Genomic DNA, 115,343 nt, shown 5'->3' on the forward strand with positions numbered 1-115,343 from the left:
GGAGTCGGGTCACTCCTTCGGCGCCCGTGGCGGTGTGGGCCGGGCAGCCCGGGGGCGGGACGAGCCCCGATTCTGTCGTGGTGCGGTCGGCGGGCGGGACAGTCATGCGGACTCCTGAGCGGCGGCGAGGGTGCACAGGTAGCCCATCAGCGAGAGCAGGGCGTCGCGGCAGGACGACCGGTCGCGCGCGTCACAGGTGACGATGGGCACGGATTCGTTGAGGTCCAGAGCAGTCCGAAGAGCTGCTATCGGATGCTGTGGGGCCTCGGGGAAGGTGTTGACGGCCACGACGAAGGGGACGCGGCGGTCTTCCAGACGGGTGATGATCTCGAAGCAGACTTCGATCCTCCGGGTGTCGACGAGGACCACGGCGCCGAGCGCGCCTTCGAAGATGCCGTTCCACAGGAACCAGAAGCGCTCCTGCCCCGGCGTCCCGAAGAGATAGAGGATCAGCTCCTCGTTGATGCTGATACGGCCGAAGTCCATGGCGACGGTGGTGGTGCTCTTGCCCTCCGCGCCGGGGTTGTGGTCGATCCCGACGCCGGCCTGCGTCATGGTTTCCTCGGTGGTCAGAGGCGAGATCTCGCTCACCGTCCCGACCATGGTCGTCTTGCCGACGCCGAAGCCGCCGACGATCACGACCTTGACTCCCCTGGCGCCGTGCGGCAGCAGCACGTCGGTGCTGCGCGGGCCGGCGGCGGGTGCGTCAGAGATTACGTAGTCCATGGATCACCGCCTCCAGAAGGCCGAGTTCGGGGACCGCAGCGACGGGAACAGGAGCAATGGCCTCGACTCGCCCGTCCTCGACGAGCTTGGAGAGCAGCGCCGTGAGGACGCTGAACGGAAGACTGAGATACGCGGATATCTCTGCCACCGACAGCGGGTACTGGCACATGCTGAGGATCGCGGCCTGCTCGGGCTGCATCGCGGGTTCGGGTGCCGACCTCGATGTGATGAGGGTGACCAGGTTGAAGGCCTTCGCCGAGGAACCCGGGCCACCGGAGATGACGTACAGCGGTACGGGACTGCCTTCATCCCATGTGTCCTGGTGCTCTGACGTCACATCGCCTGCCCGACGTCATCCCGAGGCGGACTGGTCATGTGCTGGCCGATCCGGACCACGAGCGTGCGCATACGGGAGCCGAGCAACCCCGCGTCCACCTCCTCGTCGGCCAGCACCGCGAGATAGGCCCCGGGTCCGGCCGCCATCAGGGAGAAGTAGCCGCCGTCGACCTCGATGCCGACCATGCGCGTCGAGCCGTCTCCGTGCGGGAACTTCTGCGCGATGGCCTTCGCCAGGCTCTGCATGCCCGAGCAGGCGGCGGCGATGGCGTCAGCGGTGTCGGTCTCCGTGTTCGCTTGACCGATGCACAAACCGTCCGACGACAGCGCGACCACGTGTCGCACATACGGAACGCTGGCCGCGAGCTCCTTGAGCATCCAGTCCATGTTTGGCAGTGGCGTCACGGTTACTCATCCTCATCTGATGGCTCGCTGGTGTGGCTGGACTGGTCGGTACCCGGTCTCTTCTCCCCGCTGAACGCCTCCCACATCAGGCCCGGCTGCCGGGCGGCGCCGGTCGCTCCGGGGGACGCGGCCGGAGCAGTGGAGGGCTGGGGCGCCGTGCGGACGACCGGTGTGGGGACGGGCGATTCCCGTCGCCGCTGCGGCAGCCCGTTGACGGTCTGTCTGACCTCGACGGAATCTGCTGCGGCATCGCGCGTCATCGCCGGCCTCGGCACGATCGGTGCGCCCATGTGCTTCGGCGCGAACGGTTGGATCTTCTGGGCAGGTTGCTGAACCGTGGTGATCATGCTTCGCGGAACGAGCACCACGGCCCGTACTCCGCCATAGGCGGAGGTGCGCAGATCGACATCCAGGCCGTTCTCGCGGGCCAGTCGGCTGACGACGGGCAGGCCGAGCTGCGTCGCCTCGCCCAGGTCGGCCAGATCGAGGCCGGACGCCGCCCGCGCCATGATGCGGTCGATGCGCTGCCGTACCTCTTCGGTGAGCCCGACCCCACGGTCCTCGATCTCGATGGCGATACCGGACGGCACCTCGCTCGCGCTCACCTCGACCGGGGTGTGCGGCGGCGAGAAGGTCGTGGCGTTGTCGAGCAACTCGGCGAGCACATGGATCAGCGGCTCGGCGCCCTGGCCGATCACGGCCACTTCCGTCACCGACTGCAGTTTCACGCGGGGATAGTCCACGATGCGTGACATGGCCCCTCGTACGACGTCGTAGAGAGGGATCGCCTTCGACCACTGGCGCCCCGGACGGGCGTCACCCAGTACCGCGACACTGGCCGCGAGGCGCCCGATCAGGGCGTTGCGATGGTCGATGGCCTGCAGACCGTGGGAGACCACGAGATCCGTGCCGTGGAGGATCTGCATGTCGCGGAGGTCCTTGGCGAGCTGATGCACGATCGCCTGGACCCTTCGCGCGATCGCCACCAGAGCCCGCTGGGAGGAGTCCCGGGTGTGTTCCTCGGCCTCCACCGCCTCCAGGAGCGTCCGCAGAGCCTGCCGGAGCGCATCGGCGAACTCGCCGTCGAGATGTTCCCCGAGCGAGACGGACTGCAGGATCTCCGAAGCGGGGTCACCCTTCTGCATCCGGGCGACGGCCGCGGGGAGGAGCTCTTCCGCGAGCCATACCGTGGTGGCGCGCTGATCGGCCAGGCGCCCGAGCAGCGCGGCCTCGCGTTGCGCGTAGTACTGCTGCACCTCGGCACTCGCCCGCGCGTGTCGGGCCTCCTCCGCCGAGCGCGCCCGGCGCGCCGTCTCAGCCGAGATGATGGCCGTCAGGACGACGGCGACGAGGCCGCACCAGGCAACCGGCGTGCGTATCTGCGCGGAGACGAAGATCAGCGCTATGCCGCAGGCCCCGGCCAGAACACCGGGGGGGACTAGCCATGCCGGAGCCGCTGCGCGCCGCAGGCCTCCAGGCGTTGAACCTGTACGAACCATCGAGGGGTCCCTAAACAGTCTGGAATGAGTGGACTGGGGGTGATGCGACACGCCGACAGGAGCGGTCGGGACGTCGCCATGCCACGCGCGGGTGTTCTGATGGGTGCCCCCGACAGGTCGGTTCGAGATCGCATCGGTGGTCACGCCTCCCTGCGGCCAGGTTCCGCCCACGCGCGACACAGCGTTCGGTGACTCGCTGTGAGCGCAGCGCAACACGCAGGGGAGAATAGTCAGTTCGGGTACGCCATGTGACCTTGCTGGAACGAGAACCTCCGCACTGACCGACCTCGACCCAAATTGATCGACCATTGCCATGACGCGCACGACAAACGCATGGAATCGACCACATCCAGCAGCAATGCCGCGACGGTCAACAGCCGCTCCATTGACGCCCGTTCAGGCGACGAAGGCTCCCTCTCATTGACGCGCTGCGGGTCGGTCGGCACCGGCGCGCCGCAGGGCGGCGTCGTCCAGGCTGATCGGAGTGCGGCCGGAGCACCCCTGGAGGAAAATGGTGAGGGGCGGGAGCGCGCCGTGTGGCGTTCGCCGAGTGGTTCAACCCCGGGATGTGAGCAGGATGGTTGACAGTGCAACGAGCGGTCGGAGTGCGGCTCGGAAGCGAGCGGCACGCGACTCCCGTGGCACCCGCCGCCGCGACAGGACCCGCCATCAGGTACGCATTCCCGGCTTCGCGCGTGAGGGTACGGAGATCGGGCTGGGCGACGCCGTCGCCCGGGTGACCACGGCGGTGGGGATCCGGCCCTGCGGCGGCTGTGGCCGCAGGGCCGAGGCGCTGAACCGGTGGATGACGATCGGCGGCGGGCAGGACCTCTGAAGCACTGTGCAGAGCGCCCGCACGACAGGGCGCCAGGGGCGGGACCGACCCGCCCCCGGTCTGACGGCCCGACAGAGTGTGCGTGAGGAGTGACTGATGGACCCCGAGATCACTGAGACCGTCACGGCCACGAGCCCCGCGCCGGAAGCCGAGGTACGTCCCGCTCCCCCCGCTCCCGCCGCCCCCGCGCTCGCCCCCGAGAACCTCCACGCCACTCACGCCGCCGAGCCGACCGTGACCCAGGCCGGGTGCGGTTGCACAGCCGCCTCCCCCGACGCCGGAAGCGGCAAGGGCGACAACGCCCACGGCTACGTCTACGTGCTGGGCCGCGTCCACGCCGTCTTCCCCGACGTCTCCGTCCAGCACGAGTTCTTCCACATGGCGGGCGCCGACGGCAAGACCGACAGCACCGACGCCGACGCGATGTACCGCGTGCTCTCCGCACCGGAGAACCGCTACATCGCCCGGCAGATGTGCTTCGTCCTCTCCGTCCAGGGCGTCGACACCTACATCCTGGAGCCGACCGACCCGGCCGGTCTGGACGACCTCGTGGAGGCCCTGCGCCCAGTCTCCGACAGGCGCGATCTCGCCGTGGTCGTCGGTCATCTCGGCCCGATCGCTCCCCCGGGCGCCTGCCAAGGTCTCTCCGTCCCCGTCGTCGGCGTCGAGAAGATCTGGGCCTTCGACAGCAAGGAGCTGATCCGGGCGATCGAGCGCCCCGACGGCACCTCCCGCAAGGAGTTCGAGAGAGGCGCCGGAGCGCTGCTCGACCAGCTGCTGCAGCTCAGCGACAACACGGGCACCGACCCGGCCGGCCGGGCCCTCAACTACCTGACAGTGAGGTCCCAGGCGATCTACAAGGAGTCCAACGAGAAGCGCGAAGAGGGGTACGTCCTGTCCGCGGTGGAAGCCTCGCCGTCCCGGCTCAGCACCGGATCACAGACCGTCGTCACCGTCGTCTTCTCGTACACCCACCGCCAGACCAATGTCGTCGAGAAGTGTTTCGTACGCGTCGGTCTCGCCGGTCTTTTCCCCTTCCTGGTCTCCCCGTTCCAGGACTACTACGACCGGTGACCGACGGGAGAGAAGGAGACGAACGGCCATGCGTATCCCTGGATTTGCCGTCGAACCGCCGGCACGCGGCGTGCCCACCGGTGACCTGCTCCGTCCTCAGTTCTTCACCTGCGAGGAGGAGCTGCGCCCGGTCTGCCGCCACAAGTGCAAGGGCGCACCCCACTACAGTCAGTGCGTGCAGCGTTGCGTGGACAGGATGTGCTCGGAAACGTGGTGACCGCCTGACAGCCGCTACCCAAGGAGAAGGGGTGACGTCCGATGCGCATCCCCGGATTCGAGCGCGAACTCGAGAGCGCGCGCCCGGTCCCGGAAACGCGGGGCGACGTCTCGGGACCACAGGGCGACCGGTTCTTCCCGCAGCTGGAGTCGTACTGCACGATGGAATGCCGTGCCGACTGCAACAACAACCACCCGTGGGGCTCGCCCGAGTGGTTCGAGTGCTTCGACCAGTGCATGGAGACATGCCGTTGACGGGGGCGAAGGGCCTCTGATCCCTTGGGCCGCTCGCGCACCCCGGTGGCAGCCGCTCGCGCACCCCGGTGGCAGGGGAGAGAGAGGGGTGCCCATGGACCCCTTGGACCTGGTCGGTCTCAAGCCGCTCATGGCGCACACCTCCGGCCGGTCGTCGGTCGTGGTCGGCCTGATCGACGGCCGCGTCGCCCTGGACCACCCCGCGTTCGCGGGCCGCCCGGTCCGGGAACTGCGCCCGACCGCCGGTGCGGGAGCCTGCCGCGGCGCCGACGTGTGCTGCGCGCACGGCACGGCCGTCGCCGGGATCATCGCCGGGAGCGGCGGCGTCTGCCCCCGCTGCACTCTCCTCTCCCGGCCCCTCTTCGCGGATCGTCCCACCGACGGCGGTCCCGCGACCTGCCTGTCGGGCGTACGGACGGGAGAGCTGGCCGAAGCGATCACGGAGACCGTCGACGCGGGGGTCCATGTCCTGAACCTCAGCATGGCTCAGCCCGCACCCTCCGGTGCCCGCGACCACGCCCTGGAGGCGGCCCTCGACCACGCGGCCGACCGCGGCGTGATCGTCGTGGTCGCCGCCGGGAACCAGGGCAGGGTGGGCTCCTCCGTACTCACCGACCATCCGTGGGTCATCCCGGTGACCGCGTACGACCGTGCCGGGCACCCCATGCCTCAGTCCAACCGGGGCATGTCCATCGGCCGCCACGGGGTCGGTGCCCCCGGCGACCGCGTTCCGGGGCTCGGACTCGACGGCCGCCCCCTCGTCCTGAGCGGCACGAGCGCCGCCGCGCCCTTCGTCACGGGTGCGGTCGCGCTCCTCCGCTCGGCCTTCCCGGAGGCCGGCGCGGCGGCCGTACGGTACGCGGTCACCCACGGACCGGGCCGACGGCGCTCGGTGACCCCGCCGCTCCTGGACGCCTGGGCCGCGTGCACGGCGCTCCGGGACCTGTCGTGACGCAGACCGCGCCGTCCCGCGATCGGTGATTTTCGTGCGTCACCGACGCGGCGGGCCCGTGATGCCTCCGGGCCCGCGCATCCGAACTCCCTTGTTACCGAAGGGGAACCTCAGATCTTGCGCAAAGAACCTGGGGACGTGTTGCCCGTGCCGGTTTCGATTGCGAGGGTTCTGTCATTCCCTCGCCCGAGGCCATCGGAGGCTTCATGCCCATCCGCCGTTCCCTGCTCGCCGCCCCGGCTGCGGCCGTGCTCGCGCTCCCGCTGCTCGTGTCGACCGCCGCCGGTTCCTCCGTCGCCGACGAGAGAGCGCCATCGGCCGAGTCCGGGCTCCGGCCTCCGGGCAAGCAGTCCGTCGTCACCGGCAGCGGCGGCGCGGTCTCCAGCGTGAACCCGTACGCCTCACAGGCGGGTATCGAGGTACTGCGGCACGGCGGCAACGCCGTGGACGCGGCGGTCGCGACCGCTGCCGCGCTCGGGGTCGTCGAGCCCTACTCGGCGGGCATCGGGGGCGGCGGCTACTTCGTCTCCTACGACGCCGCCACGAAGAGAGTCCGCACGATCGACGGCCGCGAGACCGCCCCGGCCCGGATGCGCGCGGACTCGTTCGTCGACCCCTCGACGGGCAAGCCGATCCCGTTCGACGAGGCGGTCAACTCCGGTCTCTCCGTGGGTGTTCCGGGGACCCCGGCCACCTGGGAGAAGGCGCTCGACGACTGGGGCACCCTGTCGCTGGCGAAGGCCCTACGGCCGGCCACGCGGCTCGCGGCCGACGGCTTCGTCGTCAACGAGGAGTTCCGTGCGCAGACGCGGCTGAACGAGGAACGCTTCAGGGACTTCACCTCCACGGCGGAACTCTTCCTGCCGAACGGCGAACTCCCCGTCGTGGGCACGCGCTTCCGCAATCCGGGCCTCGCTCGTACCTACCGTGAGCTCGCCCATGACGGTACCGACGCGATGTACCGCGGTGGCATCGGACGCGATGTGGTGAAGACCGTGAAGAGCCCGCCGGTGGCCCCGGAGGCGAACCGCGTGGTCAGGCCCGGACTCATGGAGCAGGCCGACCTCGCCGGCTACCGCACCGTGGAGCGGGCGCCCACCCGGACCACGTACCGGGGTCTCGACGTCTACTCGATGGCCCCGTCCTCCTCTGGCGGAACGACCGTCGGCGAGGCACTCAACATCCTTGAGAACCACCGCCTTTCGCCCACCGACCGGGTGCAGTCGCTGCACACCTACCTCGAGGCCAGCCGGATCGCCTTCGCGGACCGGAACCGCTGGGTCGGCGACCCGCGCTTCTCGGACGTACCCACGGCCGCTCTGCTCTCGAAGGACTTCGCCAAGGCGCGGTCCTGCCTGATCCGTTCCGACGCGACGCTGACCAGCCCACTCGCTCCGGCGGATCCTCGCCACCCGGATGCGGGCTGCACGCCGGGAATCGGCTCCCCGGAGCCGTACGAAGGTCCCTCCACCACGCATCTCGTGGCCTCCGACCGGTGGGGCAACGTGGTCTCGTACACGCTGACGATCGAGCAGACCGGCGGTTCGGCGATCACCGTGCCCGGGCGGGGCTTCCTGCTCAACAACGAGCTCACGGACTTCGATTTCACCCCGCTGACGGAGGGTGTGCCCGACCCGAACCTGCCGGGTCCCGGCAAGCGCCCCCGCAGCAGCATGTCGCCCACGATCGTGCTCCAGGACGGCCAGCCGCTGATCGCCGTCGGCTCCCCCGGTGGCTCCACGATCATCACCACGGTCCTCCAGACGCTCGTGAACCGGGTCGACCTGGGGATGTCGCTGCCCGAGGCGGTCGCCGCGCCGCGCATCTCCCAGCGGAACCGGACGACGACCGACGCCGAGCCGGCGTTCCTCGACTCGGCCGAGCGCGGCGCGCTGGAGGCCATCGGCCAGCGGTTCGTCCTCGCTCCGTCGACGTTCACTCCCGCGCCGGAGATCGGAGCGGTGGCGGCGCTGGAGTTCACGGGGAAGGGACAGGTCACGGCGGTGGCCGAACCCCGACGCCGGGGCGGCGGCTCCGCGATGGTGGTGAGTCCCCGCGGGGGGTGAGTCACCGAGCCGGCGCGCCATGGCGCCACTCGGTCGAGGGGGCGCCGGGGCGCTGCCGGAACGTCGGCGCCCCGGAGCCGTCGCCGCAGGGCCGGTGACACTGCGCCGGCGCGGTGAGCCGGTGCTGCCGAGCCATTGAGCCATCGAGCGGTCCCGCTCCCCTCACGGGGCCGCTCCCCCGGCCGCCTCCTCCTCCCCGGCGGCCGGGCCCGAGACCAGGACCGCGGGGCGTTGCCGCCCCGCGGTCCTGGCGCGTCCGGGGTCCGGTTCGGCCCGTCGCGGCGCGAGGACGGAGTCACCGCCGGGCCCCTCCGAGTGCGGAACGAAGATCAGTCATCATTACGGCAGACCAGACCGGAACGGACCGGGGGGCGGTCGCTCTCGCGCGCACCGTGAGGCGGCCCGCAGCTGGGGAGATCCACGGGGGCATTGATGCGGGGAAACAGCGACACGGTGCTGCTGGACGTGCTGACCGGGGCGGCCGACGCCGCGCCCGACCAGGGGATCGTCCATGTGCGCGGGGACGGCGGCGAACGGTTCGTCACCCATCGCGCGCTGCTCTCCGACTCGCTGAGTGTCGCCGGAGGGTTCCTCGACGCGGGTCTCGCCCCGGGAAGCCATGTGGTGCTGCCCGCCGATCGGAGTGAGGAGTTTCTGCCGCTCTTCTGGGGCACCGTCGCCGCCGGACTCGTACCGGTGCCGCTCGCTCCCGACATCCGGCGGGTGCTGCCCGTCTGGGAGTTCCTCGGCCGGCCGCCGGTGGCGGTCGGCACATCCACCGCGCCGCTGCTCGACGCCCTACCCCAGCCCGTACGCTCCCTGACGCTCGACGGGCTGCGGGACCACCCCGCGCCGCGTCGGCTGCCGGAGCGGACCCCTGACGACGTGGCGTTCCTGCAGTTCTCCTCGGGCAGTACGCGGGCTCCCCAGGGAGTCGAACTCACCCACGCGGCCGTCCTGGCCAATCTGGCTCAGATCCGCGCAGCGGCCGGCATCGCCTCCGAGGACGTGCTGGCCACCTGGATGCCGTACTTCCACGACATGGGGCTGATCGGCACCCACCTCGTCCCGCTGTCGGCAGGGATCAAGCAGGTCCGGCTCGAGCCTCTGACGTTCGCCAAGCGGCCCGCACGGTGGCTGGAGGCGGCGGCACGGCACCGGGCGACGCTGCTCTCGGCCGCCAACTTCGCCCTGGCCCTCGTCGAACGGCGCGTGCCGGACGACGTTCTCGCCCGTCTCGACCTGACGCGGGTGCGGATGGTCCTGGTCGGCGCGGAGCCGATCTCCCCCGCCGTGTGGCGGGCCTTCCTCCGGCGGATGCGGCGCACGGGGCTCGCGGCGAGTGCGCCACAGCCCGTGTACGGCCTCGCCGAGGCCACGCTCGCCGTGACCTTCCCGCCACCCGGCGAGGTGGCGCGACCGCTCGTGCTGGACCGCGCCGCGCTCAGTCACGGGCGGGCCGTGGACGCGGTGCCCGGCCCGGACGCCGTCGAACTGATGGATGTGGGCAGCCCCGTGCACGGGTGCGCCGTGCGGATCACCGACGGCGGGGACGAGGCCGTCGAGGACCGGCGGGTCGGCCACATCGAGGTCCGGGGGCCGCAGGTGGCCCGTGGCTATCACCGCGCTCCGGAGGCGACGGACGACGCGTTCGTCGACGGGTGGCTGCGCACCGGCGACATGGGATTCCTGCACGAGGGACGGCTCTGCGTGACCGGTCGGTCCAAGGACGTCGTCTTCGTCGACGGGCGTACGTTCCACGCGGTGGATCTCGAAGAGGTCGCCGCGGGCACGCCGGGCCTCGGGCGGTGCCCGGTCGCGGTCGTGGGCTCGACCGATCCGGCGGGCGACGGCGAGCGGGTGGTCGTCTTCCTCGCGCCGGCGCCACCCCTGGCCGCCGTGACCGTCGAACTGCTGCGCGAGGTCGGGGCGCGGGTCCGCGCGGCTCTGGGGCATGACGACGTACGGGTGTTGGCCATGCCCGTACGGGCGTTCCCTCGCACGACCAGCGGGAAGGTGCGACGCGGTGTGCTGAGGGAGCGTTTCGAGAGCGGCGAGCATCCGGAGATCGCGGGGCGGGGGGCTGTCGGGGTGGCGGGGACCACGTCCCCGCCGGGACAACGGGGCGGGTATCCGGCGGCGGAGGAGCCGGCCGGCGGGGCGCGGAACGTACGGACCGGGGTCACGGCAGGGGTGCCGACCGAGGACGCGCTCACCGTACGGGCCCGGGACGCGTCGAACGTGCGGGCCGGGGACACACCCACCGCACGGGCCGGGGACGCGGCGAGCGTCCGAGCCGAACTCACCTCGGCCGCACAGGCCGGGGATGCACCGGGCCCACGGGCCCGGAACGCAACGAGGGTGCCGGCCGACGCGCGGCGCGACGACGTACCGCCGTCGCCCGCGCCACGCTCTCGTCGGGACGTCGAGGCCGGCGTGGTCCGGGTCTGGGCCCGGGCGCTCGGGCTGCCGGTGGAGGAGATCACGCCGCACGACGACTTCCGTGCGCTCGGGGGCTCGTCGCTCAAGGCCATGGAGGTACTGGCCGCCCTGGAGGACGAGTTCGGCGTACCGCTGCGTCCGTCCGACATCCGCGACCACGCCACGGTGGCCGCGCTCGCCGGGCTGATCCTCACCGCGGACACCGCGGTGGACTCCCCTCCGCACCGCCCGCCGACGCACGGGCCCCGCTCCTCCGCGCCGCGGCCGGAGCCGGTCCATGGCGCCGAGCCCGTGGTCGCCGTGTCCGGTCTCGCCTGCCGCTTCCCCGGTGCCGACACCCCGGAGGTGTTCTGGGAGCGGCTCGTCGAAGGCTACGACGCCGTCACAGGCGTACCGGACGGACGGTGGGGACACCCGTCGGACGGCCACGCCCGGTGGGGCGCGTTCCTCGACGAGCCGGCCGGTTTCGACGCGGCGTTCTTCGGTATCGGGGAGGAGGAGGCACTGGCGACCGATCCCCAGGCGCGGATCCTGCTGGAGCTCGCGCACGAGGCCCTGGAACGGGCCGGCTACGCGGGCCCCCGTCGGCACGGCCGTCGGGTGGGTGTGTTCGTCGCAGCCGGTGACAGCGGCTACCGAAAGGTGCTCGAACAGACGGACAGCGAGGGCGAGTTGCCGGTGGCAGCGCTGACCGGGAACCTCCCCACCATGCTCGCCGCCCGCGTCGCGCACTGTCTGGACCTGACCGGGCCCGCGCTCGCGGTCGACACCGCGTGCTCCTCGGCGCTGGTCGCGCTGCATCTCGCGCGCCGCAGCCTCCAGGACGGTGAGTGCGACGTCGCGGTCGTCGGCGGCGTTCACCTCAATCTGACGCCGACCGGGTACACGCTCCTCGAGAAGGCGCAGGCACTGTCGCCAACCGGCCGCTGTCACGCGTTCGGCGAGGCGGCCGACGGATTCGTCCCCGGGGAGGGCGGCGCGGCGCTCGTCCTGACCCGTCTCGACGACGCGGAGCGGGCCGGCGATCCGGTCCTGGCGATCCTCCGCGGCACGGCCGTGAACAACGACGGCCGCTCACTGAGCCTGATGGCGCCCAATCCCCTGACGCAGCGTGAGGTCATCACACAGACGTACCGAGACGCCGGGGTCGCCCCCGAGAGCGTGTCGTACGTGGAGGCACACGGCACGGGTACGCCGATCGGGGACCCCGTCGAGGTGCGCTCGCTCGCGCACGCCTTCCCGCCGCGCGCCGACGGGCAGCTCCGGCTGCTCGGCTCGGTCAAGACCAACGTCGGGCATCTGCTCAACGCCGCCGGCATGCCGAGCCTGGTGAAGGTGGTCCTCGCGCTCGGCCGGCGTCAGCTGCCGCCGTCCCCGCTCCGGACGGCGCCCGCGCCGGCGCTCGACCTGGCCGGTTCCGGTTTCGCTCTGGTGGACGAGGTACGGGACTGGGAGGCGCCCGGCCCACTGGTCGCGGGAGTCAACGCGTTCGGCTTCGGCGGCACCAACGCCCATGCCGTGCTGGAGGAGGCACCCGCCCGGCCCGAGAAGAATCGGACGCGGTCGTCGAGCGGTCCACGGCTGCTGACGCTGTCGGCCCACGGGGCGGACGGGCTGCGCGCCGCGGCCGCCGCTCTCGCGGACCATCTGCGCGACCACCCCGGTCTCGACGAGGGCGATGTCTGCGCCGCCGTCGCCTCGGCCCGTGACGAGGGACCCGACCGCCTCTCCGTCGTCGCCGAGGGCGATCTCGCCGCCCGACTCGACGCCGCCCGACTCGACGCCGTGCGCGATGACGCCGTGCGCGATGACGCCGTGCGCGATGACGCTCGCAACGATGCCGTACGCGACGACGCTGTGCGCGACAGCGCCGTACGCCACGACCACGTGCGTGACATCGAGGTACGGGACGAGGTCAGACGCCACCCGGAGCCGCCGATCGGCGCCGCCGTGCGCTCCCGGGCACGTCTCGTCCTCCTCCTTCCCGGGCAGGGCATACGCCCCCGGGGTCGGGCCCGCGCCCTGTACGCGGACGCGCCCGCCTTCCGGGAAGCGTTCGACGAGGCGTCCGACCACGCCGGCGTGATCCGCGGACGCAGTCTCGCCGCCTGGTGCCTCGACCACGACGTGTCGCCCGACGCGCTCGCCGGAACCGACATCGCCCAGCCGCTCCTCGTCGCCTACGGGGTCGCGCTCGCCCGCCAGGTACGGGCGTGGGGGATCACGCCGGACGCGGTCGCCGGGCACAGCGTCGGCGAGATCGCCGCCGCGTGCGTCTCCGGGACGCTCCCGCTCGCCGACGCCGTACGGTTCGCCGCCGAACGCGGTCGGCTGATGGCGGAGTTGTGCGCCCCCGGCGCCATGGCGGCGGCGCGCTGCGACGAGGAGACGGCCACCGCCCTCGTGGCCGACGCGCAGGGCGCGCTGAGTGTGGCCGCGGTCAACGGTCCTGACCAGGTCGTCCTGGCCGGGACAGAGGCCGCCGTCGACCTAGCGGTCGCCGAGCTGTCCACCCGCGGGATCGCGGCACGGCGGCTCGGGATCACCCGGGCGTTCCACTCGCCCATGATGGATCCGGTACTCGGCCCGCTCGGCGAGGCCGCCGAAGCCCTGGCGCTCCGGCCGCCGGTGACTCCGCTGATGAGTACGGTCACCGCCGCGTGGCAGCCGGTCCTGGACCCCGCGTATCTGCGGAACCACGCGCGGCAGCCGGTCCGCTTCGGCGCGGCCGTGGACCGCCTGCTCGGCGACGGGTACGACACTTTCGTCGAGCTCGGCGCCGACTCTCTGCGCGGTTCCGTACGTGCCGTCGCGGCGGCGCACCCACGCGGAGCGGGGGCGCTCGTCCTCGCGGCCGGGAACCGGGACGGGGACGGTGCGCGGGGGCTGCTCGGGACCGTGGGCCGGCTCTGGCAGCGGGGTGTGCCGCTGGACCGTACGGCCATGGACGCCGGCCGGGCGCGGATCTCCGTACCGACGTACCCCTTCCAGCGGCGCCGCTACTGGCCTGCCACCGCTCCCCGGCCTCGGCCGCTGCTGCACCGGTTCGTGTGGGACGACGCCCCGCCGACCGTCGGCTCCGGGCCGCGTACCGTCCTCCTCGCCGGCCCGGACTCGCCGCTCGCCCGCGCGTTCACGGACCGGCTCACGGGGCGGGGCGTCACGGTCCGGCGCGCCGGGGATCCACTGCCCGACGGCGCACCGGCCCCTACGGCAGCCGTGCTGCTCGCGGGTCCGACGGTGGAGCCGGACTCCGCCACCGCGCTCGACGCGGCGCACCGCGCCATGGTGACCGAACTCCAGGACCTGCTGTCGCGACTCGCGCACCACCGCCCGCGCGTGCTCGTCGTCACCGAGGACGTCCATGTCACCGGTGCCGGGCCGGAACGCCCACGCCCCGCGCAGGCGGTCCTGACGGGGCTGACTCTGGCGCTGCCCGAGGAGTTGCCCGGTGTCGCGGCCCACAGCGTCGACCTGTCCTCACTGGACGAGGTCGAGGCGCGCCTCGACGCGCTCGACCGCGAACTCGCCGCGCGTCCCATGCCGCTGGACGGTGGTGGGGGCCGGGCGGCGTCCGCCATCGCCTGGCGGGCCGGGCGACGCCTCGGCCGGACGGCCGAGCCGGTCGCCGCGGAAGCCGTGTCGCGGGCGGCAACGCTGCCTGCCGACGGCGTGTATCTGATCACCGGGGGCGCCGGAGGGGTCGGTGGCGCGCTGGCCCGTGATCTCGCGGTACGGGGTCGGCCGACTCTGGTGCTGACCGGTCGTTCGACCGCGCCGCCCGCCGGGCTGCTCGCCGAACTCCGGGCGCTCGGCGCCACGGTGGAGTACCGCGCCGCCGATGTCTCCCGCGAGGCCGACGTCGACGCGCTGCTCGCCGGTCTGCCACGTCTCGACGTGCTGGTCCACGCGGCCGGGGTGGTCCGCCCCGGCACTCTGCGGGCCAAGACGCCCGAGGAGGTGGCCGAGGTCCTGGCCGCCAAGACGCGCGGCACCGCTCTGCTCGCGCGCGGACTCCGCGAGCACGGCCTGCGCCCCGACCTGTGCGTGGCATTCTCCTCGGTCGCCTCGGTGCTGCCGGGCCTGGCGGGGGCGATCGGCGACTACGCCGCCGCCAACGCCTACCTCGACGCCTTCGCCACCGCCGAACGCGTGGCCGGCCGGCCGTGGCTGTCGGTCAACTTCGGGGCGTTCGCCGACACGGGACTCCTCGCCGGGACGGGACTCCTCGCGGGACCGGAACCTCGCGGCGGCGCGGGACGCCTGACCGAACCCGCTCCGCCGGCGACCGGCGTGGCGCTTCAGGCCCTGCGCGACGCCTGCGGGATCGACGCCGCCCAGCTGATGGTCGCCGACCTGGGGACGGCTACCGCCCGCCGCACCCCGGCCGCCGTCGTCGTACCCCCGCGTCCGAACGTCCGGCCCCCCTCCCCGGCAGCCACGACGAGTGGAGTACCCCCCGAGGACGCGACCGGTCTGTCGGGCGTCCTGCGGCGGCTGGTGTCCGAGGCGCTCCAGGTGCCCCCGGCCGAGCTCGGTGACGACGTACAGCTCCTCGGCCTGGGGCTGGACTCGCTCATGGCCGTCGATCTCGTCAAGCGGCTGGAGAAGGAGCTCGATCGCTCCCTGCCCATCACGCTCTTCTTCGAGCACCGGACCCTGGGCGAACTCGCGCACCGACTCGGCTCCGAGGGACCCTCCCCCGCCCACGCGGCGAGTGCGGCCGCCTCCCGCCCGACCGACGTCGGCGTCCCCTTCTCCCTGACGCCGGTCCAGCTCGCCTTCCACACCCAGGGCGGGTTGTACCCGGACGTCGCCGCCTACGGGCATGTGACGCAGGACGTCCGCGGTCCCCTCGACCCCGATCTGCTCGGTGTGGCGCTCGGAATGCTCGCCGAGCGTCACCCCATGCTCCGCATGCGGATCCACCCCGGGAAGGCCGCGCCCACGCAAGCAGCCGTGCCGCCCGGCCACGACCGGATACCCGACTGGTACGAGGTCCGCGATCTGCCCGGCATCGGCTCCGTCGACGAGGAACTCGGGCAGCTCGAAGAGGCCTTGTGCAACCGTCCGTTCGACCTGGCCGCCGAGGCTCCCGCCCGAGCGGTGCTCGCCCGTACCGGGGAAGCGGACTCCGCCCGTCTCGTACTCGTGGTGCATCACGCTGCCGCCGACGGCTTCAGCCTGAACGTCCTCGGTGAGGAACTCTGGGTGCTCTACACGGCCCTGTCCCAGGACCGCCCCCATCAACTCCCTCCGCCCACCACGGACTTCGCCACCTACACCGCACACGAACAGGCGGAACGGTCGGAGGCCGCCCTCGCCGAGGACCGGGCGCACTGGCGTGAGGTACTCGCCCGCAGGGGCGAGCCGCTCGCGCTGCCGTACGACGGCGATCCGTCGGGGCTCCCCGAACCCCCGCTCCTCGCCCACCAGGTGGCGCCCGGTCCCGAGCTGTCGGCCGCGCTGCGCGAGATGGCCGCCGCCCACGGTGTGTCCCTGTTCCATCTGCTGCTCGCGGCCTACGCGCGCTGTCTGTCTCGGTGGGGTGGCGGCCGGGAGGACGTGTCCGTCAATGTGGCGCGGGCCCGCCGCGAGACCAGACTGCCCGGCATCGACCGGCTCGTCGGACCGCTGGCCGACACCCTTCCCGTTCCTGTCCACGTCGGCCCGGACGACTCGGTGCACGCGCTCGCCGTACGGCTGCGCGACGCGTGGCCCGAGGCCGAGCGGCACGGCCGGCTCACCAGTCTGGATCTCGCCCGGCTCCTGCCGGCGGACGGTGCGGGACCCCGTACCGCATCGCCCGCATCCTTCAGCTTCGCGCGGTTCCCGGTCGCCCTCGACCCCGACTGCCCGGTGGAGGTCCGCCCGACCTCCGCCGGTACGGCCTCCGCCGCCACCCGGCTCGGTCTGCTGTGCTGGGAGTCCGACGGGGCGCTGTCCTTCTCGTGGAACTTCCCGGCGCGGCTGTTCGACCGGACCACGATCGCCCGGCTGGCCGACGAGCACCTGGCCGAGCTCGCCGAGGCCGCGAAGCCCACGGCGATCGCCGGGTCGGCCGAGACGGCCGCCGCGGTACCGGTCCCTGCCGGGCCGATGCCCGCTCCCGCCCGCGAGCCGTCGGACGTCCGCATGGACATCGTCGCCCGCCTCCGCGCGCAGTTCAGGGCGACGCCGGACGCCGTGGCCGTCGAATCGGGCGACGGTGACGTCCTCACCTACGCGGAACTGGACCGGGCGTCCGGTGCTCTCGCCTCCCGGCTGCGCGCCCACGACGTCGGCCCGGGCGAGCTGGTGGGACTTCTCACCGAGCCCGGGGGCGACACCGTCGTCGGCGTGGTCGGCATCCTGCGCGCCGGTGCGGGATGGGTGCCGCTGGACGCCGCCCATCCCCCGGCGCGCCTGGCCGACCAGCTGGAGCGGTCCCGTACCCGGGCTCTCGTCTGCCATGCGGCGACCCGCGCGTCGGCGACGGAGCTCGCCGCCGTCGCGGGCATCACGCCGGTCACGGTCGACGACCCGCCGTCCGCTCCCGTCGAGCCGTGGTCCGACCAGGCGGAGGTTCCGGCCCCGAGCCCCGACTCCATCGCGTACGTGATCTTCACCTCCGGCTCCACCGGGCGGCCCAAGGCGGTGCCGATCAGCCGTCGTTCGATGACCAACTACCTCGACTGGGCGCTGGCCGTGTTCGGGTACGGCGAAGGCGACCGGCTCGCGCAGACGGCGTCACTGTGCTTCGACGCGTCGGTACGCCAGCTCCTCGCGCCCCTCCTTGTCGGGGCCACGGTGGTCACCGTGCCCCGGCAGCTGCTCCGGGACCCGGAGGCGCTGCTCGACCGCGTCGAGCGGGCGCGGATATCGGTGTGGAGCTCGGTCCCGAGCCTGTGGTCGCGGCTCCTTGAAGCCGCCGAGACCCGGATACGGGACGGCGCGCCGGCGCCGGATCTGTCGGCGCTGCGCTGGATCCACGTCGGCGGTGAGGCGCTCCCACCCGCCCATGTGCGCCGCTGGTACGACCTGTTCGGGCCCGTGCACCGGATCGCCAATCTGTACGGGCCCACCGAGGCCACCATCAACGCCACGTTCCACATCATCGACAGCCGCCCCGCCGACGACGTACGGACGCTGCCCATCGGCGCGCCGCTCACCGGCACGGAGGTCGACGTGGTGGCGGCGGACGGACGGCGCTGCGCGCCCGGCGAGCCCGGCGAGCTGCTCATCGCCGGCGTCGGGCTCACCCCCGGCTATCTGCATGAACCGGAACTGACCGCCGCCGCGTTCACCGAGCGCGACGGTCGCCGCTGGTATCGCAGCGGCGACCGTGTGCGGCGCGACAAAGACGGCGTTCTCGAGTTCCTCGGACGACTCGACGACCAGGTGAAGGTCCGTGGGCACCGGGTGGAACCGGGCGAGATCGAGTCGGTGCTGCTGACGCATCCGGCGGTCGCCCGAACGGCCGTGGTCCACCATGACGAGCGCCTGAGTGCCTTCGTCCAGTGCCGGCCGGGCGTCGCGACGCCGGATTCCACGGCTCTGCGTGCCCACCTGGCGCGGACGCTTCCGGAGTACATGCTCCCGGCCCGGATTCACCTCGTCGACGAACTCCCCCTGACCGGGACCGGGAAGATCGACCGCGCCGGGCTCACCGTGTCCGCGCCCGCCACCAGCCCCGAGATGTCTGTCGACGCGCCGGGCTCGCTCCCGGTGACACCGACCGAAGTCCTGCTGGCCCGTGTCTGGTCCGAGCTGCTCGACAGCGAGGTGATCCGGCGCGAGGACGACTTCTTCGCCCTGGGCGGCGACTCCCTGCTCGTCCTCCAGGTGTTCGCGCGGCTGCGGGAGGAGATCCCGGTCCTGCCCAGGCCCACGGTCGTGTACGACCACCGCACCCTGGCCGCCCTCGCCGCGGCGATCGACAGTGCCGCCGTCGACGGATCCGTCGACGAGCCGGCGGACACCGGGGACCGGCTCGGCCGCGACGACGTGCACACGCACGGCCCCTCCCCGTTCCCCCTCGCTCCCTCCCAGCGCGGATTCCTCCTCGCGGAGGCCATGGCACCCGGCTCCCACACGGCATGGCTCGCCTGTCTGCGGGTCGACGGACCGCTGCGACCCGAGGCGTTCCAGCGGGCCGTGGACGCCTGCGTCGTACGCCACCCGATGCTGCGGACCGTGTTCCCGGCCGGCGCGCGCCCCGCCGTTCAGCAGGAACTTCCGCCCGCCCTGCGGCTTCCGGTCGACTTCGAGACCCTTGCCGAACCGGGGCTCCTCGCCTCACGGATCGCCGAGGAACGGGAGCGCCGCTTCGAGCCCTGGGCGTGGCCGCTGTTGCGACTGCGGCTGCTCACCCTCGGGCCGGACGAGCACGCGCTCGTCGTCCACGCCCACCACCTGATCGGCGACGGCTACAGCGTGGCGCTGCTGGGCCGGGAGCTGCTCGCCTTCTACGACCGTGTCGTACGGGGCGAGCCCGCCGAACTCCCGCCGCTGCGCGGAACTTTCCGCGACCACGTAGCCCTGCACGAGCGCGCGGAGTCGTCCGACGGCACCGTCAGGGCACGACTCGACGCGGCGTATCGGCGCCCCGTCCTCGCGGGTCCCGCCGGAACCGGCACCCCGGTCGGAGACCCTGCGGCACATCCGTACCACTCCGCCGGATTCACCGTGGGGGCGGACCGTGTCGCCGCGCTGCGCCGGATGGCCACCGCGGCGGGCACGACGCTCTTCGCCCCGGTCCTCACCGCGTACTACCGGACACTGGCCGCCGCGACCGGGCAGGAGGATCTGATCCTCGGTCTTGCCGTCTCCGGCCGCGACGACGACACTCAGCCCGACGCTCACCTCGTGTTCGGCCCGTACGCCGCTGCCGTACCGCTGCGGCCGGGCCCGCCGCCCGGTCCGGGGAAGGCGGAGCGCACGTTCTCCGAGGATCTGCGCGCGGTGGTGGACGAGGTCGAAGCGGCCCGCGTCCAGGGGGCGCACGCTCCCCCGAGGAACGGCGGACTGCCGCCGGCCGCCCAGTTCTTCTTCACCTTCCTGGACTTCTCGGCCCTCGGTCCGCTGAGCGGCGACACGCTGCGCGTGAGGTGGGACGACGCCGACGCCGTCCTCGCGCCGCCTCCCGTGGGTACGGACACGTTCCTGGCGGTGCGGCCGGTCGGCGAAGGAGAGCTGCGGGTGACGCTGCGCGCGTCCATCGCCGCCTTCCCGGACGAGGCGGCCTTCGCCGGGTTCACCAGCGCGCTGCGGAACGCGATGAGCGCAGCAACGGATGACGTACGGGTCACGGCGACACACAGCCGCGCAACGGCGATCGAGCGCGGAGCGGAGCCGGAGCCGTCACTCGCCGTCGGCGTCCTGGACTCCGCGCTCATCGGCTACCTCCCTCCACCCGGTCGGCTCGCCGCGCTCGCCTCGCCCGGCGGACCGGTGGCCGGGACGGCGTCGCGCGAGCAGCTCCGTCGGCGGCTCTTCCCCGAAGGGCGGCCTCGACTCGTGGAGGAGATCAGCACGCCTTTCGGTCGCTCCGGATTCATCTGCCTTCCGCTGTTCGCCGACGAACTCGCGTCGACGTCCGACCTCGCGGCCCGCACGGCCCGAGCGGTCGAGCACGCGTCGTCGCTCGGCGCGCGCTGCGTCTCGCTCGCGGGCATGATCCCGTCCCTCACGGCGTACGGCTTCGGGGTCGTGCGCGAGACGGACACCGACACCCCGGCGGCGCCGGCCCTCACGACCGGGCACGCGGCCACCTCCGTGTCCGTGGTGAAGACCGTCCACGCCGCGCTCGCCCGGACGGGCCGTGAACTCGGCGACCTCGTCGTCGCCGTGGCCGGCCTGGGGTCCATCGGCAGCTCGTCCCTCGAGCTGCTCCTGACGCTCGCGCCCGAGCCGCCCGCCCGGCTGCTCCTGTGCGACGTCGCGGGCAGCGCGCCACGGCTTCGGAGCCTGGAAGAGGACCTGGTCGCCCGCGGTCTGGCCCGGAACGTGGAGGTCCACGAGTCCGGTCCGACGCTGCCGGGCGCCGTGTACGAAGCCGATCTCCTGGTCACTGCCGTGAGCGGCGGCGGCGCGGTGCTCGACGTGTCGAGGCTGCGGGCAGGCGCGATGGTCGTCGACGACTCGTTCCCGCACTGCTTCGACACGACGGGGGCCCTGGCCCGCATGCGGGAGCGGCGCGACGTCCTGATCGTCGGCGGCGGCCTGTTGTCCGTCGGGTCCGTCGAGCGCCGGACGGCTCCGTGGCTGCCGCCGGCCGCGGCGGCGGGGTACGCGGCGCAGACATGGCTTCCCGGCACGATCGCCTCATGCCGACTGGAGTCCCTGCTCCACGCGGCACACCCGGAACTCCCGCTGGTCCACGGCCTGGTGGACGCCGAGCTGGCCCTGGCACACTGGCGCGGCATGGAAGCGCTCGGCATCGAAGCGGGTCCGCTTCACCTGCTCGGGCACACCGTCGCCGCCGAGGACGACGCCCTCGACGGCTTCCCACCACGGTCTGCGGGCTCCTTCCAGGTGCTCTGACCGAGCGGGAACCGATCGGCGCAAGCCACCGCGACACAACGCCTCGATGGGGCACCGGCCGTCACCCCGGTGCCCCGCCCCTCGGCACCCGGAGAGCACGCGGTACAGGGCGAGGTCGGCGTGGCCGGGGGCGCCGTGCAGCAGATGCGCAGTTGAGCGACGCCGGCGACGGCGATCAGGTCGAAGAAGAGTTCCAGCCACGAGGCATGCCGTTCGGACTCGCCGGAGGAGTCCGGGGGCGGAGTGGCCACGGCGTCAGGCTGAGCGGTCATGACGGCGAGTATCGGACGAAACGCCCGCGAGTCCCGGGCGGTGAGCGGCTCGCCGCTCCGTTGTGGCCTAATGGCAGGACCCGGGCCGCCTCCGGCGTAGGGGTCGCGGCCCGACCGACCGGGAGCGATGAACGATCGATGACGCTGAATGAGGGCCGCCGGGTGCGGCTGGCGGCCGAGCTGAGGCTGTCCGGCACGGTGACCCTGGCCGAGGACTCGCCCGCGGGCGGGGCCGACATCGCCGGTTCCCTGTCCCTCGGGGCGGGGATCGAGGGCACCGTCGAACGGGTCGACTCCCACGTGAGGGAACAGGGCCACGAGGTCCGCGAGTACCTCAGGCTCACGTCCCTCCTCGACGACTTCGGCCACCAGATGCCCCCCGAGAGCAGAGGCCGACTCGAGGAGCAGATCGCCTCGTTTGTGCCGGCGTGGCAGGCCTACGAACAGGAGAAGGACCGTGTGACGGTCCGCGTCCGCCTCGACAGCGGTTTCGTCCTCGACGACGTGCCCGAGGAGCTCTTCACCGCCGTCTGACCACCGCTCCGGGCCGGACCCGTCACCGCGTCGAGGTCGACGCCGGTGCCAGGCTGTGTGGATGACGACGCCACCGCAGGGGCCGCCGGCGAGGCTGCGCAATGGGCCGTGGGGCTACGGGCTGGTCACCAAGGTGCTGCACTGGTCGACGGCTGCGGCGATGGCCGCGCAGTTCACGATCGGGTATCTGCTCAGTGACGTCGGCGGCGGCCATGGGCGCGGGCGGGGCCGGGGGTCGGGCAGTGGGCACGGCCGGGGCAGAGGCGGGGAGTATTCGGCCTTCGGGGACGATCCGCTGTTCACCGCGCATGTCCTGCTCGGTGTCTCCCTTCTCGCGCTGGGCGTGCTCCGGCTGGGCTGGCGGATCGCCACGCCACTGCCGCCTTGGGCGCCGACGCTCACCTCGTTCGAACGGAGCCTGGCCCACTGGACGGAGTACGCGCTGCCGGCTCTCACCCTCGGCGTGCCGGCGACCGGGCTCTGGCTGCTGGCCGCGGGCGACGATCTGCTTGCCGTCCACATCACCGCACATGTGCTCTTCTTCGCCGTGCTGGCGCCGCACGTCGGGCTCGTGGCACGGCATCAGTTCTTCGTACGGGACCGGCTCCTCGGGCGGATGCTGTGATCCCGGGGACGGGAACGCCCCGGACCGCACCCGCGCGAGCGGGCAGGTCCGGGGCGCACCGCGGCTGCACGGTCAGGACAGCTTGCCGTCGTAGTCCGGCAGCTTGAACGTCCGCTCGGCGTGACCGCCGACGAAGTCGGTGGAGCGGTTTCCGATGTTGGCGATGATCGTGTAGCCGCGGGCCTCGATCTCGGCGCGCTTGGCGGTCTTGTACGTGCTGACCTCTTCGAAGAGGTCGGGCAGGCTGCGTACGTAGAGGCCGGAGACGGGATAGCCCTCGGCCTTCAGGTTGTACTGGGTGAGGGCGTGGATGATGCCGGGGCGTGCGGTGACGAAGAAGACTGCCACGCCTCGGGAGTGGGCGTAGCGGGCGAGGTCGCGGACGTCCTGCACGGCCGGGGTCGGCAGGTGCAGGAAGAAGTGGAAGTCCGTCTCCAGGGAGGTGTTGTCGATGTCGAGGACGATCGCCTGCTTCTCGCCGTTGGCGTTCGCGGTGCGCTGCTCGATGTACGGCCGGGCGGAGTCGACGACCGCCTTGACGTCGCGACGCCACGTGCCGTAGTCGACACCGGCGAGGTCGGCGACCCCGCCTGTGGACGCGGCGGTCACGGAGACCGGGGCCGAGGCGGGCGCGGGTGCGGCGGGTGCGGCCATGACGGTGGCCGGGGACGCGACCAGGATGCCGACTGCCGCGGCGGCGGACAGGGCCGTTCTGACGCCGAGAGTGTGGCGATGCATGTGGGGGATCTCCTGTGGACGAAGGCACGCCCGGTGGGCGCGCCGGGACGAACATGACGGTTTGGCATGTTCGCGACTAGATTCGGGCCTGCGCGACGCCATGTCTACCGGTCGGTAGGAAATTCCTCGTTCACGCGCGGTGAACGCCCGGCTCCCATTCTTGACGGTTCGTCAGATGCGCGTGACAGTACGTCCATGGCCACCCATGGGTTACGTCGGTCGCACAGGTACGGACGAGGGGCGTGGGGCGCCGCGTTCCTGACCCTCGCGTCCTGCGCGCTGTACGCGGGAGCTCCGGCGCGTGCCGCCGCAGCCGTTCCGTACGACCCGCGGGCTGCCGAAGTGACCGTCAGCGGGACCCGCTTCGTCGACGGGCACGGACGCGAGGTCGTCCTGCGCGGCTTCAACGTGTCCGGCGAGACCAAGCTGGCCGAGAACGGCGGGCTGCCCTTCTCCGGTGTCGAGGACGCGCGCAGAGCCGCGCGGGCCGTACGCGAGCTGGGCGGGGCCAACTCGGTGCGGTTCCTGCTGTCATGGGCGGCGGCGGAACCCACGCGCGGCACGGTCGACGAGGAGTATCTGAGCCGGGCGACGGCGCAGATGCGGGAGTTCCTCGCCGTCGGGCTGCGCGTGTACCCCGACTTCCACCAGGACCTCTTCTCCCGGTACGTCTTCGACAAGGACAGCTGGTACTCGGGCGACGGCGCACCCCGCTGGGTCGTCGAGGCGGGCGGCTATCCGCGCGAGTTCTGCGGCATCTGTGCCCACTGGGGCCAGAACATCACCCAGAACCGGACGGTCAAGGACGCCATGCGCGACTTCTGGACCAACCGCAACGGCATCCAGGACGCCTTTCTCGACACCGCCCAGGCGACCATGGCGTACCTCGCGACGCATCTGGAGCCCCCGGAGTTCGCGGGCGTCGCCGGTTTCGACCCGTACAACGAGCCCTATGCGGGGCAGTACGCGGACGGGCAGGACGGCAGCAGCTGGGAGAAGGGCCTGCTGTGGCCGTTCTACGAGAGGTTCCGGGCGCGCATGGACGTGGCGGGCTGGCGGAACAAGCCCGCGCTCGTCGAGCCGAACATGTTCTGGAACTCCAACCTCTCCTTCATGAAGCAGCCCGGCGGGCTGGCCGGTGTGGGCTCGCTGGGGCCACGCTACGTCTTCAACACGCACTTCTACGACCAGGCGCGGATGTCCGGGTTCTTCGACCTGACCAAGGCCGACGACGGCGAGTACTCGGCGGACTTCCAGGCCGTACGCGGCCGCTCCACGGCCCTCGACACCCCCGCCGTCGTCAGCGAGTTCGGCCATCCGCTGACCGGCACCTCGTCGGACAAGGCGCCGTCGGTCCTCAAGGGGCTGTACCAGGCACTCGACAGCGGACTCGACGGCGACACCTGGTGGCGGAACCCGGCCGCCGCCGGCCCTGTCCTGTCCGCGCACCAGTGGCAGTGGGACATCTACAGCGGACGCCATCACGAGGCGATGAACGACAACCCGCGGAAGATCCGCACCGAGGGCGACGCCTGGAACGACGAGGACCTGTCCGCCGTACGCCTCGACGACAGCGGCGCACCGGTGCTCCGCCAGGACGCGCGGCTCGTCGACCGGCTGTACCCGAGCGCGGTCGCCGGACGCACGCTCGCGTTCCTCTACGAGGACCGCTCACGCGACGCGGGCAGGACGATGACGTGGAGTCGGATTCCTTCCGTGATGCCGGAGTCGGCGCGACTCGTCGGTACGGAGCGTCCGTACGGCGTCCTGGTCTGGCGGAGCAACGGGTCGGGCACCGCCCCGACGGAACTGCACCTCCCCGCCGGCTTCGATCCCGCCACCACCACGGTCGTCTCGGACCTCGGCACGGTCACCGGGCCCGGGACCACGGGCGCGATCGCCGTCGCCCCCGAACCCGGAGGCACGAACGCCCGCCGGATTCTCCTGTCCGCCGCCCCGGAGGGCATGCATGTCGCCCTCGTGAGTGCCGCCCCGGCCACGGCGGAGCAGCGGGCGGCCGTGCAGCGGGAGCTCGTCGACTGGCTTGCCGCGACAGGGATCGGGCGGCAGTGACGCCCGAGGTCAGGAGGGTTCGCCGGCCGGTCGCGGATCGGGCGCCGTGCCCGGCCGAAGGGTGGTGACGAGGGGCCAGATCAGCGAGTAGACAAGGATCTTGGTCAGCGGGTTCAGCCAGACCAGCAGCGGCGCGCCCTCTTCCCAGCCCCCGACCAGGGCGATCAGGCCGACCGTGAGCCCGACAGCGATCCCGTACGCCAACAGGAAGCGCAGCCAGGACAGCCAGGCCGCGACGATCGCCTGGCGGCCGTACAGAGTCGGTGCGGTGGATCCGGGCGCGTCGCCGTAGCGCTGTGCGAACTTCCGGTCCGCCCAACGCAGCGTGCTGTGGCCGTAGACGACGGTGAGGCCGAGGTAGGCGGCGGAGAGCCCGTGCCAGATGCTCGGCTCCGCGCCGTCGCGCACACTGATGACGGTCGCTGCCAGCAGCACGACGTCCAGCAGGGGCACACACAGCAGAAGGGCTCCGCCCACTCTGCGCAGTCCGGCGATGTAGCGCACCGCCAATCCGCTCAGCAACAGCACCCAGAACAGGACGTCACAGGCGACGATCAGGTAAAAGATGGCCTACCCCCGGTATCTCCATGGTCGCACCCGCTGTGACCTGGTCAGGGCCGCGGGAATGGACACGCGCACCAATTATGTCGGCCCTGCCCGCGTTCAGCGGCGGCGGGTGCGTCGTCCACCTCCGGGTACGTCGGCGTCGGGAGCGGCCTGACGACCCACGGATGTCAGCGCGTCGAGCGCGCGGTCCAAGGCGGCAAGAAGGCGCGCGTGTTCCTCGGGGGCGTACAGCATCCGCAGGGCCAGGCCGTCGGAGAGTGCGATGACGGCGTCGGCGGTCGCCGCCGGCTCGGGGCACGCGACGGTCTCCAGCCACGCCGCGAGTGCCTGCCGGATGTCCTGGTCGACCTGCCGTCGGATGGCGGCGAGGCGAGGATGGTGCGCCGCGTGCACGGCGAACGCGAGCTGGGCCGCGGCCTCGGCGCGCCGCTCCTCGTCGAGAGGGAGCGTGGTGAGGATCAGCTCTCGCAGCGCCTGCCGCAGGGGCAGGTCCGTGTCCACCAGGGCCATCCGCTCCTCGACCCGCTCACCGGCCAGTTCGGCGGCAAGGACGAGCAGGTCCTCCTTCGTACGGAAGTACTTCTGCACGGCACCGGCGGAACGGCCGCTGGCGGCGGCGACGGTCCGCACGCTGACCTGATCGAGACCCTGTTCGGCGGCAAGTCGGAGCAGTGCCGCGCCGATCTGCCGGCGCTGCTCCTGCCGGTCGACGATCTTGGGCATCGGACACGCCCCCCTCTCTTTGAGATACAGTCGTATCCTAAACGAAGGGGGAGAACGATGATGGACGACCGGAGCCGTCCCGCCACACCTGAGGTACGGATCTCGGACCAGGACCGCGACCGAACGCTCGCCGTCCTCGCCTCCGGCCTCGCCGAGGGCCGGCTCGACCCGTCGGAACACGCGGCGCGCGCCGCGACCGCCATCGAGGCCCGAACCACCACGGAACTCGCCGCGCTGACGAACGATCTGCCCGCCGTGAAGCCCACCCGCGCGGAGCGGGACCGCAAGGACCGCGCCGAATGGCTCGCGGAGTGGCGCTACTGGCTCGGCGGCCTGGTGATCATGTCGGGCATCTGGGGGGTGCGCTGCCTGGAGAAGGGCGAGCTCACGTACTACTGGCCGGTCGCGCCCCTCGGCATCTGGGCGGTGGTCCTGATCGCCATCGCGATCTGGCCCAGCGGCAGCGGGACGAGCGAGGAGCCGTAGGGTTCGGTCAACGGGCTCAACTCGTCGACGGGCGGCGGCCGGCCGGCGGCGACGGGCCGGCGGTGCGGGGCTACTTCACCGCGCTCATCGTCGCGTAGACGACGGTGTTGGCCTGGTATCCGGTGCTGCTGGACCAGCTGCCGCCGCAGGTGATCAAGCGAAGCTCGGGGCGGGCGGAGCCGGCGTAGACCCTGTCGTCGGGGAAGTCGTCCTTCGCGTGGACCTCCACCGCGTCGACCGTGAAGCTCGCCGTGCGGCCGTCCTGGCGGTCCACCGTGATCTCGGCCCCCTTCTTGAGTGCGCCGAGTTGGTGGAAGACGGCCGGGCCGGCGGGGGTGTCCACGTGTCCTGCGACGACGGCCGTCCCCGGCGAGCCGGGGGTGGTTCCGTCGGCGTACCAGCCCGCCAGGGCAGGGGCCGTCACGGGGGGCGGTCGCAGGGTTCCCTCGGCGTCCAGCTCCAGACGCGTCAGGAAGGCATCGACCTTGATGGCCGGGATCCGGATCCGTACCGGGGGCGACGCCGGCAGCGGCTGAGGGCCCGGGCCGTTCGAGGAGGTTCGAGGAGCGGACTGTACGCCGGTCGGCGATCCGGCCTGCGTCGCCGTGGGCTGCGGGGGGTCGTTGTCACGCAGCGCGCCGGCCAGCAGCAGGAATCCGACGAGCGCGATCCAGGCGAGCGTCCTGAACGAAGGAGGGCGCCGCGGCAGCGTGCCGGTGGTCTCCGGCCCTGAGCCTTTCCTCATGGTCGTGATGCCTTTGCTCGGTGCCGGGAGCCCAGCGGCCCCCGGCCTCCTCACGGGGGCCGGGGGCCGGGGCTACGGGCCGGGGCGGACGTATCGTCAGGCCGAGGTCCCTGCGCCCGCCGAACGCCGACGCATTCGCGCCACTCCGCCGGCCAGTGCTCCACCCAGCAGCAGGGCGCCCAGTGCGAGCTGGGAACCGTTGCCGCCGCTCCCTTCACCCCCGGCGGCCCAGCCGAAGCCGGCGTCGACGGCACCGTTCGGGCGGCCGGAGATGTGGTACGTGACGGTCTGCTTGATCCGCGGCGGGCACTTGAGGGTCACGGTGTCCGTGCCCGAGGCGGCGTCCTCGGGCACCTTGAACTCGCCCACCAGAACGCCCTTCCGGTCGCCCGGCAGGAGGTGGAACTTACCACCCACCTCCGACTCGCCCTTGCCGTAGGTCTCCTTGCCGCAGGCAGTCGTGGAGACGGTGACGGTGCTCCCGGGGAACGCCTTGCGCGGGTTGATCCGGACGGTTCCGGTGGCTTCCGCGGCGGCAGCGGCTCCGGCGGCGGAATCCCCGGAGGCAGTTCCGGAGGCAGTTCCGGAGGCGGAATCCCCGGAGGCAGTACCGGAGGCACTTCCGGAGGCGGAATCCCCGGAGGCAGTACCGGAGGCACTTCCGGCGGCGGAATCCCCGGAGGCACTTCCAGAGGCAGTTCCGGAGGCGGAATCCCCGGAGGCAGTTCCTGCGGCGGGATCCCAGGAGGCGGCGGCTCCGGCGGCGGGATCCCCGGCGGCCGGGTCCGCTTCGGCGGCCAGGGCGGTGGGGGCGGACAGGGTGAGGGCGACGACGATCAGGGCGACCGGCAGACCGCGACGTGCGAGACGCATGCTTTTCTCCTTCTGCGGAGCTTTCTCGGCCGGCCTGTCTGCGCGGCGCCTGTGCTGTGCTCCGTGCACGAGGCAAACGCCCGCCCGTGATCACCGCAACGCGAGAAGCGCGCTCAGGTGTCCTCCGGTCGGGTTGCCGTTCTCCCCTTCCGCCGTCGTCACCGCAGGTCACAGCGGACTGGGCGGCACATGAAAAGAGACGGCGCCCGGGCTGCGAACGGGCTAGCGTCCGTCCGGGGCGCGATGCGCCGGGGGACCTTCCGGGGGACATGCAGCCCACCCGGGGGATCAGCGGTGGCAGACCGGAACACCCCCTCATAGCTTCGACATATGACCAAACGACAGATCGCCTACCTGGCCTGCACCGTGGCCCTCGTGGGCTCTGGACTGGGTGCCGCCGCCCCGGCGGCCGGCAACTCGACGGTGCATCGGGTGAAGCCCGGCGAATCAATCCAGAAGGCCGTGGACGCCGCGAAGCCGGGGGACACCGTTGTCCTCTCCCCCGGCACCTACCGTGAGAGCGTCCGTATCACCACATCGAACCTGACCCTGCGGGGCTCGACGGTCTTCCCCACCGTCATCGTGCCCGGCAAGGCCGCTGCCGACGACACCTGCGCCAAGGCCGGCCACGGCATCTGCGTGACCGGCAAGGACGGCAGTCCCGTCAAGCGCGTCACCGTGCGCTCGCTGACGCTCCAGGGCTTCACCAAGAACGGCCTGTGGGCGTCGCGGACCGACCGTCTGAAGGTCCATCGGGTGACGGCCGAGAAGAACGGCAACTGGGGCATCGCCCTGGAGAGGTCCGTCCGCAGTGTGCTGACCCACAACGTCGCCCGGAACAACGCGGACGCCGGACTGTTCGTGTCCAACACCACCGACACGGAGGCCGGGGCCGTCGACGCCGAGGGGACCCGGATCAGTCACAACCAACTCTCCGGCAACCGGATCGGCATCACGGTGCGGCGCCTGCGGAACCTGACCGTCGACCGCAACGAGGCGACCGGGAACTGCGCCGCCGTGTTCGTGGTGGGCGACGAGTCCACGCCGCGCGCCGGGGCGATGAGCCTGCGCCGGAACTACATCCACTCCAACAACAAGCACTGCCCCAAGACACCCCGGCTGCCCTTCCTGCAGGGCTCGGGAATCGTCCTCACCGGCGCCGAGGAGACGCTGGTGGCACAGAACCGGATCGAGGACAACGTGGGCACCTCGCCGCTGTCGGGCGGCATCGTGCTCTTCAAGAGCTTCGTCGGCGCCCTCAACGAACGCAACGAGATCCGCGACAACGTCGTACTGCGCAACGGCTCGGCCGACCTGGCCAACCGGGACACCGGCAAGGGCAACACCTTCAGCGGCAACACCTGTGAGGTCTCGGAGCCCGCGGGCATGTGCTGAACGGTCGGCTCCATTCCCCCACCCACGGCACGACTGCACAGACAAGGCGACAGATGACGACTGTTGATCCGGCTCCCCCGCCGCCCATGCGGCTGCGGGAGCTCGTTTTCGGGGCGGCGTGCGCCGCCGCCGTACGCGCGGCCGCCCGCCTGGGTGTGGCGGACGCCCTGGACGACACCCCCATGACCGTCGAGGACCTGGCGGCGGCGGTCAAGACCCAGCCGCGAACACTGCGGCGACTGCTGCGCGCCCTGTCCTGCCAGGGCGTGTTCACCGAGCACGCCGACGGCACCTTCGCACACACGGAGATGTCCCGGCTGCTGCGCGAGGACGACCCGCAGAGCCTTCGGTACATCGCGCTGTGGTGCACCGAGCCGTGGACGTGGGACGTGTGGCCGAAGCTCGACGAGGCGGTGCGCTCCGGCCGCAACGTCTTCGAGGACGTGTACGAAAGGGAGTTCTTCGCGTATCTCAACGAGGACGCGCCCGAGTCCGCGTACGTGTTCAACCGGGCCATGACGACGTCGAGCCGGCAATCGGCCCAGGACGTCGCCGACCTGCTGGATCTGCACGGCGTGTCGTCGGTCGTGGACATCGGCGGCGGCCAGGGGCACGTCCTGGCGAGTCTGCTGGAGAAGTACCCCGACCTGCACGGCACTCTGCTCGACCTGCCGAGGGTGGTGGAGAACGCCGATCCGCGTCTGCGGAAGGACGGTCCGCTGGCCTCCCGGGTCCGTATCGTGCCCGGGGACTGCCGCGTGGACATCCCGGTCCAGGCGGATGTGTACGTCATCAAGAACATCCTGGAGTGGGACGACGACAGCACCCGCAGGGCGCTGGCGAACGTCCGGAAGGCGGCGCTGCCCGGCGCCCGTGTCGTCGTGATCGAGAACCTCGTGGACGACACCCCGTCGATGAGGTTCACGACGGCCATGGACCTGCTGCTGCTCCTCAACGTCGGTGGTGCGAAGCACACCCGGCAGAGCATGGTCGACCGGCTCACGGACGCGGGTCTGGTCATCGGTGAGATCCGCCCGGTCAACGCGTATCTCCACGCCTTCGAGTGCACCGTCCCCGCCTGAGGGGAAGAGCGAAACCCGAGGCCGCCCGCCCCGCGTCTGTCGCGGGGCGGGCGGCCTCGGGTTTCTCCGTCGTGCGTTCGCTCGGGAGCTCAGGAACGGGCGTCCCGCTCCCAGCGGTAGAAGCAGTGCGCCATGGCGTCCTTGGGGCTGCGCCATGTCTTCGGGTCGTACGCGCTGACATACGCCGACAGCTTCTCGCTGGTGTCCCGGAACTCCGGGTGCCCCGTCAGCTTCGCGATGGCGGGCGCCGGGTCCCGCTCGGACTCGATCAGGTGCAGATAGACGTCCCCGAACTGGAAGAGGCTGCGCCGGGTGACGCCGACCAGGTGCGGGAGTTCGCCGCGGTCGGATGCGGCGAACACATCGGCGATCGCCGGCGCCGAATCGGGTGCCATGCGAGCGACGATCAGGGCGTGGTGCATCGAGCGTCCTTCCTGGATGTGCGGGTGCGGGGGTGTGGGGGTGTTGGTCAGCCCGGCAGGACCGAGGCGCTCCGGCGGTCGCGGGCGACCTGCTCGATGCGGTCCCGGATGAGGGCCATCTGTGTGCGGGAGTTGCGGTTGATGTTGTCCGTCATCCAGTCGTCGTCGACCGGAGCGTCGGGCTTCATGGCGAAGTCCTGCACCCAGCGCATGTGGACGCCGGCCGGCGTCTCCTCGTACTCCCACCGGATGTCCATGTGGTCGAACGGGCCGGTCTCGACGCGGCGGGCACGGACGGTCCGCTTGGGGCGGTCGACGGTGCGCTCCGACACCCAGCTCCAGACCTTCCCGGCCTCGTCCGGGTGCATGGTCAGCCGGAAGGTGGTGGAGTCGCCCTCCCGGGAGAGCACCTCGAGGGAGGCGTACTCGCTGAAGAGGTTCGGCCAGTTCTCGATGTCGTTGGTGATGTCCCAGACGAGGTCGAGCGGAGCATCGATGGTGATGGTGTTGTCGGTGTGTCCGGACACGTCAGACTCCCGTCTTGAGCGTGTTGTTGACGAGGCCGACGAACTCGGCGGGCGTCTTGCAGCGCTCCGCGTCGGTGGGCAGCGAGACGCTGTACCGGTTCTCCAGCTCGCCGACGATGCCGAGCAGGCCGAGCGAGTCGAGACCGAGGGTGCTGAACGGCGCGTCCGGCGCCTTCTCGAGCTCCCGGGCGTCGACGGTGACTCCGGCCGCCTGCTTCATCAGCGAGGCGAGTTCGTCGAAGGTCAGTGCGGTGGTGATCATAGGTGTGCTTCTCCTTCCCGCCCGGACCTACCGGGCGGAGTCGTCACCGCGGCGCACGACCAGCGCCGCGTTGGATCCCATGAGTCCCCTGCTGAGGACGAGGGCCGTGCGCAGCTCGGCGGGGCGAGCGCGGGACATCACCAGGTCCAGGTCGTGGCTGATGTCGAACACGTTGGGGGTGGGGGGCACCAGGCTCTGCTCCATCGCGAAGACGGCGGCCGCGGTGTCGAGGACGGGCGCCCCGCAGTAGGCCCGGCCGATCCCGGTCTTGGGCGCCGTGACGGGTACGCGGGTGGCGTGGGCTCCGAGGGCGTCGGCGAGCGCCAGCGCTTCGGCGCGGTCCGCCTCTGGTACGCCCAGGGCGTCGGCGAAGACGACGTCGATCTCCTCCGGGGCGCACTCGGCCTCGTCGAGCGCGTCACGGATGGCACGGGCGAGTCCCTCGCGGGACTCCTCCCAGCGGGAGGCGCCGGTGAACGTGGCGGCATGGCCGGCCACAACGGCCCGGACGGCCGCTCCCCGGTCGCGGGCGCGTCTCTCGTCCTCGACCACGAGCATGGCGCCGCCCTCCGCAGGGACGAAGCCGCAGGCGCCGGCGGTGAAGGGACGGTAGGCACGGTCCGGGTCCTCGACGGTGCTGAGCTCGGGGTATCCGAGCTGGCACACCATCGAGTACGGGGCGAGGGGCGCCTCGGCGGCGCCGACGATCATCGCGCCCGTGCCGCGCCGCACGGCCCGGGCCGCGTGGGCGAGGGAGTCCAGACCGCCCGCCTCGTCGCTGGCGACCACTCCGCACGGCCCCTTGAAGCCGCTCCGGATGGAGATCTGGCCGGTGCTCGCGGCGTAGAACCAGGCGATGGACTGGTACGGCCCGACGAACTTGGAACCCTGTCCCCAGAGCTTCTGCAGTTCGCGCTGTCCGAACTCGCCTCCTCCGGAACCGGCGGCGGTGACCACCCCGATCTCGAAGGGCTCCTCGGGGTCGTCCCGCGCGAGGCCGGCGTCGTCGAGGGCCATCGAGGCCGCGGCCATGGCGTAGTGGCTGAACCGGTCGGTCTGGACGAGGAAGCGCTCCTCGATGAGGTGCGAGGGGTCGAAACCCCGGACCTCGCCGGCGACCTTGAGGGGCAGGTGCTCGCACCCCTCGCGGGTGATCCGGTCCAGAACACCGAGCCCTTCCCTGACCGACTTCCAGTACGCCTCGGCGCTCAATCCGTTGGGGGCGACCACACCGATTCCGGTGACGACCGCTCGCCGTGGGCGCTGACTGCTCATCGTGACCTCCCACCCGGCCCGGTCAGGAGGACCGCGGACTGGAAGCCGCCGAATCCGCTGCCTACGGAGAGCACGTTCCTCAGCTTCCGGGGGCGGGCGGTACGCGGCACGTAGTCCAGGTCGCACTCGGGGTCGGGGGTCTCGTAGTTCGCCGTCGGGGGTACCACCTGGTGCTTCAGCGCGAGGACGCAGGCGACGACCTCTATCGCGCCGATCGCGCCCAGCGAGTGCCCCACCATGGACTTGATGGAGCTCATGGGTGTGTCGTAGGCGTGGGCGCCCAGGGAGCGCTTCACGGCGGCGGTCTCGTGCCGGTCGTTCTGCCGGGTTCCGGAGCCGTGCGCGTTGACGTAGTCGATCAGTGTGGGGTCGAGGCGGGCCTGGTCGAGCGTGGAGTCGATCGCCCGGGCCATCTCGAGCCCTTCACCGGTCAGACCGGTCATGTGGTAGGCGTTGCCGAAGGTGGCGTAGCCGCCCATCTCGCAGTAGATGTGAGCACCACGGGCCCGGGCGTGTTCGTACTCCTCCAGGACGAGGACCGCCGCGCCTTCGCCCATGACGAAACCGTTGCGGTGGTCGTCGAAGGGCCGGGAGGCGTGCTCGGGGTCGTCGTTGTCGGGCGACGTCGCCTTGATGGCGTCGAAGCAGGCCATGGTGATCGGTGATATCGGCGAGTCCGACGCGCCGGCGATGCAGACGTCCGCCCGGCCTTCCTCGATGGTGTGGAAGGCGTAGCCGACGGCGTCGAGGCCGGAGGTGCAGCCGGTGGAGACGGTCTGCACGGGGCCGCGGGCGCCGAACTGTTCGGCCACGACCGAGGCGAGCGTGCTCGGCGAGAACGCCATGTGCAGCTTCGGGTCGGCCGCGCGATGGTCCACGTCCCACCGCTGCCCGCCCTCGCTGACGAGGACGTAGTCGTGTTCGAGCCGGGTGGTGCCGCCGACGGCGCTGCCCAGGGAGACGGCGACGCGCCAGGGGTCTTCCGTGTCGGTGTCGAGTCCGGAGTCGCGTACGGCTTCCCCGGCGGCGACCACGGCGAACTGGATGTACCGGTCGGCGTGTTGGCTCAGCTCCGGGTCCAGGCCGTGGGCCATCGGGTCGAAGTCGCACTCGGCGGCTATGCGTGAGCGCAGGCCGGCCGGGTCGAACAGGGTGATGCCGCGGGTCGCGGTACGGCCGGCGGCGAGGAGGTCCCAGAACGCCTTCGCTCCGGTGCCGCCCGGAGCGACCACACCGATACCGGTGACGGCCACTCGCCGGGTCACTCGATGGCCCCGCTTCGCTCGGACACCTGTCCCGGGTCGTGCACGGTCAGGTGCGGCCCCGCAGCGGCGAGCTCGCCGTCCTCGGTGACCTCGGTGTCGACGTGGCCGAGGCTCGGACGCGGGGCGAGCGGGCCCAGGTGGAAGACCATGCGGGCCTCCACGTCACCGACGTTGCGGAAACGGTGCCGCATGTCGATGGGGATCAGGAGGCCCTGGTCGGGCTGGAGCGCGTACGTGTCGCCGTCCAGGTCCACTTCGAGCGCGCCCGAGACGACGTACACGAACTCCTCGGAGTACGGGTGGTAGTGCTCACCGATGCGTTCGCCGGGCTGGACGATGGCCAGGCCCATGAAGCCGCTGGTGGAACCCACGGTGGCCGGCGTGAGCATGGCCCGCAGGTCACCTCCGCGCCTGCGGTTGGGTTCCGTCTCGCTCAGTTTCACGATGCGAGGACGCTGCTTGAGCATGGTTGTTACCTCCGGGTGTGGAAGTGTCGTGCGGGGTGAACGGCCGCGGCCGGGGCCGCGGCCGCACGTCAGGAGTCCGCCGCGCTGCGGTCGGTGATGGGCAGCATGTCGGCGTGCGACAGGAGGCGGTTGATGTTGCGCTCCGTCTCCAGGGAGCCCTCGACGCCGATCGCGGCACCGTCGAGGAGTCGTTCCAGCTCAGCGGCCTTCCCGGGGCCCTTGAGGCCCAGCGAGGCGACGGGGTCGACGTCGAGCTCGCCGGTGAGGTCGACGAGGCGCACCACGATGTCGTCGCGCTGGAAGACGGTGCTGCCGTACACAGGGCTCTTCGGATCGTCGGCCGCGGCCGCGTCCTGGTGGGCGAGCAGCCGGGCCAGCTCCATCCCGCAGCCCTCCTTGGCCGGGTAGTACAGCGCGTGACGCCGCACCTCCCCACCCGCCGGCCGACCGGACACCACGTGGTGCACGGCCGGGAGCGCCGCCCGTGTGAAGAAGACCCGGGCCGATTCGGGGTCGGTGAGGTCCCGGTCCTGTTCCAGGTACGGGTTGATGGCCTCCTCGACGGCTCGTACCTCGGGCTGACGGGCGACATGGCGCAGCGCCGCGAGGAGGTCGCCCTCCACCTCCACGGCACGTACGACCCGGTTGCCGTGCATGAAGAGCGAGGTGCGGCGCAGTCGGGTGTTCTCGTCGACCTGGGCTTTGGGCGACTCGTATCCGGCGAGAAGCTCCGCGACCTTCGATTCGGAGCCCGGCTTGACGGTGAAGGTGAGGGCGTGGCGTGCCACACCGTCGCCGACGCGGGCGGCCACCTGCTGGCGCGTCGATGCCCGATCGGGCGTGAGCGGCTGACGGGGACCGGTCTCCCTGAGGATGCTGTAGCGCATCGACCGGGTGTCCCTGACGCAGCTGTGCATCGGCTTGACGGTTTCGACGTGCTCCTCGCTGTTCACCCAGGCGAGGAACGGTGGAGCGCTCTCCCACTCGCTGGTGATGAGCCACTGCGAGGGGTTCTCGATGGACTGGCAGAGCTGGTCACTGATGTGACCGGGCACGGAGGCGACCTGCCTGCACATGAGTTCGTACGCGTCCAGGAACTGCTGCTGAGCTCCTTCGTACAGATCGAGCAGCAGGATCACCCGCAGCCTTGAGCCGTCGAACGCCGACTGCGAAATGCGTCCCGAGATGGACATCCAGCGCACCTCTTTCTCTTCCGCGAGGAGGGTCGGGAAGGACCGCCGCGCCCGAAAGCCCGGAGTCGTCATGTGCCGATCGTTGGCGGACGCCGCGATCCGCGCGAGCCCCACGGTGCGGATGAGTGAACTGCGCGTCATTCGGGTGCCCCGAACGCGCGAATCGGTCCTCACCGGGAATGAATCTGCATTCCACCCCTGGCATGCGTCGCAGGCGACGCTGGAGGCGATCAATGAACCGAATCGAAGAAGCCGGCGAAGACGGTCACCGCACGCCCGTCCTCATCGTCGGCGGCTCGCTGGTGGGCCTTTCCACCTCGCTGTTCCTGGGCCGCCTCGGTGTGCCGCACACCCTCGTCGAACGGCACCGGGGCACCTCGTTCCACCCACGCGGGCGCGGCAACAACGTGCGCACGATGGAGGTGTTCCGTGGCGCCGGTGTCGAGCAGCGCATCCACGACGCGGCGTCCGTCCTGGCGCGGAACAACGGCATCCTGCAGACACCGAGTCTGGTGGGCGATGTCGGCGAGTGGCTGTTCAAGGAAATCGATCCCGGTGGCGGGGTCGCCCGTTTCAGCCCCGCCGGTTGGTGCCTCTGCAGCCAGAACGACCTCGAGCCGGTGCTCCTCGAGAGCGCTGAGGAGCTCGGCGGGGATCTGCGCTACTCCACCGAGCTGATGTCGTTCGAGCAGGACTCCGAGGGAGTGACCGCCCAGGTCAAGAGCCGTGACACGGGCGAACACCTCACGATCCGCGCGGACTATCTCGTCGCGGCGGACGGCCCCCGCAGCCCCGTTCGCGAACGGCTCGGCATCGGGCACAACGGCCCGGGCGACCTGTTCCACAACATCAGCATCACCTTCGTCTCCCGTGGCCTCGCGGACATCGTCGGCGACCGGCGCTTCGTCGTCTGCTACCTGACGAACCCGGAGGCCGACGGGGCCCTGCTGCCGGTCGACAACCAGGAGCGCTGGGTGTTCCACGCGCCCTGGCACCCCGAGCAGGGCGAGACGGAGGAGGAGTTCACCGACGAGCGGTGCAGGGAGCACATCCGGCGGGCCGTGGGCGTGCCGGATCTCGATGTGGAGATCACGGGCAGAGCGCCCTGGCACGCCGCCGAGAGGGTCGCCGAACGGTACGCGGACGGCCGGGTGTTCCTCGCCGGTGACTCCGCCCACGAGATGTCGCCGACGGGCGCGTTCGGTTCCAACACCGGCATCCAGGACGCGCACAACCTGGCCTGGAAGCTGGCCGCCGTCCTGGGCGGTTGGGCCGGCCCCGGCCTGCTGGAGTCCTACGACGCGGAGCGCAGGCCCGTCGCCGAGGCGACGAGTGCGCGCGCCTCGTCCCGTTCGGTCGAGCACAGCCACCCCGGTTACGCCCCCTCCCCCGGAGCCGGCGGCCCCGGGGGCAAGAAGGGCGGGATCCTCAACGTGGCGCTGGGCTACCGCTACCCCCAGGGCGCGGTCCAGGGTGCCGACCGGGAGCTTCCGGTCGTCCCCGACGGGCTGCGGTTGACGGGCGAGCCCGGCAGCCGGGCGCCCCACATGTGGCTGAGCCGAGCCGGCAGCCGGGTCTCCACCCTCGACCTGTACGAGCGGTCCCTGGTGCTCCTGAGCGCCGCGGGCGGCGCCGGCAGGTGGCACACCGCGGTGAAGCGCGTCGCCGAGCAGCTGTCGGTGCCGGTCGACTCGTACCGCATCGGCGAAGGGGCCGACGCGGAGCTGTCCCCGGAGGACGGCATGGACTGGGCGGAGCTCCACGGCGTCACCACGGACGGTGCGGTCCTCGTCCGCCCCGACGGGTTCGTCGCATGGCGGTCCGAAGGGGCGGTCGCGGATCCCGGAAAGACGCTGCGGCAGGTCCTCACGGCGATCCTGGACCGGGAGTGACCGCTTCCTCGTCCCTCGCTCGACGGCTGTCCGGGGCGCCCTGATCCCAGGGGCGTCCCGGACGACCGGAGTGTTCCGAACGGCAGCTCACTCGGACTGCCGCAGTGCCTTGGTGAGCAGGACGCCGGCCACGATCAGGGCCACGCCCGGCCACCACACGTCGTCGAAGATCAGGACGGCGATCCCGATGGGGACGAGCAGCCCGGCGAGCGGGACGAGCATCCCGGACAGGCGCGGCGGGTCCGGCCCCGGTTGGCCCGCCGCGTGCCGGGCGCGGGCCCGGGCGACCTCGGGGTACCAGGCGGTGAACCGCAGAGCCGCCATGATCGCGAGGATCTGGATGATCCATCCCGTCCAGATGTTGTCCGGGTTGTGCAGCACCAGGTCGCCGTACCCGCCCGCCAGGGCGGCGACGAGGAAGGCCAGACCCCACACGCCGGTGATGACGTAGTTGGTCCGCAGGAAGACAGGCGTGTGCCAGTACGCCGGATCGACCTGTTCCCGCGCGTACTGGAGGGTGAACGGCATACGGAACGCCATGGACCCGAAGGCGATCACGACGAGGGCGATGTTGGAGACCTCCCCGGCGTACGTCTCCAGCCAGCGGAGGGTGCCGTCGCTCGCGAAGGCGCCGACGACCGCGAGGGCGGCGAAGAAGACCATGTCGGCGATCTCCAGGAGCTTCCAGGAGCTGCCCCGGTTGATCATCCGACCGGCCGCGACCAGCACGATCGTCGTCACCAGGGCCAGGGCGACCGCGATCTCGAACCTGCCGGGACCGACCAGCAGCGAGAAGATGATCCACGGTGCCATGCCGACGACCGGGTTCTCGAGGAGTCCGGCAATCGCACCGCGGCCGACCGTGGCCGGTGCGTCGGTCTTCACCCCTCCAGACTGCCCGCCGTCGGCCCGGCGGGCAATCCGGAGGAGGGGCCCGAGGGCACTCCCTTCTCACTCCCGGCGCAGGCTCATGACCAGGTCCCGCGGCAGGCCGTGGGTGTCGTGGAGATAGTGGAAGTCCTCCTCGCCGAGCGAGCCTTGGAAGCGGGGGCGGGTGAGCAGCTGCCGGCCGCGGTCGAGGAGCCGGGCGAAGCGCAGTTGCTCGTCGAGCAGCACGTGGCGGACGTCGTACGGATCCCGCTCCTGCCGGAAGTGGTCGAGGGTGTGCTCGATCAGCTCGACCGGCAGCTCCTCCAGGCTGCGTGACGGATCGCCCCGCCACAGCACGGTGAGCACCCTGCGTACCAGGCGGCGCAGCACATAGCCCTGACCGGTGTTGCCCGGGCGCACTCCGTCGCCGAGGATCACCACGGCCGAGCGCAGGTGGTCGTGGACCAGCCGCTGCGAGGTCTCCTCCAGTGACCACATCGAGGGCACGAGGCGTCGCCAGGGTTCGAAGACGTCGCACTCGTACACGGACGATCTGCCCTGCAGCAGCGAGGCGAGCCGCTCCACGCCGAGCCCGGTGTCGATGTTGCGCTGGGGCAGCGGCACGAGGGAGCCGTCGTCGAGGCGGCGGTGTCGCATCATCACGTGGTTCCACACCTCGACCCAGCGGTCGTCCCGGGTGGGCGTCGACCGGGGTGGGGTGTCGCCGCTCCAGAGGAAGATCTCCGAGTCGGGGCCGCAGGGGCCGGTCGGCCCGTTGGACCACCAGTTGTCCTCCACGGTGAGCTCCACGGGGACGCCGCGGCTCTGCCAGAACTCCAGGGAGGGGGTGTCCGGGCCGATCCGGCCGTCTCCGCCGAAGACCGTGGCGTGCAGGAGGCCCGTATCGATGCCCAACCCCTCGGTGAGCAGCCCGTATCCCCAGTCGAGGCTCTGCGGGCCCTCGTAGTCTCCGAGCGACCAGGTGCCGAGCATCTCGAAGACGGTCAGATGGGTGTCGTCGCCGACCTCCTCCAGATCCGTCGTACGCAGGCAGCGCTGTACGTTGACGAGCCGCCTGCCCAGCGGATGAGGTCGCCCCTCGAGGTACGGGGTGAGCGGATGCATCCCGGAAGTGGTGAACAGCACGGGGTCGCCGGGTGGTGGCAGGAGCGTCGAGCCCGTGATGCGGCGATGGCCGCGCTCCTCGAAGTACTCGACGAAGGTACGGACGACGTGTTCGGTCTTCATGAGGGTGACTCCTTCGCGTCACTGCAAGGGAGGCACCGGAGAACGGAGCCGGCTCGGTCGTCGGACCGGGGCGGGAACGCCACAACAAAACACCGGCGGGCCGTCTCCGGTCGCCGGTGGAAGAGGGAAGGTCAGGCGGCGGCAACCGGCGAGCTGGTCGCTCGCGCGGTCGCGGTGATGCTTCGGCCGATGACGTTCATGCGATCGATCGTAACGCGGCCCGCCTTCGCGCATCGTGGATTTTTCCGCGGGCGAGCGGCGGGGGCCGACGGAGGCGGGCCGACCGCACGGGGCCTGTACGGGTGAACTGATTCGTGAGCTCTGTCGATCGGAGCACGGTCGGCCGAAGACAGGGAGGGAGCCGCACACCGACCACGGAGGCATCATGGGCCGAGTCACCGCCGACACCACTCCCGAGTACCTCAAGCGAACGGCCCCTCCGGTCCGTGAGCGACTGTCCGCCGCCACGCAACTCGAGACCTTTCTGGCCGGTGCCGGCGCGCTCACCCTGGAGCAGCGGATGCTCCTCGTCGATCAGGCCCTGGTGCTGATCGAGCAGAACTACGTGCACCTGCCTCTGAAGATGGCGATGCACGCGGTCAATCCCGTGCAGCGGCTGCGTCTCATCCGGCGGCATCTGGAGCAGCAGACGGCGGACACGATGCCGCCGGAGTGGGTCTTCCACGCGGAGATGGCCACGGTCTTCCACTCGGTCCGGGACCTGCACACCAACTACCAGCTGCCCGCGCCGTTCGCCAACAAGATCGCCTTCCTTCCCTTCCGGGTCGAGGAGTGCTCCGACGGATCGAAGCCGCGCTTCCTGGTCACCCGCATCACGCAGGGGTTCTCCGCCCCGGGCTTCGCACCGGGCGTCGAGATCACCCACTGGAGCGGGATCCCCATCGAGCAGGCCGTCGAACTCAACGCCGCCCGGTTCGCCGGGAGCAACGCCGCGGCGCGCCGTAGCCGGGGGGTGCAGTCGCTGACGGTGCGCTCGCTCTCGGCGCATCTGCCCCCGTTCGAGGAGTGGGTGACCGTCAGCTACACGGGCTCCGACGGCACGGCGCGCGAGCTGCGCGAGAACTGGCAGATCGTGGAGAACCTCCCGCCGATGGCCGGCCCGACCGGTGAGGCGACGCTCGTCATGGGCGTGGACTACGAGGCCGACGAGATCAGCCGGGCCAACCTCATGCTCTTCGCCCCGCACATCATCGAGCAGCAGCAGGCCGTGGATTCGGGAGAATCCCCGGCCGCCGCGGCGGGCGAGGTCCCGAGCATGATGCCGAAGGTCTTCACGGCCCGCGCCGTCCAGACCCCGTCGGGCACCTTCGGCCACATCCGGATCCACACCTTCAGCGTCGACGACGCCGGCGCCTTCGTCGGGGAGTTCGTCCGGCTCCTCGGGCAGCTGCCGCAGAACGGTCTGATCGTCGACGTGCGCGACAACGGCGGCGGCCTGGTCTGGGCTTCGGAGCTCACCCTGCAGACGCTGACACCGCGCCGGATCACGCCGGAGCCGTTCCAGTTCATCAACACCCCCCTCAATCTGCGCATCTGCCGCAGCAGCCCCAGCCTCAGCCCCTGGGTGAAGTCGATGGAACAGGCGATCGAGATCGGGGCCGCCTTCTCCGCCGCCCTCCCCCTCACGCCGGAGTCCCTCGCCAACGACATCGGCCAGCAGTACTTCGGCCCGGTCGTCCTCATCACCAACGCCCGCTGCTACTCCGCCACCGACATGTTCGCCGCCGGTTTCCAGGACCACCGGATCGGCACCGTGCTCGGCACCGACGACAACACCGGAGCGGGCGGCGCGAACGTCTGGGCGCAGAGCGACATCATGACGTTCTTCCCGATCAGCGCCTCGCCGTACCGCCCCCTGCCGAACGGGGCGGGAATGCGCGTGGCGATCCGGAGGTCCCTGCGGGTCGGCGACCGAGCCGGTACGCCCCTGGAGGACCTCGGTGTCGTACCGGACGTACGCCACCGCATGACCCGACGCGACCTCCTGGAGGCCAACACCGATCTCATGGCACGCGCCGGGGAACTCCTCAAGGCACAGCCCGTACGAGAATTGACGATCACCGACGCCGGCCGCGTCGACGGCTCGCTCCGCCTGATGCTCAGGACGGCCAACGTCGACCGCGTGGACGTCTTCCTCGACCGGCGCCCCCGTACGTCGGTGGACATCCCCGACGGCCAGGCCGAGGTCACCGTACCGGGGGCCGCGACGGCCGAGACGGTGCGCGTGGACGGTTTCGCCGGAGGCGAGCTCGTCGCCAGCCGCACCAAGCGGCTGTAGGAGGCCTCAGGGCCCGGGAGCGGGCCGCACGGCCCGCTTCCCCCGGACGCGCCGTCCGCCTCGTGCGACGACGCGACGGGCATTAGCGTCTCCTTACGGGGCGGGATGATCACCATCACCCGTAAGGGGATCGCCGATGACGAACGAAGCCCCGTCCCCGGGCGGACCGGAGAACGACTCCGCAGTCGAGGGCGAAGTCGATGTCGTCGTGGTCGGCTCGGGCTTCGGCGGTTCGGTCGCCGCCTACCGGCTCGCCGACGGTGGGCTGTCCGTCGTGGTCCTGGAGCGCGGCAAGGCGTACCCGCCCGGCAGCTTCCCCCGGACTCCCGCCGGCATGGCCCGCAACTTCTGGGACCCCAGCGAAGGCCTGCACGGGCTCTTCGACGTCTGGTCGTTCCGCGGACTGGAGGGGGTCGTCTCCAGCGGCCTCGGCGGCGGGTCGCTGATCTACGCCAACGTCCTGCTGCGCAAGGACGAGAAGTGGTTCGTCCATGAATCGCCGCTGCCCGGCGGAGGGTACGAGAACTGGCCGATCGGCCGCCGCGACCTCGATCCGCACTACGACGACGTCGAGAAGATGCTCGGCGCCACGCCGTACCCCTACGAGGACACGCCGAAGACCGCCGCGATGCGGGAGGCCGCGGAGCAGCTGGATCTGCAGGTGTCCCGGCCGCCGCTGGCCGTCTCGTTCGCCTCCGGGCCCGACGAGCCGCCCGTCCCCGGCGCTCCCCTCCCCGAGCCGGAGTACGGCAACATCCACGGCCTGCCGCGGGAGACCTGCCGGCTGACCGGTGAATGCGATGTCGGCTGCAACCTCGGCGCCAAGAACACCCTCGACCACACCTATCTGTCGGCCGCGCGCCACCGCGGCGCCGACATCCGTACCCGCTGCGAGGTACGCGGTCTCACTCCCCGGCCCGGGGGCGGATACGAGGTCAGTTACGTCGTCCACGACCCGGCCCGCGAGGGGCACCGCACCCCCACCGGTCGGTTGCCGCTCCGCCGGATCCACTGCAGGCGGCTGGTCCTCGCGGCCGGTGCGTTCGGATCGACGTACCTGCTCCTGCGCAACCGCGCCGCGCTGCGCGGCATCAGCCCGACGCTCGGCAACCGGTTCTGCGGCAACGGCGATCTGCTCGGCCTGGTCCTCAAAGCGACCCGCGGCTCCGCGGGAAGCGGGCCGCGAAAGCTGGCGAGCAGCACGGGACCGGTGATCACCAGTGCCATCCGGGTCGGCGACGCACTCGACGTGGACGGCTCGACAGGACGCGGCTACTACGTCGAGGACGCCGGCTACCCGGCCTTCGTGGACTGGCTCGCCGAGGTGGCACAGGTGCCCGGAAGTGTCCGCCGTACCGCGGGATTCGGCCTTCACCGGCTGCGTTCCCGGATGGGTCTCACGCCCCGGAGCAACATCAGCAGCCGGCTCGCGCTCCTCCTCGGACCGGGGGTCTTCTCCGACTCGGCGCTGCCGCTCCTCGGCATGGGACGGGACCTCCCGGACGGCCGGATGAGCCTGCGCCGGGGCTACCTCGACATCGACTGGACCACGCTCACCTCGCGCCGCTACTTCGAGCGTGTACGGCGGACGATGAGCGACATCGCCGACGCGCTCGGTGGCGAGTTCCACGACAACCCCCTGTGGTGGACCCGCCGGGTGGTCACCGTGCACCCGCTCGGCGGCGCGCCGATGGGCCGTCACCCCGCCGAAGGCGTCTGCGACTCGTACGGCGAGGTCTTCGGGCATCCGGGGCTGTACGTGCTCGACGGCGCGGCCCTGCCCGGACCGGTCGGCGCGAACCCGTCGCTCACCATCGCCGCCTTCGCCGACCGCGCCTGCCACCGCATCCTCGAACAGCCCCTCGCACCGCGGGCCGCGTCGGCGCCGGCGGCGGCGGCGGGAGCCACGACGACGGACGGCGAGCGGCCCACCAGCCTCTCCTTCACCGAGGAAATGAAGGGACACATCGCGCTCGACGTCGCCGACCCCCACGAGGGGCAGGCGCTCGGCCGGGCGCGGAACCAGCGGCTGATGTTCCGTCTCACGATCACCGCCGACGACGTCGACCGGTTCGTCGCGGATCCCCTCCACCAGGCCGGAGCGACCGGGCACGTCGACTGCGATGTCCTCGGCGGCCGACTGCCCGTCGAGAAGGGCTGGTTCAACCTGTTCACCCGCGACGACGACCCGACGCGGCGCCGGATGCTGTACCGCCTGCACCTGCGCGACCCGGGCGGGAATCCGCTCACGCTGGTCGGGCACAAGGAGGTGCACGACGACCCCGGATTCGACATCTGGAGCGACACCTCGACCCTGTACGTCCGCATGGTGGCCGGCCATGTGACGGCGGACGGCGACGAGAACGCCCCGCTGCTCGGCTCGGGCATCATCGTCATCCTCGCCGGTGACTTCGCCGAGCAACTGACGACGTTCCGCGCCTCGGGACCCCATCCCGCACGGGCGCTGCAGAGCTTCGGCCGCCTCTTCCTGGGTGAGCTGTGGGACGTCTACGGCTCCCACTTCACGCCGGCCGGGGAGCGCGCGTGAAGGTACGTGAGCTGCGAGACCACGCCAAGGTACTCGACTTCACCCCGCAGGAGCAGGTGCGGTGGCTGGCGCCCGGGCAATTGGCCCGTACGGCGGTCAAGGCCGTGCTCGCGGCCGTCTTCGCCGGCTATTCGGACAAGCGGGAGGTCCAGAAGGTGCTCGACGCGCACCTTCTGGAGGCCCCGCTCGGGAAGCCCGACGCCGGGGAGATCTGGATCGACTTCGTGGCCGACGTCGGCGACGGCTTCGACGCGACGAGCTCGGTGGCGTGGACCCTCGCGGAGGAGGAGCTCGTCGTCCCGCCGGCCGAGCAGGAGGACGGCTTCTCCCCGGCGCGGGGCGACCTGCGGCTGAGCCGTGGCTCCCTGCTCGTCCTCGGCGGCGACCAGGTGTACCCGGCGGCCTCGGCGACGGGGTACGAGGACCGTTTGAAGGGCCCCTACCGCGCCGCCCTGCCCGAAGCGGCGGACCCGCCGCTGATGGTCGCGCTCCCGGGGAACCACGACTGGTACGACGGTCTGACCGCCTTTCTGCGGATGTTCACGCAGCAGCGGTCGATCGGCGCCTGGCAGACCCGGCAGACCCGCAGCTATTTCTGTGTGCGCCTGCCCGAACGCTGGTGGCTCGTGGGTCTGGACAGCCAGCTGGGTTCGTACTTCGACGACCCCCAGCTGCGCTACTTCGAGGAGCACCTGTCGGCGAACCTGGGACCCGGCGACGGTGTGATCGTCTGCTCCGCCGAACCGACCTGGCTGGAGAGCGTGGAGAAGAACGCCGACGCCTTCAACGCCCTGCACTGGTTCGACCGCAACATCATCCGCACCCGCGTCCATCCGGGCTCCGGGAAGCGCGAACCGACGAACGCGTCCGTCCGGCTGTGGCTGACCGGCGACCACCACCACTACGCCCGGTACGCCGAACGGCTGCCCGGCGACCCGCCGGGCACCGGAGTCCCGGCACCGGACCCGCGGCGGCGCCAGATGGTGACCTGCGGGATGGGCGGCGCGTATCTGGCGGCGACCCACCGGCTGCCCGCGGTACTGCCGTTGCCGCCCCTCGGGACGCGGCTGCGCGACAGGGACGACCCACCGGTGGAGTTCGCCCGGATGGGAAAGACGTATCCGGACGCGGCGGCGTCCCGCCGCCTCGCCCGGGGCATCGCCGTGCCGTGGTCGGGGCACTGGCTGCCGTGGCGCAACCCCGGCTTCGCCAAGCTGGCCGCCGGCCTGCACGCCGGTCTCTTCCTCCTGCTGTGCCTCCTGTTCGCCCTGGCGGAGGGAGATCCGCGGCCCGTCGACGCCGTCCGCCGGTCCGGTCTCGGCGACTTCTGGGGCTTCGGCGCGGTGTGCCTGGGCGTGGCCGCGGCGCTGCTCGTGCTCGGGTTCCTCGGCCGGCTGCTCCGCCGACGGAAAGCGGCCACGCCGTCCGGGCCGCCGGTCGCGACGCCACGGAAGGCGGCCGCGCCGTCCGGGCCGGCGGTCGCGGCGCTGTCCCAGGCCCTGGTCGCGCTCGCCGCGCTCGCCGTCGCCGTGGCGATTCCGTTCCCGGCCTCCTGGGACGGATGGGTCGTCCTCTTCCTGTGCCTGGCCGTCGCCGCCGTCCTGGGCGCGGTCGTGGGCTCGGGGGTCTTCGCCCTGTGGGTGCTGTCGGCGAAGGGCGGCCAGGTCGCGGAGTGGCAGATGTCCGGCCAGTCCATCGAGGACCACAAGGGTTTCCTGCGCCTGCACATCGCGCCGGGCGGCGACCTCACCCTCTATCCGCTGGTCCTGGAGACGATCTGCCGCGACTGGGACGTTCGCGACGATCCCTCCGGCGGGAAACGCCCCGTGCCCACCGGCAAGCCGGCCGTGCGGCTGATCGAGGATCCCGTCGTGATCTCCCGGGGAGCGTGAACGCCCATGACCGGCACACCCGAGCGGGGCGCGCCGTCCCGGCCGACGACCCGCCGTGACCACGTCACCGAGGTGCGGCCGCTGACCGCGCTGGACGGACGCCCGCTGACGCTGGTGCATGTACGGGGCAGCCGCCCGCCCACCCGCGGTCCCGTCCTCGTCGTGCACGGTGCCGGGGTACGGGCCGAGTTGTTCCGGCCACCGCTGCGGCGCACCTTCGTCGACGCCCTGATCGACGACGGCTGGGACGTCTGGCTGCTGAACTGGCGCGCGTCGATCGACCTCGATCCGGTGCCCTGGACGCTGGACCAGGCGGCGGCGTACGACCATCCCGCGGCGGTGGCGCACGTGCTGAGGGCGACGGGCAAGGACCGGCTCAAGGCCGTCGTGCACTGCCAGGGGTCGACGTCGTTCATGATGGCCCTGTCGGCCGGCCTGCTCCCCGAGGTCGAGACGGTGGTCAGCAACGCGGTGTCGCTGCACCCGGTCGTCCCCGGCCTCTCGACATTCAAGATCGCCCGCCTCGCGCCGGTCATCGGCCGCCTGATGCCCTCCATCTCGCCGGCCTGGGGAGACCGGCCGGCAGGCCCTCTCTCCCGGCTGATGGTGTGGTTCGTCCGCGCGACGCACCCCGAGTGCCGGAACTCGGTGTGCCGCATGGTCAGTTTCACGTACGGCAGCGGGTGGCCGGCCCTCTGGTCCCACGCGAACCTCGACGAGACGACGCACGACTGGATCCGCGGCGAGTTCGCCGACGTACCGATGACGTTCTTCGCCCAGATGAACCGGTGCATCCGCGCCGGGCAGCTGGTGTCGACGGAGGGCATCGAGGGACTCCCCCGGTCCTTCGCCGACCAGGCACCGCGGACCGACGCGCGGATCGCGCTCTTCGCGGGCGAGGACAACCGGTGCTTCCTGGCCGAGAGCCAGCAGCGCACGTACGACTTCCTGAACGGACACCGACCCGGCCGCGACACCCTGCACATGCTGCCCGGCTACGGCCACCTCGACGTGTTCCTGGGCCGCCGCGCGGCGACCGACACGTACCCGCTGATCCTTGAGGAGCTCGCCCGATGAATCGGATCCTGCGCCTTGCCCGGCAGGGGCTGTCGGCCGTGCCGTCACCGGTGCCGCGCCGGCAGCGCCGGCTCGCCGGACGCCACGCCCTGGTCGACGGCATCCCCTTCGAGCTGCCCGTCGACTCGATCGACACGCCCGCCCTGATGGCCGCGTTCCCCATCGACCGCGCGGCGGCCGCCCGGATGCTGCCGGGCGGCGAGCTGCACCCCCTGGCGCTGCCCGGCGGCAAGGGGCTGCTCCTCATCACGGTCGTCAACTACCTGCGTACGGACATCGGCCGGTACATCGAGTACTCGATCGCGATCGCGTGCACGCACGGGGCGCGACCGGCGCCACCGCTGCTGCCGGGGCTGCTGCGCGGCACCTTCGGCACCGGACAGTACGTCGTGGACCTGCCGGTGAGCAGCGAGATCTCGGTCAAGGGCGGCAAGGGCATCTGGGGGATGCCCAAGCACCAGGCCCATCTCGACTTCAAGGTCGGCGACTCGGCGGTGTCGAGCCAGTACGAGGTCGACGGGCGGCTCGGGATGTACATCGAGATCGAACGCCCGCCGGCGACCGCGCTGCCGCTGAAGGTGGGGGCGGTGAACTACTGCGCGTTCCGCGGGATGCTCATGAAGTCCTTCGTCTACCTCGACGGACCGGCCGACATCGCGTTCGGCAGGCGGGCCCGCGCACGCCTGGTCCTGGGTGACGCGCCGCAGGTCGCCGGGCTGCACGAGCTGGGGATCGCCGAGGACCCGCTGTTCACCGTCTTTCTGCCGTCGGCCCAGGGCGTGCTCGACGACCACTTCGAGTGCTGGTTCCTCACGAGCGAGGCGCCGGGACGGACCTACGGGGAGCCGTTGGACAGCGTCGTCGGACTCGGACTGTCGGAGGACTGGCCCGCTCCTCCGCGTATCGACGTGGGAGCGGACACGTGAGGAAACCCTGCTGTCGGTCGACGCGACGTACTTCCTGTTCGGCGCGACGATCACCTGGGCGACGATCGTCCGGTACATCGCCGCCAAGGGCGACCTGCTGGGAGCGCTCGAGTGAGTGTGCTGCCGGCCCGTGTCACGCGTGACCCGCTGCGTCTGGTGCTCGTGCTCATCGGCGCGGTGACGGTGCTGACCGGCGCCGAACTGGAGGCCGCCGAGGGGACGGGCCGGCCGTTCACCCTGCATGTGATCGGGCCGCGACATCCACTGCCGCTCGACGCGGAGTTCCTGGCAGGCCGGATCTCCGCCGACACCCTGGCGGCGATGGGCTACCGGGACGCGTGGGACTACCTCGGCTCCGCCGAACCGTCGGGCGTGCGGAAGGACACCACCTGCACCTGACGGAACTGGCCCGGCTGGGCCTGCGGCGCGCGATGACGAGGGAGGGACCTCGGCCCGCCTACTGCCAGTCGTCCCAGGGCGGCTCTTCCATCTCCTCGTCCGGGTCGGGAGGCAGTTCGTCGTCGAACGACGGTCCCGAGGCCTTCGACGCGGCCGCCGGCGCCGGGGCGTCGGGTGCGGGCTCGGGAGCGTCGCTTCGGCCCAGGGTGTCGAGCACGCCCTCGCCGTACTTGGTGAGCTTGGCCTCGCCGACACCGCCGATGGTGCCCAGCTCGGCGATCGTGGTGGGGAGTCGGGTTGCGATCTCCCGCAGCGTCGCGTCGTGGAAGACGACGTACGCCGGTACGCCCTGCTCCTTCGCCGTCGCGGCACGCCAGGCGCGGAGCGCCTCGAAGACCGGTACGGCCGCGGCCGGGAGGTCCAGCGGGACGCGCGCGCCCTTCCCCGAGCGCGCTTCCTTCCGGGCCGCAGCGGGGACCGCCTTCTCCTTGCGCAGCTGCACCGTCCGGCGGCCTCCCAGCACCTCGCCGCTCTCCTCCGTCAGCACCAGCGTCCCGTACTCGCCCTCCACCGCGAGCAGTCGCAGCGCTAGGAGCTGGCGTACGGCCCCGCGCCACTCCGCGGTGCTCAGATCGGCCCCGACGCCGAACACCGAGAGGGCGTCGTGGTCGAACTGGATGACCTTGGCCGTCTTCTTGCCCTGCAGGATGTCGATGATCTGACCGGCGCCGAACTTCTGACGCCGTTCCTTCGCGAGCCGCCACACCGTGGACAGCAGTTTCTGCGCCGCGACGGTCCCGTCCCAGGACTCGCCCGGGGTCAGGCACGTGTCGCAGTTGCCGCACGGTTCGCCCTTCTGACCGAAGTACGCCAGCAGTCGCACACGGCGGCAGTCGACCGTCTCGCACAGCGCGAGCATGGCGTCCAGGTGCATGGCCAGTCCGCGGCGGTGCGCCTCGTCGCCCTCGGAGCCGTCGATGAGCTTGCGCTGCTGGACGACGTCCTGCAGGCCGTACGCCAGCCACGCCGTGGCCGGTTCTCCGTCGCGGCCGGCCCGACCGGTCTCCTGGTAGTACCCCTCGACCGACTTCGGCAGGTCGAGGTGGGCCACGAAGCGGACGTCCGGCTTGTCGATGCCCATGCCGAAGGCGATGGTGGCCACCACCACGACCCCGTCCTCGCGCAGGAAACGGGACTGGTTCTCGGCACGCGCGCGGGCGTCCATGCCCGCGTGGTACGGAACGGCGTCGACACCGTGCTCGACCAGGAAGGCGGCGGTCTTCTCCACCGAGGCCCGGGAGAGGCAGTAGACGACGCCGGCGTCCCCGGCGTGCTCGGTCCGGATCAGTTCGAGGAGCTGCTTGGTCGGGTTGTTCTTGGGGACGATGCGGTACTGGATGTTCGGGCGGTCGAAGCTGGCGACGAAGTGCCGGGCGTCCTCGAGCCCCAGCCGGGCCGCGATCTCGGCGTGGGTGGCCTCGGTGGCGGTCGCGGTCAGTGCGATCCGGGGCACCTTCGGCCAGCGCTCGTGGAGCATGGACAGCGCGAGGTAGTCGGGCCGGAAGTCGTGTCCCCACTGGGCTACACAGTGCGCCTCGTCGATCGCGAAGAGCGACACCGTGCCCCGGTCGAGCAGTCGCTGGGTGCCCTCGGTGCGCAGCCTCTCGGGGGCCAGGTAGAGCAGGTCCAGCTCGTCGGCGAGGAATGCCTGCTCGACGGCCTGCCGCTCGTGGGGGTCCTGTGTCGAGTTCAGGAATCCGGCCCGTACGCCGAGGGCTGTCAGCGCGTCCACCTGGTCCTGCATCAGCGCGATGAGCGGCGAGATCACGACGCCCGTGCCTGCTCTGACGAGCGCCGGGATCTGGTAGCAGAGCGACTTGCCGCCGCCGGTCGGCATCAGGACGAGGGCGTCGCCGCCGCCGACGACCTGCTCGACGATCTCCTGCTGTTCGCCCCGGAAGGAGCTGTATCCGAACACGCGGTGGAGCACCTGCGAAGCGTCGGAGGTCTCGGGGGAAGCATCGGAGAGGGCCATTCCTGAAGCCTAGCCGCGTCCGCCGACACTCCCGGCCCCACCGGGCGAACCTGTGGACAACCCGCCCGGGCGTGCGGACCCCTCGACGGCTTGTACAATCTTCAACCGTGGCCCGGTGCCGGGTATCCCCCGTGTCCGGCACCGGGCCTTCTCACGTCCGGATCAGCCCGCGATGCGGGCCATCCACGCCTCGACGTCGTCCGCGGACCGCGGCAGACCCGCCGACAGGTTCTCGTGGCCCCCGTCGGTGACGACCAGATCGTCCTCGATCCGAACGCCGATGCCCCGCCATTCCTCGGGCACGGTGAGATCGTCCGGCTGGAAGTACAGCCCCGGCTCGACGGTGAGCACCATGCCCGGTTCGAGCACCCCGTCGACATAGTCGTCGTTCCTGGCCTGCGCGCAGTCGTGGACATCCAGGCCGAGCATGTGACCGGTGCCGGCCATCGTGAAACGGCGCTGGAGGCCGAGTTCGTACGCGCGGTCGGCGGGACCCTCGATGAACCCCCAGTCGACCAGCCGCTCCGCCAGGTGACGCTGGGACGCCTCGTGGAAGTCCCGGTACTGGGCGCCCGGCTTCACCGCGGCCATGCCCGCCTCCTGCGCCTCGTACACCGCGTCGTAGACCTTGCGCTGCACAGGAGTGAAGGTGCCGCTGATCGGCAGCGTGCGCGTGACGTCGGCCGTGTACAGCGTGCGCGTCTCCACCCCCGCGTCGAACAGAAGCAGCTCCCCAGGGCGTACCGGGCCGTCGTTGTCCGTCCAGTGCATGATCGTGGCGTGCTCGCCGGCGGCGCAGATCGAGCCGTAGCCCACGGAATTGCCTTCGAGGCGCGCCCGGCGGAAGAAGGTGCCCTCGATCCAGCGCTCGGACGAGGCGACCGCCCGGGACAGCTCGCCGATCGCGTCGGTGAAGCCGCGCACGGTGGAGTCCACGGCCTTGCGCATCTCGGCCAGCTCCCACGCGTCCTTGACGAGCCGGAGATCGCTGAGCGCCTCTTCCAGCTCGTCGTCGCGCGCCGCGTCGGATGTGACGGCGGCCTCGAGCGTGGGGTCGACGCCGCGCACGATCCGGGTGGGCATCCCCGTGGCGGCGGCCAGGTCGCCGGCCGCGGTGCGGACGTCGCGGCAGGACAGACCGAGCACCCGCTCCGACTCTGCGAGGGAGCGGCGGCGGCCCATCCACAGCTCCGCGGTGGGGCCGGTCCAGAACTCGTCGTCGCCCCGGCCGTCCCGCGGCAGCTGGTAGCAGTAGGCGTCGTGGCCGCCGTCCGCGCGGGGTTCGAGGACGAGCGCGCCGTCCCGGGTCTGGTCCCCGGTCATGTGCACATAGCCGGAGTACGGCCGGAACGGGTAGGTGTCGTCGTTCGAGCGGACCTTGAGATTCCCCGAGGGGATCACGAGGCGCTCTCCGGGGAAGCGCGCGGAGAGCGCGGCCCGGCGGCGGGCGGCGTACGGAGCCTGCTCGTCGAGCTGCAGGTCGTGCCGCTCGGTGTCCGCCCAGCCCGTTCGCATCAGCGCGGAGAGTTCGTCGGAGATCCCTGCGTACAGACCGTTCTTTCGGCCCTTGGCCACGGCGTGCCCCTTCATCCCGGTGGGTTCTTCGCGGCCGCCCGTCCTGGGCGACGCCTGGACAGTAGCCCGCACGGCGCTCGGCGAGGGCCGAGGAGTGCCACTGGCACGGATCGGCCACATCCGGTCCGGGGCGCGTCGATAATGCGACGCATGACGAACGCGAAACTCGGTGAGGCCCTTCGGCTTCTGGGCATCGACGAGGCCGCGAGCCGGGTCTATCTGGCCCTGCTCGAGCTGGCACCCGCTCCGCTGAGCGCGATCGGGGTCGCCGCGCGTCTGGGCGACGCGGAACTCGCCTCGGCGTACGGCGCTCTCGTCGACGCCGGTCTGGCCAGTGCCGCGGAGGAGGGCGGGGACATGGTGGCCCCTGTGCCGCCCGCGGCGGGCCTGGAGATCCTCGCCCGGCATCGGGCGGCCGAGCTCGACGAGTCACGCATCGCCGTCGGAGGCGCGTTCGAGTCGTTCCGGCGTCAACGGCTCGCCGCGTACAACGACCATCTCGTCGAGGTCGTCACCGGGGACGCCGTCGGGCCGAGGATGCGCCACGCGTGGGCCAGCGCCCGCGACGAGATCCGCCAGTTCGAGTCGCCGCCGTACTTCCCCCTACCCGGCGCGACGGAGGACGCGCTGGCCACGCTCGCCCGCGGTGTGCGGCAGCGCGTCGTGTACTCGCGGGAGTCGCTGGAGCATCCGGGCCATCTGAAGGAGGCCATCGAACCGTGCATCGAGGCCGGCGAACAGGCGAGGGTGCTGCCGTCGCTCCCGGTGAAGCTCGTGATCATCGACGAGGCGTACGCGCTCGTGTCGCTGTCGATCAAGGAGGCCGACGTCCACAACACCATGCTGGTCGTGCAGCCGTGCGGTCTGCTCTCCGCACTGATCGCGCTCTTCGAGCAGTCCTGGCAGAACGCCCTGCCGTTCCACGGCGGCACAAGCCTTCCGGGCGGCCTGCCACCGGCCGACCGCCGCCTGCTGTGGCTGCTCGCGGGCGGTGCGAGTGACGACGTCATCGCCCGCGAGCTGGGCATCAGCCGCCGCACGTTCTTCCGCCGCCTGCAGATCCTGATGGCCCGGCTGGGCGCGGCGAACCGCTTCCAGATGGCCTTGCAGGCGCAGCGCTGCGGATGGCTGTGACCGTGCGACGCCCGCCGGGTTCACCCGTCGGGATCGAGGACGAGGGCGCCGCCGGCTGTCAGCGCGCTCCGAAGACCTGCGTCCAGTAGGGGCCGCCGTCGTTGTGGATGCCGATCCCGATCTCCTTGAAGGAGCAGTTCAGGATGTTCGCCCGGTGGCCGGGGCTGTTCATCCAGGACTCCATGACCTGCGCCGGGGTGCGCTGGCCCATCGCGATGTTCTCGCCGTACGTCGACCAGCGGTATCCGGTGGCCGTGACGCGCTCGCCCGGGCCGTCTCCGTCCGGGTTGGTGTGGTCGAAGAAGTCCCGTGCCGCCATGTCGACGGAATGGCCCTGAGCGGCCTGGTTCAGCAGGGAGTTCTCGGTCAGCGGACCACACCCCGCCTTGGCGCGCTCGGAGTTGACGATGGCGACCACCTCACCGGCGGTGGAGTCGGAGCCCGAACCGCCCGTCGTCTTCGTGGACTTCGGCTTGGGCGCGGGTGAAGTGGTGCGCGTGGGGGCCGGCTTCGCGGGACGGGGCGTGGCGGTCCGGCTCGCGGACGGGGAGGCGCTCTTGCTCGGGCTCGGCGTCGTGGACTTCGAGGCGGTGGCAGAGGCGGAGGCGGTGGTCGACGACGGCGAGACGGACAGGGCGGCCCCGGGAGCCCCCGCCTGCGTCGCGTCCACGGCGTCCAGGGCCTCGACGTCGTCCTGGGGGCCGGTGATCAGGTAGAAGGACCCGCCGGTGACGGCGACCACGGCGATACCCGCGGCGACGACGGCACGGCGACGACCGCGCTTCCTCTGCTGCTCCTGCCTGCGGCGGTCGCCGCGGGTGCCCTGCGCTGCGCGCGACCCGCCGGCCTTGTGCCGCCCGCCCGTCGCGGCGGGCCGGCGCGCTCCCTCCGACACGGCGGGCATGTGCGCCGTCTCCGTCACGGCGGCCGCGTACGTCCCCTCCGGTGCGGCCGGACCCCCGCTCGCGTACGTCCCCTCCGGTGCGGCCGGAGCCCCGCTCGCGTACGGCGCCGCCGGCAGCGGCCCGGTCGCGGCTGCGAGCCCGAAGCCGGCGCTCTCGCGGACGCTCGCGAGCAGCAGCCCCGCCGGGGGCACCAGCAGCAGTCCGGCGAGCAGACCCTCGGCCGGGACGAGGCCGCTCCACAGGCCCGCGCAGTGCGCGCAGGCGCGGGCGTGCCGGGCTATGCGCTTGCGCCAGAGCGCGGACGGGCGGCCGTCCCATCCGCCGAGCTCGGACCGCAGCGTGGGGCAGAGGGGCTGTGCCGACAGGGCCCGTACGACGACGCGGGCGGCCTCCAGCTGCGCCTTCATCCGCTGCACCCGGACCGCGGTGTGCTCCGTGGTCAGTTCGAGCGCCGTCGCCACCTCGTGCCGGGTCAGCTCACCCGCGCACTCCAGCCACCACAGCGACAGCAGGGCGCTGTCGTCCGGCTCCATCCAGCGGGTCGCCTCGGCGGTCTCGCGCCGCTGGCCGGAGAGGTTCAGCCGGACGACGGTCAGATCGACGAAGTCGGCGCCCGGGTGGGCGAGGTCACGGGCGTCGTCGAGGACATCGGGCCGGAGGCCGGACTGCTGCGCGCGCCAGTGGTTGCGTATGCCGTTCATGGCGATGGCCACGAGCCAGGACCGGAAGCTGTCCGGCGAGCGCAGGCCGCCGAGCCCGTCGAGCGCACGCAGCATGGTCTCCTGCACGACGTCGTCGACATCGTGGTGGCCGTTCATCGCCCGGCCCACGATGTTGTAGACCAAGGGCAGGTAGGTGGCGATGAGCCGGTCCTGTGCCCACAGATCCCCGCTCTGCGCCGCCCTGACCAGCTCCGTACCGTGCTGTGCGCCCATGCCCTGATCCACCCTGTCCGTCCTGCCTGTTGTCGATGCCCAACACCTGGGAGACCGCGAGGCGTGCGCTCGATAACCGAAAGTACGAAAAATTCTGCGGGAAATTCTCAATGAGCGGTCGAATGCGGTGCGGCCGGTTCCGCTCCGGTGGTCGGAAGGGCGGTTCCGTGCCGGGCACTGTACGGCAGGGCGTGGTCCGGGAAGGACCTACCGCTCGACGGCGGTGCACTCCTTCGGCGCCCGCTGACGGGAGCGAAGCGCGAGGGCGCACCACACAGCCGCCACGATCAGCGCGACCGCGGCCATCCCAGCGAGGAAGAGGGCCTCCGGGCGCCAGCCCAGGGAGAGCCGGGTGCCCCCGTAGACGAGCGCGGCCGCGATCCGGCCGGGTGCGTAGACGGGAACCTTCGCGGCGGCGGTCCGCAGGACGCCCGCCACGACGAGGCCGATCGCGGCCCAGGCGGCCAGGTACGGCCACAGCGCACCGGGAGCGGCCGGCGGAAGTCCGTACTGCTCGGGCCCGATCCGGAACAGAGAGGTGGCCCACCCCGCCGCCACCGCGGCGGCGGTGATGCCCAGCACCCAGAGCGCGTGGCGCCAGAACGGGCCCGGGCGCACGGTCTCTTCGTCGGTGTCGGGGCCGGGAGAGTCGGAGTCGTAGAGCTCGATCACGCTCTCTAGGACGTGGCCCCGCGGGCGGGGGTTGCCTCCGGCGCCGATCAAGATCGTCGGAGACTCAGCCGGCCCACCGCCCTGTCAGATAGGTGAGGGCGAACAGTGTCGACAGGGGCGCGGCGAGGCAGAAGTACGCGGTTCTGAAGCGGGGTGAGCGCAGACTCCAGGCGGCGAGCGTGATCCACAGCGGCCACCACAGAAGGGTGGATCGGGGGATGGAGGTGTACCAGTAGGAAGTGCCGAGCGCCCACAGGCTGAGGCCGATGTAGGCCGCTTCGGGCCAGCGGCGGCGTCGGATCAGGAGGACCGCCAGGGCCAGTCCGACGGCCATGGCGAGGAGTTCGGCCTGGAACATGAAGGCGTAGCCGGTGGTCTGGACGTGGTCGAACGCGGACTCCCAGGTGTTGCTCCAGGCTTCCCAGGGCGCGTGGAACTGGCGGTACCACCCGCGTTCCTGTGCGTGTTTCCACGCCATCCAGTCGCCGGTGTGGGAGTGGAGGTACCAGGCGTAGAGGACGGCGGGAAGGGCCGGCAGGGCGAGCCAGGGCAGCGCTCGCCGGTCGCCGTGGGTGCGGGCGGTCAGGAGGAAGTGGAGGGCGAGGGCGGCGGCGACGAAGAGACCGCTGATGCGTACGGTCGTGGCCAGGGCGGCCAGTGTGGCGGCGAGGGGCCAGTTGCGGCGGTGGGCGGCGAGCCAGGCCGGCAGGGCGAGGGCGAGGAAGAGCGACTCGCTGTAGCCGGTGGCGAGGAAGATCGCGCACGGCGAGAGCAGCAGGAGCTGTACGGTCCGCCGGCCGGCGCCCGTGTCGGGCAGGTACAGGCGCGCGACCCGCGCGAGCGCCAGAACGGCGATGGCGCCGGCGACGAAAGAGATCAGCAGTCCGGCCGCGGTCCAGCTCGGGACGACGGTGTGTACGGCCCGCAGGGCGAGGGGGAAGCCGGGAAAGAACGCCTCACGGTTGTCCCAGTCGGCGTCCCATGGGCCGTTCCCCGCGGGGAAGTAGCCGTCGCGCGCCACGTTCAGGAAGTGGCCCCAGTCCCATCGCTCGAAGGGTGCGAGGACGGAGCCCGGGTCATGTGCGTCGGCATCGGCGGGGAAGAGCCATCGCGCGCAGTAGGCGGTGGTCCATATGGCTGCGCGGGTGAGCAGATACAGCCACAGCACGTCCCGGTCCTCGGCGCTCAGCCGAAGGCGGGCGGAGCGACGGACGACCGGGGCCGGGCGGGAGGAGGGCAGGGGGCCGGACGTCGTCTCTTCCCGCGATCGGGGGGATATCACAGACATAAAGGACTCCCATGGGTGTGGGAAGGCAGGGCGGATCGCGCGACGACGGCGCGTCGCGGTGATCGGCCGCGGACGTCAGGGGGCCGTGGTGGTCGCCCGCCCCGACGGGTACGTCGGGGTGGCCGACGGAGTGCCGGAGATGCCCTCGCCGGTGGGTGGCGGCGATGTCGTGCTGCTCAGTGGCGGCCGGGTGGTCTCCGAGGGAGACGGCGCATCGGGCGAGGGGCTGGTGGCCGGGCCGACGGGAGTCGGTGCGTCCGGCAGGAGGGCCGCCACGGTCACACCGCCGCCGGCGAAGAGCAGGCACGCGGCCCCCGCGGCGACGGCGACACGGCGCCGGTGCGCGCGTCTGGCGCGTTCGGCGATCCGCGCGACCGGTACGGCACGGGCCCGGGACTGTCCGGAGGCGGCTGCCTGCCGGAACATCTCGCGCAGAGGGTCCTGTGGTTCCTGGGGTTCAAGCACCGGGGTCCTCCTCGATGTGCCGGGGCTGCAGACGATCGGCGAGGGCGACCCGGCCGCGGACGAGGTGTGTCTTGACGGTGCTGGCGGACTGCCCCGTCTCTCCGGCGATCTGTTCGACGCTCAGATCGCACAGATAGTGCAACGTCACCGTCCGGCGCTGCTGGGCGGGCAGGTCACGGAGCGCGTCGATGAGCACGACATGCTCGGGGCCGGGGCCCTCGACGGGCGGCGGGGCGCCCGCGCGATCCCAGGCGTCCGACGCTCGCCTGCGAAAACGCCAACGGCTCACCGCGAGGCGCCAGGCGACCGTACGGATCCACGCCTCCGGCTGCCCGTCGCGATCGAGCTGCCGTCGTCGACTCCACCCCTTGACGAACGCTTCCTGTACGACGTCCTGAGCCTCGTGCAGATCGCCCAGCATCACGTACAGCTGCCCTGTGAGTCGCGCGACCGCCTGCTCGTAGAACGCCTCGAACTCCTCAACGGTCAACACTCACTCCCGGATCTTTCGCTTCACCACGCATACGCCTGGCACCAGGCGTCCGGTTGACACGGACGACGAATCAACAGAGTGACGGTGATCACGGAACCGATCGCTCCGGACACGCGTCGCACCCGGCCGGCCTCAGCCCGACCCACCTCGACCGCCAAAGATATTCCTTGACACGAATATTCTCGACGGCGAATACTTGTCTTCATGGACGCACTCCTCGCCGCACTGGCCGATCCGGCCCGCTGGCGGCTCGTCACCCTGCTGGCCGAGCGGCCCCGCCCGGTCGGTGTCCTCGCCCAGCTCGCCGGGGCGCGCCAGCCGCAGACGACCAAGCACCTGCAGACCCTCGAGCGTGCGGGAGTCGTCACCTCCCAGCGCACCGGCCAGCGCCGCGTCTACGCGCTCCGCTCCGGTCCCCTGCGAGACCTGGCGGCCACGCTCGACCGGCTCGCGGACACCGCGGACCGGACCGGCGGTCCCCGCGAGACCTACGACCGCTACGGGCTCAGCCTCGCCACGGAGCGCCTCGCCGCGGAGGAGCCGGGGTGGGCCGACGGCCGCGCGTTCACCTTCCACCGGTCGCTGACCGGGAGCCCCGAGCTGGTCTGGCGCCACCTGACCGAGCCCTCCCTGCTCACCCACTGGTGGACTCCCCACGACCTCCGCGTCTCCGAGCTCGTCTTCGAGGCGCGCCCGGGCGGGCGGATCGTCCTGGGGTATCGCGACGCCGAAGACCTCGCCGGCTCCGATCCGGAGGCCGGTCACGGGGAAGGCGTCGTCGACGAGGCACGCCCCGAGGAGCGCCTCGCCTACCGACTCTCCCCCCAGCTTCCCGACGGCAGCCACGCCTTCACCGCCCACGTCGGCATCGACCTCCGGCCCACCGGCACCGGTACGGAGCTCGACGTCGACTTCCGGATCACCGACAGCACGGTCGACTCCGCGGACTTCATCGCAGGCATCGAGATCGGCTTCGGCCAGAGCCTCGACAAGCTCGCCGACACCCTCGGCAGATCCCGGAGCACGACCAAGGCAGCCCACACCGAGGAAAAGGATGTACGGCCATGACCAGCTCGACCGGACGCAAGGTCACCGCGAACATCGCACTCACCCTCGACGGGCGCTACAACGGCCCCGGCGGACCCGGCGACATCGGCTCGATCGTCCGCTACGCCACCACCGAGGTCGCGCGCGACCACCTCACCGCCATCTGGGAAGGCGCGACGACGGCGCTGCTCGGCCGACGCAACGCCGAAGGATTCCTGGGGTACTGGCCGACGGTCGCCGAGGACGAGAACGCCGATCCGCGCGATCGCGGATACGCGAAGTGGCTGGTCGACACGGAGAAGGTGGTCTTCTCGACCACCTTGACCGAAGCACCATGGGAACGCACCCGCATGGTGAACGCCCCGGCCGTCGACGTGGTCACCGAGCTCAAGGCCACCGGCGAGGGGCACATCCTCGTCAACACCAGCCCGAGCATCCTCAAGGCACTGCTCGCCGCGGACCTGGTGGACCGGTTGTATCTGTTGATCTGCCCCGAGATCGCCGGGGGTGGGCAGCGGCTGTTCGACGACGGCCTGCCCGGATCGCAGTGGAAGCTCACGCACCAGGAGTCGGGCGAGCTGGGCGAGATGGCCATGATCTACGACCGGGCCCACTGAAGCCGACCGAACAGCACACGCACGTCGACGGCTCGCACCACGGACCGGGCGTGGCCGGGTGGTGGGCGGGTGACGGGACGCGCCAGCCGTCGACGCGGACGAAGACTGCCTTGAGGTGCTTCTCCGTCGGCGCGTCCGGGAGTTGTTCGCGGTCGAGGACGTAGGAGGCGGCACAACCGCCGATCGACGGCGGAGCCGCTGGAGGCCCGGTCAGCGGGCCGAGAGGCTGGAGCGCCGTACGACCAGTTCGGGTTGGAGGACGACCCGACGGTGCTCGTGCTCTCCCTTTCCGGCCTGCGCCTCCGACTCCTCCAGCAGGAGCTCTGCGGCCAGGCCCCCCATGGTGGCGGCGGGCTGCCGTACGGAGGTGAGCGGGACGGCCGCGGCGGCCGCGAACTCGATGTCGTCGTAGCCGACGATCGCGAGGTCGTCGGGGACGCGGACGCCGGCGTCGTACATGGCCTGCAGGACTCCGAGGGCGAGCAGGTCGTTGGCACAGAAGACGGCGGTCGGACGGTCGGCGAGCCCGAGCAGGCGGGCTCCGGCGTCACGGCCGGCGGCGGCGTCGAGTCGCTCGGTGGGCAGCTCGCGCAGGGCGTCGGGGCCGAGGCCGGCGTCGGCGAGCGCGTCGAGAGCGCCGGTGCGCCGGTCGCGTACCTGGGTGAGGCCGGGCGGACCGCTGACGTACGCGATGGAGCGGTGCCCCGCGTCCACGAGGTGGCGTACGGCCAGCGCACCTCCCGCCACGTCGTCGACGGAGACCGAGCACTCGGTGGCGTCCTCGGCGACCCGGTCGACGAGAACGAAGGGGATCTTGTGGCGGCGGAACGCCTTGATGTTGCGGCCGGTGGCGTCGGCCGGCGTCAGGAGCACTCCCCGGACCCGCTGCTCGGCGAAGAGCGACAGGTACTCGGCCTCCTCGCTCGGGCTCTGCCCGCTGTTGCAGACCATGACACCGAGGCCGGCCTCGCGCGCGGCACGCTCCGCGCCCCTCGCGACGTCGACGAAGAACGGGTTGCCCATGTCGAGGACGAGCAGCCCCATGATCCGACTGCGGCCGGCGCGCAGTTGGCGCGCGGACTCACTGCGGACGTAGCCGAGCCGGTCGATCGCCGAGAGGACCCGTTCCCTGGTCCCCGGCGCGACGGTGTCGGGGCGGTTGATGACGTTCGAGACCGTGCCCACGGCGACTCCGGCGGCGCGTGCGACGTCCTTGATACCCACCGGCTGGGCCATCGGACAGGGACCTCCTGGGAGACGGGGCGGCGGGATTGCCTTCACAGTATCGTCGGGCCGCCGGCGGGCAGCGTACGTCGCTCCGGCGCGAGGGCGTCAGGCGAGGTGGAACACCTCGGTGAGCGGCTTCATCGCCTCGTCGGGCCGTGAGCCGTCGAGGGATTCGAAGAAGGGCCCCATCTCGGCCTGCCAGCGGGCGTTGACCTCGGTGGCCTCCATACCGGCCAGGGCGGCCTGGAAGTCCTCGGTCTCCAGATAGCCGACGAGCAGGCCGTCGTCGCGCAGGAAGAGGGAGTAGTTCCGCCAGCCGGTGGCCGAGAGCGCCTGGAGCATCTCGGGCCACACGGCGGCGTGGCGTTCGCGGTACTCCTCCAGACGGTCCTCACGGACCTTGAGGAGGAAACAGACGCGTTGCATGGTGTACCGCCCCGAGAGTGAATGGTTTCACACGGCCTTTGGGGCGGGACATTATGCATGGACTACGGGTCGCGTCAGTAGGTTCAGGTCAAGGGTCCCCGCATCTCGACGCGGCGCGAGTGAATCGATTCACCCCCTTCGGCGAGGAAGGTCGTGACAGTCCGGGTGAAGGCGGCCGGGTCGTCGAGCCAGGGGAAGTGGCCGGCGCCCGGCTGGACGGCGAGTTCGGCACGGGGGAACAACGTCGCGATGTCGGCGGCGACATGAGGGCGCGGGCCGCCGTCCAGTTCCCCGGCGAGTACCAGTACCGGCGCGTCCCAGCGGGCGATGGCGGCGCGCGCAGCGGCAGGGTCGAACGCGCCGGACGACGCGTAGATGTCCGCCGCCTGCTCATTGGTCTGTTCGATTTCGGCCGCGGCATGAGCCTGGGCGGCGGTGTCCCAACGGCCGTAGAAGAACGGGACGGCGGCGTCGAAGTCGGCGTCGGTCGCGGATCCGGACCAGATGGCTTCGTAGGCGTCGCGCGCCGTCTCGAACCACGGCTCGGCCGCGCGCAGGCCGACGACCTCGTGCCGAGCCTCGACGGTGAAGTCGATGCCGAGGGCGCGGGCGCGGCCCGCGATCAAGCTGAGGGTACGGACGCGCTGCGGGTACCGGGCCGCGTAGAGGATGGCCAGATCGCCGCTCGCCGAGTGCGCGAGGACGTCGACGCTGTCCCACCCGAAGTGTTCCCGCAGGGCCTCGACATCGTCGACCTGCCGGTCACAGCGGTAGGTGGCCGGATCGGAGGGGACGCCGGAGTCGCCCGTGCCTCGCAGGTCGAGCATGACCAGTTGCCGCCCCTGCGACAGCCCACCGAGATCTCCGAGGTACGCGGACGCGCGCATGGGCCCGCCGGGCAGGCACAGCAGCGGCTCGCCTTCACCTCTGACGTGATAGGCGAGTTCCGTCCCGTCGGCCGCCCTGAACGTCGCAACGGCATCATCGTCACCGCTCATGACGGACGCCCGCCGAACTGCCAGTTGTGGACCTCCATGTCGGCATACCGGTCCGGGGTCAGCACGGCACGGGCCGTGTCCGCGTCCGGGGCGCGGACCAGCGCCGCCGTACCCAGCCAGGTGTTGCCGTCGTCGGACAGCAGCGGCCCGTACGCGATCAGTTCGTCCCGGTCGGGCGGAAGCGCGAGGTCGGCGGCCGGCCCCGATCCGAGGCCGAGCACCAGGTATCGATCGTCACCCTCGCGGCCGCCGGGGAAGTCCCACATGGTGCGCCCCAGCAGGTTGCGCCATCGGCGCAGCATCACGTCCCGGTACATCCCTGCCTGGTAGCCCGGCTCGTCGAAGGCGAAGGCGCGAGCGGCGGCCGGATCCGGCAGGTCGATGATGTGCACGCTGCCGGTGGGCAGTTCGCGATCGCCGGTGAGGGTCGGGCCGCGGGCGATCATCTCCTTCGCGTACTCGTCCATGTAGGACCAGTGGTCCTCCAGCAGCTCGTGCCGCAACGCCTCGGAGGCGGGCCTGTCTCGGTGGTAACAGAAGAACTCCATGTCGACAGTCTCTAGCACCATGCGGGGAGGTGGAGCGACAGACTTTCGCACCGCCCGTCCCCCACCACTCACAGCGGGGGTCCGGCGTCACGGCCGACGAGGCGGAGGAAGCGGTCCGTCAGGTTGTGCAGCCAACCGGCCCGCTCCGTGGCGATCTCCCGCAGCCGTGCGTTGTCGCTGCGGGCGACGACATGGCCCATGTAGCGCTCGTTGAAGCCTGCGTACTCCTGATGCAGGGTCCGCAGCGCCTGCGCCACCTGGCGCTCGGGTGCGCCGGCGAGCCGCGCGAGCGGGGTGGTGTGCTGCTTCCAGCGGCCTTCGACGGCCTGGCGGAGCAGGCCGTCGAGGTCGCCCGCGCGACGGATGACGCTCAGCAGTTCGTCCGGCTCGAGCCCCAGGGCGTCCGCGAGGCACAGGGTCTGCCGGTCGGTTCCGCCCCATCGGTGGTCCTGCTCGGCGCGTGCGTACGCGTCCGCCTCCATGCCGATGCGCTGGGCCAGCCTCACCGCGGTGAACTTCCTGGCCAGCCGGTGTTCGCGCAGGGATCTCGGTCGCAACGCCATGAGTTCCGGGACGGCACACCACAACGCGTCGGCCAGTGCGAAGAGTTCGGCCTCCGAAGGCGCCACCACCCCGGCCTCCCAGGAGAGGACGGCGGCCACCGGGCGATGCACCCCCAGCTGTCCCATGGCGGCGACGACCTGTTCGGGGGCCAGGCCGATGCGCAGACGTGCGGCCCTGGCGTGGTCGGGAGAGAACGGAGGGTGGGACATGTACGGATCACCTCGGGTGACGGCTCGGCGGAGCAGCGCGCTTCCGTGGAGTTACGGGCCCCGCCGGCTTACGGGCTCCGCCGGGCACAGGACGTTGTCAGCGGGCCGTGCCGGTCTGCGGACCGGCCCCGTCCTCGTACGCGGTCAGTCCGTCCCAGTCGATGTCCTCCCGCTTACGGCGGCTCTCGAACGCGTGGAAGAAGAGGTTCAGGAGGACCGCCGAGAGTGTGCCGAGGGTGATTCCGCTGCCCAGGACGGCCCGTACCTCGGTCGGCATCCGCTCGAAGAACGGTGCGACGGCGGTCGGGAGCATCGCGGCGCCGAGACTGACGGCCAGGATGACGGCGTTGCGTTCCTGCCTGAGGTCGACCTTGGCGAGGATCTGGATGCCGACGGTGGCGACCATGCCGAACATCACGACGGCCGCGGCGCCGAGCACCGGGTGGGGCACGGAGGCCACCACCGCGCCGGCCTTCGGCACGAGGCCGAGCAGGATCATGAGGACCCCGGCCGCGACCACGACGAACCTGCTGGTGACACGGGAGATCCGGACCAGACCGATGTTCTCCGCGAACGCCACGTACGGAAAGGAGTTGAACACTCCGCCCAGCACCGTGGCGACGCCGTCGGCCCGCAGCGCGCGGCTGACCGTCTCGCCGTCGACGTGCCGGTCGGTGATCTCGCCCATGGCGTACACGTCTCCGGTCGTCTCCACCATGGTGATGAGCATGACGACGACCATCGCGAGCATGGGGAACACCGAGAACTGCGGCAGTCCGTAGTGGAAGGGGGTGCTGACGCCGAGCCAGTCGGCCTGCTCGACCGCCCCGAGGTCGGCGTCTCCGAGCAGCCAGGCGACGGCCGTTCCGCCGACCAGCCCGAGCAGCACGGCGACACTGCGCAGGAACGGGCCGCCGAACCGCACCACCAGCAGGATGAACAGGAGCGTCCCTCCCGCGTACGCGAGGCTGACGTGGTCCCCGTAGCGGGGCCCGCCGCTCAGCGCCGCACCACCGCCGACGTCCTGGAGTGCCACCGGTATGAGGACGATGCCGATGACCGTGAGGAGGGTGCCCGTGACGATCGGGGGGAAGTACGCCGTCAGCCTGCCCGCGAACGGGGCGAGAAGGAAGGTCGCGACACCGCCGGTGATGACGGCGCCGTACACCACCAGCAGCCCGGCGGTGCCGCCACCGGCTCCCTGCCCGATGGCGATCATGGGCGAGACGGCCGTGAAGGTCGCGCCCTGGACGAGCGGCAGCCGTGCGCCGATCCGCCAGAAGCCCCATGCCTGGATGATGGTGGCGATCCCGGCGGTGACCAGGTCGGCGTTGATGAGGTAGACGAGCTCCTGACGGGAGAGCCCGAGGCTGTTCCCCAGGATCACTGGCACGAGCACTGCACCGGCGTAGAACGCCAGGACGTGCTGGAAGCCGTAGAGCGAGAGGGTGGGGAGCGGAAGGACCTGGTCCACCGGATGCGTGGTGGTGCGGGGTCGTCCCCGCGGGGCCAGTGGTGCCATCTCTGCCTTGCCTGAGGGTAGGTGAATGAGAGGCGCGACGCCGGGTCGCGCGGGAGAGCCTCGAAGGGGGCATCCGGGCGGCCGCGCGGATCGGGCGGTTCACCGGCTGGCGGCACGGGGGTTACCGGTGCGCGGCCAGGCATCCAGACATGGAGGCGTGCGGGACCGGGGCCATGGAGGCCCGGGCCGGACACAGATCCTTGCGGACGGGTACGGCAGCACGCAAGACAGCAGGCCATGCTTTTTTAAGCGAAACCCTGAAGTAACTTACGAATCAGTGGTCGTGAGCTACTTCAGGTGCGGAATTCGTCGTCTCTCTCCGGAGCGGGTACGGGCCCGTCAGGACGCCGGGTGGCTCGACACGACGTTTCCCTTGCTGTCGGCGGCGAGGTAGCCGACCGCGTTGTACTCGTTGATGAGATAGAAGAGCAGCGTCGGGCGGTCGTCGTTGAAGGTCCAGCCCTTGACGATGACGTAGCGCATGGTCGGTCGCTCGATCTTCAGTTCGCTGTCGCCGCGCTTCATCAGCGCGGGAAGGCCGTCCCAGGGCATGGCGGAGACGTCGAACGGCTGCTCGTCGGCTCCGTCGATGGTTCTCCCGGGGCCGGTCCTCCGGGCGACCCCGTTGCGGTACTCGTACTCGTCGTAGGTCTTGGCCCCGGGCCGGGTCGGGATTTCGGCCAGGGCGTAGTCCTCGTAGATCGTCAGTTCCTTCATCGTCGTCGTACCGCTGACCTCGCGGAACGACTCGATGACGGTACGGGCGTTGGCCGTCGTGAGGAGGGTTCCGCGGGGTGAGGAGGAGGTGCTGGGCTGCGACGCGGCGGTGCTGGGCCCCCTGGCGATCCCCCGGGTCGGGCCGCCGTCCGTGTTCGTCGGGGTCGCGCCTCCCTTGGCACCGGAGTCCGAGCCGCCGTCGGGCAGCAGGTTCACGACGCCCACGACGGCCACGGTGACCGCCAGCGCGAGGGAGGCGGCGAGCAGCACGGGGCGACGGCGCGAGCGGGGAGGGCCGAGCGGCGGTACGGGATGTGCGGGCGGGCCGAACCCGCCGCCGACGGCTGGGGAGGCGTGGGACGGGACGGTCGGGGTGGGCCACGCCTGCGCGGCGGGCCGGGGCGCGTACGCGGGGTGGGGGTGCGGCGGGCCGAACGGGCCGGGGGTCGCTTCCGCCGGGGTCCAGGTTCCGGAGTGCCGGGACGTGGCATCGGCAAGCAGCTGTTCCAGCTGTGCCCCGTCGGGCCGCGACGCCGGGTCTCGTACGAGGAGTCGGGTGAGTACGGGAGTCAGCGCGCCGGACCTCACCGGTGCGGGGATCGGGTCGTCGAGCACGGCGACCACGGTCGCCAGGCTGGTGGCCCGGCGCAGCGGATGGTGGCCCTCGGCCGCCACGTACAGCAGCATCCCGAGCGACCACAGGTCGGAGGCCGGGTTGCCCTCCTCGCCCCGTACGCGCTCGGGGGCGATGAACTCGGGCGATCCGATCAGGTCGCCCGTGGCGGTGAGTCGCGACGTCGCCTCGCTGAGCACGGCGATGCCGAAGTCGGTGAGGACGGCGCTGCCGTCGGGGCGGAGCAGCACGTTGGCGGGCTTCACGTCGCGGTGGTGGATGCCGGCGGAGTGCGCGGCGCGCAGGGCGGACAGGACCTCCCGCCCGAGAGTGAGAACCTCGGGGACGGGCATCGGGCCCTCGGTGAGACGCTCGTAGACGGAGCGGCCCTCGACGAGCTCCATGACGATCCAGGGGTGCGAGCCGTCCTGCGGTTCGACGATGTGGTGGATCGTCACGACGTGCGGATTCGAGAGCCGTGCCAGGGCCCGCGCCTCGCGGACGGCCCGTTCGCGCAGTTGCGCGGCGAGTCCGGGGTTCGCTTCCTCGACGGCCGGGTCGGGCGGACGCACTTCCTTGAGGGCGACATCGCGCTGGAGGGCGACGTCGCGTGCCCGCCAGACGGTGCCCATGCCGCCGCTGCCCAGTCGGGAGATCAGTTGGAAACGCCCGTCGACCAGGGGTCTTCGGTCCTCGCTCGCGCTCATGAGCGGTCATGGTATTCGGTGCCGGTGACACGCCTCCCCGAGGGCCGCGCACACCGCCCACGGGCGGACATCCGCGAGGGCTGCCGCGTGTCAGCCCACGCCACGGGGGCGGAACTGAACGCTGATGCGCGGCCCGACCGCGCGGGTCGTCTTCGGGATGGCGTGTTCCCAGGTGCGTTGGCAGGAGCCGCCCATCACCACGAGGTCTCCGTGGCCCAGAGGGAGCCGGAGGGCGACGGGGCCGCCGCCGCGGGGGCGGAGGGCGAGGTCGCGGGGGTCTCCGAGGGAGAGGATGGCGACCATGGTGTCCTGCGTGGCGGAGCGGCCCATGCGGTCGCCGTGCCAGGCGACGCTGTCGCGGCCGTCGCGGTACAGGCAGAGGCCGGCGGTGACGAAGGGTTCACCGAGCTCGGAGGCGTAGTGGGCGCTCAAGGCATCGCGGGCTTCGACGAGGGCGGGGTGCGGGAGGGGGGCGCCCTCGCGGTAGTACGCGAGGAGGCGGGGTACGGCGACCACGTTGTCGTACATCGTGCGCTCCTCGGCCTGCCACGGCACGCCCGTGGCCAGCTCCTCGAACAGCGCGTCGGCCCCGTGGAACCACCCGGGCAGGTGGTCGACCCAGGCCCCGCCGACGAGGGCGACCCGCCGGACACCGTCCAGTGGGCCGGGCCGGATGTCGGCGCCCTGGTCGAAGAGCGAGCCCTGCAGGCCGGGCATCCGGGGTCGCGGTGCGGTCATGGTTCCAGCGTAGACGAAGAACCGAACGTTTGAGCGAATCAGGGGGCCGGCGCGAGGCCGCGGCCGCTCAACGGGAGTGGGGATCCGCCCCGGTCACTTCGCGCGGAGTGTCGTTCTCGCGATGGAGGAGGCAGGACGCGACGACCACGAAGGGCCACACGGACTGCATGCAGGTCACGAGGCGTTCGGCGACACCGGCGGGGCCTTGGCGGTTGATCTCGAGCAGGAACCAGGCCGCGCCGAGGCCCATCAGGGCGGTCGCCGCGAGAGCGGGAGCGGGTCGCAGTCCCCACGGTGCGGCTCCGCCGCGGACGGCGGCCAGAACCGGCCACAGGGCCAGGAGGACGAAGCCGACCGCGGCAACCGAACCGTGGCGGAGGGAACCCCCGCTGCTCGGCACCGGCAGCAACGCCACCACGAACGCCGTGACTCCACCGGCGGCCAGCGTCAGCCGTCCGGCGAGCGCGGCGGGGCGCAGCCCCCAGGCGGTCAGCAGATGACAGGCGCCCAAGGCGAGCAGGGCGCTGGTCATCACCCAGAATCCCGCGGCTCCGTAGGCGGCCAGGACGCTGATCGTCTGGGTGGCGGGATCGTAGGCGGACCCCTCCATGCCCGCCGCGATCATCCAGCCTCCGGCCAGCAGGACAGGGGCACACCCCGACGAAAGGAGGGCCCACCTGGGAACGGATCGCATCAGCCCACGGTAAGGCGTGGCCCTGCCGCCTTCCGGCATCGACGGCCCCCGGGGCGTCGGGGCCATTTCGGCGCTCCACCCCCGGGCAATTGACGATCATTCCCGTGCGATAAGCGCCACCTATCGACTCATCGAAAAGCCCTCTTTGACACCCCCCGGGGAAACGGCGGAAGCTTCTCTCGCAGCCGGATTCGAATAATCGCAGGCAAATCCCGAACCGAAAAAGGAAAAGGGTCGCCGCCTTTTCTCCGGACAGCGGTATCGGTCCCCGGGGCCGCGACAGAGAGAGGCACACCCCCACCATGACCAGCATCGAGGACCCCAGCGACGACCTCTCGGTCACCCCTCCCAAGACCTGGGCGACCGGTGTTCCCGCCGTGACGCACGCGCTGGAGTACGCGCTGGGGCAGACGTCCGTGCGGCGTACGGCTCTGACTCTGCTGAACATCAATCAGGCCAAGGGATTCGACTGCCCGGGATGCGCCTGGCCGGAGCCCCCGCCCGGTGAGCGGCAGAGGAACGAGTACTGCGAGAACGGTGCGAAGCACATCGCCGACGAGGCCACCTCTCGACGCGTCACCGCCGATTTCTTCCGTGAGCACTCGATCGCCGAGTTGGGCCGCAGGTCCGACTACTGGCTCAACCAGCAGGGCCGGCTCACGGAGCCCATGGTGAAGCGGCCCGGTGCCTCGCACTACGAGCCGATCGGCTGGGACGACGCACTCGGTATTCTCGCCGAGGAGCTGCGCCGCCTCGACTCCCCCGACGAGGCCATCTTCTACGTGTCCGGCCGGCTCAACAACGAAGCCGCGTTCCTGCTCCAGCTGTTCGCCCGCGCGTACGGCACCAACAACCTGCCCGACTGCTCCAACATGTGCCACGAGTCCAGCGGCTTCGGGCTCGGGGAGACCCTCGGCATCGGCAAGGGCAGTGTGTCGCTGGACGACATCCACAACTCCGACCTGATCTTCGTCGTGGGGCAGAACCCGGGCACCAACCACCCGCGCATGCTGTCCGCCCTCGAGGAGACCAAACGCAACGGCGGCCAGGTCGTGGCGGTCAACACGCTGCCCGAGGCCGGTCTGATGCGGTTCAAGCACCCACAGCGGGCGCGGGGCGTGATCGGCAAGGGCACCCCGATCGCCGACCAGTTCCTCCATATACGCGCCGGTGGCGACCTCGCCCTCTTCCAGGCGCTGAACCTGCTGCTCCTGGAGGCGGAGGACGCCGCTCCGGGCACGGTCCTCGACCGCTCCTTCATCGACTCCGACACCACCGGCTTCGAGGAGTTCGCGGAGCACGCCCGCAAGATCCGCTGGGACGACGTCATCGCCGCGACCGGTCTGACCCGCGAGGAGATCGAGGAGGTCCACAGGCGTGTGCTGAACGCGAAGAGCGTCATCGTGTGCTGGGCGATGGGTCTGACCCAGCACAAGCACGGCGTTCCCAGCATCCGCGAGATCGTCGACTTCCTGCTGCTGCGGGGCAATATCGGCAGGCCAGGCGCCGGCGTCTGCCCGGTCCGCGGCCACCCCAACGTCCAGGGCGACCGCACCATGGGCGTGTGGGAGCGGATGCCGCGGGCGTTCCTCGACTCCCTCGGCCGCGAGTTCGATTTCACGCCTCCCTCCCACCACGGCCTCGACGCGGTGAACTCGATCCGCGCCATGCGCGACGGGAAGGCACATGTCTTCCTCGGCGTCGCCGGGAACTTCGTGCGCGCCACCCCCGACAGCGCCGTCACCGAACAGGCCCTGCGCAACTGCCGGCTGACCGCGCAGATCTCCACCAAACTCAATCACTCCCACACCGTGTGCGGTGACACGGCACTGATCCTGCCGACCCTGGGCCGCAGCGACCGCGACATCCAGGAGAGCGGCGAGCAGTTCTACACCGTCGAGGACTCCATGAGCGAGGTCCACGCCTCCCGCGGGCGCCTCGCCCCCGCCTCTCCGCACCTGCTCAGCGAGGTCGCGATCATCGCGCGTCTGGCGCGGCGCACGCTCGGCGACGCGGTGGACATCCCCTGGGAGCTGTTCGAGCGGGACTACGGCACCATCCGCGACCGCATCGCGCGCGTGATCCCCGGCTTCGAGGACTTCAACGCCCGCGTCGACAGGCCCGGCGGCTTCACCCTGCCCAACCCCGTCAACCGGGGCGTCTACCCGACACCCAGCGGCAAAGCCGTCTTCACCCGCAACGAGTTCACGATGCTGCGCGCGCCCGAGGGGCACCTCATCCTGCAGACTCTGCGCTCCCACGACCAGTGGAACACCGTCCCGTACGCGATGAACGACCGCTACCGGGGAATCCACAACGCCCGCCGGGTCGTCCTGGTCAACCCCGACGATCTGGCCGACCTCGGCCTCGCCGACCGCGACCTGGTCGACCTCGTCGGCGTCTGGGACGACGGTGTCGAGCGCCGAGCGCCCGCGTTCCGGGTCGTGGCGTATCCGACCAGCCCCGGCTCCGCCGCCTCGTACTACCCCGAGACCAACGTCCTGGTCCCTCTCGACAGCGTCGCCGACATCAGCAACTGCCCCACGTCCAAGGGTGTGGTGGTCCGACTGGAACCGGCACGCGACTCCGACTGAGCCCGCGCCGAGCACCGAAAGGACCTGCCCCCATGCCCGCAGCTCGCGCCGCGCGCGGTTGGCTTCCGGTGGCGGCCGCGCTGTTCGCCGCCGGGTGGGGCGCGAACCAGTTCACCCCGCTCGCGGTGGTGTACCGGACCCAGGAGCACTGGCCATCCGTCCCGGTCGCCGCCATGTTCACCACCTACCTGCTGGGGCTCCTCCCCGGTCTGCTCCTCGGCGGCCCGTTCGCGGACCGGCTCGGCAGGCGGCGCGTGGTGCGGCTCGCGCTGGTGCTGTCCGCCGCCGCCAGCGCCCTCCTGGCGGCGGCGGACATGTCCCGGAACGCCGTGTACGTCAGCCGTCTGGCCACCGGCGTCGCGGCCGGCGTCATCCTGACCGCCGGCACCACGTGGCTGGAGGAACTGTCCTCCGGTGCGAAGCGCCCGGACGCCGGCGCCCGCCGTGCGACGTACGCCACGGGTGGCGGCTTCGCCGCCGGGGCGCTGACGGCGGGTGTCCTCGCCGAATGGCTGCCGCGGCCGATGGTGCTGCCCTGCCTCGCCCACTCCCTGCTGGCCCTGATCGTGCTCGGCTCGACCACCGCCGTACCGGAGACGGCGTCGCGGTCCGCGGTCGTCCCGTGGGCGCCGCACATCGCCCGTCTGCGCCGGGCGGCCGTCACACACCCTCGCTTCGTACGGGTGGTGCTGCCGGCGAGCCCGGCCGTCTTCTGCGCCGCCACGGTCGCCTATGTCGTGCTGCCCTCGTTGGTCGCCGACCGCGTTCCGGGATACGCGCCGGTGTTCAGCGGTCTGGTGACGGCGCTGACGCTCGCCGTGGGTACGGCCGTCCAGCCCCTGGCCGTCCGACTGGACCACGCGCACAGCGCGCGGGCGACCCTCGTCTCGATGGTCACCGTGATCGGAGGACTTCTGGTGGGCGCCTGCGCCGTGTACGGGGACTCCGCGGGCCTGGTGCCGGCAGCGGCGGTCCTCCTGGGTGCCGGATACGGCCTCACCCTGGCCTCGGGGCTCCTGGAGATCGAACGCCTGGCGACTCCGAAGGCCGTTCCCTCGACCGCGATCCTGTATCAAGGTGCCACCTACAGCGGCTTCCTGACGCCGCTGCTTCTCGCGGTGACCGCCGGAGCCGCTCCGTACCCCGCCCTGCTGGCGGCCCTGGCGGCCGTGGGGCTCCTGTGCCTGGTGATCACCGCGTGGTTCAGCCGCCGGAGCCTTCCCTGAGGGCGTGGGAACACGGCGGGGTTCGCCGCGGGTCATATCGTCGGCCGTCGGACCTGGGCCGTCGGCGACCCCCACGGCACGGTCCCCAGCCTCGGGCCCAGGTCCCGCCCGACGGACCGTCGAACGGACTCAACCGCACAACACCGTCGGAGCCCCGCTCCGTCGAGAGGAGCAGACGATGGGACGAGTGACCGTACGACGGCGGGTACTGCGCGTTCGGGAGGGGGTGTCCTCGCACCGACCGGACACCCTGGCGGCCGAGGAGCCGATGGAGATCCGGGTCGGCGGGCGCCCGCTCACCGTCACCATGCGCACCCCAGGCGACGACTTCGACCTCGCGGCAGGGTTCCTGGTGAGCGAGGGCGTGGTGCATGCCGCCGACGAGGTGGCGGGGATCCGGTACTGCGCGGGGGCCTCGGCCGACGGCGGCAACACGTACAACGTGGTGGACGTCGCCCTGGCCCCGGGCGTCACGGCCCCCGACGCGTCGCTGGAGCGGAACTTCTACACCACTTCGTCGTGCGGTCTGTGTGGCAAGGCCAGTCTGGACGCGGTGCGCACCACGGCGGCGTGGTCCGTCGCCGAGGACCCGCTGTGCATCGGACCGGAGGTGGTGACCGCCCTGCCGGACCGGCTGCGGGCGGCGCAGCGGGTCTTCGACACCACGGGCGGCCTGCACGCCGCCGGGCTCTTCTCCCCCGACGGTGAGCTGCTGTGTCTGCGGGAGGACGTGGGGCGGCACAACGCCGTGGACAAGGTCGTGGGCCACGCCCTGCGGTCGGAACTGCTGCCGCTGCGCGAGTCGGTGCTGATGGTGAGTGGCCGGGCGTCGTTCGAGCTGGTGCAGAAGGCGGTGATGGCCGGAATCCCGATGCTGGCAGCCGTCTCCGCGCCGTCCTCGCTCGCCGTGGACCTGGCCGAGGAGAGTGGGTTGACCCTGATCGGATTCCTGCGCGGCGCCTCGATGAACGTCTACACCGGGTCCGAGCGCCTGCAACCGCTGCCCGTGGCATGACCGTCCCGGTCCGGGCGGTCCGCCGCGCCCCGCGGCATGCGGCCGAGGCTGGCTTTCGGACGAGTGGTCGGGTAGACCCGTAGCGTGCTGTTCCGTCAACTCGAGTACCTGGTCGCCCTCTCCCGGGAGCGTCACTTCGCCCGGGCCGCCCAGGCCTGCTACGTCTCTCAGCCCGCGCTCTCCGAGGCGATCCGGAAGCTGGAGGAGGAGCTGGACGTGCCGCTGGTCCGGCGCGGCCGCAAGTACGAGGGCCTCACGCCCGAGGGTGAGCGCATCGTGGTGTGGGCGCAGCGGATCCTGGCCGACCGCGACGCCCTCGAGGACGAGGTCGGTGCCCTGCGCGGCGGGTTGAGCGGCACGATACGGATCGGCTCGGTCCCGACCGCCGTCGGCGCCGTCTCCCTGCTGACCGCCCCGTTCTGCCTCGCCCATCCGCTGGTGAGGGTGGAGGTGATAGCGGACCTCCAGTCGCAGGACATCCTCCGGCAGTTGCGGAACTTCGAGATCGACGCCGGAATCACGTATCTGCACAAGGGCTTCTCGGAGGACTTCCGGTCGGTCCCGCTCTACGAGGAGCGGTACGTGCTCCTGACCAGCGCCGCCGACATGCCCGTTCATCGGGCGACGGCGACCTGGGCAGAGGCTTCCCGGCTGCCCCTGTGCCTGCTGACGGGTGCCATGCAGGGCCGCCAGGTGCTGGACGAGGTGTTCGCCGAGGCCGGGGTGGAGCCGTCGCCCCGGGTCGAGACCGATTCGGTGGCCGCTCTGTTCGCCCACGTCAGGACGGGCCGGTGGGCCAGTGTCGTGCCGCACACCTGGCTGCACGTCTTCGGCGTCCCGCACGGCATGAGGGCGGTGCCGCTGGTCGAGCCTGCCCGCACGGTGCCGATGGGTCTCGTGGTCACCGCCCGGGAGCCCGGTTCTGTCCTGGCCCGAGCGCTGACGACCGTCGCCCGAGAGAACGATGTCGCCGCCGCTCTGGACCACCTCCCCGGGGATCCCGCGCCCCCGTAGGAGCCGGTCGGCCCGCGCGCCGCCACATCACTCGGACGGGATGCCGAGGTGCCGCAGCGCGGACCGCGCCGCCCCGGCGCCGCACATGCCATGGGCCCCGGGCCCCGGCGGGACGGCGGCCGAACACAGGAACACCCCGGGCAGGCCGGTGGCGTACGGGTCGAGTGCCGGGCGGGCGCCGAGGACGAGTTGGGGGATCGTCTTGGCTCCCGTGAGGATGTCGCCGCCCACGAAGTTCGCGTTGGCGGTGGCGAAGTCGGCGGGTCGGGTGGTCCGCATGCCCACGACGCGTTCCCGTACGCCGGGGGCGAAGCGCTCGAGCTGCCGCAGGATCGCCTCGGTGGCGTCCCCTTCGTAGCCGTACGGAACGTGGGCGTACGTATAGACGGGGTGGACGTTCCCCACCGACCGCGAGGGATCCGCCAGATATTGCTGGCCGACGAGGACGAAGGGGCGCTCCGGCATCCGTCCGGCCGTCACGTCCTTCTCCCCCCGCGCCACCTCGGCGAGCGGCCCGCCGAGGTGCACGGTGCCCGCGCGCCGGGCGTGTTCGTTCGTCCAGGGCACGCCGTCCTCGACGGCCAGGTCGACCTTGAACGCGCCGGGGCCCCTGCGGAACCGGCGGTACGCGGTCCGTACACGGGGCGGCAGGCGATCGCCGTACACGGACGCGATCTGGCCGGGATCGAGGTCGAGGAGGGTGACCTCGGCGGGCGGGATCTGCGCGGCGTCGGTGATACGTACCCCGGTGTGGACGATGCCGCCGTGCTCCAGGAGCGCCGCCTCCATGGCGCGGGTGATGGACTGTGAGCCGCCCTCGGCCACAGCCCATCCGGCGGTGTGGCCGGCGGTGAGGATGCCGAGTCCGATCGCCGAGCTGAGCGGGTGGGACAGCGGGCGGAAGGCGTGGGCCGCGACGCCTGCCCACAGGGCCTGCGCCGCGGGGGTCCGGAAGAGGCGGGCGAGGGCCGTGGCGGGCAGGACGGTGGGCAGACCGAAGCGGGCGAGCAGCAGTGGGTGCGACGGGATCCGCAGCAGGGGGCCCATGACGTCCTCGGCGAGTGCCTCCCAGCGCCGTACCGAAGGCTCCATCAGTGCCCGGTAGCGACTGCCGTCGGTGCCGAGCCCCGAGGCGGTGTCCTCGACGGAGCGCAGCAGCACCCCGGCGGACCCGTCGTCCAGTGGATGCACACAGTCGATGTCCGGGAGCAGCCAGCGCAGCCCCTGGCGTTCCAGGTCGAGCGACCGGAGCGCGGGCGACGTGACGGCCATCGGGTGGATGGCCGAGCAGTGGTCGTGCAGCAGGCCCGGCAGGATCGCCTCGTAGCTGCGGGTGCCGCCGCCGACCTCGTCGGCGGCTTCGAGGACGGTGACCTCCAGGCCTGCCTTCGCGAGCAGGACCGCGGCGGCGAGCCCGTTGGGACCAGCGCCGACGACGACCGCGGACGTCATGAGGCGATGGCCAGGAGCGGAACGGACGAGGGCGGCGTCGTGGATCTCATGCGTCCGAGTCTGACGCCGAACGGGCCGACCCTCCAAGCCCGGGTCCCGGTCCGTACCGGGCGACGTCAGCCGGTGACGAGTCCGACGACGAGATTGATGGCGGTCGCGAGGATGCTGGTACCGAAGACATAGGACAGGAGCGAATGCCGTAGCACCACCGCGCGGATCGTCGGACTCGATACGTCGGTGTCGGAGACCTGATAGGTCATACCGAGGTTGTAACTGAAGTAGAAGAAGTCCCGGTACGCGGGCTGCCGATCGGAATTGAAGTCGATCCCTCCCTCCGAATCGCCGTAATAGAGGAACGCATAACGGGTGGCGTACATCAGGTGCAGTGCCGCCCAGGCCATGAACACACCGCTGAGCGCGGTCGCGGCGGCGGCGTGGCCGGTGTCGGTTCCGCCGCGGAGGAGCAGGACGACGATGCTGCCCAGTCCGCACAGGGCGACCGCGACGATGACGACCTCGTCCGTCACGGGCCGGAAGTCCTCACGCCGGGCGTCGCGGCGGGTGGTGGTCGCGTCCAGCGGCCACATCTGGATCCACCCGGCGACGACGAATCCCGTCTCCGTCACGGCGATACCGGCGAGAACTCCCAGCGGTACGTCGGCCAGGACGCCGATGACGACGCCCATCACCACTCCGACGGCCACCGAACAGACAAGCCGGGAAACCGCGGACCGCGGCAGCCAACGTCTCATGGGCCGCCACATTAGCGGCGCCCATATCGGCCGCCGGTTCCGCCGGGCCGCGATTTGCCGGACTCTCCGCGGAGTGCGGTAATTGAATTGCCTGTACGACCGATTCGCCCGCGTATCACGGGAGCAGGAATGACCGGTGGACCCGAGCCCATCAGCGCCGTCGCTCTGCGGGCGCTCCAGCAGGAACTCGAGGACCTGCGCGCCGAACGGGATACGGCGGCCGCGACCTTGCGGGGCGAGGATCCTGTGGGCGACAGGGCGGACGAGGCGGACGAACTGCAGCGCGCCTCGGAGGTAGCCCGTCTGGACAGGCACATCGCCGAGATCGAGGGCCGGATCCGGGAGGCGTCCGTCGCGGGCGCACCGGCGACGGAGGTGATCGGGGTGGGCAGCACCGTCAGCGTACGGTTCGCGGACGGGACGGAGTCGACGCTCCAGGTCGGCGAGGTGGCCGAGGAGCTGGACCTGACCCTGGTGACCGCCGACAGCCCGCTCGGGCACGCGCTGCTCGGGCACCGCGCCGGCGACACGGTGACCTACCAGGCGCCCGACGGCCGCACGACCGCGGTCGTCCTCTCCCTGGGCGACATCCACGGCTCGCCGTAGCGCGGCGGGCGGGACTCGGGGCGTCGGGGCTTCAGGACGTGAGCACGACGACGGCCTCGTCCGTGTACGTCAGGAAGGTCAGCGTCTCCTGGAAGTACAGATCGACGCTGTTCGCGTCATGCCCGGTGTAGCCGATCGCCAGGTCCTGGCCGAGGAGCAGTTCGAAGTCGCCGCCCCGGGTGGACAGGACGAACGCGCCGCGCAGTGCGGGCGCCCAGATCGGGTCGCCTCCCAGGATCCGGCCCAGGTGCGCCGCGATCGGGTAGCCGTGATCGGAGGTCTCGCTGACCGCCGTGTACGCGTCGGCGCCGAGCAGGAGCGCGTACGGCCCGTCGACGCCGGCCAGCCGCAGCGACGTCAGGGCTCTGCTGATCGCGTCGGGGTAGTCGCGCGGCTCGGCGGGCAGGGCCAGCTCCGGGTTGGACGTCCGCGACCGCAGCCCTTCGATGCCCGCCGCCGCGTACCCGTCGAAGACGGCGCGGTCCTCCGCGAAGGCCATGGCGCGTGCCGCCTCCTTCACGGGCTGCCAGTCCGAGTCGTGCGAGCCGCGCTCGACGTCGTCCACGGCGGCCCGGCTCACGGTGAACGGGACGCGGAGTTCGACCAGTCGGCGTGCCTCGCGCAGCCGCGCCGTGACGCCGGGGGCGGGCGGATCGATCTCGTCGAGATGGCCTGTGCCGGCGGCGGCGAGCCCCGGGCCCGCCGCGCCCGGGACGTCGACCACCCGGCGCCCGGCGACATGGCGCCGGAAGGTACGGCGCGCCTCTTCCTCGATCTCGGCCCAGGCGGCCGGGGTGATCGGGGCGAGTTCGCGGTGCAGGTTGTCGGTGGCGGCGGGGTTCGTCATGACGCTCAGGCTCCTTTGAGGCTGCCGATGCGCAAATCGCCTCGGTGGGCGGTCCCGGAGGCCGGGGCGGGCAGGTCGCCGAGGAGGTCGGCACTGGGCACGAAGAAGAGGCCGCCGGTGACGGCCGTGGAGAAGTCGAGGATGCGGTCGGTGAGGCCCGGCGGGTCGCCGAGGAACATGTTGCGCAGCATCTGTTCGGTCACCGCGGGAGTGCGCGCGTAGCCGATGAAGTAGGTGCCGAACTCGCCGCGGCCGACCTCGCCGAACGCCATGTTCTCGCGCACGATCTTCTGTTCGGTGCCGTCCGCGTCGACGATCGTGTTGAGCGCGACGTGCGAGTCGTCCGGTTTGACGCCGTCGGGGAGTTCGACGTTGGACGACTTCGTACGGCCGATGACGTGTTCCTGCTCCTCGACGCTGAGCGACTGCCAGGCCGCCATGTCGTGGACGTACTTCTGCACGATGACGTAGCTGCCGCCGAGGAAGGGCGGCTCGTCGTCGGTGACGAACACTGCGTCGTCCGCCTGCCCCGCTTCCGGGTTCTCGCTGCCGTCGACGAAGCCGAGGAGGTCGCGCTCGTCGAAGTACTTGAAGCCGTGCACCTCGTCGACGACGGTCACGGCGGCGCCCAGGGCGTCGACGATGAGCCGGGCCAGTTCGAAGCAGAGGTCCATACGACGACCGCGTACGTGGAAGAGCAGATCGCCCGGGGTGGACGGCGCCCGGTGCCGGGGGCCCGTCAGCGGCGTGAAGGGGTGGAGCTCGCGCGGGCGCGGTCCGCCGACGAGGCGGTCCCACGCCGTCGAGCCGATGCCCGCGACGCAGGTGAGGACGGAGTCCGGCGAACGGAAGGCCACGGAGCGCGTCAGCCCGGCGAGATCGGCCAGCGCGTCCCGTACGGCTGCCTCACCGCCGGGGTTCAGCGTGGCCACGAGGAACACGGCGGCTCTCGGCGGCGGTACGACGACGGGCTGCGTGGTGACCACGTGACTCCCGGCAGACATTCATTTACGAACTGCGACAAAGGGTACGGCGTCAGCGTATCCGGCCTCCGGCCGGGACGCAGGCCGGGCACCGCCGTCAGCATGCGCCGACCCACTCCTCGGTGCCGTCCGTGAAGATCTGGTGCTTCCAGATCGGCACCTGGTGCTTGAGGTCCTCGACCAGCCTCTCGCACGCGGCGAACGCCTCTGCCCGGTGCGGACAGGAGACGGCCGCGATCACCGCGACGTCGCCGATCGCGAGACGGCCGGTCCGGTGCGCGGCGGCCCGTGCGCGGACCGGGAAGTCGGCGAGGACCTTCTCTCCCATCCCGGTGCAGCTCGCCCGTGGCGCCCGGATGGGAGGTGTACTCCAGGGAGGTGACGGACGTGCCGCGGTCGTGGGTCGCGCACCGTGCCGACGAAGACGGCGGTGCCTCCGGCGGCGGGGTCGCCCACCGCCGCGTACACCTCGTCGAGGGAGAGCGGGGTGTCGCGGACGGCGAGCAGCCGTAGCGGGTCATCGGCGATGTCGTGCCGGTGCGGCATGGCTCATGTCCTGTCGTCGGGGGCGGCTGTACGGAATCATCGGCCGGGGGCGTCCAGAACCTCCGTGGCGAGCCTTCGGCGAGTCCACGCGGTGGGACCACCGCGAGGCCGTCGGCGAGGGTCGGCCCACGCAGCATCGCCGGGCCGTCGAAGGCGAGCGGCACCGCGGTGCCCTCGGTGAGACGGACCGGCAGCAGCCGGGTGTCCCGCGCGTGCCCCGGCAGCGGCGCGGCGGCTGCGGCTCGGCGGCTGCGGCTCGGCGCGGAGCCTGGTGGGCGTGTCCGCCCAGCCGGTGCACCAGCGGCGCCGCGAGGGTGACGGTGCCTGCCACAGCGGCCAGGGCGTTGCCGGGCAGGCCCACGAGGAGTCGGGGGCGGCCGCCTGCCACGGGGTGGGAGTTCGGCGAGGAGCATGGGGAGTTCAGGCGGCGGGCGTGATGGTGACCCTGACGTGCTTCATGATCGGCTGGTCGCTCTGGGTGCTGTAGTCGCCGAGCGCGCACAGGACGTTCATCTCGGGCATGTAGCCGGCCGCGCAGCCGCGCGGGATGTCGTACGGAATCGCCAGATAGCCGTTGAGGTGGCGTTGGCTGCCGTCCTTCGCGGTGCTGGTGATGTCGACGGGGTCGAACTTCGAGATCCCCCGTTCGCGCATGTCGTCCTGGTTCATGAAGACGAGGGTGCGCAGGTTCTTGATGCCGCGGTAGCGGTCGTTGTCGGAGTAGATGGTGGTGTTCCACTGGTCGTGGGAGCGCATGGTGCCCAGCGCCAGCATCCCGGGGTCCGGGAGGATGTCGGGGAGTTCGGCGGTGGAGAACTCGGCGCGCCCGGACGGGGTGAGGAAGACGAGTTCACGCGCGGGCTGCTTGATGCGGAAGCCGAGCGGCAGCCGCACACGGCGGTTGAAGTCCTCGAACCCGTCGAGGGCTTGGGCCATGGTGTCGCGGATGCGGTCGTAGTCCTCGATGTACCACTCCCACGGCGTCTCGCTCTCGGGCAGGGCGGCGCGGGCCATGCCGGCGACGATCGCGGGCTCGGAGAGCAGGTGCGAGGAGGCGGGGCGCTTCATGCCGACGGACAGGTGGACCATGCTCATCGAGTCCTCGACGGAGGTGCTCTGGACGCCGCCCCGCTGGTCGTCCTTCTCGGTCCGGCCGAGGCAGGGCAGGATGAGAGCCCGGCGCCCGTGGACGACATGGCTGCGGTTCAGTTTGGTGCTCACCTGGACGGTGAGGTCGCAGCGGCTCAGCGCCTCGTACGTGTACGGGGTGTCGGGCGCGGCGAGGGCGAAGTTGCCGCCCATGGCGACGAACACTCGCACGTCGCCTCGGTGCATCGCCTGAATGGTGCCGATGGTGTCCAGCCCGTGCTCGCGAGGCGGCTCGATCCCGCAGACCTGGGCGAGGCGGTCCAGGAACTCCTCGGTGGGGCGGTGGTCGATGCCGCAGGTGCGGTTGCCCTGGACGTTGCTGTGGCCGCGCACGGGCGAGGGCCCGGCTCCCTCCCGGCCCAGATTGCCGCGCAGCAGAAGGAGGTTGACGATCTCCCGTACGGTGTCGACGCCGTGTTCGTGCTGGGTGAGGCCCAGGCACCAGCTGATGATGCTGCGATCGGCCTCTCGGTAGACGCGGGCGGCCGCGAGGATGTCGGAGCGGCCGGTCCCGGACTGGTTCTCGATCTCGTCCCAGGGCGTGGCCTCGCACAGGGCGCGGTACTCCTCGAAGCCGGCGGTGTGGCGTTCGATGAACTCCCGGTCCAGCGCCTTGGGGTCGGCGTCGGACTGCTCCAGGATCGCCTTCGCCATGCCTCGTACGAGCGCCATGTCGCCGCCGATGCGCGGCTGGAGGTTGAGGGTGCTCGTCCGGGTCGAGTGGAAGGTGGCCATGTCCTTGAAGTCGTGCGGGATGATCGTGCGTGTGGCGCCCGCCTCGACGAGGGGGTTGATGTGCACGATCTTCGCGCCGCGGTGGTACGCCTCGGAGAGGGCCGTGAGCATCCGGGGCGCGTTGGAGGCCACGTTGACGCCCATGATGAAGAGGGCGTCGGTGGTCTCCCAGTCCTTGAGGTCGACGGTTCCCTTTCCCGTACCGAGTGCCGCCTGGAGGGCGCGGCCGCTGGCCTCGTGGCACATGTTGGAGCAGTCGGGCAGGTTGTTCGTGCCCAGTTCCCTGGCCATGAGCTGGTACAGGAAGGTGGCCTCGTTGCCGAGCCGGCCGGAGGTGTAGAACGAAGCCTGGTGCGGGGAGTCCAGCTCGCGCAGAGTGCGCCCGACGAGCTCGAAGGCGTCCTTCCAGCTGACGGGGACGTAATGATCCGTGTCGGGGTCGTAGACCATCGGTTCGGTGAGCCGCCCCTGGTTCTCCAGGTCGTAGTCGCTCCACCCGGCCAGCTCGGTCACCGAGTGGGAGGCGAAGAACTCACGCTCGACCCGCTTGCGGGTCATCTCCCAGGTGACGTGCTTGATCCCGTTCTCGCAGATGTCCAGGTGCAGGCCCTTGGTGTCGTCCGGCCAGGCACACCCGGGGCAGTCGAACCCGGTGTTCTCGTGGTTCATCTTCATGATGGCCCGCGGCCCGTCCACCAGCGCGCCCTCGCGTGCCATGAACCGTGTCACGCTCTTGGCCGCACCCCACCCGGCGGCCGGATGGTGATAGGGCTGGAACTCCGGCTCGGCGTCGGGCTCGGGGCCCACCCGCGGTTCCAGTCGTTCCTGCTCTTCGGGGGAGGCGCTCAAGGTCCTCACCTTCCGCGGTGCGGGCGTGGGGCCCGGGGGTGGGCATTTCCCTCAGCCTAGGCTCGCCGCGGACACCCCGCGATATCAGCTGGGCCGGCCGGGCGGACGGGCGACCACGGTGACCTGTGAGGGCCGGGCGCAGGCGAAAACCCCTTGCGAGCCCGGTCCGCACGGATGATCATGCATGGCATGAGTGAGCAACCCGCCCGTTGGACCCAGGCCACCGTCTACCCCGACATGTGGACCGACCCGGACAATGACCCCCGCGACACCGACGGGGAAGGTCCGGAGGGCGAGCTCGCCACGCTGCTGGACTTCCTGGCGGGCTATCGCATGACCTTGCGGATGAAGTGCGAGGGCCTGGACGCGGAGCAGCTGGCCCGACGGTCGGTTCCGCCGTCGACGATGTCGCTGCTCGGCCTGATCCGCCACCTCGTCGAGGTGGAACGGGACTGGCGCAGCTGGATCAGCGGCGATCCGGTGCCGAAGCTGTACGGCGTCAAGGACGCGGACTTCCACGGCGCGGTCGCCGAACAGGCCGTCGTCGACGCCGCGTTCGCCGATCTGGAGCGTGAGCAGGCCGCGACCGACGCCGCGCTCGCCGAGCACCCGGATCTGGGCGAGCGCCTGCCGAAGGACGGAACCCCGGTGCGGGAGCTGATGGTGCACCGGATCGAGGAGTACGCCCGTCACTGCGGCCACGCCGACCTGCTGCGCGAGTGCGTCGACGGAAGGGTGGGCCAGTGACGGGGGCGGAGCTGACGGGGTGGCGAGGTGGTGACTCCCCGCCACGCGAGGGGATGCGGAGCGGCTGATCCGCGACCGCGGTCGGGAACGGCCGATGACGGACCGTGCCGGAGACCGTCACCCGGTGGCGGACCATCCCGGGAGCGTCGGCAGGACCTTCTCGGCGATGCGGAGCAGCACCGCGTCGTCCGGTACCCAGCCGTCCTCGCGCCACAGGGTCACTTCGAAGGAGCCACCGCTGTCCTTGGCGTCCTGGGCCACGACGACGGTGCGGGCCGGGATGCCGGGACCGGTCTGCGCGTCGCTTCCGTCGAGGCGGAAGCTGATTCTGATGGCCTGGTCCGAGTAGAGCACCGCCGGGCGGCCGAGAAGCTTCCGTGGCTGTGCGTCGTTCCACAGGATCGAGGGCTCCCCGCCCACCGGACGGCCGTCGTAGGTGGCCGACAGCGTCACGGTGTACGTCCCGATCTCGACCTCGGCCGAAGGCGTGGCGACCTTCTCGTCGCCGCTCCCGAAGGAACTGTCGCTGCCGTGGGCGGACTTCACCGGCTCCGTCGGCGTCCCCAGCAGCTCAGCGAGGTCGGGACGGTTGAGCACCTCGCACAGTTGCGTCCCGGTGACGGGCACCTGCCCCGGCTCCACCGGCGCCTTCTCCGGCTTCCCGTCCGAGCACGAGGCAGGCCCTGAGCCGCTGTTCACGCTGCCCGAGTCCAGCGTCCGGCCCATCACCCACAGACCGGCGCACAGGGCCGGCACGAGGACCAGGCCCGCGACGACCTGTCGCACCACCGCACGTCTGGAGAGCTCTGCCGTGTCGTTGTCCGCCATCTTCCCCCACCTGCCCTGATCCCCCGATGTGTGCCCGGGGACCGTAACCCGTGATCATCGGGGGGACAAGTGGATTCGAACGTCAGCGCGGGTGGACACCGGCGGCGGGCGGGGTGGGGCGGATCAGACGGACACGTTCCTGCGGAACCAGCCGCTGAACACCTCGTCGGCTTCGGCCACGCGCTGCTCGGCCCGCTCCAGGACCTTCTCGGCCTCCGCCCGCCAGGTCGCCGCGTCCGCGCGGGGCGGGGGCACGAAGGGACCCCGCTCCGGCGCTTCGGCGGCGGCACCGAAGAAGTCGCCGCCCTTGCGCCTGAAGTCGTCCGTTCCCCATGCGCGGCCGGTGCCGTGCAGCGGCATCTTCTGCAGATGAGGGATGTGCTTGGCGCAGTGGATGTACGCCTCCTCGACGGCGACCTCCACCCACACCTGGGCGCGGCGGCCGGGCACGGGGTCGGAGGCGAGCCCGGCGTGGGCGCGGCGCATCTCGTCGTCGGCCACGACCCGTGCGGTGCCGTTGACATGGAGACCGATGCGGTCCTGGAGGAAGTCCATCATCAGGATGCCGACGTGCGGGTTCTCCTCGATGTTGCCGAGGCTGGCCTGGACTCCGTTGCCCCGGTACTCGGGGTAGGCAAGGGTCCGGTCGTCCAGGACGTGGAGGAAGCCGGGCGGGCCGGCCCGGAAGGTGTTGTCGCACTCGCCGTGTCTGTCGGCTGTCGCGAGGAAGAACATCTCCTGTCGCGCCACGAACTCCCGCATCCGGGTGTTGAGTCGGTCCAGAACCTGCTCGGCGTAGAACTTGTCGGCGCGCTCCGTGGTGCCCATGCGCTGCTGGACCTGATGTTCGCCGTCGCTGCCCGGGCGGGTGGTACGCAGGGGCGTCGCCTGCCGCTGCCCGGTCTGTTCGAAAGTGCTCAAGTCGTTGCCCCGACCAGTTCCTCGATGGAGTCGTGCCGTATGCGATGGGTGGGGATGCCGATGCCCACCAGGGTGTCGACGCTGCGCCGGATCATCCCGGGCGGGCCGGACAGGTATGCGTCGTACGTGTGCCACGGGCCGAACTCGCGCACGGCCTCCGGGATGCCGCCGGACAGCAGGCCCACGGGGCCGTCGTCCACGACCGGGCGGACCGAGAGCCAGGGGTGCGACTGCTGGAGCCGCAGCATGGTGTCGATGTCGTAGAGGTCGTGGTTGCTGCGGGCGCCGTAGAACACGTCCACGGTGCGGCGGCGGCCGTGCTGGGCCACGTCCTCGACCAGGGCCTTGATGGGCGCGATGCCGGTGCCGCCGCCGAGGCACAGCAGTCCGTTGTCGGTGTTGTGGTCCACGGTCATGGATCCGGAAGGGGCACCGAGCCGGATCACATGCCCCGGGCGGGCGCGGTGCACGAGGGCGTTGGAGACCCAGCCCGCCGGCACGGCCTTGACGTGGAAGGAGAGCAGCCCGTCGGAGCGCGGCGCGGAGGCGAAGGAGTAGTGCCGCCAGACCCGCGGCCACCAGGGGGTCTCCAGCGAGGCGTACTGCCCGGCGAGGAAGGGATAGGGCTGGTCGGGCCGGACCGTCACGACCGCGATGTCCGGGGTACGCATGTCGTGCGCGACCACTTCCGCCTGCCACCATGCGGGGGCGCGCAGCTCGTCCTCGGCCGCCGCGTCGATCATGATCTGGGAGATCGCGGTGTAGGCACCCACCCAGGCGGCCTCGGTCCTCGGCCCCCAGCTCTCCGGGGCGTAGCGGGAGAGGGCACCGATGAGGCACTCGCCGACGGCCGGATAGTGCTCGGGAAGGGTGCCGTACTTGCGGTGCCCGCGGCCGAGGTGGGACAGGTACGTGGTCAGGGTGGCGGTGTCGTCCGCATGGGTCGCAGCGGTGAGCAACGCCTTGAAGAGCCGGTCGCGCTGGGTGTCCATCGCCGCGGGGAAGAGGCTCCGCAGGTCGGGGTGGCGGAGGAAGAGCAGGGCGTAGAAATGCGAGGTGACCTTGTCGGCGATCGGCTCGATCTCGGCCATGGTGCGGCGCAGGAGACCGGCGTCGGACGTGTCCTCGGGTGCCGGGGCAGGAGCGGCGGCCGGCGGCTCGGGCTCAGGGGCCGGTCTTGGCGCCGGCGCCGGGCTCGCAGCGGGAGCGGCGGCGGGCGGCGGGCTCGGAGCGGGGGTGGCGGCGGGCGGCGGGCTCGGAGCGGGGGTGGCGGCCGGTCTCGACTCCTGGGCGGGCACGGGGGCCGGGGCCTGGGCCGAGGTCCCGTTTGCCGCGGGAGCGGGTCGCTGAGGTGCCGTACGGCTTCGGCCGGCTCCGTTGCCCACCGGGCGTATCGGGGTGACGGGTCGGCTGGGTATGCGCTCCTCCGCGTCCCGGGATCCGGATCCGTCCTGCTGATGCTGCGGGCTTCGACCGAACCAGCCCGCGTCCCGACTGCTGCCACCGGAGCCGGCTCCGGGAGTCACGCCGGACCTGTCACCGTCGGCCGACGTGGGGGTCGGAGCATCCATCGGTTTGCCTCGCCTCGAACATCTTTCGGTCGGTCTTCGTACGTGGGGTCCGAGTGTGCCCCGATTTCCCTCTCCCTATCGGAATTCCCGGTGTTCGCCCCATCCCTTCAAATGTGGTGCTATGTACCGCACTTGATCGACGAGGGGCACCCAGGCGTTCGAACGGGCTCGACCATACCCCGCTCACGTGAATCCATGAACGGGAACTTCGGCCATCACGGCGACGCCGAGTTCCGGCTGGTCAGGACTGCGCAAGGCCAGGAACTCGAACGTTTTCACGAGTTACCGACGAGTTCGAGCGATACGACAAGCACGTCACCGCGCGACTCGTAGGAATTCGCTGACGGAAAAGATACGAGGCGACCTCAAGCCCTCACAGCGCAGGCGCGGGCTCTTCACGTTTCCCCCTCATGAGCCGCTGCCAGAGAAAGGTGTGGACCAGGGCGTCGTTGTGGGCGGCCTGTTCGTTGTCGCCGGCGCCGGCGTGACCGCCGCCGGTGTTCTCGTGGAGCAGGACCTCGTGGCCGAGTTCGCGCAGTCGCGCGGCCGCCTTGCGGGCATGGCCCGGGTGGACACGGTCGTCACGGGTGGAGGTCATCAGGAGGACCGGCGGGTAGACGCGGTCCTCGGCGAGCTGGTGGTAGGGCGAGATCGCACGGAGGTGCGGGCGATCGGCTTCGTCGTCCGGATTGCCGTACTCGGCCATCCACGAAGCCCCGGCGAGAAGCTTGTGGAAGCGGAGCATGTCGAGGAGCGGCACCTGGGCGACGATCGCACCGAAGAGCTCCGGGTGGCGGGTGAGCATCGCGCCCATGAGCAGGCCGCCGTTGCTGCCCCCTGCCGCGCCGAGCATGGCGGGGGTGGTGATGCGCCGGGCGACAAGGTCCGCGGCGACCGCCGCGAAGTCCTCGAAGGCGCGCGGCCGCTGGGCGCCGAGCGCGGCCTGGTGCCAGTCCGGTCCGTACTCGCCACCACCCCGGATGTTCGCGATCACGTACGTGCCCCCGCGCTCCAGCCACGCCCGGCCCTTCACCGCGCCGTAGTAGGGGGTGAGGGAGACCTCGAAGCCGCCGTAGCCGTACAGCAGGGTCGGTCCGGGCCCGGTGGCGGCGCGGTCGGGGCCGATGACGAAGTACGGCACCCGCGTCCCGTCCGGGGAGGTGGCGAAGAGCTGCTCGACCGTCAGGCCGGCCGTGTCGAAGCGGGCCGGAGCCTGCTTGAGGATCTCGGTGTCGGCGCCGATCTCTCCCCGGTACAGGGTGGAGGGTTGCAGGAACCCCGACACATCCAGGAAGTACTCGTCGGAGAGGTCGGGGTCCGTGTCCACGACGGTGACCGCCGACAGCTCCGGAACGTCCGCGAGCGGCGTGCGCGCCCAGATGCCGCCGGGGTCCGGGGTGAGGACCTCGATGCGGGTACTGACGTCCCGCATCGTCTCCAGGATCAGATGGTGCCGGGTCCACGAGTGCCCGGCGAGGGCGGTCCGCTCGTCCGGGGTGAACAGCACAGCCGCCGTACGGTCGCCCGTGAGGAAGTCCTCGAAGTCGAACGCCAGCAGGGAACCGGCCCGTTGCCCGAGCCAGTCGGACTTCAGGGTGACGATCAGATGCCGTCGGTGGACGTAGGCGTCGGCGTCGTCGGGGACGTCGACCTTCACGAGCGTGTCGTCGGCACCGAGGACGTACGTCTCGCTGCGGAAGAAGTCCAGGGAACGAGCGACGAAGTCCCGTTCGAATCCGGGGGTGGTGTCGCGCCAACCCGAGGCCGCCACGTCGACCGGGTCCGCCTCGAAGACCGGCTCGGCCTGCTCCAGCGGCGTACCGCGCCGCCACCGGCGCACGGTGCGCGGATAGCCGGCGTCCGTCAGCGAGCCCGGCCCGAAGTCCGTGCCGATGAAGACGGTGTCGGCGTCGATCCACCCGATCCGCGTCTTCGCCTCGTCGACCTGGAAACCGCCGTCGACGAAGGACCGCGTGGCGAGGTCGAACTCGCGGACCACCACGGCGTCCCCACCGTCGCGCGACAGACACACCAGAGCCCGGTCGTACTCGGGGTGACGCACCCGCGCACCCGCCCACAGCCACTTCTCGTCCTCCGCGGCGGCGAGCGCGTCGAGGTCGAGGACGTCTTCCCACTGGGGGGCGTCCTTGCGGTACTGCTCGAGCGTCGTCCGCCGCCACACGCCACGTACATGCGTGGCGTCCCGCCAGAAGTTGTAGAGGAACGCTCCGCGACGCGCCGTGTAGGGGATGCGGTCCGAGGCGTCCAGCACCTCGCGCAGGCGCTCCTTCAAGGCGGCGAAGTCGGCGTCCGAGGTCAGTGCGGTCGCCGTCTCCGTGTTCCGCTCGGCCACCCACTCCAGAGCTGCCTGGCCCTCCAGGTCCTCCAGCCACAGGTACGGGTCGTCGTCGTCATCGCGCGGCGTCGTCATGGCGCCGATCACCAGGGCCACAGCGTGAACAGGCCGACCATCACCAGGACCGGCAACGCCCAGCCGAGCACGCCGATACTCCGACGCTCCGGATCGCGCCCCTGGCCCCGTGCGCCGGACCGGTGCGGTGTGTCTCCCATGGCCCCACCCTACGGCCCCGGCAAACCGGCGGGCGGAACACCTGGCAGATCGAGGTCATGGGGCTCTATGATCGCCGCGATGACTACTCATTCTCTCCGCAGATTGGGGGACCCGTCCGCGCAAGGTGAGTGCTGATGCTCACTGATACCGCGTATGGGAATTCCCCGCTTTCCTTCTGGCTGCGCGTGCGAGAGTTCGCCGTGCCGCCCTCCATGATCGAGACTGCGACCGCCCGCCGCTCCGCCGGGGACTGGGCAGGAGCCTGCGCCGCGGCCGGCGTGGACGTCGATCTCGACCTCAAGTCCGTGTCGCGTACCCATGGCCGGGATCTGGCCACCCGAGTACGGGCCGATCTCCGCCATCTGGCACCCGACCTGCTGCGCTGGCATCTCCCGAGGGTCGCTCCCGACGGACTGCTCCGCCCGGGTCTGACCGTCGCCCTGGCCCGGTACGAAGCCTCCGGGCGGGACGGCGCCGGCCCGGTCCACCTGGTGGTCCGGACTCCGCCGGCGTGGGCGGACGGCGGTCAGCGCATCAGCCTCGCGCTGTGGGACGGATCGCACTCCGAGCCGAGCGCTCGCCGTCATCCGCACCCTCATCCGAGCCGGCGGTTCCGTCTCGACCTGCATCGCCACCTGTGGGACGCGCGCCGGACGGACGAGCTCCGGGCCCGGTCCGGGTCCCTGCCGCCGCCGGAGGACGACCCTGCTCCGACGACCCCGGAGGTACGGGGGGCGGTGCCGCCGGACCTCCGCTGCGCCGTCGACCGTTGGGCGGACGAGGCGGGCATCCTGCTCCACGCCGACGGGCGGTCCGCCGGCACCGTCAGCGTGCGCGTCGGGGCCCGACAACGGCTGCTCCTGGACCTGGTGGCGGACCGGGAAGGCCCCGGACCGCGCTCGATGCGGATCACGGAGGCGCCCGCGGACGGTGGCGTCCCCGCGCTGCCGGTGCTGCCCGATGCGGCGACCTGGGTGCTGCCCGACCTCGAGCTGCTCCGCAGCGGGCTGATCGAGGCCGACGGGCTGCACCCGCTGGTCGCGTCCGCACTCGTCCCCGGTCTGCCACCGGCCGGTTCGCGGCCGCTGTCGGACCGGACGGCGCAACAGCACATCGTGGAGTGCCGGGGAGCCCGGCACCGGATCGGCCTGGTCGACGGGGTGCTGTCCGCGCTGGACCACGATCCGGCCGAGCTCCGCCGGGAGGAGTTGCTGGCCGCGTTGTCCGGCACCCCACTCCCCTGCCTCCAGGCCATCGACCGGGCGCACCGTCGTCCGGACTGTCTCGACGGCGTCCGCGAGCGCCTGCACCACGGCGACATCGCCGGCGCGCTGGCCGTCGTCGAGGGGCTGCTGGGCTCCGAGGCGCTGCTGCGCGACGGCGCCCTGCGGGACGAGCTGGAGGCCGCCGCCCAACGGCGCCTGACCTACGGCCTGTTCAGGGCCGGTCTGGTCGGCCCCGGACCCGGCCGTATGCGGCTGGGCCCCGGCCGTCGCCGTGGCCACCGCGCGCGCCCGAGGCACGCCACCCGCCTCTGACCCGGGGCCCGCTCCCCGCACTCCTTCCTTCTTCACGACGAGCCCTCAGGTGATCACCCATGCCTTCATACGCCCCGTCCCAACTCGACGTCGCCGGCGACCTGCTGACCCTTCTGCGCGACACCACCACCGAACCGCGCCCCGACCCCCAGCTGGAGGCCCTCACCCTGGCCGTCGCCGCCGACCTGCCCGTGCTTCTGTGGGGTGAGCCGGGGATCGGCAAGACCGCGGCCCTCACCCAGCTCGCGGAGACCCTCGACCTGCCGCTGACCACCGTGATCGCCAGCGTGCACGAGCCGTCGGACTTCGCCGGCCTGCCGATCATCGGCGACGATCCGGCGGAACACGGTGTTCCGATGGCCCCGCCGGACTGGGCCGTACGACTCGTACGGGCCGGCCGAGGGCTGCTGTTCCTCGACGAACTGTCCACCGCCCCACCGGCCGTGCAGGCCGCCCTGCTCCGCCTCGTCCTCGAACGGCGCATCGGGGCCCTGCGGCTGCCTCCCGGGGTACGCATCGTGGCCGCCGCCAATCCGCGGGCATCGGCGGCGGACGGCTGGGAGCTGAGCCCGCCCCTGGCCAACCGCTTCGTCCATCTTCAGTGGGTCCACGACCACGAGGTCGTCGTCCGCGGGCTCGGGGGGACCTGGCCCAGGGCGACGCTTCCCCGGCTCGACGCGGCGAAGATGCCGGAGGCCGTGGCCTTCGCCCGCCGCGCCGTGTGCGAGCTGCTCGCCGCCCGCCCCAAGCTCGTCCACTTGTTGCCCAGCAACGAGACCCGCAGGGGCGGACCCTGGCCGTCGCCGCGCAGCTGGGAGATGACGCTGCATCTGATCGCTTTCGCCACCACGGCCGGCTCCTCACGGGATGTGCTGTCCATGCTGGTCAGAGGAACCGTCGGCGACGGTCCGGGCCTGGAACTGCTCGCGAGTCTGGACCGGCTGGACCTCCCGGATCCCGAGACGCTGCTCGTCGACCCGGAGAGCGCCGTCCTGCCCGAGCGCGGAGATCTCCGGCAGGCCGTGCTCGACGGCGTGGTCGCCGCGGTCCGCACCCGCCCGGATAAGACCCGCTGGGACGCGGCGTGGGCGCTCCTGGTGCGGGCGATGGAGACCGGAGCCCCTGACCTGGTGGTCGTTCCCGCGACCACTCTCGCCTCGCTGCGCCAGGAGGAGTGGGACGTACCGGAGTCGATCGAACGGCTCGCCGGAGCGGTGTCCCTGTCCCGGCGCGCCGACCGGGCGGGGGCCCGGGCCGCGCTCGCCACACAGGCCGGCCGTTGAGCGCGGGCGCATCCGGGGCGGAGAGGGCCCTGGACCGCGAGAAGCTGTTCGCCGCCCGGCTCCAGGCCGCGCGGGCGCGGCCCTATCTGGCGACGGCGCTGTTCGCCCTGCACACCGTGGAGTCGACGCGAGTGCCGACGATGGCCGTCGACCGGTACTGGCGGTGCTACGTCTCACCGGCGTTCGTCGACCGTACCCCCGTGGAGGAACTGGCCGGGGTATGGGTCCACGAGGTCTCGCATCTGCTGCGCGACCATCACGGGCGCGGGGACCGGGTCGCGCGGGCGCAGGGACTGACGGGCCCCGGGGAGCGGCTGCGGATGAACATCGCCGCGGACTGCGAGATCAACGACGACGTGTTCGGCGACGGTCTGGTCCGGCCCGAAGGCGCCGTCATGCCCGGGACGTTGGGGCTCGATCCCGGACAGCTCATGGAGGACTATCTGGGCCAGTTCTCCCTCGGGGCGCGAACGCTGGAGCATGCCTGGCTGGACTGCGGCAGCGGCGCCGACGGTCTCGACAGGGAGTGGGAACTCGGGCCGGACGGCGCGCAAGGGCTCAGTGCGCAGGAGCGGGACGCGGTCCGGTTCCGGGTGGCGCAAGGCATCACCGGCCGTCCGGGAAACGCCTCGAAGGCGTGGCAGAGGTGGGCGGAGGAGGCGTTCCATCCTCCGCAGCCGTGGCGAGACCTGCTGGGGGCGGCCATCCGCTCGGCGGCGTCCGCCTCCGGCGCCGGAGAGGACTACACGTACGGCCGGCCGGCCCGGCGGTCGGCCGGGCTGCCGGGCGTGGTGCTGCCGAGCCTGCGACGGATGCCGCCCCGGGTGTCCGTGGTCATCGACACCTCCGGCTCCGTCAGCGACGCCGAGCTGGGCAGTGCGCTCCTCGAGGTCGCCGCCATCTCCCGTGCCGTGGGCGGCCGTCGGGACCTCGTCAGCGTGCTGCCGTGCGACGCGGCGGCCGACTTCGTGCACCCGCTGTGCAGCGCCGAGGGAATCCCGCTGATGGGCGGTGGGGGTACGGATCTGCGGACGGGCTTCGCCAGGGCGCTCAAGGCGCGGCCGGCGCCCGATGTGGTCGTGGTCCTGACCGATGGCCAGACACCGTGGCCGGAGACTCGGCCTCCGTGCCGGACGGTGGTGGGGCTGTTCCCGAGACGGTTGCACCGTTCGTGGGACGAGGACGATCCCGACTACGTCCCCGACTCGCCGCCCGACTGGGCACGTGTCGTCGACATCGGGTAGGCATCGGGGCCACCGGAAGCCCCGGGGCGGGTATCGCGGTGGGCGCACCCTCTCCATCAAGTCATCGCACCTGTCGAAAACCTGCACATCGTGCGCGTGACCTGGATGCGCCCCCTTCATTGCTCCTCGATCCCACCGGTGGATCCCGCCCGTGTGGTCCGGCTCCGTCCGATTGATACCCGGCACGCGAAGGGTCGCCCGGATCTGTTACTCGTTCCTGCGGAGAAGGTGTCACCGTTCCGTGAAATTAGCTGCACGGCTGCTGTCCGAGGTACACAACCGCGTACGTGAGGGCGTCAACAGAATTGGCCGGGTAGCCCGTTCGCGTGCTTGGATCACCGCGCTGCGGCAGTCGTGAAGTACGGCCGGTTTCGGCCTGCTGAATGGCCGCAGGAATGGATTCCCCCCAACAAATGAAGGGTGCGCATCATGCGTAACGACCTTGAGACCCGCGAGATCGCCGACACCGAGCTGGACGCCGTTTCCGGCGGTCTCGTCAGCATCTCCGGCGGCGTCGCCGGCGCTGCGACCAGCGACGTCACCAACGTCCTCGGCGCCGTCACCTCCCTCCAGACCGTTCAGGGTGTCGAGGGCCTCGTCGCCGGCGTCCCCGGCCTGGCCTCCAACGTCACCGGCCTTTCGGTGAACGCCTCCGCCGTCACCGGTCTCGCCGGTCTCTGAGCGGAATATCGCCCATGAACCCCGGAACCTGCCCGGTTCCGGGGTTCATGGCCTCCCCCGTGCCGAACCGAAGCAAATGCAGTTGAAGGAATAGTCCGTGCAGTTCCGCCAAAAGGCACTTTCCAAGCTGCAATCGCCCGAAGAACTCGACGTCCCCGTACGCTTCGCGCGCCCGCAGGGCCGCCTCGTGCTGGCCGTCACGGTCGTCGTCATGGCGATCGCGAGTTTCTGGGCGCTCACCGGCACGGTGTCGTCCAAGCAGAGCGCGCCCGGCATCCTCACCCGCGCCGAGGGCAGTTACCTGCTGCAGAGCCCCGTCGCCGGACAGGTGACCGCCGTCCTCGTCGAGGAGGGCACGTCCGTGTCCGCCGGGACGGCGCTCCTCACCGTCCGTACGGAGCAGGGCGACCGGCCGGTGCGCGCGGTCGCCGACGGCCGGGTGACCACCCTGTTCGCCAGGATGGGTTCGGTCGTCACCACCGGCGCCGACGTGGCGACGGTGGAGCGGGTGACGCGTCCCGACGATCCGCTGGTGGCGATGCTCTACATGCCCGGCGACAGCGCGTCGACGATCCAGGTGGGCGCCTCGGTCGACCTGAGCGTCCAGTCCGCCCCCCGAAGCCGGTTCGGAGTGCTGCGCGGCCGTGTCAAGGCGGTGGGCCGCGCACCCCAGACGCAGGCGCAGATCGGCAACTTCCTCGGCGACAGCGGACTCGCCGCACAGTTCTCCCGGCAGGGCAACCCGATCGCGGTGCTCGTGACACTGGAACGCTCCACCGCCACCAAGTCCGGCTACACCTGGTCCTCCACGGACGGACCCCCGAACGCCGTCGACTCCGGTACGCCGGTCACCGGCGCCGTCCATCTCTCCGCGCAGCGCCCCGTCGACTGGCTGCTGCCGTGAGCGCCCGCAGGGAGGCGTCCCAGGAGTCCGCCGGGAGCCGCGCCCGCTCGAGGTCCCGCTCCTCGGCCCGTCGGCTCCCGCCCGCCGAGCGGCGTCGCCGTCCCGCCCCCAAGGGCAGGAAGCCCCGGACCGTCCGTACCCCCACCGTGCTCCAGATGGAGGCCGTGGAGTGCGGCGCCGCCGCCCTCGCCATGGTGCTCGGCCACTTCTCCCGCTTCGTGCCGCTGGAGGAGCTGCGCATCGCCTGCGGCGTCTCCCGCGACGGCTCCCGGGCGAGCAACCTCCTGAAGGCGGCGCGCGGTTACGGTCTCCAGGCCAAGGGGATGCAGATGGACCTGGCCGCGCTGGCCGAGGTCAGTGCCCCGGCGATCCTCTTCTGGGAGTTCAACCACTACGTCGTCTACGACGGCATGGGCCGGCGCTTCGGCCGCAGGGGCGTGTTCGTCAACGACCCCGGCAAGGGCCGCCGGTTCGTCCCCATGGACGAGTTCGACACCAGCTTCACCGGCATCGTGCTCACCTTCGAACCCGGCGCCGGCTTCCGCCGCGGCGGGCGCAAGCCGGGCGTCATGAGCGCCATGCCCGCCCGCCTGCGCGGCACGGCCGGCACGATGGCCGCCGCCGTGATCTCCAGCCTCCTGCTGGTGGCCGTCGGTGCCTGGGTGCCCGCGCTGAGCCGTACGTACATCGACATGTTCCTCATCGGGAGCCAGACCTCCCTGCTGGGCGTCCTCTTCGTGGCGATGGCGACCACCCTCGTCCTCACCGCGACGCTCACCGCGGTGCAGCAGGCCAATCTGCTGCGCGGGCGGATCATCTCCTCGACCCTGGGCAGCGCCCGCTTCCTGCGGCACCTGCTCAGACTTCCCATCAGCTTCTACTCCCAGCGCAACCCGGCCGACCTGGTGCAGCGTCTGCAGTCCAACGACGCGGTCGCCGAGACCCTCGCGCGCGACCTGGCCGCGGCGGGCGTGGACGCCGTCGTCGTGATGCTCTACGCGGTGCTGCTGTGGACGTACGACCCGCAGCTCACGGTCGTCGGCGTGCTGATCGCCCTGCTCAACGTCGTGGCCATGCGGGTCGTGATCCACCTGCGGGCCACCAACACCCAGAAGCTGCGCGCCGAGAGCGCCCGGCTGACCAACACCTCGTACAGCGGTCTCCAGCTCATCGAGACGATGAAGGCGACCGGCGGCGAGAACGGCTTCTTCCGCCGCTGGGCCGGGCAGCACGCGATCACGCTCGACGTCCAGCAGCGGCTCGGCATGCCCAGCGCGTGGCTGGCGGTCGTCGCCCCGACCCTGGCCGCGCTCAACAGCGCGCTGATCCTGATGATCGGCGGACTGCGGGCGGTGGAGGGCCATCTCTCCGTCGGTCTGCTCGTCGCCTTCCAGGCCCTGGTGACCAGCTTCACCGCGCCGATCACCCGTCTCAACGGCGTGGCCGGCCGGATCCAGGACTTCGCCGCCGACGTCGCCCGTCTCAAGGACGTGGAGAACTTCCCCGTCGATCCGGTCTACACGCGACGCGAGCCCGCCGCCCGGACCCGCCGGCTCAAGGGCCATGTGGAGCTGGACGACATCACCTTCGGCTACAGCCCGCTGGACGCCCCGCTGTTGAAGGGCTTCTCGCTCTCGGTCGGCCCCGGGCAGCAGGTCGCGCTGGTCGGCGGCTCCGGAAGCGGCAAGTCCACCGTCTCCCGGCTGATCTCCGGCCTCTACGCGCCCTGGGAGGGCGCCATCCGCATCGACGGGATGCGGCTGGAGGACATCCCGCGCAGCGCGCTGGCCGCCTCGGTCTCCTTCGTGGACCAGGACGTCTTCCTCTTCGAGGGCACCGTCCGCGACAACGTCGCGCTGTGGGACCCCTCCGTCCCGGACGAGGCCGTGGTGGCCGCCCTGGAGGACGCCGCCGTGTACGACGTGGTCGCCCGCCGTCCCGGCGGCATCCACAGCCGTGTGGAGCAGGACGGCCGCAACTTCTCCGGCGGTCAGCGCCAGCGTCTGGAGATCGCCAGGGCGCTGGTGCGCCGGCCGAGCATCATGGTCCTCGACGAGGTGACCAGCGCCCTCGACGCGGCGACCGAGCAGCTCATCATCGACAACCTGCGCCGCCGCGGCTGCGCCTGCGTGGTCATCGCGCACCGGCTGAGCACGGTGCGCGACAGCGACGAGATCGTCGTGCTCGACCGGGGCACGGTCGTGGAGCGCGGACGGCACGAGTATCTGGTCGCGGCGCAGGGCCCGTACGCCGAACTGGTCAAGGAGCACTGAGGTGACGTTCCCTCACCAGCCCACGGTCCACGACGCCCACACCGCGGTGCACGGGCACGGTCAGGACGCGGTGGCCGGCGGTCAGGACGCGGCAGCCACCGGCCGGCAACCGGCGGTCGTCACCGACGGGCGACACGCCGGCTTCGTGCACGACCCGGTCGTCGCGGCGCTCGGCGGGCTGGGCTCAGCGGTCGACTGCGCCGGGATGCGCAGCATCTCCCTCGAAGGCCCGCACGTGCTGTGGCTCGTCGTCGACGGCGCCATGGACCTGTTCGCCGTCGACAGCGCCCAGCTCGGCCCCTGGCACTTCCTCGGCCGACTGGAGGCGGGCACCCTGCTGCTCGGTCCCGTCGAAGGCCCCGAGCACACCCTGATCGGCCGCCCCCTGCAAGGCTGCCTGCTGCGCCGTGTCGAGCTGAGGGAGCTGTCGTTCCCCGCCGGCCAGTGGGCGGCGAACCAATGGTCCGGCGAGCAGACCCAGTACGGCGCCGTCGAGCCCCGGTTGAGCCCGCTGGAGCATGCCTTCGCGCTCGGTATCGGCCGTGGTCTGCGCGTGCTGTACCAGGCACCGCTGGGCGGCCCCGCCACGCCCGCCGGCCAGGTCGGGGCGGACGACGACATCCTCTGGATGCAGATCGTCCCCGGCAGCGTGCAGTACGGCGCGGCGTATGAGGGCTACGGCGGGTACGGGGAGGATTCTGCCGGCACCCTGCTCGTCGACCAGGCGATGTGGCACGGCATGGTCGACCAGCAGTACCGGCTGCTGTACGCCCTGGACACCTGGATCGAGCAGCTCGAACGCGCCCACGAGGACCGTACGGCGGCAGGCATCCAGGCCGGCGAGGCCGCCCGCACGCAGGCGGACCAGGCGCTCCTCGACTCCATCGGCCGCTCCGGCGGCGCCTCCGGCAAGGGCGCGCGCGGCCGTGGCGGCGACGACGCGACCTACGCGGTCTGCCGGCTGGTCGCCGACGAAGCACGTATCACCCTGTCCGAACCGACCGAGGCGGGCGCCGTCTCCGCCCGTCTCGACCCGGTCGAGCGCATCGCGCTCGCCTCGCGGATCCGCACCCGTGTCATCAGGCTCAGCGGCACGTGGTGGCGGGAGTACGGCGGACCCCTGGTCGGCTACCGCGAGGAGGACGCGACCCCGGTCGCCCTGCTCTGGCGGCGCGGCCGGTACGAGGCCGTCGACCCGGCCACCGGCGAGCGGGAGCGCATCGGCAAGGACAACGAGGAGTACTTCGAAGCGCGCGCCGTCATGCTGTACCGCCCCTTGCCCGACAGGCCGCTGGGCCTGCCGTCGCTCCTGCGCTTCAGTGTGCGGGGCACCCGCACGGAGCTGCGGAGTGTCCTGCTGGGCGGGCTCGTCGCGGTCGGCCTGGGGTCGCTGGTGCCCATCGCCACCGGCAAGGTGCTCGGCGAGTACGTACCCAACGCCGAGAACGGCCTGATCGTGCAGACCGCGCTGGCGATCCTCGCCACCAGCGTCGTGTCCGCCGCGTTCATGCTGATGCAGAACGTCTCCATCCTGCGGATGGAGGGCCGGATCGAGGCCACCTTGCAGCCCGCGGTGTGGGACCGGCTGCTGCGGCTGCCGACGAGGTTCTTCGCGGGCCGTTCCACCGGTGAACTGGCCAGTGCGGCGATGGGCATCAGCGCCATCCGCCGGGTACTCTCCGGCATCGGCCCGGTCGTCGTCCAGGCGGGCACCGTCGGCACGATGAACCTGGTGCTGCTGCTCGTCTACAGCGTGCCGCTCGCGCTGGCCGCGCTCGCCATGCTGCTCGTCATCGCGGCCGTGTTCCTGAGCCTGGGGTTGTGGCAGCTGCGCTACCAGCGGCAGCTGATCAAGATCGGCAACAAGCTCAACAACCAGGCGTTCCAGACCCTGCGCGGCCTGCCCAAGCTGCGCGTGGCCGGGGCCGAGAGCTTCGCCTACGCCGCGTGGGCCGACGAGTTCGCCCGCACCCGTGAGCTGCAGCAGAAGGTCGGCCGTCTGAAGAACGTCGTCACCGTCCTCAACGCGGTCTGTCTGCCGCTGTGCACCCTCGTGATGTTCATGCTGCTGGCCGGACCGGCCCGGGGCTCCATGTCCGCGAGCGAGTTCCTCACCTTCAGCACCGCCGTGACGATGATGCTGTCCTCGGTCACGCAGCTGACCGGCGCGCTCCTGTCGGCCGCCGCCGTCCAGCCGATGTTCGAGCAGGTCAAGCCGGTCTTCCGGGAGGCCCCCGAGGTACGGGGCTCCAGCACCCCGCCGGGCGAGCTGAGCGGCGCCATGGAGGCCCAGAACCTCTCCTACCGGTACTCGGACGACGGCCCCCTCGTCCTCGACGACGTCAGTTTCCAGGTGCGGCCGGGCGAGTTCGTCGCCGTCGTCGGGGCGAGCGGCTGCGGCAAGTCGACGCTCCTGCGGCTGCTCATCGGCTTCGACAAGCCGATGTCCGGCAGCGTGCGGTATGACGGTCAGGACCTGGCGGCGCTCGACCAGGCGGCCGTGCGCCGCCAGTGCGGTGTCGTCCTGCAGAACGCCCAGCCCTTCTCGGGCTCGATCCTCGACTGCATCTGCGGCACGGAGCCGTTTCCGCTCGAGGACGTGTGGGCGGCGGCCACGATGGCGGGTCTGGCCGAGGACATCAAGGCCATGCCGATGGGGATGCACACCATGCTGTCCGACGGCGGGGGCACGATCTCGGGCGGACAGCGTCAGCGGCTGATGATCGCCCAGGCCCTCATCCGCAGGCCGCGCGTCCTCTTCTTCGACGAGGCCACCAGCGCGCTGGACAACGAGGCCCAGCGGGTGGTGATCGAGTCCACCCGCGCCCTGAAGGCGACTCGTGTCGTGATCGCCCACCGGCTCTCCACGATCATGGACGCCGACCGTGTGGTCGCCATGGCGGACGGCCGGATCGTCCAGCAGGGCACCCCCGCCGAACTGCTCGCCGACACGGGCGGCCTCTTCCACGAGCTGGTCCGCCGCCAACTGCGCTGACCGGGAGCGTACGACATGCCACTCCCCTGATTCGGACATATCGTTCTTCCCATTGGCCTTTCCCTTGGAGGCACGAGTGTCTGAGCTCATCGTCATCGGATACGACGACCCGGCGGTGGCCAGGGACGCCTTCGCGACGGTCCAGGACCTCCAGCGCGACTACGTGGTCCATCTGAACGGCCTGGCGGTGGTCTCCGTCGATGCGGACGGCGATACGCACGTGGACACGACGAGCCGCATCGTGGGCGCGTCGGTCACGTCCGGAGCGGTGTGGGGCGCGATCTTCGGCCTGCTGTTCCTGCTGCCCGGGGTCGGACTGCTGACCGGCGCGGCGGTCGGCGGGCTGATCGGCAAGCTCAGCAAGTCCGGTCTCGACGACCAGTTCCGGCAGCAGGTGCAGAACCTGCTCAAGCCGGGTTCGGCGGCCGTGGTGATCATGACGTCGAAGCTCACGGACGACAAGTTCACGGTGGCCATGCAGCCGCACGGCGGCACGGTCCTGAAGACCTCGCTGAGCGACGCGGACGAGAAGGAACTGGCCGAGCAGCTCGCCGGCCCCCAGTAGCGGTCACCCGCCTCCGGAAGACGTCATGAGGACGCGCCGGGCCCCGCCCCGTCATGGAGACGGGCCCCGCCCCGTCACGGAGGCGGGCCCCGGCGCGTCAGAAGTCGACGGCGTCACGGATCAGGGGGCAGGTCATGCAGTGCCCGCCACCGCGTCCCCGGCCGAGTTCCGCGCCGACGATCGTGATGACCTCGACGCCCGCCTTGCGCAGCAGCGTGTTGGTCTGGGTGTTGCGGTCGTAGGTGAAGACGACGCCGGGTTCGAGGGCGACGGCGTTGTTGCCGCTGTCCCACTGCTGGCGCTCGGAGGCGTACACGTCGCCGCCGGTCTCGATCACCCGGAGCCCGGGCAGGCCGAGGGCCTTGGCGACGACCTCGACGAAGGGCGTGGTGCCCTCGTCGGTGACCTCGACGCCGGGGGCCTTGTCGCCGGGCCGCAGGGAGAAGGTGTGGACCGCGTCCATGATCTTCGGGTGGAGGGTGACGATGTCGCGGTCGGCGAAGGTGAAGACGGTGTCGAGGTGCATCGCGGAGCGCAGCTTCGGCATTCCGGCGACGACGACCTGTGCGGCGGCGCCGTGGGCGAAGAGGGAGGCGGCGACCTGGGTGATGGCGTGGCGTGAGGTGCGTTCGCTCATGCCCATGAGGACGACGCCGTTGCCGACGGGCATGATGTCGCCGCCCTCGAAGGTGGCCTGGCCCCAGTCCTGTTCCGGGTCGCCCCACCAGACGGTGGCGTCCTTGAAGTCGGGGTGGAAGGTGTAGACGGCCTTCATCAGGAGGGTTTCGCCGTGGCGCGCGGGCCAGTACAGGGGGTTCAGGGTGACACCGCCGTACAGCCAGCAGGTGGTGTCGCGGGTGTAGAGGGTGTTGGGCAGCGGCGGCATCAGGTACTCGCGTACGCCGGTCGCCTCGCGGGCGAGAGCGACATAGCCCGAGCGGAAGTCGTCCGGGAGATCGGTGGTCGACAGGCCCCCGACGAGGTACTCGGCCAGCCGGCGCGGGGCGAGGGAGTCGAGGAAGGCACGGGTGTCGTCGAGGAGGCCGAGGCCCACCTCGTTCGCGACGATCTTCCGGTCGAGCAGCCAGGCCTTCGCCTCGGGGATCGCCATGGTCTGGGTGAGCAGGTTGTGCAGTTCGACGACCTCGACACCGCGCTGGGTCAGCTTGTTGACGAAGTCGGCGTGGTCGCGCTGGGCGTTCTCCACCCACATCACGTCGTCGAAGAGGAGATCGTCGGCGTTGGTCGGAGTCAGCCGGCGGTGGGCGAGGCCGGGCGAACAGACCAGGACCTTGCGGAGCCTTCCCACCTCGGAGTGGACTCCGAGGCTGCGCGGGGAGGGGGTGGTGTCGTTGCCCGTCATGGTGCGTGCGCCTTTCCGGAGGAAGCTGCGAGTGCGGGTACGTGAATGGGTCGACCGGTCAGAGCTCGATCCAGCCGACGGCGAGCGCGGCGATGCCGATGCCGGCACCGACGACGGAGACGGCACAGAGGACGGCCTCGGCCGGAGAGAACGGGCGCCGGTTCTGTTCGCGCCGTGCCTTGACGAACAGGAAGGTGGACGGCGCGTAGATGATGAAGGAGACGAGGACGAACTTGAGCCCGGCCGCGAAGAGGAGGAAGGCCGTGTAGACCGTGGCCAGGACGGCCACGACGAGTTCCCACCGCGTGCTCCGCCCCGTGACCTTCTCCCGCTGCGGCAGCAGCGCGATCTTCACGGCGAACGCGGCGGCCAGCAGGAACGGAATGAGGCTGAGCGCGCTGGTCAGGTCGAGGGCGAAGTTGAAGGCGTCGTCGGAGAAGGCGGTGACGACAAGCACGACCTGGCTGAGGGAGGTGGTCATCAGCAGCGCGGGCGCGGGTACGTCGTCGCCGATGGAGCGCCCGAGGAAGCGCGGCATGTCCTTGTCCTTGGCGGCGACGAAGAGCACCTCGGCGGCCATCAGGGTCCACGCGAGATAGGCGCCGAGCACCGAGATGATGAGGCCGACGCTGACGAAGACCTTGCCCCAGGTGCCGACCGCGGCCTCCAGGACGCCGGCCATCGAGGGCTGGCGCAGTTCGGCGATCTCGCCCATCGGGAGGATCCCGTACGACACGATGGTGACCGAGGCGAAGATCGCGAAGACGCTGAGGAAGCCGAGGACGGTGGCCCTCCCGACGTCCTCCCGGCGCTTGGCGTGCCGGGAGTAGACGCTGGCGCCCTCGACCCCGAGGAAGACGAAGACGGTGGCGAGCATCGTCCCGCGGACCTGGCTGAAGAGGGAGCCGGCGTAGTCGGCTCCGCCGAAGTTGTCCGCGAACACGGACGGTTCGAAGTAGAACAGCGCCAGGATGATGAAGACGATGATGGGCACGAGTTTGGCGACGGTCACGATCCTGTTGATCGCCGTCGCCTCCTTGACGCCTCGCCGGATGAGGAAGAAGAAGGCCCACAGGCCGACGGAGGAGAGGACGATCGAGAGGGCGGTGTCGCCCTCGCCGAGCGCGGGGGCGATCGCGCCGATCGTCGACATGATCAGAACCCAGTACGTCACGTTCCCGACGCACGCGCTCGCCCAGTAGCCGAAGGCCGAGAAGAAGCCCAGGTACTCGCCGAAGCCCGCCTTCGCGTACGCGTACACACCCGCGTCCAGGTCCGGTCGGCGCACCGCGAGCGTCTGGAAGACGAAGGCGAGCATCAGCATGCCCACACCGGCGATCGCCCAGGCGATGAGCGCCCCCGCGACCCCGGTCTCCTGCGCGAACCGGCTCGGCAGGGAGAACACCCCGGCGCCGACCATGGATCCGACGACCATGGCGGTCAGCGTGAGGAGGGTCAGTTTGGCGACGGGTGGGGATCCGCCGGCCGGAGAATCCGTGCTCGTGTCCGCGTTCGTCATTGCCCACATCCTTCATGAACGGGGTGATCCGAGCACTCCGGGTGGCGCCCGGTTGGTGCGATCGGGGGACGACCGCGCACGGCCTCCCGCACCGCCTCGAAGCGGAGCGGTGGCCTAGAGTTCCCTCCGTGCCGTCGTACAGCATTGGGCAGGCAGCGCAGCTGCTCGGAGTGAGTTCTGAGACCGTTCGCCGGTGGGCCGACGGTGGGCGGTTGCGTGTGGACCGGGACGGTGCGGGCAACCGGGTGATCGACGGGGTGAGTCTGGCCGCCTTCGCCAAGGAGCGGGGCTCCGGGGTGTACGCGGTGGCGGGCGACGAGGTCTCCACATCCGTGCGCAACTCGTTCGTGGGGATCGTGACCTCGGTCCGGGTCGACGACGTGGCCGCGCTCGTGGAGATCCAGTCCGGTCCACATCGGCTGGTCTCGCTCGTGACCCGGGAGTCCGTCGAGGAGCTCGATCTCGCCGTCGGGGTCACCGTCACCGCGCGGGTGAAGTCGACGAACGTCCACATCGATCTGCCCTGACCGCGACATCACACCTTCCGCCGTGCCAGATGGACACCGATCGTCGCGGCGAGCACCGTGACGCAGGCGGTGAAGATCAGCCCGGCGGCGTCCAGACCCACCCACATCGTCAACGCGCCCACACCCACCACCGGCAGGGAGATGCCCGTGTAGGCGACGACGAAGAACGAGGAGATCGTCGCCGCCCGGTGCGCGGGCGGTGCCGCGTCACCCACGGCGGTGAGGGCGGCGCGGAACGAGAGGCCCTGGCCGAGCCCGCCGCAGGCCGCGCCGGCCACCAGAAGCGGCAGCGCCTCCGCCCAGAGGGAGGCGCCGACGAGCAGAAGACCGACCACCAGGACGAGACAGCCCAGCGGCAGCGCGGCACTCACCGGCAGCTTCCCCGTCAACGACTGCCCCACTGTCGAGGCGAGGAACACCGAGAAGACCACGACACCCGAAACGGCCAGGTTGGTGATGTCAAGGGTCTGGGAGACGAAGCTCGGCGCCACCGCGGTGAACAGGCCGAGGAGCGCGAACCCGGCGAAGGCCGCGAGCGCCGAGGGAGCGAAGACACCGCGCACCTCGGGCGGTACGTACAGACCCGGCGGCCTGGGCCGGGTCCGCAGGCGGGGGTGGGCGACCGTCTCCGGCAGCAGCAGGACGATGACGCAGGCCACGCACACCAGCCCGAGGTGGGTCAGGAACGGCAGGGTCAGCGGCATCGGAGCGTACTCGGCCAGCAGTCCGGACAGCAGAGGGCCGCAACCGAGGCCGCCCATGTTCGCGGCGGTCGCGGCGAAGCCCGCGCGTGACTTCCGCTCCGGTCTCGCCAGCTCCAGCACGGTGACCGTGCCCGCCCCGCTGAGCAGCCCGGCGGAGAATCCCGACAGCAGCCGGCCGGCGAAGAGGAACGGCAGACCACCCTCGAGGAGGAAGCACCCCGCACTCGCCGCGGCCAGGCCGAGCGCGCAGAACAGGACAGGGCGGCGTCCCGCCTCGTCCGAATAGTTGCCGACCAGCAGCAGGGTGGCGATCACGCCCACGGCGTAACTGGCGAAGAGCACCGTCACCATCAGCTCGGAGAAGCCGATCTCCTCGCGGTACAACCCGTACAGCGGTGTGGGCAGCGTCGTGCCGGCCATGCCGATGGCGAAGACCGCTGCCGCCGACTTGTAGCCCGGGCGGCGCCCGCGACGCGAGGTGGTCACGACGTGCTCACCCCGCCCCGTGCCAGCGCGAACACACCGAAGACGATCAGGCCGACGCCGAGCATCTCCGGCAGGAGCCACCACCCGCCCCGTACATGCTCCTCGTACAGCAGCACTCCCAGCATGAGACTCACCGTGGCGTCCCCCAGGGTCAGCGCCGGTTGCGAGGCGACGAGCGGCCCGCCCTGCATGGCGTGTTCGAGCAGCAGCAGGGCGGCGATCCCGGTCACGCAGAAGGCGTACGTCTGCCAGGTCGTCAGGAACGCGCCCAAGCCCCCGTCGTCGAGGATGTGCATGGCCGCCTTCATCAGGGCCGCGGTGAGCGCGTAACAGATCGCCGTGGCGGCACCCAGGCATCCGGCGCGGGCGCGTCCCGGCGGCTTGCGCAGACCGGCCGCCGCGAGCACCACCACCACGACGCAGCTCACCACGAGCGCGGGAATCCAGCGCTCCAGCTCCACATGCGTACGGTTCCCGCTGGGTGACGCCGCAACGAGTGCGAGCCCGAGCCCACCCACCACTCCTGCCACGGCCGGCCAGAGCGCCTTGGGCATCCGCTCCCGCGTCATCAGCGTGGCGATCAGCAGCGCGAGCGGCAGTTCGAGCACGAACAGCGGCTGTACGAGCGACAGCGGACCGGTCGCCAGGGCCGCCGCCTGCCCGACCCCGGCCGCGATCACCGCGAGGATGCCGGCCAGCCACAGCGGTCGCCGCAGCAGATCGAGGATCAGTCCCGGCCGGAAGGAGTCGGACTGGGGGACGGTGAGCGCGGCTCGGCGTTGAAGCACCGTGGCGAGCGCATTGCTGAACGCGGCGAGCGCCGCGAACAGGACCGGCAGGACGATGCCCATCCCTCGATACTCACCGGCACGGGCCGACAGCCGCCGTGACGACACAGGCCGGGGTCGGGGGTTCTCCGCGTATTCGCCCGTCCGGACCCCCCGGGCCCCGAACTCGGGCGAATGTCGGGGCTCGGGCGTGGTCCGCCGCGTCCCCGGTGGTACGTCGTTGGCCATGCAGCAAGGCACACCACCGTCGGTGGTCCCGTTCCTCCGCACCGCCGCGGCCTACGCATGGCGGCTGCTCGTCGTCGGAGCCGCGGTGTACAGCCTGTTCGCGCTGCTCGGGCGCTTCCACGAGATCGGCGTGGCGGTCTTCCTCGGTCTGGTGATCACCGCTCTGCTGCGCCCGGTCGCGGATCTGGTCGCCCGGGGGCTGCCCCGCCCGCTGGCGGTCACCCTCACGCTCCTCGGCAGCATCGCACTCGTCCTCGGCGTGCTCGCCCTGGTCGGCGAGGCGGTGGAGGGCGAGCGGACGACGCTGGTACGCGAGTTCCGGGACGGCGTCGAACGGATCGAGTCCTGGCTGGAGCGGCCGCCGTTCCGGCTGAACCCGGACGCCCTCTCGAACGTGCAGGCCAAGCTGGAGCAGTATCTGTCGAGCCACCGCTCGACCCTGATCAGCAGGGCGCTGAGCGGAGCGCATCACCTGGTGGCCGTGCTCACCACACTGGCCCTGGCGCTGTTCTGCTCGGTGTTCTTCATCCACTCCGGGGACCGTCAGTGGAGCTGGCTCCAGACTCAGTTGCCGCGGTCGGTACGGGGGCGCGTCGCGATCGGCGGCCGCGCGGCGTGGCGCACCTTCACCGGCTACACCCACGGAATCGTCCTGGTGGCGGCGGTGAACGCGATCCTCGTCGGTCTCGCGCTCTGGCTTCTCGGGGTCCCTCTGGCGGTCCCGCTCGCCCTGCTGGAGTTCATGGCCGCCTTCGTCCCGCTGATCGGTTCGCCGGTCGCGCTCGCGGTCGCCGCGATCGTCGCGCTCGCCTCGAAGGGCCCGGTGGTGGCGGCGATCGTGGTCGGCCTGATCGTCGTCATCGGCCAGATCGAGGGACATCTGCTGCACCCGCTCGTCATGAGCTGGGCAGTACGGCTGCACCCCCTCGTCGTCGCGATCTCGGTGATCGCGGGAACGATCGCGGCGGGCATCGTGGGCGCGGTGGTGGCCGTGCCGCTGGTGTCGGTGATCTGGTCGGTCCGCACGGCCCTGCGCGAAACGCAGGAACCGGAGGACGAATGAGCCCGCCGGAACGAGGGTCGGGGCTGCCGGGACCACGGCTCATGCGGACCGACGGGCATGGACGGCACCGGTTTGGATAGGGTGCCCGACGACAACGGGGTTCTGTGTGGGAGACATGAGTTGATGAGCGGTCAGCAGCCCGGCCACGGCGACGCGTCGCAGATCTTCCAGCCGCTGGCCGGGGACGACCCGACCACCGTCGCGGGCTACCGCCTGGCCGCGAGGCTCGGCGCCGGCGGCATGGGCAAGGTGTACCTGTCGTACACGCCCGGCGGTCGGCCGGTCGCCATCAAGGTGATCCGGTCCGAGTTCGGTGACGATCCAGAGTTCCGGCGCCGGTTCGCGCAGGAGGTGAAGTCGGCGCAGCGGGTGCAGGGGCTGTTCACCGCGCCCGTCATCGATGCCGACACCGACGGCCAACGGCCTTGGCTCGCGACCGCGTACGTGCCCGGGCCCTCGCTCGCCGACGCCGTCGTCGCCCACGGGGCGCTACCCGTCGAGACGGTCCTGCTGCTCGTCGCCGGTATGGCCGAGGCACTGCACGTCATCCATGGCGCGGGCATCGTGCACCGCGACCTCAAGCCGTCGAACGTCCTGCTCGCCGCCGACGGTCCCCGCGTCATCGACTTCGGCATCGCCTACGCCGCCGACGCGACCTCGCTCACCGGCAGCGGCGTCACCATCGGCACGCCGACGTTCATGGCTCCCGAGCAGGCGGAGGGCGGCCGCATCACCCCGGCCACCGACATCTTCGCGCTCGGCCAGGTCGCGGCGTACGCGGCGACGGGGGTGCCGGCGTTCGGCGAGGGGACCTCGCACGGCGTCCTGTACCGGATCGTCCATCAGGAGCCCGATCTCAGCGCGGTGCCCGAGCGGTTGAGGGAGCTGGTCGGCCGTGCGCTCGCCAAGGACCCCGCCGCGAGGCCGTCGATCGCCGAGATCATCAGCCTCTGCCAGGCCGCGAACGCCGAGACCGTGCTGCGACGCCCCGAGGACTGGCTGCCGGGCACGGTGGCCGCCGACATCACCGTACGTGCGGCTGCTCCCGCCCCGGCCGTCGACCGGACTCCGCCGCCTCCGGGCTACATCCCCACGGCACCGGCCACCCCGCCGCCCACGGGCTACACCCCCACCGCGCACGCCGCTCCGGCCCCCGCCCACAGCCCCACAGGGCCTGCTGCCACCCCTCCGCCCACCGGCTACGGCCCCGCGCCTCACGCCACCCCGGCTCCCGGCACCACGGGACCGGTCCCGGCACCGACGCCGGCGCCTGGATACGCCTACCCGCCGACGCACAACGGCCCGCAGGCGCCCCGGTTCCCCGGCGCGCCCGTGCCGCCCGGGCCGCGTCCGCCCGCGGCCCCGCGCAAGCGGGGTCCGATCGTCGCCCTCGCCGCCGCGCTGGTCTTCGGCATCGCCGCGGGTGGCACGGCGTACATGCTGCTCAAGGAGAAGGATCAGGCGACGAAGAGCAGCGGTTCGACGCAGGGCGGCAGCTCCTCGCAGGGCGGGCAGGGCGGCACGACCACGGACGCCGGCGCCAAGCCGAGCACCAAGCCCAGCACCAAGCCGGAGCCGAAGCCCTCCGACTTCAAGGGCATCAACCTCACCGCCGGGTACCACCTGACCCTCGGGGACGAGAACGTCCGGCCGCAGGACGGCGAGGACGGCGGCTACGAACTCTCCTACGACACCGGTGGCTACCTGGACGCCGAGAGCTCGGGCGGAAGCCTCGTCCTGCTCGACCCCGGCCAGGAGGGGTCGCTCGCCGTGTGCCGCGCGGACACCCGCTTCACCGAGAACGTCGACGTGAAGCTGCTGTCGCCCGGGCGTCAGGTGTGCGTCACGACCGGCACGGGGCACATGGGCCTCGTCACGGTCCGGGGCTTCTCGGCAGAGGAGTCCCCCAGCAAGTACATGACCCTGGACCTGACGGTGTGGCGCAATGCCGTGGCCTCCTCGGGCTGAGGTCTCAGTCGGTGTTCCCCGCCGCGTCGACCAGCTCCGCCAGGGCCGTGGCGAGTGCCTCGAGGCCCGGCCCGGCGGGGCCGCCAGGCTCCTTCATGTAGACGTCGCGGCGGATCTCGACCATGAGGGCGCTGACGCGCGTGTCCCGGCCGTAGTGCTCCAGCGGCACGTACGTACCCGCGAACGGGCTGTCCGTGCCGACCCCGCCGAAGCCGTCGAACGCCGCCCGCGCCGACGCGAGGAGCGCGGGCGGTGTGTGCCGGCGGTCCGTACCCAGGCAGATGGGCGGGCGCGGACCGTCGCCGTGCAGCTCGTACGGCAGGGGCCGGGTCGGGTACGAGTGGACGTCGATGATCACGGCGCGGCCCACGGTGGCCAGCCGATCGGCGACGGCGGCGGTCATGGCCCGCGCGTACGGCTCGAAGTACCGGTCCAGGAGCGGCCGCGCGTCGAAACCGTCCGGCCGCAACTCGGCGCGGTGCGTGGTGCGTGTGTACACCGCGCCCATCCCGACGGCGGTCATCTCCTCCCGCTCGTCGGGGAAGCGCTCGGGGTCGACGACCAGCCGCGAGAGCCGGTTCACGAACCGCCAGGGGGTCGTGCCGGCGGCCCCGGCGGCCAGGTCGGCGATCCGCTCCGTGTGGGAGTCGGTGATGTGGTCCAGCTCGCGTGCGAGGTCCTCGTCGTCGAGCACGATGCCGTCGCGCACGTCCGGGGGCAGCTCGCGCGAGGAGTGCGGCACATGGAGGAGCACCGGGGAGTGCGGCGCTCCGGGGAGGAGCTGGAAGGAGTGCGGTGCGTCGGTCATGGGCGGTCCTCGCTGTACGGCGTCGATGGCTGGTGACGTGTGGCTCGTGGCTTCCGGCACCAGCATGATCAACGGAATGCGGGTAGGGGCGCCCTGGCTGAAATAGAATGATCGTATGACCGAGAATCTTCCGCCGTGCCCCCGATGTTCCAGTGCGTACACCTATGAGATGGGCGCGCTTCTGGTCTGCCCGGAGTGCGGCCACGAGTGGTCCGCCTCCGCCGACTCCACCTCGGGCGGCGCCGGCGGCGCGAAGGTGATCAAGGACGCGGTCGGCAATGTGCTCGCCGACGGCGACACCGTCACCGTGGTCAGGACGCTGAAGGTCAAGGGCAGCCCGAGCGGCATCAAGGCGGGCACCAAGGTGCGCAACATCCGTCTGGTGGACGGTGTGGACGGGCATGACATCGACTGCAAGGTCGACGGGTTCGGCCCCATGCAGCTCAAGTCGAGCGTGGTCAAGAAGGCCTGACGCCTCATCACCTCCCGACCGGACGGCGGCCGCAGCCACGGAGCCGGGCGCCGTCCGGTCCGTCCGGTCCGTCCGGTCCGTTCGGTCCGTTCGGTCCGTTCAGTCCGTTCAGTCGGGCTGCTCTACGGGACGTCCCGTACCGAGCCCGTGAACTCCGGGCCCTCGTGCGGTTCCCAGTCCGAGTCGTACGTGGTCAGCCGGGCCCGCAGCGACTCGCTCGGCTCGCTCACCGCGCCCTTGACCGTCGGCACCCTCACCTCGGCGCGCGTCTGCCCGGCGGGCACGTTCACCGAGAGGTACGGCGCCTCCCGGATCCCCGAGAGCGGCAGAGGCTGCTCCGGGGGCTCGCCGGAGTTCTCCTCGAGCCAGCTCCGTTCGACATCCGCGGTGGACAGCTCGGCGCCACCGCCGCCCGCCCCCGGCTGCGCGGCCCGGGGCGTGGAGCCGGGCCCCGGTTGGGCGTAAGCGGGCGCCGCCGCGGCCAGCGCGAGTAACGCGACGGCCGCGGTCACCGCGCGCGTGACACGCATCGAAGCGGACTTCCTCACCTTCGGTCTCGTCGGGGCATCTCGGGAGACCCGGGCGCCCCTCTCGCCACCGGAGGACGGCAACTCGACGCCGGGGGTTGCCTCATGGGTGGGTCGGCGCACGGAGAGGGTGGAGAGATCGCGTGGAATTCGGCGCACGGGGGTAGGCCCGCACGGTGCTCTTGTTATACGTTCCGTCTAACAGCTTGCTAGACGTCGCGTCTAACAAGCGTGGTGGCGCTCGGTGGCCTTCGGTCTCGTCACTCGGGGACGGGAAGGACGAAGCCGGCCGGCGTCGGGTCGAACTCCCTCGATTCAAGGAGCCGCACCATGGCAAGCAGCACCGCCCGGACGGAGAGCCGGGACCGGCGCGCGGAGCAGGACGTCGCCCGGCGGCTGCTCGACTCGGCCGCGAAGCTGTCGTACGACCCCGTCGTCGAGGTGGACTGGGACACGCCGCTCGACAAGGACTTCCACGGAGCGAGCCCCGAGTGGAGCACGCTCTACGGCACGGCGTACTGGCAGGAACTGACCGACGAGCAGCGCAAGGAGCTGACGCGGCAGGAGGCCGCGTCGGTGGCCAGCACGGGCATCTGGTTCGAGATGATCCTCCAGCAGATGGTGCTGCGGGACATCTACGCCAAGGACCCGACCTCCCCGCGGTTCCAGTGGGCGCTCACCGAGATCGCCGACGAGTGCCGGCACTCGATCATGTTCGCCCGCGGCGCCGCGAAGCTGGGGGCGCCGGCCTACCGCCCGCGCCGCGCGGCGGTCGAACTGGGCCGCGTCTTCAAGACGGTCGCCTTCGGCGAGGCGGCCTACGCGGCGATCCTGGTCGCCGAGGAGGTCCTCGACGTCATGCAGCGCGACTGGATGCGGGACGAGCGGGTCGTGCCGTTCGTCCGGACCATCAACAACATCCATGTCGTCGAGGAGTCGCGGCACATGAAGTTCGCCCGCGACGAGACCCGCAAGAGGCTGCGGCACGCGGGCCCGCTGCGCCGGCAGCTCAACGCGCTCGTGATCGCGATCGCCTCGTACGTCATCGTCACCAGCATGGTGAACCGCGACGTCTACGCGCACGCCGGCCTCGACACACGGCGGGCCGTCGACGAGGCGCGGACGAACGAGCACCACCGGTCGCTGATGCGGTCCAGCTGCTCGGGCCTCATGGAGTTCCTGGCCTCGGCCCGTCTCCTCACCGGACCGGCGCTCTTCTTCTACAAGCGCGCCCACCTGATCTGACGCGCCTCGCCCACCGACCCGCCGACCCGAGCTGAGCCGACGACATGACCTACGCCATCACCCAGACGTGCTGCAGCGACGCCACGTGCGTCGCCGTCTGCCCCGTCAACTGCATCCATCCGACGCCCGAGGAGCGGGCGTTCGGCAGCACGGAGATGCTGCACATCGACCCGAAGGCGTGCATCGACTGCGGTGCCTGCGCCGACGCCTGTCCCGTCGACGCGATCTTCCCGGTGGACAGCCTCTCCTCGACGCAGCGGGAGTACGAGGCCGTCAACGCCGCGTACTTCGCCGACCGGGATCCCGAACCGGCCGTCACAGGGCCGAACTTCCACGCCTGGGGCGCGCCGGCCTTCGAGCGTGGTGTGCCGTCCGACTTCGCGCCGATCCGGGTCGCCGTCGTCGGCACCGGTCCGGCCGGGATGTACGCCGCGGAGGACCTGCTCCTGAACACCAACGCCGAAGTGACCCTGATCGACCGCCTGCCGGTGGCCGGCGGGCTCGTACGGTACGGCGTTGCACCCGACCACCCCTCGACGAAGAAGGTGGGCGAGACCTTCGCCCGCTTCCACGACCACCCCCGGGTACGGATGCACCTGGGTGTCGAGATCGGTAAGGACGTCACCGTCGAGGAGCTCGCGGCGCACCACGACGCGGTCGTCTACGCGGTGGGCGCCTCGACCGACCGCCGGCTCGGCGTCCCGGGCGAGGACCTGACGGGCAGCATCTCGGCGACCACGTTCGTGTCCTGGTACAACGCCCACCCCGAGGCGGCGCCGGACACGATCGACCTGTCGGCCGAGCGGGTCGTCGTGGTCGGCAACGGGAACGTCGCCCTCGACGTGGCCCGCATCCTCGTCATGGATCCGGAGACGCTGGCCGGCACCGACATCGCCGACCACGCGCTCGCGGTCCTGCGCGCCTCGAAGGTGCGCGAGGTGGTGCTGCTCGGGCGCCGTGGCCCCGAGGACGCCGCGTACACCGCGTCCGAACTGCTCGCGCTCACCCACCTGCCCGGTGTGCGGCTGGTGGTCGACGACCACGGCCCGCGGACCGGGGCGGCGATCGAGGGCGCCGAGCCGGGCACCCGTGAGAAGGCGGCCCTGCTGCGGGGCGTGGCCCGGGAGACCGTGGACTGGTCATGCCCGCCGGGGTCCGGGCGACGCATCGTGCTCCGGTTCCACTCCGCGCCGTTGGCGGTGCTCGGCGACGACGCCGTGCGGGGTGCGCGGGTGACGGAGGGTCCACAGGAGCGGGAGATCCCGGCCGGGCTGGTGCTGCGGGCGGTCGGCTACCGCGGAGTGGCGGTGCCTGGACTGCCCTTCGACGAGGCGAGCGGGACCGTGCCCCACGAGGGAGGCAGGGTGGCCGGGCTGCCCGGCGCGTACGTCGTCGGCTGGATCAAGCGCGGACCCTCGGGCGGCATCGGAGCCAACCGCACCTGCGCCGCCGAGACGATCGGCACGCTTCTCGCCGACGCCGTCGCGGGCGCCCTGCCCGCACCGTCGGGCACGGACAGGGCGTTCGAGCGACTCGCGCGCCGCCGCGCCCGTCAGCTCGTCGACGCCCGGGGGCTCGCCGCCATCGAACGGGCCGAACGGGCGCGGGGCCGCGCCGCCGG

The 115,343-nt window shown here is 71.5% G+C and carries 92 protein-coding genes and 2 pseudogenes (2 of these 94 cut by a window edge); 41 read left to right on the plus strand and 53 right to left on the minus strand.

Annotated elements, in window-relative coordinates; genetic code table 11:
• The 5 genes in view from ACZ561_RS10940 to ACZ561_RS10960 are tightly spaced (at most 20 nt apart) and all read right to left on the minus strand, a layout consistent with a single transcriptional unit that may run on beyond the window.
• On the minus strand, window positions 1–106 hold the 5' portion of the coding sequence (locus ACZ561_RS10940) for a cytochrome P450 (protein ID WP_470992292.1). 1,316 nt of this gene lie to the left of the window's left edge; 106 of the gene's 1,422 nt are visible here — the first part of the coding sequence; the start codon lies at window positions 104–106; its stop codon lies off the left edge, out of view.
• The gene (locus tag ACZ561_RS10945; protein ID WP_470992295.1) at window positions 103–726 is read right to left on the minus strand and encodes a GTP-binding protein; all 624 of its coding nucleotides are present in this window, start codon (window positions 724–726) and stop codon (window positions 103–105) included. The genes ACZ561_RS10940 and ACZ561_RS10945 overlap by 4 nt, the downstream gene beginning before the upstream one ends.
• Window positions 707–1,063, minus strand: coding sequence for a DUF742 domain-containing protein (locus ACZ561_RS10950; protein ID WP_329112769.1), 357 nt, complete (start codon window positions 1,061–1,063; stop codon window positions 707–709). Before ACZ561_RS10950 ends, ACZ561_RS10945 begins: the two co-directional genes overlap by 20 nt.
• Window positions 1,060–1,449: a roadblock/LC7 domain-containing protein gene (locus ACZ561_RS10955; protein WP_470992298.1), complete on the minus strand. Its 390-nt coding sequence runs from the start codon at window positions 1,447–1,449 to the stop codon at window positions 1,060–1,062. Before ACZ561_RS10955 ends, ACZ561_RS10950 begins: the two co-directional genes overlap by 4 nt.
• Before the next feature lie 20 nt (window positions 1,450–1,469).
• A complete protein-coding gene (locus tag ACZ561_RS10960) occupies window positions 1,470–3,110 on the minus strand; it encodes an ATP-binding protein (RefSeq protein ID WP_470992300.1) in 1,641 nt (546 codons plus the stop codon).
• 787 nt (window positions 3,111–3,897) lie between these two features.
• Here ACZ561_RS10960 and ACZ561_RS10965 point away from each other — a divergent pair.
• The 7 genes from ACZ561_RS10965 (at window position 3,898) to ACZ561_RS10995 (ending at window position 22,761) form a co-directional block, all read left to right on the plus strand.
• On the plus strand, window positions 3,898–4,875 hold the full coding sequence (locus ACZ561_RS10965; RefSeq protein ID WP_470992302.1) for a cyanobactin maturation protease PatG family protein: 978 nt from the start codon (window positions 3,898–3,900) through the stop codon (window positions 4,873–4,875).
• A gap of 258 nt (window positions 4,876–5,133) precedes the next feature.
• A complete protein-coding gene (locus ACZ561_RS10970; RefSeq protein WP_376432436.1) occupies window positions 5,134–5,346 on the plus strand; it encodes a hypothetical protein in 213 nt (70 codons plus the stop codon).
• 94 nt (window positions 5,347–5,440) lie between these two features.
• The gene (locus tag ACZ561_RS10975) at window positions 5,441–6,298 is read left to right on the plus strand and encodes a S8 family peptidase (RefSeq protein WP_470992304.1); all 858 of its coding nucleotides are present in this window, start codon (window positions 5,441–5,443) and stop codon (window positions 6,296–6,298) included.
• Window positions 6,299–6,504: 206 nt separating this feature from the next.
• The gene (gene ggt / locus ACZ561_RS10980; protein ID WP_470992306.1) at window positions 6,505–8,364 is read left to right on the plus strand and encodes a gamma-glutamyltransferase; all 1,860 of its coding nucleotides are present in this window, start codon (window positions 6,505–6,507) and stop codon (window positions 8,362–8,364) included.
• 432 nt (window positions 8,365–8,796) lie between these two features.
• Window positions 8,797–21,330 carry an amino acid adenylation domain-containing protein gene (locus ACZ561_RS10985; protein WP_470992308.1) on the plus strand — a complete coding sequence of 4,178 codons (12,534 nt, stop codon included), beginning with the start codon at window positions 8,797–8,799 and terminating at the stop codon, window positions 21,328–21,330.
• 410 nt (window positions 21,331–21,740) lie between these two features.
• Window positions 21,741–22,136 (plus strand): hypothetical protein, encoded by a 396-nt coding sequence (locus tag ACZ561_RS10990; protein ID WP_470992310.1) that lies wholly within the window; start codon window positions 21,741–21,743, stop codon window positions 22,134–22,136.
• Window positions 22,137–22,197: 61 nt separating this feature from the next.
• Entirely contained in the window at window positions 22,198–22,761 is a 564-nt protein-coding gene (locus tag ACZ561_RS10995; RefSeq protein WP_470992313.1) for a cytochrome b, read from the plus strand.
• 72 nt (window positions 22,762–22,833) lie between these two features.
• On the opposite strand, the gene ACZ561_RS11000 is transcribed toward ACZ561_RS10995, so the two are convergent.
• Window positions 22,834–23,499, minus strand: a complete 666-nt coding sequence (locus ACZ561_RS11000) for an HAD family acid phosphatase (protein ID WP_470992316.1) — start codon at window positions 23,497–23,499, stop codon at window positions 22,834–22,836.
• Between the two features lie 195 nt (window positions 23,500–23,694).
• Between ACZ561_RS11000 and ACZ561_RS11005 the strand changes: the two genes are divergently transcribed.
• Window positions 23,695–25,572, plus strand: a complete 1,878-nt coding sequence (locus ACZ561_RS11005) for a cellulase family glycosylhydrolase (RefSeq protein ID WP_470992319.1) — start codon at window positions 23,695–23,697, stop codon at window positions 25,570–25,572.
• 9 nt (window positions 25,573–25,581) lie between these two features.
• Here ACZ561_RS11005 and ACZ561_RS11010 read toward each other — a convergent pair whose 3' ends face one another.
• Window positions 25,582–26,100: a hypothetical protein gene (locus ACZ561_RS11010; RefSeq protein WP_470992322.1), complete on the minus strand. Its 519-nt coding sequence runs from the start codon at window positions 26,098–26,100 to the stop codon at window positions 25,582–25,584.
• A 135-nt stretch (window positions 26,101–26,235) separates the two neighbouring features.
• Entirely contained in the window at window positions 26,236–26,862 is a 627-nt protein-coding gene (locus tag ACZ561_RS11015; protein WP_470992324.1) for a TetR/AcrR family transcriptional regulator, read from the minus strand.
• Between the two features lie 57 nt (window positions 26,863–26,919).
• Here ACZ561_RS11015 and ACZ561_RS11020 point away from each other — a divergent pair, with 57 nt between their 5' ends.
• Window positions 26,920–27,348, plus strand: a complete 429-nt coding sequence (locus tag ACZ561_RS11020) for a DUF1707 SHOCT-like domain-containing protein (protein WP_470992326.1) — start codon at window positions 26,920–26,922, stop codon at window positions 27,346–27,348.
• A 70-nt stretch (window positions 27,349–27,418) separates the two neighbouring features.
• Here the strand turns inward: ACZ561_RS11020 and ACZ561_RS11025 are convergent, their stop codons facing one another.
• Complete coding sequence (locus ACZ561_RS11025) at window positions 27,419–28,093, minus strand: class F sortase (RefSeq protein WP_470992329.1); 675 nt, start codon at window positions 28,091–28,093, stop codon at window positions 27,419–27,421.
• A 96-nt stretch (window positions 28,094–28,189) separates the two neighbouring features.
• Window positions 28,190–28,966 carry a hypothetical protein gene (locus tag ACZ561_RS11030; RefSeq protein ID WP_470992332.1) on the minus strand — a complete coding sequence of 259 codons (777 nt, stop codon included), beginning with the start codon at window positions 28,964–28,966 and terminating at the stop codon, window positions 28,190–28,192.
• A gap of 330 nt (window positions 28,967–29,296) precedes the next feature.
• Here ACZ561_RS11030 and ACZ561_RS11035 point away from each other — a divergent pair, with 330 nt between their 5' ends.
• Both ACZ561_RS11035 and ACZ561_RS11040 read left to right on the plus strand, forming a co-directional pair.
• Window positions 29,297–30,361, plus strand: a complete 1,065-nt coding sequence (locus ACZ561_RS11035; protein WP_470992335.1) for a right-handed parallel beta-helix repeat-containing protein — start codon at window positions 29,297–29,299, stop codon at window positions 30,359–30,361.
• A 53-nt stretch (window positions 30,362–30,414) separates the two neighbouring features.
• Complete coding sequence (locus ACZ561_RS11040) at window positions 30,415–31,443, plus strand: methyltransferase (protein WP_470992337.1); 1,029 nt, start codon at window positions 30,415–30,417, stop codon at window positions 31,441–31,443.
• A gap of 89 nt (window positions 31,444–31,532) precedes the next feature.
• Here the strand turns inward: ACZ561_RS11040 and ACZ561_RS11045 are convergent, their stop codons facing one another.
• From ACZ561_RS11045 to ACZ561_RS11075, 7 genes are all read right to left on the minus strand, one after another.
• Window positions 31,533–31,865, minus strand: coding sequence for a TcmI family type II polyketide cyclase (locus ACZ561_RS11045; RefSeq protein WP_376432404.1), 333 nt, complete (start codon window positions 31,863–31,865; stop codon window positions 31,533–31,535).
• Between the two features lie 47 nt (window positions 31,866–31,912).
• Entirely contained in the window at window positions 31,913–32,392 is a 480-nt protein-coding gene (locus ACZ561_RS11050; protein ID WP_376432402.1) for an SRPBCC family protein, read from the minus strand.
• Window position 32,393: 1 nt separating this feature from the next.
• A complete protein-coding gene (locus tag ACZ561_RS11055; protein ID WP_329112804.1) occupies window positions 32,394–32,654 on the minus strand; it encodes a phosphopantetheine-binding protein in 261 nt (86 codons plus the stop codon).
• A 27-nt stretch (window positions 32,655–32,681) separates the two neighbouring features.
• Entirely contained in the window at window positions 32,682–33,929 is a 1,248-nt protein-coding gene (locus ACZ561_RS11060; RefSeq protein WP_470992341.1) for a ketosynthase chain-length factor, read from the minus strand.
• Window positions 33,926–35,194: a beta-ketoacyl-[acyl-carrier-protein] synthase family protein gene (locus ACZ561_RS11065; protein WP_470992344.1), complete on the minus strand. Its 1,269-nt coding sequence runs from the start codon at window positions 35,192–35,194 to the stop codon at window positions 33,926–33,928. The genes ACZ561_RS11060 and ACZ561_RS11065 overlap by 4 nt, the downstream gene beginning before the upstream one ends.
• Window positions 35,191–35,661: a cupin domain-containing protein gene (locus ACZ561_RS11070; RefSeq protein ID WP_329112807.1), complete on the minus strand. Its 471-nt coding sequence runs from the start codon at window positions 35,659–35,661 to the stop codon at window positions 35,191–35,193. The genes ACZ561_RS11065 and ACZ561_RS11070 overlap by 4 nt, the downstream gene beginning before the upstream one ends.
• Before the next feature lie 68 nt (window positions 35,662–35,729).
• Window positions 35,730–36,854: a SchA/CurD-like domain-containing protein gene (locus ACZ561_RS11075; RefSeq protein WP_470992348.1), complete on the minus strand. Its 1,125-nt coding sequence runs from the start codon at window positions 36,852–36,854 to the stop codon at window positions 35,730–35,732.
• Between the two features lie 233 nt (window positions 36,855–37,087).
• On the opposite strand from ACZ561_RS11075, the gene ACZ561_RS11080 reads away from it, so the two are divergent.
• A complete protein-coding gene (locus ACZ561_RS11080; RefSeq protein ID WP_470992350.1) occupies window positions 37,088–38,746 on the plus strand; it encodes an FAD-dependent oxidoreductase in 1,659 nt (552 codons plus the stop codon).
• Window positions 38,747–38,833: 87 nt separating this feature from the next.
• On the opposite strand, the gene ACZ561_RS11085 is transcribed toward ACZ561_RS11080, so the two are convergent.
• Window positions 38,834–39,631 (minus strand): hypothetical protein, encoded by a 798-nt coding sequence (locus tag ACZ561_RS11085; RefSeq protein ID WP_470992352.1) that lies wholly within the window; start codon window positions 39,629–39,631, stop codon window positions 38,834–38,836.
• 66 nt (window positions 39,632–39,697) lie between these two features.
• The gene (locus ACZ561_RS11090; protein ID WP_470992355.1) at window positions 39,698–40,864 is read right to left on the minus strand and encodes an alanine--tRNA ligase-related protein; all 1,167 of its coding nucleotides are present in this window, start codon (window positions 40,862–40,864) and stop codon (window positions 39,698–39,700) included.
• A gap of 385 nt (window positions 40,865–41,249) precedes the next feature.
• Between ACZ561_RS11090 and ACZ561_RS11095 the strand changes: the two genes are divergently transcribed.
• From ACZ561_RS11095 to ACZ561_RS11120, 6 genes are all read left to right on the plus strand, one after another.
• Entirely contained in the window at window positions 41,250–43,163 is a 1,914-nt protein-coding gene (locus tag ACZ561_RS11095) for a S41 family peptidase (protein WP_470992357.1), read from the plus strand.
• Between the two features lie 136 nt (window positions 43,164–43,299).
• Window positions 43,300–45,711, plus strand: a complete 2,412-nt coding sequence (locus ACZ561_RS11100; RefSeq protein ID WP_470992360.1) for a GMC oxidoreductase — start codon at window positions 43,300–43,302, stop codon at window positions 45,709–45,711.
• Window positions 45,708–47,603 (plus strand): metallophosphoesterase family protein, encoded by a 1,896-nt coding sequence (locus tag ACZ561_RS11105; RefSeq protein ID WP_470992363.1) that lies wholly within the window; start codon window positions 45,708–45,710, stop codon window positions 47,601–47,603. Before ACZ561_RS11100 ends, ACZ561_RS11105 begins: the two co-directional genes overlap by 4 nt.
• A 6-nt stretch (window positions 47,604–47,609) precedes the next feature.
• The gene (locus tag ACZ561_RS11110; protein ID WP_470992366.1) at window positions 47,610–48,680 is read left to right on the plus strand and encodes an alpha/beta fold hydrolase; all 1,071 of its coding nucleotides are present in this window, start codon (window positions 47,610–47,612) and stop codon (window positions 48,678–48,680) included.
• Window positions 48,677–49,606: an acetoacetate decarboxylase family protein gene (locus ACZ561_RS11115; protein WP_470992369.1), complete on the plus strand. Its 930-nt coding sequence runs from the start codon at window positions 48,677–48,679 to the stop codon at window positions 49,604–49,606. The genes ACZ561_RS11110 and ACZ561_RS11115 overlap by 4 nt, the downstream gene beginning before the upstream one ends.
• 111 nt (window positions 49,607–49,717) lie before the next feature.
• Entirely contained in the window at window positions 49,718–50,005 is a 288-nt protein-coding gene (locus tag ACZ561_RS11120; RefSeq protein WP_470992372.1) for a hypothetical protein, read from the plus strand.
• Between the two features lie 58 nt (window positions 50,006–50,063).
• On the opposite strand, the gene recQ is transcribed toward ACZ561_RS11120, so the two are convergent.
• Window positions 50,064–52,040 carry a DNA helicase RecQ gene (gene recQ / locus ACZ561_RS11125; RefSeq protein WP_470992375.1) on the minus strand — a complete coding sequence of 659 codons (1,977 nt, stop codon included), beginning with the start codon at window positions 52,038–52,040 and terminating at the stop codon, window positions 50,064–50,066.
• Window positions 52,041–52,202: 162 nt separating this feature from the next.
• Window positions 52,203–53,615, minus strand: a complete 1,413-nt coding sequence (locus ACZ561_RS11130; protein WP_470992378.1) for an aminopeptidase P family protein — start codon at window positions 53,613–53,615, stop codon at window positions 52,203–52,205.
• Window positions 53,616–53,765: 150 nt separating this feature from the next.
• Here ACZ561_RS11130 and ACZ561_RS11135 point away from each other — a divergent pair, with 150 nt between their 5' ends.
• Window positions 53,766–54,749: a LuxR family transcriptional regulator gene (locus ACZ561_RS11135; RefSeq protein ID WP_470992380.1), complete on the plus strand. Its 984-nt coding sequence runs from the start codon at window positions 53,766–53,768 to the stop codon at window positions 54,747–54,749.
• A gap of 58 nt (window positions 54,750–54,807) precedes the next feature.
• Here the strand turns inward: ACZ561_RS11135 and ACZ561_RS11140 are convergent, their stop codons facing one another.
• From ACZ561_RS11140 to ACZ561_RS11160, 5 genes are all read right to left on the minus strand, one after another.
• Entirely contained in the window at window positions 54,808–56,589 is a 1,782-nt protein-coding gene (locus ACZ561_RS11140) for a sigma-70 family RNA polymerase sigma factor (protein WP_470992383.1), read from the minus strand.
• A gap of 207 nt (window positions 56,590–56,796) precedes the next feature.
• Entirely contained in the window at window positions 56,797–57,258 is a 462-nt protein-coding gene (locus ACZ561_RS11145) for a hypothetical protein (RefSeq protein ID WP_470992989.1), read from the minus strand.
• 67 nt (window positions 57,259–57,325) lie between these two features.
• Window positions 57,326–58,549, minus strand: coding sequence for a mannosyltransferase family protein (locus ACZ561_RS11150; protein ID WP_470992386.1), 1,224 nt, complete (start codon window positions 58,547–58,549; stop codon window positions 57,326–57,328).
• 75 nt (window positions 58,550–58,624) lie between these two features.
• Window positions 58,625–59,014: a hypothetical protein gene (locus ACZ561_RS11155; RefSeq protein WP_470992389.1), complete on the minus strand. Its 390-nt coding sequence runs from the start codon at window positions 59,012–59,014 to the stop codon at window positions 58,625–58,627.
• Window positions 59,007–59,504 (minus strand): SigE family RNA polymerase sigma factor, encoded by a 498-nt coding sequence (locus ACZ561_RS11160; protein WP_376432357.1) that lies wholly within the window; start codon window positions 59,502–59,504, stop codon window positions 59,007–59,009. Before ACZ561_RS11160 ends, ACZ561_RS11155 begins: the two co-directional genes overlap by 8 nt.
• A 207-nt stretch (window positions 59,505–59,711) precedes the next feature.
• On the opposite strand from ACZ561_RS11160, the gene ACZ561_RS11165 reads away from it, so the two are divergent.
• Both ACZ561_RS11165 and ACZ561_RS11170 read left to right on the plus strand, forming a co-directional pair.
• Window positions 59,712–60,575: a metalloregulator ArsR/SmtB family transcription factor gene (locus ACZ561_RS11165; RefSeq protein ID WP_470992393.1), complete on the plus strand. Its 864-nt coding sequence runs from the start codon at window positions 59,712–59,714 to the stop codon at window positions 60,573–60,575.
• Window positions 60,572–61,171, plus strand: coding sequence for a dihydrofolate reductase family protein (locus tag ACZ561_RS11170; protein WP_470992396.1), 600 nt, complete (start codon window positions 60,572–60,574; stop codon window positions 61,169–61,171). Before ACZ561_RS11165 ends, ACZ561_RS11170 begins: the two co-directional genes overlap by 4 nt.
• A 210-nt stretch (window positions 61,172–61,381) precedes the next feature.
• Here ACZ561_RS11170 and ACZ561_RS11175 read toward each other — a convergent pair whose 3' ends face one another.
• From ACZ561_RS11175 to ACZ561_RS11215, 9 genes are all read right to left on the minus strand, one after another.
• The gene (locus ACZ561_RS11175; protein ID WP_470992399.1) at window positions 61,382–62,407 is read right to left on the minus strand and encodes a LacI family DNA-binding transcriptional regulator; all 1,026 of its coding nucleotides are present in this window, start codon (window positions 62,405–62,407) and stop codon (window positions 61,382–61,384) included.
• A gap of 96 nt (window positions 62,408–62,503) precedes the next feature.
• Window positions 62,504–62,824: an L-rhamnose mutarotase gene (locus tag ACZ561_RS11180; RefSeq protein WP_470992402.1), complete on the minus strand. Its 321-nt coding sequence runs from the start codon at window positions 62,822–62,824 to the stop codon at window positions 62,504–62,506.
• An 83-nt stretch (window positions 62,825–62,907) separates the two neighbouring features.
• A complete protein-coding gene (locus ACZ561_RS11185; RefSeq protein WP_470992405.1) occupies window positions 62,908–63,822 on the minus strand; it encodes an alpha/beta fold hydrolase in 915 nt (304 codons plus the stop codon).
• A complete protein-coding gene (locus ACZ561_RS11190; RefSeq protein ID WP_470992408.1) occupies window positions 63,819–64,370 on the minus strand; it encodes a YciI family protein in 552 nt (183 codons plus the stop codon). The genes ACZ561_RS11185 and ACZ561_RS11190 overlap by 4 nt, the downstream gene beginning before the upstream one ends.
• Window positions 64,371–64,438: 68 nt before the next feature.
• Window positions 64,439–65,143 carry a helix-turn-helix transcriptional regulator gene (locus tag ACZ561_RS11195; protein ID WP_470992411.1) on the minus strand — a complete coding sequence of 235 codons (705 nt, stop codon included), beginning with the start codon at window positions 65,141–65,143 and terminating at the stop codon, window positions 64,439–64,441.
• Between the two features lie 97 nt (window positions 65,144–65,240).
• On the minus strand, window positions 65,241–66,665 hold the full coding sequence (locus ACZ561_RS11200; protein ID WP_470992414.1) for a nucleobase:cation symporter-2 family protein: 1,425 nt from the start codon (window positions 66,663–66,665) through the stop codon (window positions 65,241–65,243).
• A 339-nt stretch (window positions 66,666–67,004) separates the two neighbouring features.
• On the minus strand, window positions 67,005–68,702 hold the full coding sequence (locus tag ACZ561_RS11205) for a serine/threonine-protein kinase (protein ID WP_470992417.1): 1,698 nt from the start codon (window positions 68,700–68,702) through the stop codon (window positions 67,005–67,007).
• A 90-nt stretch (window positions 68,703–68,792) separates the two neighbouring features.
• Complete coding sequence (locus ACZ561_RS11210) at window positions 68,793–69,440, minus strand: alpha-ketoglutarate-dependent dioxygenase AlkB (protein ID WP_470992420.1); 648 nt, start codon at window positions 69,438–69,440, stop codon at window positions 68,793–68,795.
• Window positions 69,441–69,507: 67 nt separating this feature from the next.
• Window positions 69,508–70,134 (minus strand): DUF998 domain-containing protein, encoded by a 627-nt coding sequence (locus tag ACZ561_RS11215; protein WP_470992423.1) that lies wholly within the window; start codon window positions 70,132–70,134, stop codon window positions 69,508–69,510.
• 302 nt (window positions 70,135–70,436) lie between these two features.
• On the opposite strand from ACZ561_RS11215, the gene ACZ561_RS11220 reads away from it, so the two are divergent.
• The 4 genes from ACZ561_RS11220 to ACZ561_RS11235 all read left to right on the plus strand — a co-directional run bounded on the left by ACZ561_RS11220 (window position 70,437) and on the right by ACZ561_RS11235 (window position 75,983).
• On the plus strand, window positions 70,437–72,728 hold the full coding sequence (locus ACZ561_RS11220) for an FdhF/YdeP family oxidoreductase (RefSeq protein WP_470992426.1): 2,292 nt from the start codon (window positions 70,437–70,439) through the stop codon (window positions 72,726–72,728).
• Between the two features lie 32 nt (window positions 72,729–72,760).
• Window positions 72,761–73,954: an MFS transporter gene (locus ACZ561_RS11225; RefSeq protein ID WP_470992428.1), complete on the plus strand. Its 1,194-nt coding sequence runs from the start codon at window positions 72,761–72,763 to the stop codon at window positions 73,952–73,954.
• A gap of 178 nt (window positions 73,955–74,132) precedes the next feature.
• Window positions 74,133–74,969: a formate dehydrogenase accessory sulfurtransferase FdhD gene (gene fdhD / locus ACZ561_RS11230; RefSeq protein ID WP_470992431.1), complete on the plus strand. Its 837-nt coding sequence runs from the start codon at window positions 74,133–74,135 to the stop codon at window positions 74,967–74,969.
• A gap of 84 nt (window positions 74,970–75,053) precedes the next feature.
• Window positions 75,054–75,983, plus strand: coding sequence for a LysR family transcriptional regulator (locus ACZ561_RS11235; protein ID WP_470992434.1), 930 nt, complete (start codon window positions 75,054–75,056; stop codon window positions 75,981–75,983).
• Window positions 75,984–76,010: 27 nt separating this feature from the next.
• Here ACZ561_RS11235 and ACZ561_RS11240 read toward each other — a convergent pair whose 3' ends face one another.
• Together ACZ561_RS11240 and ACZ561_RS11245 are read right to left on the minus strand one after the other, a co-directional pair.
• Entirely contained in the window at window positions 76,011–77,666 is a 1,656-nt protein-coding gene (locus ACZ561_RS11240) for a phytoene desaturase family protein (protein ID WP_470992992.1), read from the minus strand.
• Window positions 77,552–78,187 carry a DUF1345 domain-containing protein gene (locus tag ACZ561_RS11245; RefSeq protein WP_470992437.1) on the minus strand — a complete coding sequence of 212 codons (636 nt, stop codon included), beginning with the start codon at window positions 78,185–78,187 and terminating at the stop codon, window positions 77,552–77,554. The genes ACZ561_RS11240 and ACZ561_RS11245 overlap by 115 nt, the downstream gene beginning before the upstream one ends.
• 129 nt (window positions 78,188–78,316) lie before the next feature.
• On the opposite strand from ACZ561_RS11245, the gene ACZ561_RS11250 reads away from it, so the two are divergent.
• Window positions 78,317–78,793, plus strand: a complete 477-nt coding sequence (locus ACZ561_RS11250) for a GreA/GreB family elongation factor (RefSeq protein WP_470992441.1) — start codon at window positions 78,317–78,319, stop codon at window positions 78,791–78,793.
• Window positions 78,794–78,824: 31 nt separating this feature from the next.
• On the opposite strand, the gene ACZ561_RS11255 is transcribed toward ACZ561_RS11250, so the two are convergent.
• The 5 genes and pseudogenes from ACZ561_RS11255 to ACZ561_RS11275 all read right to left on the minus strand — a co-directional run bounded on the left by ACZ561_RS11255 (window position 78,825) and on the right by ACZ561_RS11275 (window position 83,902).
• Window positions 78,825–79,640 carry a family 1 encapsulin nanocompartment shell protein gene (locus tag ACZ561_RS11255; protein WP_470992444.1) on the minus strand — a complete coding sequence of 272 codons (816 nt, stop codon included), beginning with the start codon at window positions 79,638–79,640 and terminating at the stop codon, window positions 78,825–78,827.
• Between the two features lie 5 nt (window positions 79,641–79,645).
• Complete coding sequence (locus tag ACZ561_RS11260) at window positions 79,646–80,626, minus strand: Dyp-type peroxidase (protein ID WP_470992447.1); 981 nt, start codon at window positions 80,624–80,626, stop codon at window positions 79,646–79,648.
• Between the two features lie 94 nt (window positions 80,627–80,720).
• Window positions 80,721–81,169: pseudogene (locus tag ACZ561_RS11265) on the minus strand (molybdenum cofactor biosynthesis protein MoaE).
• Window positions 81,170–81,312: 143 nt separating this feature from the next.
• Window positions 81,313–81,582: pseudogene (locus tag ACZ561_RS11270) on the minus strand (molybdopterin molybdotransferase MoeA); the annotation flags it as partial.
• Between the two features lie 7 nt (window positions 81,583–81,589).
• Entirely contained in the window at window positions 81,590–83,902 is a 2,313-nt protein-coding gene (locus tag ACZ561_RS11275) for an FdhF/YdeP family oxidoreductase (protein WP_470992449.1), read from the minus strand.
• A gap of 180 nt (window positions 83,903–84,082) precedes the next feature.
• On the opposite strand from ACZ561_RS11275, the gene ACZ561_RS11280 reads away from it, so the two are divergent.
• Window positions 84,083–84,649: a DinB family protein gene (locus ACZ561_RS11280; RefSeq protein WP_470992452.1), complete on the plus strand. Its 567-nt coding sequence runs from the start codon at window positions 84,083–84,085 to the stop codon at window positions 84,647–84,649.
• Window positions 84,650–84,766: 117 nt separating this feature from the next.
• Here ACZ561_RS11280 and ACZ561_RS11285 read toward each other — a convergent pair whose 3' ends face one another.
• The 5 genes from ACZ561_RS11285 to ACZ561_RS11305 all read right to left on the minus strand — a co-directional run bounded on the left by ACZ561_RS11285 (window position 84,767) and on the right by ACZ561_RS11305 (window position 90,540).
• Window positions 84,767–85,477, minus strand: a complete 711-nt coding sequence (locus tag ACZ561_RS11285; protein WP_470992455.1) for a DUF6215 domain-containing protein — start codon at window positions 85,475–85,477, stop codon at window positions 84,767–84,769.
• Window positions 85,478–85,600: 123 nt separating this feature from the next.
• The gene (locus ACZ561_RS11290; protein WP_470992458.1) at window positions 85,601–86,398 is read right to left on the minus strand and encodes a pyridoxamine 5'-phosphate oxidase family protein; all 798 of its coding nucleotides are present in this window, start codon (window positions 86,396–86,398) and stop codon (window positions 85,601–85,603) included.
• Window positions 86,395–87,969, minus strand: coding sequence for a globin domain-containing protein (locus ACZ561_RS11295; protein WP_470992461.1), 1,575 nt, complete (start codon window positions 87,967–87,969; stop codon window positions 86,395–86,397). Before ACZ561_RS11295 ends, ACZ561_RS11290 begins: the two co-directional genes overlap by 4 nt.
• Before the next feature lie 373 nt (window positions 87,970–88,342).
• Window positions 88,343–90,400, minus strand: coding sequence for a prolyl oligopeptidase family serine peptidase (locus ACZ561_RS11300; RefSeq protein ID WP_470992464.1), 2,058 nt, complete (start codon window positions 90,398–90,400; stop codon window positions 88,343–88,345).
• 8 nt (window positions 90,401–90,408) lie between these two features.
• Window positions 90,409–90,540: a hypothetical protein gene (locus ACZ561_RS11305; RefSeq protein WP_470992467.1), complete on the minus strand. Its 132-nt coding sequence runs from the start codon at window positions 90,538–90,540 to the stop codon at window positions 90,409–90,411.
• A gap of 135 nt (window positions 90,541–90,675) precedes the next feature.
• Between ACZ561_RS11305 and ACZ561_RS11310 the strand changes: the two genes are divergently transcribed.
• From ACZ561_RS11310 to ACZ561_RS11345, 8 genes are all read left to right on the plus strand, one after another.
• Window positions 90,676–92,079 carry a hypothetical protein gene (locus ACZ561_RS11310; RefSeq protein WP_470992470.1) on the plus strand — a complete coding sequence of 468 codons (1,404 nt, stop codon included), beginning with the start codon at window positions 90,676–90,678 and terminating at the stop codon, window positions 92,077–92,079.
• A 59-nt stretch (window positions 92,080–92,138) separates the two neighbouring features.
• Complete coding sequence (locus tag ACZ561_RS11315; RefSeq protein WP_470992473.1) at window positions 92,139–93,362, plus strand: AAA family ATPase; 1,224 nt, start codon at window positions 92,139–92,141, stop codon at window positions 93,360–93,362.
• Window positions 93,359–94,606 carry a vWA domain-containing protein gene (locus ACZ561_RS11320; protein WP_470992475.1) on the plus strand — a complete coding sequence of 416 codons (1,248 nt, stop codon included), beginning with the start codon at window positions 93,359–93,361 and terminating at the stop codon, window positions 94,604–94,606. The genes ACZ561_RS11315 and ACZ561_RS11320 overlap by 4 nt, the downstream gene beginning before the upstream one ends.
• A 429-nt stretch (window positions 94,607–95,035) precedes the next feature.
• A complete protein-coding gene (locus ACZ561_RS11325) occupies window positions 95,036–95,287 on the plus strand; it encodes a hypothetical protein (RefSeq protein WP_376432286.1) in 252 nt (83 codons plus the stop codon).
• Window positions 95,288–95,384: 97 nt separating this feature from the next.
• Window positions 95,385–96,191 (plus strand): biotin/lipoyl-containing protein, encoded by an 807-nt coding sequence (locus ACZ561_RS11330; RefSeq protein ID WP_470992477.1) that lies wholly within the window; start codon window positions 95,385–95,387, stop codon window positions 96,189–96,191.
• Window positions 96,188–98,464 (plus strand): NHLP family bacteriocin export ABC transporter peptidase/permease/ATPase subunit, encoded by a 2,277-nt coding sequence (locus ACZ561_RS11335; protein ID WP_470992479.1) that lies wholly within the window; start codon window positions 96,188–96,190, stop codon window positions 98,462–98,464. Before ACZ561_RS11330 ends, ACZ561_RS11335 begins: the two co-directional genes overlap by 4 nt.
• Before the next feature lie 145 nt (window positions 98,465–98,609).
• Window positions 98,610–101,459 carry an NHLP bacteriocin export ABC transporter permease/ATPase subunit gene (locus ACZ561_RS11340; RefSeq protein WP_470992995.1) on the plus strand — a complete coding sequence of 950 codons (2,850 nt, stop codon included), beginning with the start codon at window positions 98,610–98,612 and terminating at the stop codon, window positions 101,457–101,459.
• 76 nt (window positions 101,460–101,535) lie between these two features.
• On the plus strand, window positions 101,536–102,024 hold the full coding sequence (locus tag ACZ561_RS11345) for a DUF1269 domain-containing protein (protein ID WP_470992481.1): 489 nt from the start codon (window positions 101,536–101,538) through the stop codon (window positions 102,022–102,024).
• A gap of 97 nt (window positions 102,025–102,121) precedes the next feature.
• Here the strand turns inward: ACZ561_RS11345 and ACZ561_RS11350 are convergent, their stop codons facing one another.
• Window positions 102,122–103,387 (minus strand): arginine deiminase, encoded by a 1,266-nt coding sequence (locus ACZ561_RS11350; RefSeq protein WP_470992483.1) that lies wholly within the window; start codon window positions 103,385–103,387, stop codon window positions 102,122–102,124.
• 58 nt (window positions 103,388–103,445) lie between these two features.
• Window positions 103,446–104,906 carry a basic amino acid/polyamine antiporter gene (locus ACZ561_RS11355; RefSeq protein ID WP_470992485.1) on the minus strand — a complete coding sequence of 487 codons (1,461 nt, stop codon included), beginning with the start codon at window positions 104,904–104,906 and terminating at the stop codon, window positions 103,446–103,448.
• A gap of 128 nt (window positions 104,907–105,034) precedes the next feature.
• Here ACZ561_RS11355 and ACZ561_RS11360 point away from each other — a divergent pair, with 128 nt between their 5' ends.
• Window positions 105,035–105,433 carry a TOBE domain-containing protein gene (locus ACZ561_RS11360; protein WP_470992487.1) on the plus strand — a complete coding sequence of 133 codons (399 nt, stop codon included), beginning with the start codon at window positions 105,035–105,037 and terminating at the stop codon, window positions 105,431–105,433.
• Window positions 105,434–105,441: 8 nt separating this feature from the next.
• Here the strand turns inward: ACZ561_RS11360 and ACZ561_RS11365 are convergent, their stop codons facing one another.
• Together ACZ561_RS11365 and ACZ561_RS11370 are read right to left on the minus strand one after the other, a co-directional pair.
• Complete coding sequence (locus tag ACZ561_RS11365) at window positions 105,442–106,623, minus strand: MFS transporter (RefSeq protein ID WP_470992488.1); 1,182 nt, start codon at window positions 106,621–106,623, stop codon at window positions 105,442–105,444.
• Complete coding sequence (locus tag ACZ561_RS11370) at window positions 106,620–107,474, minus strand: DMT family transporter (RefSeq protein WP_470992490.1); 855 nt, start codon at window positions 107,472–107,474, stop codon at window positions 106,620–106,622. Before ACZ561_RS11370 ends, ACZ561_RS11365 begins: the two co-directional genes overlap by 4 nt.
• Window positions 107,475–107,637: 163 nt before the next feature.
• Here ACZ561_RS11370 and ACZ561_RS11375 point away from each other — a divergent pair, with 163 nt between their 5' ends.
• The gene (locus ACZ561_RS11375; RefSeq protein WP_470992492.1) at window positions 107,638–108,702 is read left to right on the plus strand and encodes an AI-2E family transporter; all 1,065 of its coding nucleotides are present in this window, start codon (window positions 107,638–107,640) and stop codon (window positions 108,700–108,702) included.
• Window positions 108,703–108,825: 123 nt separating this feature from the next.
• Window positions 108,826–110,670 carry a serine/threonine-protein kinase gene (locus tag ACZ561_RS11380; protein ID WP_470992494.1) on the plus strand — a complete coding sequence of 615 codons (1,845 nt, stop codon included), beginning with the start codon at window positions 108,826–108,828 and terminating at the stop codon, window positions 110,668–110,670.
• A 4-nt stretch (window positions 110,671–110,674) separates the two neighbouring features.
• On the opposite strand, the gene ACZ561_RS11385 is transcribed toward ACZ561_RS11380, so the two are convergent.
• Window positions 110,675–111,478 (minus strand): N-formylglutamate amidohydrolase, encoded by an 804-nt coding sequence (locus tag ACZ561_RS11385; RefSeq protein ID WP_470992497.1) that lies wholly within the window; start codon window positions 111,476–111,478, stop codon window positions 110,675–110,677.
• A 115-nt stretch (window positions 111,479–111,593) separates the two neighbouring features.
• Here ACZ561_RS11385 and ACZ561_RS11390 point away from each other — a divergent pair, with 115 nt between their 5' ends.
• The gene (locus tag ACZ561_RS11390; RefSeq protein WP_470992500.1) at window positions 111,594–111,950 is read left to right on the plus strand and encodes a zinc ribbon domain-containing protein YjdM; all 357 of its coding nucleotides are present in this window, start codon (window positions 111,594–111,596) and stop codon (window positions 111,948–111,950) included.
• 122 nt (window positions 111,951–112,072) lie between these two features.
• On the opposite strand, the gene ACZ561_RS11395 is transcribed toward ACZ561_RS11390, so the two are convergent.
• On the minus strand, window positions 112,073–112,480 hold the full coding sequence (locus tag ACZ561_RS11395; protein ID WP_470992502.1) for a hypothetical protein: 408 nt from the start codon (window positions 112,478–112,480) through the stop codon (window positions 112,073–112,075).
• A 327-nt stretch (window positions 112,481–112,807) separates the two neighbouring features.
• Between ACZ561_RS11395 and ACZ561_RS11400 the strand changes: the two genes are divergently transcribed.
• Window positions 112,808–113,722 carry an AurF N-oxygenase family protein gene (locus tag ACZ561_RS11400; protein ID WP_470992505.1) on the plus strand — a complete coding sequence of 305 codons (915 nt, stop codon included), beginning with the start codon at window positions 112,808–112,810 and terminating at the stop codon, window positions 113,720–113,722.
• Between the two features lie 44 nt (window positions 113,723–113,766).
• Window positions 113,767–115,343: the 5' portion of an FAD-dependent oxidoreductase gene (locus ACZ561_RS11405; RefSeq protein WP_470992508.1), read on the plus strand. The gene runs 79 nt beyond the window's last position; 1,577 of the gene's 1,656 nt are visible here — the first part of the coding sequence; its start codon is at window positions 113,767–113,769; the stop codon falls past the right edge of the window.

This window comes from Streptomyces sp. NPDC039609, assembly GCF_055596705.1.

Coding starts and splice junctions, on each gene's coding strand:
- ACZ561_RS10990 (WP_470992310.1), top strand. CDS start 21,741: ATGACGCTGAATGAGGGCCGCCGGGTGCGGCTGGCGGCCGAGCTGAGG.
- ACZ561_RS11370 (WP_470992490.1), bottom strand. CDS start 107,474: ATGGGCATCGTCCTGCCGGTCCTGTTCGCGGCGCTCGCCGCGTTCAGC.
- ACZ561_RS11150 (WP_470992386.1), bottom strand. CDS start 58,549: ATGTCTGTGATATCCCCCCGATCGCGGGAAGAGACGACGTCCGGCCCC.
- ACZ561_RS10945 (WP_470992295.1), bottom strand. CDS start 726: ATGGACTACGTAATCTCTGACGCACCCGCCGCCGGCCCGCGCAGCACC.
- ACZ561_RS11135 (WP_470992380.1), top strand. CDS start 53,766: ATGACGAACGCGAAACTCGGTGAGGCCCTTCGGCTTCTGGGCATCGAC.
- ACZ561_RS11055 (WP_329112804.1), bottom strand. CDS start 32,654: ATGATCACCACCGCACTGACCTTCGACGAACTCGCCTCGCTGATGAAG.
- ACZ561_RS11255 (WP_470992444.1), bottom strand. CDS start 79,640: ATGACGAACCCCGCCGCCACCGACAACCTGCACCGCGAACTCGCCCCG.
- ACZ561_RS11070 (WP_329112807.1), bottom strand. CDS start 35,661: ATGCTCAAGCAGCGTCCTCGCATCGTGAAACTGAGCGAGACGGAACCC.
- ACZ561_RS11180 (WP_470992402.1), bottom strand. CDS start 62,824: ATGCAACGCGTCTGTTTCCTCCTCAAGGTCCGTGAGGACCGTCTGGAG.
- ACZ561_RS11295 (WP_470992461.1), bottom strand. CDS start 87,969: ATGGATGCTCCGACCCCCACGTCGGCCGACGGTGACAGGTCCGGCGTG.
- ACZ561_RS11355 (WP_470992485.1), bottom strand. CDS start 104,906: ATGACGAACGCGGACACGAGCACGGATTCTCCGGCCGGCGGATCCCCA.
- ACZ561_RS11325 (WP_376432286.1), top strand. CDS start 95,036: ATGCGTAACGACCTTGAGACCCGCGAGATCGCCGACACCGAGCTGGAC.
- ACZ561_RS11390 (WP_470992500.1), top strand. CDS start 111,594: ATGACCGAGAATCTTCCGCCGTGCCCCCGATGTTCCAGTGCGTACACC.
- ACZ561_RS11090 (WP_470992355.1), bottom strand. CDS start 40,864: ATGAAGACCGAACACGTCGTCCGTACCTTCGTCGAGTACTTCGAGGAG.
- ggt (WP_470992306.1), top strand. CDS start 6,505: ATGCCCATCCGCCGTTCCCTGCTCGCCGCCCCGGCTGCGGCCGTGCTC.
- recQ (WP_470992375.1), bottom strand. CDS start 52,040: ATGGCCCTCTCCGATGCTTCCCCCGAGACCTCCGACGCTTCGCAGGTG.
- ACZ561_RS11205 (WP_470992417.1), bottom strand. CDS start 68,702: ATGAGCGCGAGCGAGGACCGAAGACCCCTGGTCGACGGGCGTTTCCAA.
- ACZ561_RS11350 (WP_470992483.1), bottom strand. CDS start 103,387: ATGACGGGCAACGACACCACCCCCTCCCCGCGCAGCCTCGGAGTCCAC.
- ACZ561_RS11185 (WP_470992405.1), bottom strand. CDS start 63,822: ATGAGCGGTGACGATGATGCCGTTGCGACGTTCAGGGCGGCCGACGGG.
- ACZ561_RS11035 (WP_470992335.1), top strand. CDS start 29,297: ATGACCAAACGACAGATCGCCTACCTGGCCTGCACCGTGGCCCTCGTG.
- ACZ561_RS11195 (WP_470992411.1), bottom strand. CDS start 65,143: ATGTCCCACCCTCCGTTCTCTCCCGACCACGCCAGGGCCGCACGTCTG.
- ACZ561_RS11020 (WP_470992326.1), top strand. CDS start 26,920: ATGATGGACGACCGGAGCCGTCCCGCCACACCTGAGGTACGGATCTCG.
- fdhD (WP_470992431.1), top strand. CDS start 74,133: ATGGGACGAGTGACCGTACGACGGCGGGTACTGCGCGTTCGGGAGGGG.
- ACZ561_RS11310 (WP_470992470.1), top strand. CDS start 90,676: ATGCTCACTGATACCGCGTATGGGAATTCCCCGCTTTCCTTCTGGCTG.
- ACZ561_RS11285 (WP_470992455.1), bottom strand. CDS start 85,477: ATGGCGGACAACGACACGGCAGAGCTCTCCAGACGTGCGGTGGTGCGA.
- ACZ561_RS11280 (WP_470992452.1), top strand. CDS start 84,083: ATGCATGGCATGAGTGAGCAACCCGCCCGTTGGACCCAGGCCACCGTC.
- ACZ561_RS11190 (WP_470992408.1), bottom strand. CDS start 64,370: ATGGAGTTCTTCTGTTACCACCGAGACAGGCCCGCCTCCGAGGCGTTG.
- ACZ561_RS10955 (WP_470992298.1), bottom strand. CDS start 1,449: ATGGACTGGATGCTCAAGGAGCTCGCGGCCAGCGTTCCGTATGTGCGA.
- ACZ561_RS11250 (WP_470992441.1), top strand. CDS start 78,317: ATGACCGGTGGACCCGAGCCCATCAGCGCCGTCGCTCTGCGGGCGCTC.
- ACZ561_RS11305 (WP_470992467.1), bottom strand. CDS start 90,540: ATGGGAGACACACCGCACCGGTCCGGCGCACGGGGCCAGGGGCGCGAT.
- ACZ561_RS11045 (WP_376432404.1), bottom strand. CDS start 31,865: ATGCACCACGCCCTGATCGTCGCTCGCATGGCACCCGATTCGGCGCCG.
- ACZ561_RS11030 (WP_470992332.1), bottom strand. CDS start 28,966: ATGCGTCTCGCACGTCGCGGTCTGCCGGTCGCCCTGATCGTCGTCGCC.
- ACZ561_RS11375 (WP_470992492.1), top strand. CDS start 107,638: ATGCAGCAAGGCACACCACCGTCGGTGGTCCCGTTCCTCCGCACCGCC.
- ACZ561_RS10985 (WP_470992308.1), top strand. CDS start 8,797: ATGCGGGGAAACAGCGACACGGTGCTGCTGGACGTGCTGACCGGGGCG.
- ACZ561_RS11380 (WP_470992494.1), top strand. CDS start 108,826: ATGAGCGGTCAGCAGCCCGGCCACGGCGACGCGTCGCAGATCTTCCAG.
- ACZ561_RS11210 (WP_470992420.1), bottom strand. CDS start 69,440: ATGACCGCACCGCGACCCCGGATGCCCGGCCTGCAGGGCTCGCTCTTC.
- ACZ561_RS11170 (WP_470992396.1), top strand. CDS start 60,572: ATGACCAGCTCGACCGGACGCAAGGTCACCGCGAACATCGCACTCACC.
- ACZ561_RS11005 (WP_470992319.1), top strand. CDS start 23,695: ATGGCCACCCATGGGTTACGTCGGTCGCACAGGTACGGACGAGGGGCG.
- ACZ561_RS11225 (WP_470992428.1), top strand. CDS start 72,761: ATGCCCGCAGCTCGCGCCGCGCGCGGTTGGCTTCCGGTGGCGGCCGCG.
- ACZ561_RS11315 (WP_470992473.1), top strand. CDS start 92,139: ATGCCTTCATACGCCCCGTCCCAACTCGACGTCGCCGGCGACCTGCTG.
- ACZ561_RS11215 (WP_470992423.1), bottom strand. CDS start 70,134: ATGCGATCCGTTCCCAGGTGGGCCCTCCTTTCGTCGGGGTGTGCCCCT.
- ACZ561_RS11165 (WP_470992393.1), top strand. CDS start 59,712: ATGGACGCACTCCTCGCCGCACTGGCCGATCCGGCCCGCTGGCGGCTC.
- ACZ561_RS10975 (WP_470992304.1), top strand. CDS start 5,441: ATGGACCCCTTGGACCTGGTCGGTCTCAAGCCGCTCATGGCGCACACC.
- ACZ561_RS11115 (WP_470992369.1), top strand. CDS start 48,677: ATGAATCGGATCCTGCGCCTTGCCCGGCAGGGGCTGTCGGCCGTGCCG.
- ACZ561_RS11110 (WP_470992366.1), top strand. CDS start 47,610: ATGACCGGCACACCCGAGCGGGGCGCGCCGTCCCGGCCGACGACCCGC.
- ACZ561_RS11140 (WP_470992383.1), bottom strand. CDS start 56,589: ATGGGCGCACAGCACGGTACGGAGCTGGTCAGGGCGGCGCAGAGCGGG.
- ACZ561_RS11200 (WP_470992414.1), bottom strand. CDS start 66,665: ATGGCACCACTGGCCCCGCGGGGACGACCCCGCACCACCACGCATCCG.
- ACZ561_RS11385 (WP_470992497.1), bottom strand. CDS start 111,478: ATGACCGACGCACCGCACTCCTTCCAGCTCCTCCCCGGAGCGCCGCAC.
- ACZ561_RS10970 (WP_376432436.1), top strand. CDS start 5,134: ATGCGCATCCCCGGATTCGAGCGCGAACTCGAGAGCGCGCGCCCGGTC.
- ACZ561_RS11080 (WP_470992350.1), top strand. CDS start 37,088: ATGAACCGAATCGAAGAAGCCGGCGAAGACGGTCACCGCACGCCCGTC.
- ACZ561_RS11000 (WP_470992316.1), bottom strand. CDS start 23,499: ATGCATCGCCACACTCTCGGCGTCAGAACGGCCCTGTCCGCCGCCGCG.
- ACZ561_RS10995 (WP_470992313.1), top strand. CDS start 22,198: ATGACGACGCCACCGCAGGGGCCGCCGGCGAGGCTGCGCAATGGGCCG.
- ACZ561_RS11040 (WP_470992337.1), top strand. CDS start 30,415: ATGACGACTGTTGATCCGGCTCCCCCGCCGCCCATGCGGCTGCGGGAG.
- ACZ561_RS11025 (WP_470992329.1), bottom strand. CDS start 28,093: ATGAGGAAAGGCTCAGGGCCGGAGACCACCGGCACGCTGCCGCGGCGC.
- ACZ561_RS11175 (WP_470992399.1), bottom strand. CDS start 62,407: ATGGCCCAGCCGGTGGGTATCAAGGACGTCGCACGCGCCGCCGGAGTC.
- ACZ561_RS11095 (WP_470992357.1), top strand. CDS start 41,250: ATGGGCCGAGTCACCGCCGACACCACTCCCGAGTACCTCAAGCGAACG.
- ACZ561_RS11075 (WP_470992348.1), bottom strand. CDS start 36,854: ATGTCCATCTCGGGACGCATTTCGCAGTCGGCGTTCGACGGCTCAAGG.
- ACZ561_RS11300 (WP_470992464.1), bottom strand. CDS start 90,400: ATGACGACGCCGCGCGATGACGACGACGACCCGTACCTGTGGCTGGAG.
- ACZ561_RS11100 (WP_470992360.1), top strand. CDS start 43,300: ATGACGAACGAAGCCCCGTCCCCGGGCGGACCGGAGAACGACTCCGCA.
- ACZ561_RS10965 (WP_470992302.1), top strand. CDS start 3,898: ATGGACCCCGAGATCACTGAGACCGTCACGGCCACGAGCCCCGCGCCG.
- ACZ561_RS11015 (WP_470992324.1), bottom strand. CDS start 26,862: ATGCCCAAGATCGTCGACCGGCAGGAGCAGCGCCGGCAGATCGGCGCG.
- ACZ561_RS11245 (WP_470992437.1), bottom strand. CDS start 78,187: ATGAGACGTTGGCTGCCGCGGTCCGCGGTTTCCCGGCTTGTCTGTTCG.
- ACZ561_RS11400 (WP_470992505.1), top strand. CDS start 112,808: ATGGCAAGCAGCACCGCCCGGACGGAGAGCCGGGACCGGCGCGCGGAG.
- ACZ561_RS11220 (WP_470992426.1), top strand. CDS start 70,437: ATGACCAGCATCGAGGACCCCAGCGACGACCTCTCGGTCACCCCTCCC.
- ACZ561_RS11060 (WP_470992341.1), bottom strand. CDS start 33,929: ATGAGCAGTCAGCGCCCACGGCGAGCGGTCGTCACCGGAATCGGTGTG.
- ACZ561_RS11395 (WP_470992502.1), bottom strand. CDS start 112,480: ATGCGTGTCACGCGCGCGGTGACCGCGGCCGTCGCGTTACTCGCGCTG.